This is a genomic window from Chromobacterium indicum, assembly GCF_039708975.1.
GTDB lineage: Bacteria > Pseudomonadota > Gammaproteobacteria > Burkholderiales > Chromobacteriaceae > Chromobacterium > Chromobacterium piscinae.
This window is the reverse complement of sequence record NZ_JAYFSJ010000012.1, coordinates 1-115,057: the sequence shown is the minus strand read 5'-3', so window position 1 is coordinate 115,057 and position 115,057 is coordinate 1. Positions and strand designations below refer to the sequence as shown.

Annotated in this window: 106 protein-coding genes (1 of these 106 cut by a window edge); 46 read left to right on the top strand and 60 right to left on the bottom strand. The window is 60.8% G+C overall.

Going from position 1 to position 115,057, the window contains the following annotated elements; all coding sequences use genetic code 11:
- From mraY to gatC, 10 genes are all read right to left on the bottom strand, one after another.
- Positions 1-637, bottom strand: partial view of a phospho-N-acetylmuramoyl-pentapeptide-transferase gene (mraY, locus tag VA599_RS17115; RefSeq protein WP_021477365.1) — the 5' portion only. 449 nt of this gene lie to the left of the window's left edge; 637 of the gene's 1,086 nt are visible here — the first part of the coding sequence; its start codon is at positions 635-637; its stop codon lies off the left edge, out of view.
- A gap of 1 nt (position 638) precedes the next feature.
- A complete protein-coding gene (locus VA599_RS17110) occupies positions 639-2,000 on the bottom strand; it encodes a UDP-N-acetylmuramoyl-tripeptide--D-alanyl-D-alanine ligase (RefSeq protein WP_346789704.1) in 1,362 nt (453 codons plus the stop codon).
- Positions 1,997-3,478 (bottom strand): UDP-N-acetylmuramoyl-L-alanyl-D-glutamate--2,6-diaminopimelate ligase, encoded by a 1,482-nt coding sequence (locus VA599_RS17105; protein WP_346789702.1) that lies wholly within the window; start codon positions 3,476-3,478, stop codon positions 1,997-1,999. The genes VA599_RS17110 and VA599_RS17105 overlap by 4 nt, the downstream gene beginning before the upstream one ends.
- Before the next feature lie 4 nt (positions 3,479-3,482).
- The gene (locus VA599_RS17100; protein WP_070980534.1) at positions 3,483-5,234 is read right to left on the bottom strand and encodes a peptidoglycan D,D-transpeptidase FtsI family protein; all 1,752 of its coding nucleotides are present in this window, start codon (positions 5,232-5,234) and stop codon (positions 3,483-3,485) included.
- Positions 5,234-5,506, bottom strand: coding sequence for a cell division protein FtsL (gene ftsL, locus VA599_RS17095; RefSeq protein WP_021477369.1), 273 nt, complete (start codon positions 5,504-5,506; stop codon positions 5,234-5,236). Before ftsL ends, VA599_RS17100 begins: the two co-directional genes overlap by 1 nt.
- Complete coding sequence (gene rsmH / locus VA599_RS17090) at positions 5,503-6,465, bottom strand: 16S rRNA (cytosine(1402)-N(4))-methyltransferase RsmH (RefSeq protein ID WP_166439891.1); 963 nt, start codon at positions 6,463-6,465, stop codon at positions 5,503-5,505. Before rsmH ends, ftsL begins: the two co-directional genes overlap by 4 nt.
- The gene (gene mraZ, locus VA599_RS17085) at positions 6,462-6,908 is read right to left on the bottom strand and encodes a division/cell wall cluster transcriptional repressor MraZ (protein ID WP_021477371.1); all 447 of its coding nucleotides are present in this window, start codon (positions 6,906-6,908) and stop codon (positions 6,462-6,464) included. Before mraZ ends, rsmH begins: the two co-directional genes overlap by 4 nt.
- A gap of 400 nt (positions 6,909-7,308) precedes the next feature.
- Positions 7,309-8,736: an Asp-tRNA(Asn)/Glu-tRNA(Gln) amidotransferase subunit GatB gene (gene gatB / locus VA599_RS17080; RefSeq protein ID WP_021477372.1), complete on the bottom strand. Its 1,428-nt coding sequence runs from the start codon at positions 8,734-8,736 to the stop codon at positions 7,309-7,311.
- Positions 8,737-8,903: 167 nt separating this feature from the next.
- Positions 8,904-10,355: an Asp-tRNA(Asn)/Glu-tRNA(Gln) amidotransferase subunit GatA gene (gene gatA / locus VA599_RS17075; RefSeq protein WP_346789699.1), complete on the bottom strand. Its 1,452-nt coding sequence runs from the start codon at positions 10,353-10,355 to the stop codon at positions 8,904-8,906.
- An 82-nt stretch (positions 10,356-10,437) separates the two neighbouring features.
- Entirely contained in the window at positions 10,438-10,725 is a 288-nt protein-coding gene (gene gatC / locus VA599_RS17070) for an Asp-tRNA(Asn)/Glu-tRNA(Gln) amidotransferase subunit GatC (protein WP_021477374.1), read from the bottom strand.
- Positions 10,726-11,078: 353 nt separating this feature from the next.
- On the opposite strand from gatC, the gene VA599_RS17065 reads away from it, so the two are divergent.
- The 6 genes from VA599_RS17065 to VA599_RS17040 all read left to right on the top strand — a co-directional run bounded on the left by VA599_RS17065 (position 11,079) and on the right by VA599_RS17040 (position 19,540).
- A complete protein-coding gene (locus VA599_RS17065; protein ID WP_021477375.1) occupies positions 11,079-12,122 on the top strand; it encodes a rod shape-determining protein in 1,044 nt (347 codons plus the stop codon).
- A gap of 64 nt (positions 12,123-12,186) precedes the next feature.
- Positions 12,187-13,095 (top strand): rod shape-determining protein MreC, encoded by a 909-nt coding sequence (gene mreC, locus VA599_RS17060; protein WP_046168107.1) that lies wholly within the window; start codon positions 12,187-12,189, stop codon positions 13,093-13,095.
- A 6-nt stretch (positions 13,096-13,101) separates the two neighbouring features.
- Entirely contained in the window at positions 13,102-13,605 is a 504-nt protein-coding gene (gene mreD, locus VA599_RS17055) for a rod shape-determining protein MreD (protein ID WP_021477377.1), read from the top strand.
- Between the two features lie 14 nt (positions 13,606-13,619).
- A complete protein-coding gene (gene mrdA, locus VA599_RS17050; RefSeq protein WP_021477378.1) occupies positions 13,620-15,560 on the top strand; it encodes a penicillin-binding protein 2 in 1,941 nt (646 codons plus the stop codon).
- Positions 15,541-16,635: a rod shape-determining protein RodA gene (gene rodA, locus VA599_RS17045; RefSeq protein WP_021477379.1), complete on the top strand. Its 1,095-nt coding sequence runs from the start codon at positions 15,541-15,543 to the stop codon at positions 16,633-16,635. The genes mrdA and rodA overlap by 20 nt, the downstream gene beginning before the upstream one ends.
- Before the next feature lie 148 nt (positions 16,636-16,783).
- Positions 16,784-19,540, top strand: a complete 2,757-nt coding sequence (locus tag VA599_RS17040; RefSeq protein ID WP_346789695.1) for a M16 family metallopeptidase — start codon at positions 16,784-16,786, stop codon at positions 19,538-19,540.
- A gap of 6 nt (positions 19,541-19,546) precedes the next feature.
- Here the strand turns inward: VA599_RS17040 and dinB are convergent, their stop codons facing one another.
- The 3 genes from dinB to VA599_RS17025 form a co-directional block, all read right to left on the bottom strand.
- Positions 19,547-20,692, bottom strand: coding sequence for a DNA polymerase IV (gene dinB, locus VA599_RS17035; RefSeq protein ID WP_346789693.1), 1,146 nt, complete (start codon positions 20,690-20,692; stop codon positions 19,547-19,549).
- A 6-nt stretch (positions 20,693-20,698) separates the two neighbouring features.
- Positions 20,699-20,998 carry an Rdx family protein gene (locus tag VA599_RS17030; RefSeq protein ID WP_021479181.1) on the bottom strand — a complete coding sequence of 100 codons (300 nt, stop codon included), beginning with the start codon at positions 20,996-20,998 and terminating at the stop codon, positions 20,699-20,701.
- A gap of 357 nt (positions 20,999-21,355) precedes the next feature.
- The gene (locus VA599_RS17025) at positions 21,356-21,811 is read right to left on the bottom strand and encodes a copper chaperone PCu(A)C (protein ID WP_021479180.1); all 456 of its coding nucleotides are present in this window, start codon (positions 21,809-21,811) and stop codon (positions 21,356-21,358) included.
- A 189-nt stretch (positions 21,812-22,000) separates the two neighbouring features.
- Here VA599_RS17025 and VA599_RS17020 point away from each other — a divergent pair, with 189 nt between their 5' ends.
- The 4 genes from VA599_RS17020 (at position 22,001) to VA599_RS17005 (ending at position 24,695) form a co-directional block, all read left to right on the top strand.
- Positions 22,001-22,648 (top strand): MarC family NAAT transporter, encoded by a 648-nt coding sequence (locus tag VA599_RS17020; RefSeq protein ID WP_021479179.1) that lies wholly within the window; start codon positions 22,001-22,003, stop codon positions 22,646-22,648.
- Between the two features lie 85 nt (positions 22,649-22,733).
- The gene (locus VA599_RS17015; RefSeq protein ID WP_346789691.1) at positions 22,734-23,567 is read left to right on the top strand and encodes a helix-turn-helix domain-containing protein; all 834 of its coding nucleotides are present in this window, start codon (positions 22,734-22,736) and stop codon (positions 23,565-23,567) included.
- A gap of 97 nt (positions 23,568-23,664) precedes the next feature.
- Entirely contained in the window at positions 23,665-24,375 is a 711-nt protein-coding gene (locus VA599_RS17010; protein WP_346789689.1) for an AzlC family ABC transporter permease, read from the top strand.
- Positions 24,372-24,695: an AzlD domain-containing protein gene (locus VA599_RS17005; RefSeq protein WP_346789688.1), complete on the top strand. Its 324-nt coding sequence runs from the start codon at positions 24,372-24,374 to the stop codon at positions 24,693-24,695. Before VA599_RS17010 ends, VA599_RS17005 begins: the two co-directional genes overlap by 4 nt.
- Here the strand turns inward: VA599_RS17005 and VA599_RS17000 are convergent.
- The 3 genes from VA599_RS17000 to VA599_RS16990 all read right to left on the bottom strand — a co-directional run bounded on the left by VA599_RS17000 (position 24,690) and on the right by VA599_RS16990 (position 29,298).
- Positions 24,690-26,003 (bottom strand): sodium-dependent transporter, encoded by a 1,314-nt coding sequence (locus tag VA599_RS17000; RefSeq protein ID WP_346789686.1) that lies wholly within the window; start codon positions 26,001-26,003, stop codon positions 24,690-24,692. The genes VA599_RS17005 and VA599_RS17000 overlap by 6 nt on opposite strands.
- A gap of 219 nt (positions 26,004-26,222) precedes the next feature.
- Positions 26,223-27,599 (bottom strand): amino acid permease, encoded by a 1,377-nt coding sequence (locus tag VA599_RS16995; RefSeq protein WP_104945960.1) that lies wholly within the window; start codon positions 27,597-27,599, stop codon positions 26,223-26,225.
- A gap of 328 nt (positions 27,600-27,927) precedes the next feature.
- Complete coding sequence (locus tag VA599_RS16990) at positions 27,928-29,298, bottom strand: amino acid permease (RefSeq protein ID WP_346789684.1); 1,371 nt, start codon at positions 29,296-29,298, stop codon at positions 27,928-27,930.
- Positions 29,299-29,647: 349 nt separating this feature from the next.
- Here VA599_RS16990 and VA599_RS16985 point away from each other — a divergent pair, with 349 nt between their 5' ends.
- Entirely contained in the window at positions 29,648-30,343 is a 696-nt protein-coding gene (locus VA599_RS16985; protein WP_346789683.1) for a glycine zipper 2TM domain-containing protein, read from the top strand.
- Between the two features lie 66 nt (positions 30,344-30,409).
- On the opposite strand, the gene VA599_RS16980 is transcribed toward VA599_RS16985, so the two are convergent.
- The 10 genes from VA599_RS16980 to bioB all read right to left on the bottom strand — a co-directional run bounded on the left by VA599_RS16980 (position 30,410) and on the right by bioB (position 41,198).
- Positions 30,410-31,294, bottom strand: a complete 885-nt coding sequence (locus VA599_RS16980) for a sterol desaturase family protein (protein ID WP_346789681.1) — start codon at positions 31,292-31,294, stop codon at positions 30,410-30,412.
- Positions 31,295-31,460: 166 nt separating this feature from the next.
- The gene (locus tag VA599_RS16975) at positions 31,461-32,111 is read right to left on the bottom strand and encodes a glutathione S-transferase family protein (protein WP_046168118.1); all 651 of its coding nucleotides are present in this window, start codon (positions 32,109-32,111) and stop codon (positions 31,461-31,463) included.
- An 83-nt stretch (positions 32,112-32,194) separates the two neighbouring features.
- Positions 32,195-33,094 carry a patatin-like phospholipase family protein gene (locus tag VA599_RS16970; RefSeq protein WP_346789679.1) on the bottom strand — a complete coding sequence of 300 codons (900 nt, stop codon included), beginning with the start codon at positions 33,092-33,094 and terminating at the stop codon, positions 32,195-32,197.
- A gap of 15 nt (positions 33,095-33,109) precedes the next feature.
- Positions 33,110-33,658, bottom strand: coding sequence for a GNAT family N-acetyltransferase (locus VA599_RS16965; protein WP_346789677.1), 549 nt, complete (start codon positions 33,656-33,658; stop codon positions 33,110-33,112).
- A gap of 38 nt (positions 33,659-33,696) precedes the next feature.
- Positions 33,697-34,602 (bottom strand): malonyl-ACP O-methyltransferase BioC, encoded by a 906-nt coding sequence (gene bioC / locus VA599_RS16960; protein WP_346789675.1) that lies wholly within the window; start codon positions 34,600-34,602, stop codon positions 33,697-33,699.
- Positions 34,599-35,363, bottom strand: a complete 765-nt coding sequence (gene bioH / locus VA599_RS16955; protein ID WP_221666160.1) for a pimeloyl-ACP methyl ester esterase BioH — start codon at positions 35,361-35,363, stop codon at positions 34,599-34,601. Before bioH ends, bioC begins: the two co-directional genes overlap by 4 nt.
- Before the next feature lie 24 nt (positions 35,364-35,387).
- The gene (locus tag VA599_RS16950) at positions 35,388-36,005 is read right to left on the bottom strand and encodes a class I SAM-dependent methyltransferase (protein WP_346789673.1); all 618 of its coding nucleotides are present in this window, start codon (positions 36,003-36,005) and stop codon (positions 35,388-35,390) included.
- Positions 35,995-38,835, bottom strand: a complete 2,841-nt coding sequence (locus tag VA599_RS16945) for a bifunctional diguanylate cyclase/phosphodiesterase (RefSeq protein ID WP_346789672.1) — start codon at positions 38,833-38,835, stop codon at positions 35,995-35,997. The genes VA599_RS16950 and VA599_RS16945 overlap by 11 nt, the downstream gene beginning before the upstream one ends.
- A 115-nt stretch (positions 38,836-38,950) precedes the next feature.
- Positions 38,951-40,102 carry an 8-amino-7-oxononanoate synthase gene (bioF, locus tag VA599_RS16940; RefSeq protein WP_346789671.1) on the bottom strand — a complete coding sequence of 384 codons (1,152 nt, stop codon included), beginning with the start codon at positions 40,100-40,102 and terminating at the stop codon, positions 38,951-38,953.
- A gap of 112 nt (positions 40,103-40,214) precedes the next feature.
- The gene (bioB, locus tag VA599_RS16935) at positions 40,215-41,198 is read right to left on the bottom strand and encodes a biotin synthase BioB (protein ID WP_082107249.1); all 984 of its coding nucleotides are present in this window, start codon (positions 41,196-41,198) and stop codon (positions 40,215-40,217) included.
- 98 nt (positions 41,199-41,296) lie between these two features.
- On the opposite strand from bioB, the gene VA599_RS16930 reads away from it, so the two are divergent.
- The 3 genes from VA599_RS16930 (at position 41,297) to VA599_RS16920 (ending at position 43,428) form a co-directional block, all read left to right on the top strand.
- The gene (locus tag VA599_RS16930) at positions 41,297-42,007 is read left to right on the top strand and encodes a ComFC family protein (RefSeq protein ID WP_346789669.1); all 711 of its coding nucleotides are present in this window, start codon (positions 41,297-41,299) and stop codon (positions 42,005-42,007) included.
- A gap of 40 nt (positions 42,008-42,047) precedes the next feature.
- Complete coding sequence (gene trmL / locus VA599_RS16925) at positions 42,048-42,512, top strand: tRNA (uridine(34)/cytosine(34)/5-carboxymethylaminomethyluridine(34)-2'-O)-methyltransferase TrmL (RefSeq protein WP_021475552.1); 465 nt, start codon at positions 42,048-42,050, stop codon at positions 42,510-42,512.
- A gap of 103 nt (positions 42,513-42,615) precedes the next feature.
- The gene (locus VA599_RS16920; protein WP_231178476.1) at positions 42,616-43,428 is read left to right on the top strand and encodes a septal ring lytic transglycosylase RlpA family protein; all 813 of its coding nucleotides are present in this window, start codon (positions 42,616-42,618) and stop codon (positions 43,426-43,428) included.
- 204 nt (positions 43,429-43,632) lie between these two features.
- On the opposite strand, the gene yihA is transcribed toward VA599_RS16920, so the two are convergent.
- Positions 43,633-44,253: a ribosome biogenesis GTP-binding protein YihA/YsxC gene (gene yihA / locus VA599_RS16915; RefSeq protein WP_021475550.1), complete on the bottom strand. Its 621-nt coding sequence runs from the start codon at positions 44,251-44,253 to the stop codon at positions 43,633-43,635.
- 92 nt (positions 44,254-44,345) lie between these two features.
- Here yihA and VA599_RS16910 point away from each other — a divergent pair, with 92 nt between their 5' ends.
- The 9 genes from VA599_RS16910 (at position 44,346) to VA599_RS16870 (ending at position 54,098) form a co-directional block, all read left to right on the top strand.
- A complete protein-coding gene (locus VA599_RS16910; protein WP_021475549.1) occupies positions 44,346-44,960 on the top strand; it encodes a c-type cytochrome in 615 nt (204 codons plus the stop codon).
- 128 nt (positions 44,961-45,088) lie between these two features.
- Positions 45,089-47,110 (top strand): cytochrome c biogenesis protein ResB, encoded by a 2,022-nt coding sequence (locus VA599_RS16905; protein ID WP_346789666.1) that lies wholly within the window; start codon positions 45,089-45,091, stop codon positions 47,108-47,110.
- Entirely contained in the window at positions 47,110-48,255 is a 1,146-nt protein-coding gene (ccsB, locus tag VA599_RS16900) for a c-type cytochrome biogenesis protein CcsB (RefSeq protein WP_346789761.1), read from the top strand. Before VA599_RS16905 ends, ccsB begins: the two co-directional genes overlap by 1 nt.
- Positions 48,256-48,385: 130 nt before the next feature.
- A complete protein-coding gene (locus tag VA599_RS16895; RefSeq protein WP_021475546.1) occupies positions 48,386-49,969 on the top strand; it encodes a TerC family protein in 1,584 nt (527 codons plus the stop codon).
- Positions 49,956-50,255 (top strand): GIY-YIG nuclease family protein, encoded by a 300-nt coding sequence (locus tag VA599_RS16890; RefSeq protein WP_346789664.1) that lies wholly within the window; start codon positions 49,956-49,958, stop codon positions 50,253-50,255. Before VA599_RS16895 ends, VA599_RS16890 begins: the two co-directional genes overlap by 14 nt.
- Positions 50,256-50,367: 112 nt before the next feature.
- Positions 50,368-51,285, top strand: coding sequence for a glycine betaine ABC transporter substrate-binding protein OsmF (gene osmF / locus VA599_RS16885; protein WP_346789662.1), 918 nt, complete (start codon positions 50,368-50,370; stop codon positions 51,283-51,285).
- Between the two features lie 19 nt (positions 51,286-51,304).
- Positions 51,305-52,444, top strand: coding sequence for an ABC transporter permease (locus VA599_RS16880; RefSeq protein ID WP_346789661.1), 1,140 nt, complete (start codon positions 51,305-51,307; stop codon positions 52,442-52,444).
- A complete protein-coding gene (locus tag VA599_RS16875) occupies positions 52,441-53,370 on the top strand; it encodes an ABC transporter ATP-binding protein (RefSeq protein ID WP_346789659.1) in 930 nt (309 codons plus the stop codon). Before VA599_RS16880 ends, VA599_RS16875 begins: the two co-directional genes overlap by 4 nt.
- Positions 53,367-54,098: an ABC transporter permease gene (locus VA599_RS16870; protein WP_346789657.1), complete on the top strand. Its 732-nt coding sequence runs from the start codon at positions 53,367-53,369 to the stop codon at positions 54,096-54,098. Before VA599_RS16875 ends, VA599_RS16870 begins: the two co-directional genes overlap by 4 nt.
- 57 nt (positions 54,099-54,155) lie before the next feature.
- On the opposite strand, the gene VA599_RS16865 is transcribed toward VA599_RS16870, so the two are convergent.
- From VA599_RS16865 to VA599_RS16820, 11 genes are all read right to left on the bottom strand, one after another.
- Positions 54,156-55,385: an ABC transporter permease gene (locus VA599_RS16865; protein WP_021477642.1), complete on the bottom strand. Its 1,230-nt coding sequence runs from the start codon at positions 55,383-55,385 to the stop codon at positions 54,156-54,158.
- Positions 55,382-56,071, bottom strand: a complete 690-nt coding sequence (locus VA599_RS16860; protein ID WP_346789654.1) for an ABC transporter ATP-binding protein — start codon at positions 56,069-56,071, stop codon at positions 55,382-55,384. The genes VA599_RS16865 and VA599_RS16860 overlap by 4 nt, the downstream gene beginning before the upstream one ends.
- Positions 56,068-57,288 (bottom strand): efflux RND transporter periplasmic adaptor subunit, encoded by a 1,221-nt coding sequence (locus VA599_RS16855; protein ID WP_346789652.1) that lies wholly within the window; start codon positions 57,286-57,288, stop codon positions 56,068-56,070. Before VA599_RS16855 ends, VA599_RS16860 begins: the two co-directional genes overlap by 4 nt.
- 6 nt (positions 57,289-57,294) lie before the next feature.
- Positions 57,295-58,014: a YIP1 family protein gene (locus VA599_RS16850; RefSeq protein ID WP_161627419.1), complete on the bottom strand. Its 720-nt coding sequence runs from the start codon at positions 58,012-58,014 to the stop codon at positions 57,295-57,297.
- Positions 58,015-58,028: 14 nt separating this feature from the next.
- Positions 58,029-60,140, bottom strand: a complete 2,112-nt coding sequence (locus VA599_RS16845; protein WP_346789759.1) for a peptidase domain-containing ABC transporter — start codon at positions 60,138-60,140, stop codon at positions 58,029-58,031.
- Positions 60,141-60,145: 5 nt separating this feature from the next.
- The gene (locus VA599_RS16840; RefSeq protein ID WP_161627418.1) at positions 60,146-60,451 is read right to left on the bottom strand and encodes a hypothetical protein; all 306 of its coding nucleotides are present in this window, start codon (positions 60,449-60,451) and stop codon (positions 60,146-60,148) included.
- A gap of 82 nt (positions 60,452-60,533) precedes the next feature.
- A complete protein-coding gene (locus VA599_RS16835; protein WP_346789650.1) occupies positions 60,534-60,740 on the bottom strand; it encodes a hypothetical protein in 207 nt (68 codons plus the stop codon).
- 90 nt (positions 60,741-60,830) lie between these two features.
- Positions 60,831-61,061: a hypothetical protein gene (locus VA599_RS16830; RefSeq protein WP_152526943.1), complete on the bottom strand. Its 231-nt coding sequence runs from the start codon at positions 61,059-61,061 to the stop codon at positions 60,831-60,833.
- Between the two features lie 1,230 nt (positions 61,062-62,291).
- On the bottom strand, positions 62,292-63,485 hold the full coding sequence (locus VA599_RS16825) for a YagK/YfjJ domain-containing protein (RefSeq protein WP_346789647.1): 1,194 nt from the start codon (positions 63,483-63,485) through the stop codon (positions 62,292-62,294).
- Positions 63,486-63,931: 446 nt separating this feature from the next.
- Positions 63,932-64,156: a helix-turn-helix transcriptional regulator gene (locus tag VA599_RS24200; protein WP_429838827.1), complete on the bottom strand. Its 225-nt coding sequence runs from the start codon at positions 64,154-64,156 to the stop codon at positions 63,932-63,934.
- A gap of 309 nt (positions 64,157-64,465) precedes the next feature.
- Entirely contained in the window at positions 64,466-65,176 is a 711-nt protein-coding gene (locus tag VA599_RS16820; protein ID WP_346789645.1) for a hypothetical protein, read from the bottom strand.
- A gap of 141 nt (positions 65,177-65,317) precedes the next feature.
- On the opposite strand from VA599_RS16820, the gene VA599_RS16815 reads away from it, so the two are divergent.
- The gene (locus VA599_RS16815; protein ID WP_346789643.1) at positions 65,318-65,626 is read left to right on the top strand and encodes an H-NS histone family protein; all 309 of its coding nucleotides are present in this window, start codon (positions 65,318-65,320) and stop codon (positions 65,624-65,626) included.
- Positions 65,627-65,677: 51 nt separating this feature from the next.
- Here the strand turns inward: VA599_RS16815 and VA599_RS16810 are convergent, their stop codons facing one another.
- The 8 genes from VA599_RS16810 to VA599_RS24195 all read right to left on the bottom strand — a co-directional run bounded on the left by VA599_RS16810 (position 65,678) and on the right by VA599_RS24195 (position 80,756).
- The gene (locus VA599_RS16810; RefSeq protein WP_346789642.1) at positions 65,678-66,436 is read right to left on the bottom strand and encodes a hypothetical protein; all 759 of its coding nucleotides are present in this window, start codon (positions 66,434-66,436) and stop codon (positions 65,678-65,680) included.
- An 85-nt stretch (positions 66,437-66,521) separates the two neighbouring features.
- Positions 66,522-67,808, bottom strand: coding sequence for an SEL1-like repeat protein (locus VA599_RS16805; protein WP_346789640.1), 1,287 nt, complete (start codon positions 67,806-67,808; stop codon positions 66,522-66,524).
- Positions 67,809-67,811: 3 nt separating this feature from the next.
- On the bottom strand, positions 67,812-69,782 hold the full coding sequence (locus VA599_RS16800) for a phospholipase D-like domain-containing protein (RefSeq protein ID WP_053073535.1): 1,971 nt from the start codon (positions 69,780-69,782) through the stop codon (positions 67,812-67,814).
- Entirely contained in the window at positions 69,779-72,679 is a 2,901-nt protein-coding gene (locus VA599_RS16795; protein ID WP_346789638.1) for a type VI secretion system Vgr family protein, read from the bottom strand. The genes VA599_RS16800 and VA599_RS16795 overlap by 4 nt, the downstream gene beginning before the upstream one ends.
- 200 nt (positions 72,680-72,879) lie before the next feature.
- Positions 72,880-75,564 (bottom strand): TnsA endonuclease N-terminal domain-containing protein, encoded by a 2,685-nt coding sequence (locus VA599_RS16790; RefSeq protein WP_346789636.1) that lies wholly within the window; start codon positions 75,562-75,564, stop codon positions 72,880-72,882.
- Complete coding sequence (locus VA599_RS16785; protein WP_346789634.1) at positions 75,554-77,494, bottom strand: site-specific DNA-methyltransferase; 1,941 nt, start codon at positions 77,492-77,494, stop codon at positions 75,554-75,556. Before VA599_RS16785 ends, VA599_RS16790 begins: the two co-directional genes overlap by 11 nt.
- Entirely contained in the window at positions 77,494-80,409 is a 2,916-nt protein-coding gene (locus VA599_RS16780) for an ATP-dependent helicase (protein WP_346789632.1), read from the bottom strand. The genes VA599_RS16785 and VA599_RS16780 overlap by 1 nt, the downstream gene beginning before the upstream one ends.
- Positions 80,406-80,756: a helix-turn-helix transcriptional regulator gene (locus tag VA599_RS24195; protein ID WP_230677647.1), complete on the bottom strand. Its 351-nt coding sequence runs from the start codon at positions 80,754-80,756 to the stop codon at positions 80,406-80,408. Before VA599_RS24195 ends, VA599_RS16780 begins: the two co-directional genes overlap by 4 nt.
- A gap of 122 nt (positions 80,757-80,878) precedes the next feature.
- On the opposite strand from VA599_RS24195, the gene VA599_RS16770 reads away from it, so the two are divergent.
- From VA599_RS16770 to VA599_RS16745, 6 genes are all read left to right on the top strand, one after another.
- Complete coding sequence (locus tag VA599_RS16770) at positions 80,879-81,580, top strand: hypothetical protein (RefSeq protein WP_346789630.1); 702 nt, start codon at positions 80,879-80,881, stop codon at positions 81,578-81,580.
- A gap of 166 nt (positions 81,581-81,746) precedes the next feature.
- Positions 81,747-82,697: a DUF932 domain-containing protein gene (locus VA599_RS16765; RefSeq protein ID WP_346789628.1), complete on the top strand. Its 951-nt coding sequence runs from the start codon at positions 81,747-81,749 to the stop codon at positions 82,695-82,697.
- 9 nt (positions 82,698-82,706) lie between these two features.
- On the top strand, positions 82,707-83,000 hold the full coding sequence (locus VA599_RS16760) for a DUF5983 family protein (RefSeq protein WP_346789626.1): 294 nt from the start codon (positions 82,707-82,709) through the stop codon (positions 82,998-83,000).
- A 10-nt stretch (positions 83,001-83,010) separates the two neighbouring features.
- Entirely contained in the window at positions 83,011-83,241 is a 231-nt protein-coding gene (locus tag VA599_RS16755; protein WP_346789624.1) for a hypothetical protein, read from the top strand.
- 88 nt (positions 83,242-83,329) lie between these two features.
- Complete coding sequence (locus tag VA599_RS16750) at positions 83,330-84,313, top strand: YqaJ viral recombinase family nuclease (protein ID WP_346789622.1); 984 nt, start codon at positions 83,330-83,332, stop codon at positions 84,311-84,313.
- Entirely contained in the window at positions 84,310-85,215 is a 906-nt protein-coding gene (locus tag VA599_RS16745; protein WP_346789620.1) for a recombination directionality factor, read from the top strand. The genes VA599_RS16750 and VA599_RS16745 overlap by 4 nt, the downstream gene beginning before the upstream one ends.
- Here the strand turns inward: VA599_RS16745 and VA599_RS16740 are convergent.
- Positions 85,204-85,509, bottom strand: a complete 306-nt coding sequence (locus tag VA599_RS16740; protein ID WP_210563788.1) for a helix-turn-helix domain-containing protein — start codon at positions 85,507-85,509, stop codon at positions 85,204-85,206. The genes VA599_RS16745 and VA599_RS16740 overlap by 12 nt on opposite strands.
- Positions 85,510-85,707: 198 nt before the next feature.
- Between VA599_RS16740 and VA599_RS16735 the strand changes: the two genes are divergently transcribed.
- From VA599_RS16735 to VA599_RS16715, 5 genes are all read left to right on the top strand, one after another.
- A complete protein-coding gene (locus VA599_RS16735; protein ID WP_346789618.1) occupies positions 85,708-85,908 on the top strand; it encodes a hypothetical protein in 201 nt (66 codons plus the stop codon).
- A gap of 6 nt (positions 85,909-85,914) precedes the next feature.
- Entirely contained in the window at positions 85,915-87,552 is a 1,638-nt protein-coding gene (locus VA599_RS16730) for a hypothetical protein (RefSeq protein WP_346789616.1), read from the top strand.
- Positions 87,553-87,606: 54 nt separating this feature from the next.
- Entirely contained in the window at positions 87,607-88,056 is a 450-nt protein-coding gene (locus VA599_RS16725) for a hypothetical protein (RefSeq protein WP_346789614.1), read from the top strand.
- A 62-nt stretch (positions 88,057-88,118) separates the two neighbouring features.
- Positions 88,119-88,388 (top strand): putative periplasmic lipoprotein, encoded by a 270-nt coding sequence (locus tag VA599_RS16720; protein WP_047238968.1) that lies wholly within the window; start codon positions 88,119-88,121, stop codon positions 88,386-88,388.
- Positions 88,389-88,482: 94 nt separating this feature from the next.
- Positions 88,483-88,980 (top strand): DUF3768 domain-containing protein, encoded by a 498-nt coding sequence (locus tag VA599_RS16715; protein ID WP_346789612.1) that lies wholly within the window; start codon positions 88,483-88,485, stop codon positions 88,978-88,980.
- 90 nt (positions 88,981-89,070) lie between these two features.
- Here VA599_RS16715 and VA599_RS16710 read toward each other — a convergent pair whose 3' ends face one another.
- The 8 genes from VA599_RS16710 to rpmH all read right to left on the bottom strand — a co-directional run bounded on the left by VA599_RS16710 (position 89,071) and on the right by rpmH (position 96,429).
- A complete protein-coding gene (locus VA599_RS16710; protein ID WP_346789610.1) occupies positions 89,071-90,279 on the bottom strand; it encodes an XRE family transcriptional regulator in 1,209 nt (402 codons plus the stop codon).
- Entirely contained in the window at positions 90,263-90,928 is a 666-nt protein-coding gene (locus VA599_RS16705; protein WP_346789608.1) for a hypothetical protein, read from the bottom strand. Before VA599_RS16705 ends, VA599_RS16710 begins: the two co-directional genes overlap by 17 nt.
- Before the next feature lie 113 nt (positions 90,929-91,041).
- The gene (locus VA599_RS16700) at positions 91,042-92,238 is read right to left on the bottom strand and encodes a tyrosine-type recombinase/integrase (protein WP_346789606.1); all 1,197 of its coding nucleotides are present in this window, start codon (positions 92,236-92,238) and stop codon (positions 91,042-91,044) included.
- 280 nt (positions 92,239-92,518) lie between these two features.
- Positions 92,519-93,871, bottom strand: coding sequence for a tRNA uridine-5-carboxymethylaminomethyl(34) synthesis GTPase MnmE (gene mnmE / locus VA599_RS16695; protein ID WP_021477550.1), 1,353 nt, complete (start codon positions 93,869-93,871; stop codon positions 92,519-92,521).
- Between the two features lie 211 nt (positions 93,872-94,082).
- Positions 94,083-95,720 (bottom strand): membrane protein insertase YidC, encoded by a 1,638-nt coding sequence (gene yidC, locus VA599_RS16690; protein WP_021477549.1) that lies wholly within the window; start codon positions 95,718-95,720, stop codon positions 94,083-94,085.
- Positions 95,721-95,739: 19 nt separating this feature from the next.
- Positions 95,740-95,949, bottom strand: coding sequence for a membrane protein insertion efficiency factor YidD (gene yidD, locus VA599_RS16685; protein WP_021477548.1), 210 nt, complete (start codon positions 95,947-95,949; stop codon positions 95,740-95,742).
- Entirely contained in the window at positions 95,925-96,290 is a 366-nt protein-coding gene (rnpA, locus tag VA599_RS16680) for a ribonuclease P protein component (RefSeq protein ID WP_011137952.1), read from the bottom strand. The genes yidD and rnpA overlap by 25 nt, the downstream gene beginning before the upstream one ends.
- 4 nt (positions 96,291-96,294) lie before the next feature.
- Complete coding sequence (gene rpmH / locus VA599_RS16675; RefSeq protein ID WP_021477546.1) at positions 96,295-96,429, bottom strand: 50S ribosomal protein L34; 135 nt, start codon at positions 96,427-96,429, stop codon at positions 96,295-96,297.
- A 330-nt stretch (positions 96,430-96,759) separates the two neighbouring features.
- Here rpmH and dnaA point away from each other — a divergent pair, with 330 nt between their 5' ends.
- The 11 genes from dnaA to VA599_RS16620 all read left to right on the top strand — a co-directional run bounded on the left by dnaA (position 96,760) and on the right by VA599_RS16620 (position 110,419).
- Positions 96,760-98,163 (top strand): chromosomal replication initiator protein DnaA, encoded by a 1,404-nt coding sequence (dnaA, locus tag VA599_RS16670; RefSeq protein WP_021477545.1) that lies wholly within the window; start codon positions 96,760-96,762, stop codon positions 98,161-98,163.
- Positions 98,164-98,205: 42 nt separating this feature from the next.
- A complete protein-coding gene (dnaN, locus tag VA599_RS16665) occupies positions 98,206-99,315 on the top strand; it encodes a DNA polymerase III subunit beta (RefSeq protein WP_346789601.1) in 1,110 nt (369 codons plus the stop codon).
- A 130-nt stretch (positions 99,316-99,445) separates the two neighbouring features.
- Complete coding sequence (gyrB, locus tag VA599_RS16660) at positions 99,446-101,836, top strand: DNA topoisomerase (ATP-hydrolyzing) subunit B (protein WP_346789599.1); 2,391 nt, start codon at positions 99,446-99,448, stop codon at positions 101,834-101,836.
- Positions 101,837-102,025: 189 nt separating this feature from the next.
- Complete coding sequence (locus VA599_RS16655) at positions 102,026-103,429, top strand: hypothetical protein (RefSeq protein ID WP_346789597.1); 1,404 nt, start codon at positions 102,026-102,028, stop codon at positions 103,427-103,429.
- A gap of 6 nt (positions 103,430-103,435) precedes the next feature.
- Positions 103,436-104,398: a phosphoribosyltransferase-like protein gene (locus tag VA599_RS16650; RefSeq protein WP_346789596.1), complete on the top strand. Its 963-nt coding sequence runs from the start codon at positions 103,436-103,438 to the stop codon at positions 104,396-104,398.
- 9 nt (positions 104,399-104,407) lie between these two features.
- Positions 104,408-106,402: an ORC-CDC6 family AAA ATPase gene (locus tag VA599_RS16645; protein ID WP_346789594.1), complete on the top strand. Its 1,995-nt coding sequence runs from the start codon at positions 104,408-104,410 to the stop codon at positions 106,400-106,402.
- 3 nt (positions 106,403-106,405) lie between these two features.
- The gene (locus VA599_RS16640; protein ID WP_346789593.1) at positions 106,406-107,350 is read left to right on the top strand and encodes a hypothetical protein; all 945 of its coding nucleotides are present in this window, start codon (positions 106,406-106,408) and stop codon (positions 107,348-107,350) included.
- A gap of 87 nt (positions 107,351-107,437) precedes the next feature.
- Entirely contained in the window at positions 107,438-108,439 is a 1,002-nt protein-coding gene (locus tag VA599_RS16635) for a hypothetical protein (protein WP_346789591.1), read from the top strand.
- Between the two features lie 530 nt (positions 108,440-108,969).
- Positions 108,970-109,290 (top strand): DUF1484 family protein, encoded by a 321-nt coding sequence (locus VA599_RS16630; RefSeq protein ID WP_244899010.1) that lies wholly within the window; start codon positions 108,970-108,972, stop codon positions 109,288-109,290.
- A gap of 274 nt (positions 109,291-109,564) precedes the next feature.
- On the top strand, positions 109,565-109,966 hold the full coding sequence (locus tag VA599_RS16625; protein WP_346789589.1) for a DUF1484 family protein: 402 nt from the start codon (positions 109,565-109,567) through the stop codon (positions 109,964-109,966).
- A 69-nt stretch (positions 109,967-110,035) separates the two neighbouring features.
- The gene (locus VA599_RS16620; protein WP_346789587.1) at positions 110,036-110,419 is read left to right on the top strand and encodes a DUF1484 family protein; all 384 of its coding nucleotides are present in this window, start codon (positions 110,036-110,038) and stop codon (positions 110,417-110,419) included.
- A 99-nt stretch (positions 110,420-110,518) separates the two neighbouring features.
- On the opposite strand, the gene VA599_RS16615 is transcribed toward VA599_RS16620, so the two are convergent.
- The 5 genes from VA599_RS16615 to VA599_RS16595 form a co-directional block, all read right to left on the bottom strand.
- Positions 110,519-110,983, bottom strand: coding sequence for a hypothetical protein (locus VA599_RS16615; protein ID WP_221668043.1), 465 nt, complete (start codon positions 110,981-110,983; stop codon positions 110,519-110,521).
- 45 nt (positions 110,984-111,028) lie between these two features.
- Complete coding sequence (locus VA599_RS16610; RefSeq protein WP_158677479.1) at positions 111,029-112,522, bottom strand: T6SS phospholipase effector Tle1-like catalytic domain-containing protein; 1,494 nt, start codon at positions 112,520-112,522, stop codon at positions 111,029-111,031.
- A gap of 47 nt (positions 112,523-112,569) precedes the next feature.
- Positions 112,570-113,130, bottom strand: a complete 561-nt coding sequence (locus tag VA599_RS16605; protein ID WP_260455264.1) for a hypothetical protein — start codon at positions 113,128-113,130, stop codon at positions 112,570-112,572.
- A gap of 111 nt (positions 113,131-113,241) precedes the next feature.
- Complete coding sequence (locus tag VA599_RS16600) at positions 113,242-114,159, bottom strand: DUF4123 domain-containing protein (protein ID WP_104945926.1); 918 nt, start codon at positions 114,157-114,159, stop codon at positions 113,242-113,244.
- On the bottom strand, positions 114,156-115,057 hold a 902-nt coding region (locus VA599_RS16595; RefSeq protein WP_346789583.1), incomplete at its 5' end, for a DUF2345 domain-containing protein. The genes VA599_RS16600 and VA599_RS16595, both read right to left, overlap by 4 nt.

Here is a 115,057-nt window from a genome sequence, read left to right as displayed (position 1 = left end):
GGCCCGCGGCCACCAGCACTGTCGGCAGCGCCGCCAGGCCGTCCAGGCCGTCGGTCAGGTTGACCGCGTTGGAGGTGCCGACGATGACGAAATAAGTCAGGACGCAGAAACCCACGGCGCCCAGCGGATAAGCGACGGTCTTGAAGAAGGGCACGATCAGCTCGGTGGACGCCGGCAGCTTGGCGGTGGCGATCAGGAACACGCCGGCGCCGATGGCGATGGCCGATTGCCATGCCATCTTGAACTTGGCGGACACGCCCTTCGGGTCCTTGTACACCACCTTGCGCCAGTCGTCGTAGAAGCCCAGCGCGCCGGTGCCCAGCATCACCGCCAGCAGCAGCCACACGTATTTGTTGGACAAATCCGCCCACAGCAGCGTGGTGATGGTGATGGCCAGCAGGATCAGCGAGCCGCCCATGGTCGGCGTGCCGGCCTTGACCAGATGGGTCTGCGGACCGTCGTTGCGCACCGCCTGGCCGACTTTCAGCTCGGTCAGTTTGCGGATCACCCACGGCCCCAGCAGCAGCGAGATGGCGAGCGAAGTCAGCGCCGCCATCACCGCGCGCAGCGTGGTGTAATTGAAGACATTGAAGGCCCGGATATGCGAACCCAACAGATCAGCCAGCCAAAGCAGCACCTTAAACTCCCTCTTTCTTTGCTTGCATCAGGTGTTCCACCACCCGTTCCATGCGCATGAAGCGCGACCCCTTGACCAGAACGGCGGTACCCGACGCCAGCCGGCTATCCAGGCACTCCAACAACTCGTCAATCGAATCAAATCCCTGCCCCGCGCCGCCGAATGCGGCTACCGCGCGACGCGAAGCCTCGCCCAGCGCAAAGAGCTGTTCGATGCCGCGCAGGCGCGCGTGTTCCCCGACTTCGGCATGCAGCGCCGGCGAAGCCTCGCCCAGCTCGCCGATGTCGCCCATCACGAAGCAATGCGGACCGGGCAGGCCGGCCAGCACGTCGATGCCGGCCTTCATCGAATCCGGGTTGGCGTTGTAGCTGTCGTCGATCACGGTCAGGCCGCACGGGCTCTGCTTGATCTGCAGCCGGCCCTTGGCGCCGCCGAACGCGGCCAGGCCCTCGGCGATGGCGGACAGCGGCACGTCCAGCGCCAAGGCGACGGCGGCGGCGGCCAGCGCGTTGCGGACGTTGTGCTCGCCCGGCGCCGGCAGATCAATCTCGACCTGTCCCGCCGGAGAACGCAGCGTGAAACGGCTGCCCAGCGCCGACAGCGCCAGATCGCTTGCGCCGACGTCGGCCTGCGCGAGGCCGAAGCTCAGCTGGCGATGCGAGCCGGCGGCGGCGCGGAACAGCGGCAGATTGGCGTCGTCGGCATTGACCACCGCCACGCCGCCGTCGGCCAGGCCTTCGAAAATCTCGGCCTTGGCGCGGGCGACGTCCTCGGTGGAGCCGAAATGGCCGAAGTGGGCGCGCATCGCGTTGTTGACCAGCGCCACCTGCGGCCGTGTCAGCCCGGTCAGGTAGCTGAGCTCGCCATGATGGTTCATGCCCATCTCAATCACCGCGTAGCGATGCTGCGGCTTCAGCTGCAGCAAGGTCAGCGGCAGGCCGATGTCGTTGTTGAAATTGCCGGCGGTGGCCAGCACGGCATCCACGCCGGCATGGGCCCGCAGGATGGCGGCCAGCATTTCCTTGACCGTGGTCTTGCCATTGGATCCGGTGACGCCGATGCGGACGGCCGGCTGCGTCTCGCGCCAGCCGGCGGCCAGGCGGCCCAGCGCCAGCCGGGTGTCGTCGCCGGCCTGGATCAGGCTGGCGCCGGCCAGTTCGAAGCCGTCGCGCACCAGCGCGGCTGCGCCCTTGGCGGTCACTTCGGCGACGAAATCATGCGCGTCGAAACGCTCGCCCTTCAGCGCGACGAACAGATCGCCTGGCTGCGCCTGGCGGCTGTCGGTGATCACACGCAGCACTTCGCCGTCGGCGCCGGTCAGGCGGCCTTGGGCGAAGCGGGCGGCTTGGCTCAGCGTCATCATCGCGGCGTCCCCCACGCGGTCAGCGCTTCTTCCGCGACGCGGAAGTCGGAGAACGGCCGCTTGACGCCGGCGATGTCCTGGTATTCCTCATGGCCCTTGCCTGCCACCAGCACCACATCGCCCACCTTGGCCTGGCCCACCGCCCAGTGAATGGCGGCTTCGCGGTCGGCCTCGACATGCGCGCGGGCGGCATCCATGCCGGCCAGCACGTCGCGGATGATGGCCTGCGGGTCTTCGCTGCGCGGGTTGTCGCTGGTCAGCACCGCCACATCGGCGTGCTTTTCGGCGATGGCGCCCATCATCGGACGCTTGCCCGGATCGCGGTCGCCGCCGCAGCCGAACACGCAGAACAGCCTGCCGCCGGCGGGGCGGATCTCGGACAGCGTGGCCAGCGCCTTCTCCAGCGCGTCGGGGGTGTGGGCATAATCGATCACCACCAGCGGCTCATGCGCGCCGCCGACGCTCTGCATCCGGCCGCGGGCCGGCTGGATGCGCGCCATCACCGCGGCGGCGTCCTGCAGGCTGACGCCGTTGACGCACAGCGTGGCCAGACAGGCCAGCAGATTGGCGGCGTTGAAGCGGCCAACCAGGCCGGTGCGGACGTCGACCGTGCCCCACGGCGTGGCGACGGTCAGCTGCAGGCCTTCCAGCGTGGCGGCCAGCGCCAGCGGGCGCACATCGCCCTGCTCCAGGCCGTACGTGACAACGCGGGTCTGTTCAGGGTCGATCTCGGCGGCCAGCTGGCGGCCGAAGGCGTCATCAGCGTTGATCACCGCGTGCTTCAGGCCCTCCCAGAAGAACAGCTTCTTCTTGGACTCGCCGTAGGCTTCCATCGAGCCGTGGTAGTCGAGATGGTCGCGGGTCAGATTGGTGAACACCGCGGTAGCGAACTCGACGCCGTTGACGCGGAACTGGTCCAGGCCATGGCTGGACACTTCCATCGTCACCACGTGCGCGCCCTGGCGGCGGTATTCGGCCAGCTTCTGCTGCACCGTCACCGGGTCCGGCGTGGTATGGGTGGTTTCGGTCAATTGGCCGTAAAAGCCGTTGCCGACGGTGCCGATCAGCGCCGCCTTCTGGCCCAGCAAGGAAAACGCCTGCGCCAGCCAATGCGAGATGGAGGTCTTGCCGTTGGTGCCGGTGATGCCGACCACGGTCAGATCACGCGAGGGCAGGCCCAGCACATGGGCGGCGACGATGCCGGCGCGCTCGCGCAGATTCGGCACCGCCAGATTCGGCGCTTGCCACTCGGGCTTCCAGGCGAAGCCGTCGGCGTCGTCCCACAGCACCGCCGCCGCGCCTTTTTCCAGCGCGGCCGGAATGAAATCGCGGCCGTCGGCGTACTCGCCGCGGCAGGCGAGGAACACATCGCCCGGCAGCACGCGGCGGCTGTCGGCCTCCACCCGTTTGATCGGGAGGCCCAGCTGTTGCAACAAGGCCGGATCCCAGTCCGGCAACGCAGTCAAACGGCTCTTCATGATCTTAAAAATCCGCCGGAACCGGGGTCGATTCCGGCAATAAAGTGTTGTTGGATGGCTCGTCAGGCGCGATGTTGAGCACGCGCAGCGCGCCGCCCGCCACCTGCGAGAACACCGGCGCGGACACCGCGCCGCCGTAGTATTTGCCTGCCGACGGCTCGTCTATCATCACCGCCACGATCACCTTGGGCGAGTGGCCGGGCGCGAAGCCCATGAACAACGCGCGGTGCTTGTTGGCCACGTAGGTGCGGCCCTCCAGCTTGCGCGCGGTGCCGCTCTTGCCGCCTATGCTGTAGCCGATGATGCGGCCGCCGACGGCGCCGCCGCCGGGCTGGCTGTTGGCGATCAGCAGATCGCGCATCTCGTGCGCGGTCTTTTCATTGAGCACGCGCTTGCCCGGCATCGGGTTGGACGTCTTGTACAGCGAGATCGGCAGCATCACGCCGTCGTTGGCGAAGATGGTGTAGGCGCGCGCCATCTGGATCAGGCTGACCGACAAGCCATAGCCGAACGACATCGTCGCCTGCTCGATCGGACGCCACTTGTGCCAGTCGCGCAGCCGGCCGCCGGCCTCGCCGGGGAAGCCGGTTTCCGGCGGCCGGCCAAAGCCCAGCGCGTCGTAGTGGGCCCAAGATTCTTCCGGGCTGTTCATCAGCGCCAGTTTGCTGGTGCCGACGTTGGACGACTTCTGGATGATGCCGAGGATGTCCAGGCTGGGACGCGGCGCCACGTCGCGGATGGTGGCCGGCCCGATCATATAAGTGTGGGTATCCAGCACCGTGTTCAGATTGGCCTTGCCGTGCTCCAGCGCCAGCGAGATCGACAGCGGCTTCATGGTGGAGCCCGGCTCGAACAGATCGATCACGCCGCGGTTGCGCATCATCTCCGGCGTCACGCCGCTGCGGTTGTTGGGGTTGAACGACGGGTAGTTGGCCAGCGCCAGCAGCTCGCCGGTATGCGCGTCCAGCACCACCACGCTGCCCGCCTTGGCCTTGTTGGTCTCCACCGCGGCCTTGATTTCGCGGTAAGCCAGGTACTGGATGCGATGGTCGATCGCCAGCGCCAGCTTCTGGCCGTCGCGCGGCGGCTCGATGGCGGCTACGTCCTCGATGATGTGGCCGCGGCGATCCTTCAGCACCACGCGGCGGCCGTCCTTGCCGGACAGCATCTTCTCGCGGGCGAGCTCGACGCCTTCCTGGCCCTTGCCGTCCACGCCGGTGAAACCGATGATGTGCGACACGATCTCGCCGGCCGGGTAGAAGCGGCGGAATTCCTGTTGCTTGGCGATGCCGGGCACGCCCAGCGCCATCACCTTGTCGGCCAGCTCCGGGCTGATCTGGCGCTTGATATAGACGAATTCCTTCTTGCGGTCGGACAGCTTGGACGACAGCTCTTCCGGCGACAGGTCGAGCAGGCCGGCCAGCTCGCGCAGCTTGGCCGGCGGCACCGGCTCCATGTCGGCCGGGCTGGCCCAGATGGTCTGCACCGGGGAGCTGATCGCCAGCGGCTCGCCGTTGCGGTCGGTGATCACGCCGCGGTTGGCTTCCAGCATCAAGGTGCGGCGGAAGCGCGCCTCGCCCTGGCCCTGCAGGAAGTCCTGCTGCACCACCTGCAGATAGACCGCGCGACCGATCAGCGCCAGGAACAGCAAGGCCAGCATCAGCAGCACGCAGCGCACGCGCGTGCTGGTCATCCGCAACGCGGGGCTGGCCGGCGCGGGGCGGGTGCGGACGCTATAACTGGAGCCGGCGCGCATCACAGCGCTCCCTTGGCCGTGATCACCTGGATCTGGCGCGGATCAGGCGTATGCATGTCGAGGCGGGTGGACGCGGCCTTCTCGATCACCGCGTGCGCGCCCCAGGTGCTCTGCTCCAGCTGCAGCTGGCCGAACTCCACCTCCAGCTGCTGCCCCGACTTGGTTTCCTTCTGCAAGTCGCTGTAGAGCTTGCGCGACACGTGCGTGGACGTCACCACCGACCAGGCGGAGAACACGGCCATCAGCAGCAGCGTCGCGTTGAGCTTGTTCATGCGTCGCCCTCCCGCCACGGCGCGGCGGTGCGCTCGGCCACGCGCATGATGGCGCTGCGGGCGCGCGGATTCTCGCGCAGCTCCTCATCGCCGGCGCGGATCGCCTTGCCGACCAGATCGATCGGCGGCTTGGCCATGTCGGCCGCGCGCACCATCGCCCAGGCCGGCAGCTTTTCCTCGCTGCTGACGTCGCGCAGGTACTGCTTGACGATGCGGTCCTCCAGCGAATGGAAGCTGATCACCGCCAGACGGCCGCCTTCGTTCAGCAGGCGCGCCGCTTGCGGCAGCACCGCCTTCAGCTCGTCCAGCTCCCGGTTCACAAAGATCCGGATCGCCTGGAAGGTGCGCGTAGCCGGGTCTTGGCCCGGTTCGCGAGTACGGACGTTTTGCCCAACGAGCACAGAGAGCTCGCGGGTGGTCGTGATGGGGTTTTCCCCCCGTTGCGCAACAATGGCTGCTGCGATCTTGCGAGCAAACCGCTCTTCACCATAAGTCTTGATGACCTCTCTGATATCGGCCTCGTCGGCCGTTGCCAACCACTCGGCGGCGGTGACGCCGCGGGTGGTATCCATGCGCATGTCCAGCGGCGCGTCGAAACGGAAGCTGAAACCGCGGCTGCCGTCGTCGATCTGCGGCGACGACACGCCCAGATCCATCAGCACGCCGTCGACGCCGGCCACGCCCAGGCGGGCGAGCTCGGCCGACAGCGTCTCGAAACCGTTGTGCACGATGTTGAAGCGGGAATCCTCCGCCGCCAGCCTGTCGGCGACGGCGATGGCTTCCAGGTCCTTGTCGAAGGCGATCAGCCGGCCCGAGGGGCCGAGCTTCGACAGGATCAGGCGGCTGTGGCCTCCGCGACCGAAGGTGCAATCGACATAGACGCCATCCGGCCGGATGGCGAGCGCGTCGACCGCTTCGGTCAGCAATACCGTGCGGTGCACGAAGGTGGGGGTGCTCACAGCGTGAAATCTCCAAGGTGTTGCGCCAAATCGGCTTGGTCGATGGCCAGCGCGTCAGCGGTCTGGCTGTCCCATTCCTCGGCATTCCACAATTCGAAGCGGTTGCCCATGCCTACCAGGGCAACGTCCTTGTCCAGCGCGGTCAGTTCACGCAGGCGGCCCGGCAGCAGCACGCGCCCGGCGGAGTCCATCTCCAGGGTCTCGGCATGGCCGAGCACCAGTCGTTGATAGCGTTTCAGGGTGGGATTGCCGGTGGGAAGGGCCAGCAGACGGGCCTCGACCGGGCGCCAGTTGGGTTCGGGGTAAAGCAGCAGATGGTCTTGGGATTCGAGGGTGACGACCAGCTTGTGCCCAAACGCGGACAGCAGCGTCTCGCGGTGCTTGGCCGGAATAGCCAAGCGCCCCTTGCTATCGAGAGACAAGATGCTGACGCCACCAATCATGATTTGAGACCCGCTGACCGAGAAAAACGGAGCCGTCGCTCCGGGGGGAGAATTTCCCCACTTTCACCCACTTTGACCCACTTTCCGCCACTATAAGAAAGAACTGCCCCACGGTCAACATAGGGATTTACTAATTCGCCTTTTGAGACAATGACTTACGGCAGCGCGTAAAAATGGAATCTGAAACAAATCAGGGACTTAAATTCGCCTGTAAAAGTGGGACATGAACATTGCGGGTCGCGGAGACTGTAACAAGGCGGCAATGATTGCCAATGGAACTGTTTGAACCACAAGTATCTTCAGGAAAAGCAACAAATTACCGGCGGCGATTTTCAGCCATGTATTTAAAAAACAACAGGGCGGCCATTCAGGCCGCCTTGCTGTTCTGGCGATCAGACGATCAAGACAGCTTTTGGCGCAGGATGTCCTGCACCTGGGCCGGATTTGCCTTGCCCTTGGACGCCTTCATCACCTGGCCGGCCAGCGCGTTCAGCGCCTTTTCCTTGCCGGCGCGGAATTCCTCGACCGCCTTGGGATTGGCGGCGATCGCCTCTTCCACCATCTTTTCGATGGCGCCGACGTCGGAGACCTGCTTCAGCCCGTCGCGCTCGATGACGGCATCGGCGGACAGATCGCTGTCCCACAACGCGTCGAACACCTGCTTGGCCAGCTTGCTGGACAAGGTGTTGTCGGCGATGCGGACGATCAGGCCGGACAAGCGCTCCACCGAGATCGGGCAGTCGGCGATGTCCTTGCCGTCACGGTTCAGCCGCGCGGCGATCTCGCCGTTGATCCAGTTGGCGGCCAGCTTGCCCTGGCCGGAGGCCTTGGCGGCGGCTTCAAAGTACTGCGCCTGCTTGAGGCTGGACGTCAGCAGCGCCGCGTCGTAGGCGGACACGCCGTAGCTCTCCACAAAGCGGGCCTGCATCGCGCCCGGCAGCTCCGGCATCTCGCCCTTGATGCGGGCGATCTGCTCGTCGGATATGCGCACCGGCAGCAAGTCCGGATCCGGGAAGTAGCGATAGTCGTGCGCGTCTTCCTTGCTGCGCATCATGCGGGTCTCGCCGGTATCCGGGTCGAACAGCACGGTGGCCTGCTGCACCTTGCCGCCGTCTTCCAGCGTATCGATCTGCCACTGGATCTCGTACTTGGCGGCCTGCTCCAGGAAGCGGAAGGAATTGAGGTTCTTGATCTCGCGGCGGGTGCCGAATTCCTTTTGCCCCTCCGGGCGCACCGACACGTTGACGTCCATGCGGAAGCTGCCTTCCTGCATATTGCCGTCGCAGATGCCCAGCCAGGTCACCAGCGTATACAGCGCCTTGACGTAGGCCAGCGCCTCGTCGACCGAGCGCATGTCCGGCTCGGACACCACTTCCAGCAGCGGGGTGCCGGCGCGGTTCAGGTCGATGCCGGACAGGCCCTGGAAGTCTTCGTGCAGGCTCTTGCCGGCATCCTCTTCCATATGGGCGCGGGTCACGCCGACCACCTTTTCCTGGTCGCCGACCAGAATCTTGAGCTTGCCGCCCTCGACGATGGGCAGGTCCATCTGGCTGATCTGGTAGCCCTTGGGGAGGTCTGGATAGAAGTAGTTCTTGCGGGCGAACACGTTCTTCTGGTTGATGTTGGCGTCCAGCGCCAGGCCCAGGCGGATCGCCTTGTCCACCACCGCGCGGTTCAGCACCGGCAGCACGCCGGGCAGCGCCAGTTCCACCGCGGAAGCTTGGGTGTTGGGCTCCGCGCCGAAAGCGGTGCTGGAGCCGGAGAAAATCTTGGAGACGGTATTGAGCTGCACGTGCACCTCGATACCGATGACGACTTCCCATTTCATGGTCGGAAAATCCTTATTCATGCCAGAGCGCAATCTCAGCCGCGCTCTTGGAAACGTAAACTCTCAACCTGCGCACGAGCGGCGCGAAGGCAAGGCGGGCGCGCGCAGGCAGTACACTCGTACGGCAAGCGCAGCCAACGCGGCATTCGCGTCGCGCAGCCGCCGGCTTACAGCGCGGGCGCCTTGGCGTGCCAGTCGGTCGCCTGCTGGAACTGGTGCGCGACGTTCAGCATCTTGGCCTCGGCGAAGTAATTGCCGATGATCTGCAGGCCAATCGGGCGGCCGTTGGCGGCGAAGCCCGCCGGCACACTCATGCCCGGCAGGCCGGCCAGGTTCACCGACAGCGTGTAGACGTCGGACAGATACATCTGCACCGGATCGGACGCCATCTGGCCCAGATCGAAGGCGGCGGTCGGCGCCACTGGCCCCAGGATCACGTCGCACTGCTGGAAAGCGGCCTTGAAGTCGTTGGCGATCAGGCGGCGGATCTTCTGCGCCTTCAGGTAGTAGGCGTCGTAGTAGCCGTGGCTCAGCACGTAGCTGCCGACCAAGATGCGGCGCTTGACCTCGTCGCCGAAACCTTCGGCGCGGGTCTTCTCGTACATGTCGACCAGGTCCTTGTAGTCCTTGGCGCGGTGGCCGTAGCGGACGCCGTCGTAGCGGGACAGGTTGGTCGAAGCCTCAGCCGGCGCGATCACGTAATAAGCCGGGATCGACAGCTCGGTGTTGGGCAAGGCGATTTCCACCGCCTCGGCGCCCAACTTCTTCAGCTCGGCCACAGCGTTGTCGACGGCGCGCGCCACATCGGCATCCAGGCCGGCGGCGAAGTATTCCTTGGGCAGGCCCACACGCAAGCCGTTCAAGGAGTTGCCGAGCTCACGGGTGTAATCTTCCTTGGCGCGCTCCAGGCTGGTGGAGTCGCGCTCGTCGAAGCCGGCCATCACGTTCAGCATCAACGCGCAGTCCTCGGCGGTCTGCGCGATCGGGCCGCCCTGATCCAGCGAGGAGGCGAAGGCCACCATGCCGTAGCGCGACACCACGCCGTAGGTCGGCTTGATGCCGGTGACGCCGCAATGGCTGGCCGGCTGGCGGATGGAGCCGCCGGTGTCGGTGGCGGTGGCCACCGGCGCCAGGCGCGCGGCGACGGCGGCGGCCGAGCCGCCGGAGCTGCCGCCCGGAATAGCGTTCAGGTCCCACGGGTTCTTCACCGCGCCGTAGAACGAGTTTTCATTGGACGAGCCCATCGCGAACTCGTCCATATTGGCGCGGCCCAGCGTCACCATGCCGGCGGCGGCGCACTGCTCCACCACGTGGGCGCTGTAAGGCGAGACGAAGTTATCCAGCATCTTGGAGCCGCAGCTGGTCTTCCAGCCTTGCTGGCAGAACAGGTCCTTGTGCACCAGCGGCACGCCGGTCAGGGCATGGGCATCGCCTGCGGCGAGGCGCGCGTCGGCGGCGCGGGCTTCGGCCAGCGTCTTCTCGCGGTCGACGGTGACGATGGCGTTGAGCTGCGGGTTCAGCACCTCGATGCGGCCCAGGTACTGGCTGGCCAGCTCCACGCTGGAGACCTGCTTGGCCGCCAGCTGTTGCGACAATTGCTTGAGGGTGGCTTGTGTCATTTCGATCAAATCTTGCTATCCGGATAGTCTGGCCCGGCCGGCGATTTTCTGGGAACCAATCGCGGCGGGACGGCTCACAGGCTTACTCGATCACTTTGGGAACGAGGAACAGGCCTTTTTCCACTTGCGGCGCGACCGCCTGGAAGGCCTCGCGACGGTTGGGTTCGGTGACGACGTCGTCGCGCAAACGCAGGGAAACATCCTGCGGGTGCGCCATCGGCTCGACGCCGGCGGTGTCGACGGCCTGCATCTTTTCGATCAGGCCGAAAATATTGTTGAGCTGGTCCGCTGTGGCGGCGATTTCCGCCTCGCTCACATTGATGCGGGCAAGCTTGGCGATCCGTGCGACATCCTGATGCGTCAGCGACATGGCTTCCTCGTTAAAACCTTTAATATTTCAAGCTTTATAGGGTATCATACCCCGTTTGATTCTCCCAAGATCGACATTGCGCCACGACGCATTCCGGGGGCATTTTCCACCCCGCGGAAGCCTGCGCCGGGGCCAGCAGACGCAGGCCGAATCCGCCGCCGGTAAAGACCGGCAACAACTGTTCGACGTCCCCCCGCATCGGCGCGAAAAAACGCCCGTGCGCAACGCTCGGGACAGTGAATAGTTGCCATGCCTGATAAAAAGGCGGGGAAACGGGCCTGCCACAGATTAAACTGGATTTTTACGGACGCCGCCGGCGTCCGCCACTGACGAAAACTGACCAGGACCGCCCAATGTTTCGTTCGCTGACCGGATACTTCTCCAACGACCTCGCCATCGACCTCGGCACCGCCAACACCCTGATCTACATGCGCAGCAAGGGCATCGTCCTCGACGAGCCTTCGGTCGTCGCCATCCACAACGACGCGCCGACCAACAAGAAATCCATCCTGGCCGTCGGCCTGGAAGCCAAGCGCATGCTGGGCCGCACCCCGGGCAGCATCCAGGCGATCCGTCCGATGAAGGACGGCGTGATCGCCGACTTCACCGTCACCGAGCAGATGCTGAAGCAGTTCATCAAGAAGGTGAACCCTAACCGCTTCTTCGCCGCCAGCCCGCGCATCGTGATCTGCGTGCCCTGCGGCTCCACCCAGGTGGAACGCAAGGCGATCCGCGACTCCGCCCTCGCCGCCGGCGCGCGCCGCGTCGAGCTGATCGAAGAGCCGATGGCCGCGGCGATCGGCGCCGGCCTGCCGGTGGAAGAGCCGACCGGCTCGATGGTGGTGGACATCGGCGGCGGCACCACCGAAGTCGGCGTGATCTCGCTGGGCGGCGTGGTCTACTCCAACTCGGTGCGCGTCGGCGGCGACAAGTTCGACGAATCCATCATCAACTACATCCGCCGCAACTACGGCATGCTGATCGGCGAGACCACCGCCGAGGAAATCAAGAAAACCATCGGCTCCGCCTTCCCGGGCGCCGAGGTGCGCGAGATGGAAGTCAAGGGCCGCAACCTGGCCGAAGGCATTCCGCGCGCGTTCACCGTGTCTTCCAATGAAATCCTGGAAGCGCTGACCGAGCCGCTGAACCAGATCGTTTCCGCGGTGAAGATCGCGCTGGAGCAGACTCCGCCGGAACTGGGCGCCGACATCGCCGAGAAGGGCATGGTGCTGACCGGCGGCGGCGCGCTGCTGAAGGACATCGACCGCCTGCTGGCGGAAGAGACCGGCCTGCCGGTGTTCGTGGCCGAGGAACCGCTGACCTGCGTGGTGCGCGGCTCCGGCAAGGCGCTGGAAAAAATGGACAAGATCGGCACCATTTTCACCAACGTGCCTTAAACTTCCAGCAAACACCCTGTAAACCGAGCGAACGCCGCGCCGTCAAGGCGCGGTGGCTGTGGCCATGGATTTCGCCAACACCCCAAGCTTTTTCCGCTCCGGGCCGCCCCCGGCTGCGCGCCTGGCCATGAGCGTGGTCGCCTCGATCGCGCTCTTGATCGGAGACAGCCGCTACGGCCTGATGGAACAGGCGCGCGAAGCGCTGTCGCTGGCGCTGTACCCGGTGCAGCGCGCGGTCAACATGCCGGCGCAGGCGGTTCGCCACGCCGGCGACTACCTGACCTCGCAGGCCGAGATGAAGCAGGAGAACACCCTGCTGCGCGAGAAACAGCTGCAGATGGCCGCCCAGCTGGGACGGCTGCAGACGCTGGAGCGCGAGCTGAACGAGCTGCGCCAGCTGAACGGCATCCGCGCCCAGCGCGACGACTCGGCTCAGATCGCCGAGACGCTGTACACCGGCCGCGACCCGTTCTCGTACAAAATCATCATCGACAAGGGCGACGACGCCAAGCTGCAAGCCGGCCAGCCGGTGGTGGACGCGCGCGGGCTCCTGGGACAGGTGACGCGGGTGCAGCCGCTGACCGCCGAGGTGACCCTGATCATCGACAAGAACCAGATGGTTCCGGTGATGATCGCCCGCACCGGCGAGCGCGCCATCCTCTATGGTTATGGTGGCGGCATCGAACTGCGCTACCTGCCGCAAAGTTCGGACGTCAAGGAAAACGACCGCATCGTCACCTCGGGTCTGGACGGCGTGTTTCCGGAAGGCATCCCGGTTGCGGTGGTGAGCAAGGTCGACCGCAATGCCGGCGCCGCCTTCACCCGCGTCAGCACCCTGCCGATGTCCGGCGTGCAGCAAACCCGCTACGTGCTGGTGCTTCAAGCCAAGGAAACGCGCCCGCGCCCGGCCGAACCGCCGGCGCTGCCAGAGAAGAAGACCAAGGGCGGCAAGAAGTCCGCCGACGAGGAGTAAGCCCAGATGTCGTTGGACCGCCCCAAGGAATTGCTCAAGCCGGTCAAGCGCCGCTTCATCCTGACCACCTTCGTGATCGCCGTGCTGGTCGAGCTGGTGCCGCTGCCGCACGGCAGCACGCGCTGGCTGCCCGACTTCATCGGCCTGCTGATCCTGTATTGGGTGATCAACCAACCGCGCCGGGTCAACATCGGCATCGCCTTCCTGATGGGCATCATCGCCGACGTGTCCACCGCCGGCCTGTTCGGCCAGCACGCGCTGGCCTACTCGATCACCGCCTTCCTGGCCTTGAGCCGCCAGCGCCAGCTGGTGATGTTCAACCTGGGCCAGCAGGCGCTGGTGGTGCTGGGCCTGATGCTGACCAACCAGCTGATCATGGTGGTGGTGCGGATGCTGACCGGCTCCGCCTTCGTCGGCTGGAGCTATTTCCTGCCGCCCTTGATCGGCGCGCTGCTGTGGCCGCTGTTGACCAAGCTGATGCTGATTCCTTACCGCCACCACACGGCATGAAACCCGACTGATCCATGCGCCGCCCGTCCCGTTTCAAAAACCCGCAGTCCGAAGAAGCCCAGTTCGAGCTGCGGCTGATCATCGCCTACGCGCTGATCATCCTGATGTTCCTCACCCTGCTCGCGCGCTTCATCTGGCTGCAGGTGCTGCAGCACGACCATTTCTCCACGCTGGCCCAGAACAACCGCATCTCGCTGGTGCCCATCCTGCCCAACCGCGGCCTGATCCTGGACCGCAACGGCATCGTGCTGGCGCAGAACTACTCCGCCTACACGCTGGAGCTGACGCCGAGCAAGATTTCCGACCTCGCCGCCACCGTCGCCAAGCTGAAGACGCTGGCCGACGTCAGCCCGCGCGACGAGAAGCTGTTCAAGAAGCTGCTGGCCGAGAGCAAGAATTTCGAAGCCATACCGCTGAAGGTCAAGCTGACCGACGACGAAGCCGCGCGCGTCGCCGCCCACGGCTTCGAGCTGCCCGGCGTCGAGGTCAAAGCCAGGCTGTTCCGCGATTATCCGTACAAGGAAATGACCAGCCACGTGCTGGGCTACATCGGCCGTATCAATCAGAGGGACAAGGAGCGGCTGGAGGAAGAGGACAAGACCACCAACTACAAGGGCACCAACTACATCGGCAAGACCGGCCTGGAAGCGGTGTACGAGGAAGACCTGCACGGCCAGGTGGGCTTCGAGGAAATGGAAACCGACTCCGGCGGCCGCGCGGTGCGCAGCCTGCGCCGCACGCCGCCGGTCAACGGCAACACCCTGAAGCTGGCGCTGGATATCCGACTGCAGGAAATGGCCGACAAGCTGTTCGGCGAGCGCCGCGGCGCGCTGGTGGCGATAGACCCCAACACCGGCGGCGTGCTGGCCTTCCTGTCCAAGCCCGGCTTCGATCCCAGCCTGTTCATCGACGGCATCGACACCCAGACCTGGACCGCGCTGAACACCGACTGGCAGAAGCCGCTGATCAACCGCGCGCTGCGCGGCACCTATCCGCCGGGCTCCACCTTCAAGCCCTTCATGGCGATGGCGGCGCTGAACACCCACAGCATAGGCATGCACGACATCCGTCCGGCGCCCGGCTACTTCACGCTGCCGGGCTCCAGCCACCAGTTCCGCGACAGCAAGAAAAGCGGCAATGGCATGGTCAACCTGCAGCGCGCGATCACCGTGTCCAGCGACACCTTCTTCTACAAGCTGGCCTGGGACATGGGCATAGACAAGATCCATCCGGTGGTCGGCTCCTTCGGCCTGGGCAGCAAGACCGGCATCGACCTGGACGGCGAATCCATCGGCGTGCTGCCGTCCAAGGAATGGAAGGAAAAGCGCTTCGCCCGCTACAAGCCCGAGGTGCGGCGCTGGTATCCGGCCGACGTGGTCAGCATCGGCATCGGCCAGGGCTTCAACGCTTACACCCCGCTGCAAATGGCCAACGCCACCGCCATCATGGCCAACGGCGGCCAAGTGTTCAAACCGCACCTGGTGCAGCAGGTGGTGGACTCCAAGACCGGAAAATCCCGCCAGATCGAGCCGCAGCCGATCCGGCAACTGCCTTACCCGAAGGAATACTTCGACTACATCAAGGAAGGCATGCGCAACGTGATGATCTCGGGCACCGGCGCCCGCGTCGGCGCCGGCCTGCAGTACTCGATGGCCGGCAAGACCGGCACCGCCCAGGTGGTGGCGATCAAGCAGGGCGCCAAGTACAACGCCGCCGCGCTGGCCGAGCAATACCGCGACCACAGCTGGTTCATCGCCTTCGCGCCGGTGGAGCAGCCCAAGATCGCGGTGGCCATCATCGTCGAGAACGCCGGCTTCGGCGCCGCCGCCGCCGCGCCGGTGGCGCGCGGCCTGTTCGACTTCTACCTGACCGGCAAGGTGCGCAACGACCTGGCCGGCCTGCTGAAAACCGTGCCGATGGAAAACGGAGACGTACGTGAAGACGCCGCTGATTAAGCAGATCTGGCAGCAGATAAAAGAGCCGCTGGACGGCTGGCTGATGCTGTTCCTCGGTCTGATCTTCGCGGTCAGCATGGTGCTGCTCTACTCCGCCAACAACCAGTCCTTCGACAAGATAGACAACAAGCTGATCTACACCGCGATGGCGCTGACCGTGATGTGGGTGATCGCGCGGATGCGGCCGCAGAGCGTGATGAACTTCGCGCCGCCGATTTACGTCATCGGCGTGCTGCTGCTGATCGCGGTGCACTTCAAGGGCATCACGGTGAACGGCTCCACCCGCTGGCTGAGCCTGGGCGTCACCCGCATCCAGCCGTCGGAGATTCTGAAGATCGCGCTGCCGATGATGCTGGCCTGGTTCTTCCAGAAATACGAGCTGTCGCTGCGCTGGTGGCATTACCTGATCGCCGCCGCCATCATGCTGGTGCCGGTGGGCCTGGTGCTGAAGCAGCCCGACCTGGGCACCGCGCTCTTGATCGCCGCCGCCGGCTTCTTCGTGCTGTTCTTCGCCGGCCTGCCGTGGAAGGTGATCCTGGCCGGCGCGGTGATGGCCGCCGCCAGCCTGCCCATCGTCTGGAACCACCTGCACGACTACCAGCGCAAGCGGGTGCTGACCCTGATCGACCCCACCACCGACCCGCTGGGCACCGGCTACCACATCATCCAGTCGATGATCGCCATCGGCTCCGGCGGGCCGTGGGGCAAGGGCTGGCTCAACGGCACCCAGACCCATCTGGACTATATCCCCGAGCGGACGACTGACTTCATTTTCGCCGTCTACTCCGAGGAATTCGGCCTGGCCGGCAACGCGGTGCTGCTGACGCTCTACCTGTTGATCCTGAGCCGGGCGATGATGATCACCGCCAGCGCGCAGACGCTGTACGGCCGGCTGATGGCGGGATCGATCACCATGTCCTTCTTCGTCTACGCCTTCGTCAACATGGGCATGGTGTCCGGCATCCTGCCGGTGGTGGGCGTGCCGCTGCCCTTCATGTCCTACGGCGGCACCGCCTCGGTCACGCTGTTCATCGGCATGGGCATGCTGATGGGCATCAGCAATCTGCGGCGCTGAACGCACGCTCCGGAACCCTTGCCGAACCGGCCTGCCCAAAGCAGGCCGGTTTGTCCATCCGCCCCGCGCGGCTTGACGCCGCGGGCGCCGCTGCGGCATCGTCAAGCGGACGCTCCTCCCCATCCAGCAAGGAAACGCAACTTAATCCATGAGACTGAAGACCCTGAGCCTGCTGCTGGCGCTGGCCTTGTCGCCCGCGCTGTCCGTCCACGCCGAAACCGCCGCGCCGGCCGCCCAGCGCGCGCAGGCGGCCGCCCCCTACGCCAGCGCCGAAGGCATCAGCGAATACCGGCTGGCCAACGGCCTGCGCGTGCTGCTGGCGCCCGACGACTCCAAGCCCACCACCACCGTCAATCTGACCTATCTGGTCGGCAGCCGCCACGAAGGCTACGGCGAAACCGGCATGGCCCACTTGCTGGAGCACATGCTGTTCAAGGGCACGCCCACCAGCGGCAACCTGATGTCCGAGCTGTCCAAGCGCGGCATGCAGTTCAACGGCTCCACCTTCTTCGACCGCACCAACTACTTCGAAACCTTCCCCGCCGACGAGGCCAGCCTGGATTGGGCGCTGGCGATGGAAGCCGACCGCATGGTCAACAGCAAGGTGGCCAGAAGCGATCTGGACACCGAGTTCTCGGTGGTGCGCAACGAGATGGAGCAGGGCGAGAACAACCCGGCCAACGTGCTGTGGAAGCAGCTGTCGGCGATCAGCTTCGACTGGCACAACTACGGCCATAGCACGATAGGCGCGCGCTCCGACGTGGAAAAGGTGCGCATCGAAAACCTGCAAGCCTTCTACCGCAAGTATTACCAGCCCGACAACGCCGTGTTGGTGGTGGGCGGCAAGTTCGACCCTACCCGCGCGCTGGCGCGGATCGAAGCGCTGTTCGGCAAGATCCCGCGGCCGCAGCGCGAACTCGCGCCCACCTGGACCGAGGAGCCGCAGCGCGACGGCGAGCGCGAAGTGACCGTGCGCCGCGTCGGCGACACCCAGCTGGCGGCGACGCTGTACCGCACCGCGGCCGGCAGCCACCCGGACAGCGCCGCGCTGCAGGCGCTGGCGGCGATCCTGGCCGACACGCCCAACGGCCGCCTGTACAAGAACCTGGTCGCCGCCCACAAGGCCGTCGGCGTCAGCGCGATGCCGTTCGAGCTGGCCGAGCCCGGCTACATCGTGTTCCTGGCCGAGCTGTCCAAGCGCCAGAGCCTGGCCCAGGCCCGCCCCATCCTGCAGGCCACCGTCGAAGCCATCCGCGCCAAGCCCATCACCGCCGCCGAACTCAAGCGCGCCAAGGCCGCGCTCTTGAAGGACATCGACCAGACGCTGAACGATCCGCAGCGGCTGGCGGTGCAGTTGTCCGAGTCCATCGCGCTGGGCGACTGGCGGCTGTATTTCCTGCAGCGCGACCGCATCGCGGCGCTGACCGTGGCCGACGTGCAGCGGGCGGCGGAAAACTACTTCAAGCCCAGCAACCGCAGCTACGGCCAGTTCATCCCCACCGCCAAGCCCGACCGCGCCGCGATCCCGCCGGTGCCGGACGTGGCCGCGCTGGTGGCCGATTACAAGGGCAAGGCCGCCGTCGCCGCCGGCGAGGCCTTCGACGCCAGCCCGGCCAATATCGAGGCCCGCACCCAGCGCGGCCGGCTCGCCAACGGCGCGTCAGTCGCGCTGCTGTCCAAGCAGACCCGCGGCAACGTCGTGCACGGCGCGTTCAGCTTCTCCTTCGGCGACGCCGGCAATCTGCGCGGCCAGGCCGCCGCGGCCGAACTAACCGCCAATATGCTGGAGCGCGGCAGCCGCAAGCTCGGCCGCGCGGCCATCTCCGACAAGCTGGACGCGCTGCAGGCCAGCCTGGACATCGGCCAGGACGGCCAGGACCTGCAAGTGCGCTTCAAGACCACCCGCCAGAACCTGCCCGCGCTGCTGGAGCTGATCGCCGAGCTGCTGCAGCAGCCGGCCTTCCCCGCCGACGAGTTCGAGCAGCTGAAACGCCAGGCGCTGGCCGGCATCGATTCCTCGCGCGGCGAGCCGCAGGCGCTGGCCGGCCAGGCGGTCAATCAGCAGCTGAACGCCTACGCCAAGGATGACATCCGCTACAGCCCGACGCTGGACGAATCCTACCGCGACATCGCCGGCGTGAAGCTGGACGCGCTCAAGCGCTTCCACCAGCAGTTCTACGGCGCCGACCACGCGCAGCTGGCCCTGGTCGGCGACTTCGACGCCGCCGCCGTCCGCGGCCAACTGGACCAGCTGTTTGGCCGCTGGAACAGCAAGGCCGCCTACCAGCGCGTGGACGGCCTGCTGCCGCAACCTAAGCCGGCCAGCCTGTCCGTCGCCACGCCGGACAAGGCCAACGCCGTCTACAGCGCCTCGCTGCCGCTGGCCATCGGCGACGATTCGCCCGACTACCCGGCGCTGCTGCTGGCCAACGAAATACTGGGCGGCGGCGCGCAATCGCGGCTGCTGGCGCGGCTGCGCCAGCAGGACGGCATCAGCTACGGCGCCGGCAGCGGCGTCGACGCCGCCAGCTTCGGCAAGGTGGGCGCGTGGCGGATGGGCGCGATCTTCGCGCCGCAGAATCTGGACAAGCTGAAACAGGGCGTGGCCGAGGAGCTGGCGCGGCTGCGGCGAGACGGCGTCGCCGCCGAGGAGCTGGCCGAAGCCAAGCAGGGCCTGCGGCGGACCTACCAGGTGGCACTGGCCCAGGACGGCCCGCTCAGCGACCTGCTGCAGCGCCAGCTGTGGCAGGGCCGCACCATGGCCTTCACCCGCGAGCGGCTGGCGATGCTGGACGCGCTGACAGTGGACGAGGTCAACGCCGCGCTGCGCAAGTATCTGCAGCCGGAACTGTTGACCCAGGCCTACGCCGGCGACTTCGCCGCCAAGCCGGCCGCGGCCAAGTAAGGCGCGTCAAACGGGCGCATCCGCCGCCGGCCCCTCCGGCGGCGGCGTCTCCTCGCCGGCCGGCGCGCTGTCCGGCAGCGGCCGGCCGTCGCGGCCGAACAGCCTGAGCTGGCGCGGCAGGTCGAAATCGTCGGCCAGCTTCACCCCCACGCCCAGCAAGCGCACCGGGCGGGCGCCGCGGGCGTAGCCGGTGCGCAGCAGCTGGCCGAACGCCGCCATCGACAGCGCGTAGCCCGGCTGCTCCACCGTGGTCTGGCTGAAATCGTCGAACTTGAGCTTCACCGACAAGCCCTTGAACTCGGGGCTGCCGCTGCGCGCCAGCCGCGCCTGCAGCCGGTCCGCCAGTTCCGGCAGCTTGGACAGGCAGTTGGCGAGGTCGGGCAGGTCCTGGGCGTAGGTCTCCTCGACGCTGATCGTCTTGCGGCTGCGGTCGGTGGACACCGGCCGCTCGTCGCGGCCCTGCGACAGCGCCAGCAGCCGCTCGCCGAAGCTGCCGAAATGGCGGAACAGGTCGGCCGGCGACCAGCGCCTGAGATCGCCGCAGCTGTGTATGCCCAGCCGATGCAGCCGCTCGGCGGTGACGCGGCCGACGCCGTGTATCTTCTCCACCGGCAAGGTGACCACGAAGGCGTCGACGTCGCGCGGGCGGATCAGGAACTGGCCGTCCGGCTTGTTCCAGTCGCTGGCCACCTTGGCCAGGAATTTATTGGGCGCGATGCCGGCCGACGCGGTGATGCCCACCTCGTCGCGGATCTGGCGGCGTATCGCCTCGGCCATCAGCGTGGCGCTGCCCTGCTCATGCGGCTGGCCGGTGACGTCCAGATAGGCCTCGTCCAGCGACAGCGGCTCGATCACATCGGTATAGCGCTGGTAGATGGCCATGATCTGCTGGCTGGCCAGCCGGTAGCGCGCCATGTCCGGCGGCAGGATCACCAGCTCCGGACACAGCCTGAGCGCCCGCGCCGACGACATCGCCGAGTGCACGCCGTAGCGGCGCGCGATGTAGTTGCAGGTGGCCACCACGCCGCGCGTTTCCGGACGTCCGCCCACCGCCAGCGGCACATCGCGCAGGCTGGGGTCGTCGCGCATCTCGATCGCGGCGTAGAAGCAGTCGCAGTCGACGTGGATGATCTTGCGTTGCGGGGCGTTCATCGGGAATCAGGGACGGTCGCTGTGCCCCAGCGCCTTGTCCGGCGCGATGCGGTCGCGCAGCCGCTGCTTGAGGATTTTCAGCTCGGGAAAACCGTCCTCCGCCTTGCGGTCCCACAGCAATTCGCCGTCGACCTCGACGCGGAACACGCCGCCGCTGCCGGGACGCAGCGCCACCTCGGCCAGTTCTTTTTCAAAGGTGGTCAGCAGTTCCTGGGCCAGCCAGCCGGCGCGAAGCAGCCAACGGCAGCCGGTGCAGTAGTGGATGACGACGCGGGGAAGGGAAGCGGGGGAGTCGGACGGATTCATGATGGAAAGACAAGGCGGGAACAAAACGACAGCATAACGTAAAAAACGGCGCCGACCCCCTGTTTGCAGCGTGTTGTGCGGGTGCGAGGCACCCTCTCCTCCATCATTTCTCTTTTATTTGGCAGACTTGGCGCAGTGCCGAGTCGGGGGCCGGCGTCGCGGATATCGTCTTGTTCAACTTTGTTGCTCGGGCCAGTGTGCCCAGCCGGGCCTGGACTGTAAAGTCCGGAATGGTCGCGGCTCGCATTGCTGCGAAGCAGCATGTAACTTCGGCGCAACGCCAACAAACAAACAAAAAAACAGCAGCTTGCGCCGAAAATGGCGGCAAGCTGCTGCGGGCGTCGTTTGGTAGCGCTATCAGTGCGCGTGGTCGTCGGCGCCGTCCTGCACCACCACCTGCACTTCCACCTGGCCGGCCTTCTCGAAGCCCAGCGTCAGCGGGAAGCGGTCGCCGGCCTTCAGCGGCTGCTTCAGGCCCATCAGCATGATGTGGTAGCTGCCCGGCGCGAACTTGACGGTCTGGCCCGGCGCGATCGCCACGCCGCCTTCCACCTTGCGCATCCGCATCACGCCGTTGTCGTTGACGTGGGTGTGCAGCTCGGCGCGCTCGGCGCGCGGCGTGCTGGCCGACACCAGCTTGTCCTCGGCCTTGCCCTGGTTTTCCAGCGATAGGTAGACGCCGCCGGTCTGGCTGGCGGCCGGCATCGCGCGGCTCCACGGATGGCCGATGTGGATGGCGCCCAGTTGGAAGGAGTGGGCGGCTGCCAGGCCGGACAGGCACAGGCCCAACAGGGCGGCGGCGAAACGTTTCATCGCGGGGTCTCCAATTGAAAATGGCTCTCACTCTAGCACGCCGCGCGGGCCGATGAACGCGACAAATTGCCGCATCCGTCGGCCTTGCGCCACACCTTGCCATGCCGCCGGTCTAAAGCGCAGCCCCCGGCTACCCCAGGGCAACGTAAGCCTCTACAATCGGCGGGCTAGATACCCGGCCTCAACACCATGTTCAAAACCCTGTCGCTGCAATTCCTGTTCGGCGGTCTGCTCAGCCTGATCACCATCACCAATCCGCTGTCCAAGATTCCGCTGTTCATCACGCTGACCCGCGAAATGAGCGATACGCACCGCGACTCGCAAGCCCGCCGCGCCTGCGTGTTCGCCGCCGCCATCATGGCGGTGAGCCTGCTGGCCGGCAACCTGATCATGGCCGCCTTCGGCATTTCCTACGGCGCGCTGCGCATCGCCGGCGGCTTCGTGGTGGCGGTGCTGGGCTATCGCATGCTGTTTCTGTCGCAAGACCCCGGCCAGGCGCCCAAACAGTCCGGCGAGCGCGAGGACTACGCCTTCTTCCCGCTGGCGATGCCCGGCATCAGCGGCCCCGGCACCATCGCGGTGGTGATCGGCATTTCCACCGAGATCGCCGAACTGTCCACGCTGCCAGCCAAGGCGCTGGCTTTCGCGATGACTTTCGCCGCCATCGGCCTGACCTGCGCCGGCATGTGGCTGACGCTGAAATCGTCGCTGCTGATCTCGGAGCGGCTGGGCCGCGGCGGCCGCGAGGTGATGACCCGGCTGATGGGCTTTTTGCTGATCTGCATCGGCGTGCAGTTCGTCGGCTCCGGCATCCGCACCTTCATGGCCGGCTCCTGAGCCGCAGCCCAAGCCAGGCAAGCCGGCGCGCACAAGCCGCGCCGCCTCTGCCACAATGGGCGGACCATCACCGCAGGTCCTCTCCATGCCCGCCCTTTCCGCCGAACGCTCCGAGCTGTTCCGCGCCGACGACCTCGGCGCGCTGGAATGCCTGGACGCGCAATACGCCGAGCGGACCTTCCCGCCCCATTTCCACGAGCAGTTCGTCGTCAACACGCTGACCCTGGGCGCGCAGTCCTACCGCCACCGCGGCGGCCTGCACCGCGCCGGCGTCGGCGCGCTGGTGCTGATCAATCCCGGCGAGGTGCACACCGGCGAAACCGCCCACAAAAACGGCTGGGCCTATCGCGGCTTCTATCCCGGCGTCGACATGATGGGCTGCCTGGCCGCCGACCTGAACGGCAAGGCGGGCCTGCCCTATTTCCGCGACACCGTGGTGGTCGACCCCGGCCTGGCGCGCCGGCTGGACGGCCTGCACCTGCTGCTGCGCGACAGCCGCGACGCGCTGCGGCGCGAATCGGCGCTGGCCGCGGTGTTCAGCGAGGTGTTGGTCAAATACATGCGGCTGCGCCCCCATGAGCAGGCGGCCGCCCCCGGCGCCGTGGAAATCGTCAGGCAGATGCTGGCCGACGATCCCGCCGCCAACCACTCGCTGCAGCAAATGGCGGCGGCGGTCGGCCTGTCGCCCTGGCAGCTGTGCCGCCAGTTCAAGCGCGAGACCGGGCTGCCGCCGGTGGCTTGGCGCAACCAGCTGCGGGTGGCGCGCGCCCGCAAGCTGCTGGCGGCCGGCATGCGGCCCGGCGCGGCGGCGCTGGAGCTGGGCTTCGCCGACCAGCCGCACCTGACCCGCGCGTTTCAGCAAGCGCTGGGCATCACGCCCGCCGCCTACCAGCGGGCGGTGGGCGCGCGCGCCGGCTGATCCGGCGGCAAAATCGTTCAAGACAGCCCGCGCCGCCTACGCCATCATCAGGAATATGGGGCCGACATCCGGCCCCGCCGCTCCCCAGGATTCACCGATGCCATCCTTATCCGACCGCCGCCGCTGGCTGCTGGACGGCGCGCGCGACACCATTCCGATGATGGTGGGCGCGGCGCCGTTCGGCGTGATCTTCGGCACCCTGGCCATCGCCGCCGGACTGTCGCCCGCCGCAACCGCGGCGATGTCGCTGCTGGTTTTCGCCGGCTCCTCGCAATTCATCGCCGTCAGCCTGGTTTCCGCCGGCGCCGCCCTGCCGGTGATCTGGCTGACCACCTTGGTCGTCAACCTGCGCCATGCGCTGTACAGCGCCACGCTGCTGCCCTACGCCCGGCCGTGGCCGCTGGCCTGGCGCTGGCCGCTGGCGTTCTGGCTCACCGACGAAACCTTCGCCGTGGTGGAGCACCGCTTCCGCAGCCTGGGCGCGGACGGCGGCCAGTGGTATTGGCTGGGATCATCGCTGTCCATGTATCTGAACTGGCAGCTGTGGACGCTGGCCGGCGTGGCGCTGGGGCGCTCGGTGTCGGGACTGGACAGATTGGGGCTGGACTTCGCGATGGTGGCCACCTTCGCCGCCATCGTCGCGCCGCAGTTGAAGAAGCGGCCGACGCTGGCCGCGGCGCTGGCCGCGGGCGCGGTCGCGCTGCTGGCCCGCGGCCTGCCCTACAAGCTGGACCTGATGCTGGCGGCGCTGGCCGGCGTCGCCGCCGGCATGCTGCTTGAACGCGGACAGAAACGGGAGGCGGCATGAACGGGTGGCAACACTGGACGGCCATCATCGGCATGCTGGCCGCCACGCTGGCGATACGCGCGAGCTTCCTGGTCTTCGGCCAGCGGCTGGCCTTTCCCGGCTGGCTGAACCGCGCGCTGCACTACGTGCCGGCGGCGGTGCTGTCGGCGCTGGTGGCGCCGATGGCGCTGGCGCCGGCCGGAACCATAGATCTGTCCTGGCATAACGCCTACCTGGTCGGCACCGTCGTCGCCATCGCCGTCGCCTGGAAGAACGGCAAGACGCTGCTGGCCATCGTCGTCAGTTTCGCCGTCTACGGCTCGCTGCGCTGGCTGCTATAGGTTGTAGGCCAAGACCAGGCCTATCATCAGCGGCGCCAACCAGCGGCAGGCGACGCGCATCAGCATCGCCGCCGGCGCTGACAACCGCAGCTCGTCCCGCACCGCCGGCCACGCCACCCGGCCGGCGAACAGCGCGGTGCCGATGCAGCCCAGCGGCAACAACACGTTGGACGCGGCGTAGTCCATCAGCTCGAACGCATTGCGGCCGAACAGCTTGTAGTCGGCCAATGGGCCAAAGGACAATGCCGCCGGCACGCCGGCCAGGAAGGCCAGCGCGGTCACCGCCAGCGCGGCCTTGCGCCGGCTGATGCCGAACTCGTCTATCGGCAGGATGGCCACCACCTCCAGCAGCGACACCGCCGAAGTCAGCGCCGCCATCAGCAGCAGCGCGAAGAACGCCGTCGCGAACAGCTGGCCGTAGGGCAGATGGTTGAACACCACCGGCATCACCATATAGGTCAGCCCCGGGCCCGCCTGCGGATTCAGGCCGAAGGCGTAGATGGCGGGGAAGATCATCAAACCGGCCAGCACCGAGGTCAGCGCGGTCAGTCCGGTCACCCACAACGCGGAATTGCCGAGCCGGGTGCCCGGCCCCAGGTAGGAGCCATAGGCCAGCATGCAGCCGGCGCCCACCGACAGCGAGAAGCAGGCCAGGCCCAGCGCCTCCACCAGCATGCCCGGCGCGAGCCGGGCGAAATCGGGACGGAACAGCGCCTCCACCCCGGCCATCGCGCCGGGCAAGGTCAAGGCGCGCACGATCAGCGCCAGCATCAGCAGGAACAGCAGCGGCATCAACAGCTTGCCGACACGCTCGATGCCCTTCTGCACACCGCCCGCCACCACCAGCAGCGTCAGGCCGGCGAACAGCGCGTGGGTCAGCAGCGCCTCGGCCGGATCGCCAACGTACTGGCCGAACAGCGCGCCCAGCGCATTGACGTCGTCGCTCATCACCCGGCCGTCCAGCGCGCGCAGCAGGTAGCCCAGCGTCCAGCCGCCGACCACGCTGTAGAAGGAAAACACCAGGAAGCAGCACAGCACGCCGCCGTAGCCCAGCAGCTTCCAGCGCGGCGAGCCCAGTTTGGAGAACGCGCCGACCGCGCCGCAGCCGGCCGCGCGGCCCAAGGCCAGCTCGGCCTGCAGCAAAGCCAGTCCCAGGGTAAAGGTGAAAGCCAGATAGACCAGCAGAAAAGCGCCGCCGCCGTTCATCGCGGTGACGTAGGGGAATTTCCAGATGGAACCGAGGCCCACCGTGGCGCCGGCCGAAGCCAGAATGAAACCGAGGCGGGAACCCCATTGCGTGCGTGGCATGACAACTCCTGAGTCAAAACTGTTTGCCGCCGCACGGGATGAAAAGCTGGATACAACAAGGCCGCCCATGACGGCGGCCCGGAAAGCGGATGTGAACACTCCTGGCGCGCCGGCTTAGCTGCGCCACCACCAATTTTGGGTCTGGAGTGAAATAATCTGCTTCATCATGGTTCAAGCATGCCGGTTAACGCCCGCAGGCGTCAAGCCCGGCGTGCGCGCTCAAGCGTTCTCCGCCGCCAGCTCGCCCTCGGCGCGCGGCGCGCCGCGCAGCCGGAAACCCAGCCACAACAGGCCAAGCCACAACGGCAACACGTACACCGACACCGCAATGCCGGGCGTGAACAACATCACGCCGAGTATCGCCGCCATGAAGGCCAGGCACAGCCAATTGGCGAACGGATGCCACAACGCCGGAAACAGCGAGCGGCGGCCGGCGCGGGCGCGGCGGAACTTCAGGTGGGTCAGGCTGATCAGCACCCAGTTGATCACCAGCGCCGTCACCACCAGCGACATCAATAGCGCCAGCGCGCCGCTGGGCAGCAGATAGTTGACGATCACGCCCACGAAGGTGGCCAGCGCCGAGGCCAGGGTGGCGTTCACCGGCACGCCGCGCTTGTCCACCTTGCCCAGGCCGCGCGGCGCGTTGCCCTGCTCCGCCATGCTGAACAGCATGCGGCTGGTGGCGTAAACGCCGCCGTTGTACACCGACAGCGCCGCGGTCAGCACCACGAAGTTCAGCGCGTGCGCGGCGAAGCCGACGCCGATCTGGTCGAAGATCATCACGAAGGGGCTGCCGCCGGCGGCCACCTTGCTCCACGGGTACAGCGACAACAGCACCGCCAACGAACCGATGTAGAAGATCAGCACGCGGTAGATCACTTGGTTAACCGCCCGAGGAATGGTTTTCTGCGGATCGCGGGTCTCCGCGGCGGCCATGCCGATCAGCTCCAGGCCGCCAAAGGAGAACATGATCACCGCCATCGACATGAACAGTCCGCCGAAGCCGTGCGGAAAGAAGCCGCCGTCGTTCCACAGATTGCCGACCGAGGCCTGCGGCCCGCCGGTGCCGGACAGCAGCAAGTAGCCGCCGAACACGATCATTGAAATCACCGCGCCCACCTTGATCAGCGCGAACCAGAACTCGGTCTCGCCATAGTATTTGACGCTGGCGAGGTTAACCCCGGTGATCGCCGCGAAGCAGACCAGCGCGGTCAGCCAGGTCGGCACCTCCGGCCACCAGTAGCGGACGTATTCGCCGGCGGCGGTCAGTTCCGCCATGCCGGCCAGCACATACAGCGCCCAATAGTTCCAGCCGGCCAGGAAGGCCGGGAACCTGCCCCAGTAGCGGCCGGCGAAATGGCTGAGCGAGCCGGCCACCGGCTCTTCGGTCAGCATTTCGCCAAGCTGGCGCATGATCAGGAAGATGATGAAGCCGGCGACCGCGTAACCGAGAATCATCGAGGGTCCGGCTGACTTCAGCACGCTGGCCGAGCCGAGGAACAGGCCGGTGCCGATGGCGCCGCCCAATGCGATCAACTGAATGTGCCGGTTTTTCAGCTCGCGCTTCAAACCGCTGGAAGTCGAGGGAACGCTCACCTTGGCGCCTCCATATATGGGTGAATTGGAACGGCGCTGGAAACAGGGAGCTTATCGGGGAACCACCCAAAATCAGACAAAATGTCCAATAAAAACCAACCGCACAACTCGTTGAAAAACGTACCAATCAGTACAAGTCAAATAAAGACTAAAACAATCAGGGCAATTCGTCAAAGGCTGCGGGCTAGGCTCGCCTGGAGCCGCCATCTCTCAAAGAACAAATATCGGACAAATAGTCTAACTCTTGATAACCATGCCGCCAATGACAAGGCCGCCTCAAGAGGCGGCCTGGCATCGCGAAGCCGGCCCGACAGGCCGGCGCCGCGGTTTACGGCAGCTGGCGCGCCAGTTCGGCGTCCGGCCGCTTCGCGCGCTTCATGCGGAAGCCCGCCCACAACAGGCCCAGCCACACCGGCAGCACGTAAACCGACACCGCCATGCCCGGCGTGAACAGCAGGATGCCCAGAATCATCACCATGAAGGCCAGGCAGATCCAGTTGGACAGCGGGAACCAGAACGACGGGAACACCAGCTTCTGGCCGCTCTTGGCGCGGCGGAATTTCAGGTGGGTCAGGCTGATCATCGCCCAGTTGGTGACCAGCGCGGCCACCACCAGCGACATCAGCAGGCCCAGCGCTTCGCCCGGCAGCAGGTAGTTCAGGATCACGCAGGCGAAAGTGGCCGCGGCGGAGAACAGCGTGGCGTACACCGGCACGCCGCGCGTGTCCAGCTTGCCCAGCGCCCGCGGCGCGTTGCCCTGCCTGGCCAGGCCGAACAGCATGCGGCTGGTGGCATAGACACAGCTGTTGTACACCGACAGCGCGGCGGTCAGCACCACGAAGTTCAGCGCGTGCGCGGTGAAGCCGGCGCCGATCTGCTCGAAAATCATCACGAAGGGGCTGCCGCCGGCGGCCACCTTGCTCCACGGGTACAGCGACAGCAGCACCGCCAGCGAGCCGATGTAGAAGATCAGAATGCGGTAGATCACCTGGTTCACGGCCTTGGGGATGGTCTTTTGCGGGTCGGACGCCTCGGCCGCGGTCATGCCGATCAGCTCCAGGCCGCCGAAGGAGAACATGATCACCGCCATCATCATGAACAGGCCGCCGAAACCGTGCGGGAAGAAGCCGCCGTCGTTCCACAGATTGCTGACCGAAGCCTGCGGGCCGCCGGTGCCGGACAGCAGCAGATAGCCGCCGAACAGGATCATGCCGATCACCGCCGCCACCTTGATCAGCGCGAACCAGAACTCGGTTTCGCCGTAGGATTTGACGTTGGCGAGGTTGATGCCGTTGATGCAGACGAAGCACACCAGCGCGGTCAGCCAGGCCGGCACATGCGGCCACCAGTACTGGACGTAAGCGCCGACCGCGGTCAGCTCGGCCATGCTCACCAGCACGTACAGCACCCAGTAGTTCCAGCCGGACAGGAAGCCGGGGAAGCTGCCCCAGTAGCGGTAGGCGAAGTGGCTGAACGAGCCGGCCACCGGCTCCTCGGCCACCATCTCGCCCAATTGGCGCATGATCATGAAGGCGATGAAGCCGGCGATGGCGTAGCCGAGGATCATCGACGGGCCGGCCGACTTCAATACGCTGGCCGAGCCGAGGAACAGGCCGGTGCCGACGGCGCCGCCCAGCGCGATCAGCTGGATATGGCGGTTTTTCAGCTGTCGCTGCAAACCGGTGTGGGCTTCGCTCACTATGAATTCTCCTTGAGGTGCGGGCGCCAAACGCGCGCCCGGACGGGTGCGCAACCATCTAAACATCAGCACGACATTGCCGTCAAACCATTGGATACAATATAAATGCCCAAAATATGCACAATGATTGAATTTTAAAAATAAAATTCCCCGTTTTCTGCAACTTCAAACCATAAATTGCTCAATCAGACCTATCTAGCTGCGAATTTTCCGCATCCGCCGCCCCATCTCCGGCACGAACGTTCCGTTACCAGCAGTGACAAATGCCACACACAGCTCTTGCAACTGTTTGTCGATAATCCCGGTCGAAGGCATTGAGTGACCCGTGCGTCACATCAGGGAGAGAACAATGAAGCAATCCGTATTGATCGCCAGCGTGCTCGGCGGCGGCATCGCGCTCGGCGCGGTGGGCGTGGCCGGCATCCAGGCCATGAAGTCGTCGAAACCGGAAACCGCCATCGTCGCCAGCGCCCCGCTGGCCCAGGCCTCGGCTCCGGCCATCCAGGCGCTGGCGCCCAGCGCGGCGTCGTCCACTCTGGCTCAGCCTGCGCCGCAGGCGTCCACGCCGGTAGTCGCTGCCGCGCCCAAGCCGGCACCGAAGCCCGTGCACGCCACCCACGCCCGAATCCTGGGCGTGACGCCTATCCGCGAGGCGGGCACCGAACCCAAACAGGTCTGCCACCAAGAGCAAGTGGTGCACCAAGCTCCGGTGCAGGATGAAAACCGCATCGCCGGCTCGGTGCTCGGCGGCGTGGTCGGCGGCCTGCTGGGCAACCAGGTAGGCGGCGGCAACGGCAAGAAGGCGGCCACCGTGATCGGCGCGCTGGCCGGCGGCTACGCCGGCAACCGGGTGCAGGAAGGCATGCAGCAACGCGACCAAGTGACCGGCACCCGCACCATCTGCAACACTGAAGAAACAAAGACCGAGAAGATCGTCGGCTACAACGTGCGCTACTCGCTGGACGGCAAAACCGGCACCGTGCGCATGGACGAGAAGCCGAAGGGCAAGACCCTGCCAGCCAAGGACGGCAAGCTGCTGATCTGATCCGGACGGATCGGCCGCAACCAAAGACAAGGCCCGGCATCGCCGGGCCTTTTTCCATTCCAAACCTCAGGCCGCGGCCCGCCTCGCCTCCCCGGCGCGCTGTCGTTCCGCCACCTTCTCCGCCGCCTCCGGCGGGCCGAACAGCAACACCAGCCGGTCGCGCCAGCCATCAGCGCGCCAGGCCTCGGCCAGCATGTCGCGCCATTCCACCAGGCTGACCCACAAGGGATTGAAGCTGTTCACCGGCTTCACCGTGCCGTAGTCGCACGGGTCGCTGTCCAGCTCCTCGGCATAGGTGCCGAACATCCGGTCCCAGACCACCAGCACGCCGGCGTAATTGTGGTCGATGTAGCGGGGATTCTTGGCGTGGTGGCCGCGGTGTATCGACGGCGTGTTGAACACGTACTCCAGCCAGCCCAGCTTGGGCGTGGCCTGGGTGTGGACGAAGAACTGGAAGGCCAGGTTGAGCAGCACCACCGCCACCACCTGCTCGGGCGGGAAGCCAACCCAGGCCAGCGGCAGCCAGAACGCCCACATGCCGGCCAGCGGATACATCAGGCTCTGGCGGAAGGCGGTGGTGAAATTCATCCGCGTCGAACTGTGGTGGACGCTATGCGCCGCCCACAGCCAGCGCACCCGGTGGCTGCCGCGGTGGAACCAGTAATAGAGGAAGTCCTGGCCGAGGAAGAGCAGGAAGAAACTCAGCCAGCCATCGGAAAAATCTAACAGCCGGTGGTGCTGGTAGATCCAGCCGTACAGCGGCAGCACCAATACCCAGGCCAGCTTGTCCGCGCCCTGGTGCAGCAAGCCCAGCGCCGCGCTGCACAGCGAATCGCGCCAGTTGTACAAGCCAAGCCGGCCCTGGCGCCGGAACAGCCACAACTCCCACGCGACGAACAGCAGAAAAACCGGCGCCAGCGCCAAGAGAATCAGTTCAACCGGGAATTTCATCGCACCCCACCATAGAGCAAACACTTGATTGGAGTTTAAGCTCTATGCATGGAGGGCTGTCAATCGCCGCCATCCGGCCGGCGCGCTTTCCCGGCGCGCTGTGGCGGGAAAGCCATATCAAAAGCGGCTATCCCGAATCATCGAGATAGCCGCCAGGCCGCCGTATTCAGTCGCGACGGGCCATCAGCGCGGCCAGAGACGCGTCGCGCTCGCTCCACACCCGCGCCACGCTGGGGCGCTCGCCCAGGCGGCGCAAGTAGTCGCTACAGCCTTCCAGCCGCTGCGTCATGTCCTCGCCGAGAAAGGTCTGGCTCAGGCGCGCCACCACCGGCAGGATGCCGGCGGCGCTGAGGTCGGCGAAGCTGAAATCCTCGCCGGCGAGCCAAGGACGGCACTGCGCCAGCTTGGCCACCGCGCCGATGCCGCGCGCCAGCGCCTGGCGGATCTCCTCGCACTTCTCCGGCTCCGGCCGGGTGCCTTTCAGCATGTGGCGGATCAGCGGGCTGGCCGGCAGCATCACGTACAACTCCAGCATCGCGGTCAGCTCGCGCGCCAGCGCCCGGCTGTTGGGCGTCGGCGGCAGCAGCGAGGCGGTGGGGTAAGCGTCCTCCAGCCACTCCAGGATCACCGTGGACTCGGCCAGCGGATGGCCGTTGATCTCGACGAAGGGAATCTTGCCCATCGGGCTCTTTTCCAGCAGCTCGTCCTCTTGCGAAGGCGTCGTCACCACTTCCTGGAAATTGACCCCCTTCTCCAGCAAGGCGATCTTCACCTTGTTGTAGTAGGGCGACAGCGGGATACCGTGCAGTTTGATCATGCCGACTCCAATAGCGATGGGTTCGTAAGCGCCGATGCGGGGCGAGGCATCGGCGCGCGGCCTACATCATCCAGCCTATTCCCTTATTTAGCCAGCGCCAGGCTCTTTTGCTGCAGCAATTGGCGGATCTGCGGCAGCATCTGCTGCGCCGCCTTCTCGCCTTCCAGAATGGCCTGGTTGCGGGCCTCGAACTCGGCCGAGCCGATATTCAGCACATTCGGGTGGATCACCACGTCGGCCTGCTTCAATTCCTGCGCCAGCGCCGGGCCGTTCATGATGCTCAGGCTCTGATCCAGCATCGACAGGAAACCGGTGGCGCGGCCGGCCTTGGGACGGCCGGTGATGTCGACGGCGATGACGAACTGCGCGCCCATCTCGCGCGCGGCGCTGACCGGCACCGGGCTGACCAGGCCGCCGTCGACATAGCTCTTGCCTCCTATCTTCACCGGCAGGAACACGTTGGGGATGCTGGCCGAGGCGCGCACCGCCTGGCCGGTGTTGCCGGTGCGGAACACTACCCGGCGGCCGGAATCCAGCTCGGTGGCCACCGCGGCGAACGGCTTGCCCAGTTTTTCCAACGGACGGTTGCCCACCTGGGCGTTGATCCAGTTCTGCAGCTTCTCGCCCTTGATCACGCCCTTGGTGGACAGCGTCCAGTCGGTGAGGTCGGCCTGGTCGAGCGCGATCGCGCGCTGCTGCAGCTGCATGCCGGTCAGGCCGGACGCGTACAGGCTGCCCACCACGCTGCCGGCGCTGGTGCCGACGATGATGTCCGGCGTGATGCCGGCGCCTTCCAGCACCTTGATCACGCCGATATGGGCGAAGCCCTTCACCGCGCCGCCGCCCAGCGCCAGCGCGATCCTGGGTTTCTGCAGCGGCTTGGCGACCTGGCCGCTGTCCGGCGGCGTGGCGCTCATGCAGGCGGATAATAGGGACGCGATCCCGGCCAGCAGCGCGGGACGTAGAATGCTCTTGCTAATCATGATTGCATCGGTCTTTCAGACATCGGCGGCCGCCAGGGCCGCCCCAACGGGCGCGGGGTCCAGCATCACGTAATTCAGATGCTTCGCGCCCTCCAATTCGAAATGGGTTTCGCCATGGACAGCCATGCCGATGCCGCGGTAGAAGGCGATCGCGCGTTCGTTGCCGTGCCACACCCTCAGCCACAACCGCGGCTGGCCTGGCTGCGCTGCAGCCCATTGCCGCGCCGCCGCCATCAGCCGCCGCCCCAGGCCCTGGCCGGTGTGGCTCTCCACCAGATAGAGCCGCTCCATCTCCAGGGACGGGTCATCGCAGCCGGCGCAAGTTTCGTCCAATTTCAGTTGCGCGTAGCCCAGCAGATGGCCATTGTTCTCCATCACCAACAGTTGGCGCGCCGGATCGGCGATCAAGGCAGCCATCTTTTCCGGCGTGAATTCCGTCAGCACATAGTCGGCCAACGCCTGGCGGATGCCGTCGATGGCATAGGTGCTCAGCCACACCTGGATCGACAGCGCGGCGAGAGAAGCCGCGTCGCCCGGACCCGCGGGACGGATTTCCAATTCCATGGCTAACTTTCTTTAAGCTGCGCGGCGGCGGTCCGCCGTCAGGGCTTGGGTGCCTTCTTGACGAATTCGATCACCTGGCGGCCGTCGTCGGTCATCTTGGCCAGCTTCTTTTCGGTGCCCTTCCACGCGTGGCCGTACACCACCTCGTAGCTGGCCGGCAGCTTGCCGTCGCGGCGGTGCCGCTCGTACGCGGCCTCCACCTTGCGCCAGGCCTGCTTGCCCATCAGGCCGCGGCCGCGGCCGGCGGTGGCGTTGTGCGCGCCTATCGCCTTCAGGTCGCGCATCACCGCGCGGGTGTCGTCGTAGGTCAGCGCGATCTTTTCCATGTCCATCACCGGCTCGGCGAAACCGGCGCGCATCAGCGCGTCGCCGATATCGTGCATGTCGATGAACTGGTTGACGTGGGTGGCGCCGTCCACGCCGGCGAAGGCGTCGCGCAGTTCGAACAGCGTGTCCGGCCCCAGCGTGGAAAACATCAGCATGCCGTCCGGCTTCAGCACCCGGCGCATCTCGGCGAACATTTTGTCCGGCTCGTTGATCCATTGAATGGTCAGATTGGACCAGATCATGTCGACGCTGGCGTCGGCCAAGGGCAATTTCTCGATGTCGGCGTTGATCTGCCACGGCTGGCTGGGCTTGAACAGCTTCTTCAGCAAGCCGTCGCCGGATCGGCCGCGCTCGCGCGAGGCTTGCAGCATCGCATGCGCCAGGTCCAGCTCGATCACCCGCGCCTGCGGATAGCGCCGCCGCAACTCGGCCGAGCCGTAGCCGGTGCCGGCGCCGGCGTCGAGGATCACCACCGGCTGATGCTTGATGTAATCCAGCCGTTCCGCCATGCGGTCGGACACTTCGCGCTGCAGCACCGCGGCGGAGTCGTAACTGGCCGCGGCCTTTTCGAACGAGGCGCGCACGCGCGCCTTGTCGGTGTAAAACGCTTCACTCATGCCTGGGTTTCCAGATGCTCGGCAAGCGCGCGCACGAAATCCTGCTCATGGGACAGGAAGGGCGCGTGCGACGCTTGCGGGAATTCGTAAAGGACGGCGTCGGGCAGCGACTCGGCCAGCCAGCGGCCGGCGCCGATCGGGGTGATCGCGTCGCGCGCGCCGTAGAACAAGGCGGTCGGGCACTGGATGCGGCCGGCCAGCGCGCGCGCGTCGGCCTCCAGCAACAGCTCCAGCGCCGGCAGCAGGCCTTGCGGCCGGCCATGGGAGAACAGTTCGCCGCGCAAGGCCTTCAGCGTGTCGCGCGCCGCCGGCGCGCCCATCATCTGCAAGGCGAGGAAGCGCTCCAGCGTCTGCTCGAACGCGCCGTCCAGGCTCTGGGCGACGGCTTCTATCGATTTGCGCTCTTGCGCGTGCGGCCAGGTTTCGTCGCGGACGAAACGCGGGCTGGTGGCCACCAGCGCCAGGCTCTTCACCTGAGCCGGATGGCGGGCGGCCCAGTGCTGGGCGATCAGGCCGCCGAGCGACCAGCCCACCACCTGCGCCGGCAAGGGGAAATGGGCCGCGAGCAGATCGGCCACCGCGTCGGCGTCGAAGCGTTGCAGCGCCGGCGACGCGCCGTGGCCCGGCAGATCCACCAGGTGGACGCAGAAACGCGTCGCCAGTTGTTCGGCCACGCGGGCGAACACGCCGCCGTGCAGCCCCCAGCCGTGCAGCATGACCACGTCCGGTCCCTGGCCCTGCGTTTCGACAAACAGATTCATGAACGGTCAAATTGGGCGAAAACGCTATTTTCGCAAGAGTACGATGCGAAGGAAACCTCCAAAGCCGGCATCTTCGTCGTGAAAAGGTTGCAGTTTGGTAACCGAAACGATGTCGCCCAGCCGGCGGTTGATGTCGGTGGCGACGGCGCGCGCCAGCAGATTGCCGGCGCGCCTCCACAGCGGCGCCCGCCCGCCGTCGGCCAGAAACTTGTCGAACACCGCCACCCGGCCGCCCGGCTTCAGCACCCGCTCCACCTCCAGCAGGCAGGCCCGCGGATCGGGAACCACCGCCAGCGTCAGATGCAGCGCCACCGCGTCGAAGCTCGCGTCGGGAAAGTCCAGCTTCTGTCCGTCCATCACCCTGGCGTCCACCTCCATGCCCAGCTTGGCCGCGCGCTCGCGCAACCGCGCCAGCATCGCCGGCGCGATGTCGATCGCGGCGACGTGGCGGCAGCGCACCAGGAAGTCCAGGTCCAGGCCGGTGCCTGCCCCGACCAGCAGCAAGCGCTCGTCCGGCTGCGGGTTGAGCAGGCCGATCGAGCGGCGGCGGTGGCGGGCGAAGCCCTGCGCCACCTTGTCGTACACCGGCGCGTACAGATCGTAGCGCCAGCGGTTGAAGCGGTTCGCGCACTCACGCCACATGGTCCGGCTCCCTGCCCAGGCCCGCCAGCTTGTCCCAGTCCAGCGCCCAGGCCGGCGCCGGCTTCGCGAAATAGAAGCCCTGCAGCATGCCGCAGCCCATTTCCTTCAGCATCGCCTGTTGGCTGGCGGTCTCCACCCCCTCGGCCACCACGTCCAGGTCCAGCGCGCGCGCCAGCGCCAGGATGGCGCGGACGATGGCCACCGATTCCTGCTTGCGATCCAGGTCGAACACGAAGGACTGGTCTATCTTCAGCACGTCGAAACGATAGCGGTGAAGATAGGACAGCGCCGAATAGCCGGTGCCGAAATCGTCCAGCGCCAGCCTGACGCCCAGGCCGTGCAGCGCCTGCATCGCGGTGGCGGCGGCCTCGGGCTGGTCGATCAGCGCGCTCTCGGTGATTTCCAGATGCAGCATCGCCGGCGGCAGCTGGTAATGGGCGATGCGCTCGCCTATCCAGCCGACCAGGTCCGGGTCGCGGAAATTGGCCGAGGACAGGTTGATGTGCAGCGCGCAGTCCTCGTCCACCCGCCCCTCGGCCCGCCAGGTCCGCAGCTGGGCGCAGGCGGCGTTGATCATGTAGCGGTCCAGCCGGGTGATCAGCCCGCTCTCCTCGGCCACCGGCAGGAACACGCCCGGCGACACCAGCCCGCGCTGCGGATGCTGCCAGCGCACCAGCGTCTCGAAGCCGGCCAGCTCGCCGGTGGCGGCGGAAATGAAAGGCTGGTAGTAGGGCAGCAGCTGCCCCTCCTCCTCCAGCGCGCGCCGAAGCTCGGTCTCCAGCGCCAGCTGGTCGGCCTGGTCTATCCGCAACTGGTGGCTGAACAAGGTGTAGCCCTGGCGGCCCTGCTGCTTGGTGCAATACATCGCGTGGTCGGCATCGCGCAGCAGGTCGTCGGCCTGGCGGTAGTGCGCGCGGTCGGCCAGCACCACGCCGACGCTGGCGGTGGAGAACACCTCGCGTCCCGCCAGGATCACCGGCCGCTCGAACTCGCTGACGATGCGGCGGGCGATGATCTCGCACTCGTCCACCGCGTCCATGCCGAACATCAGCACCGCGAACTCGTCGCCGCCCAGCCGCGCCAGGAAATCGTAATGGCGCAGGCAGGCGCGGATGCGCGCCCCCGCCTCGAACAGCAGGTGGTCGCCGGCCAGATGGCCCAGCGTGTCGTTGACCAGCTTGAAACGGTCCAGGTCGATGAACACCACGGCGAAGCGGTCGCCGCCATCGAGGTAAGCGTCCCAGGCGCGGCGCAGCGCCTTGGAGAAATAATTGCGGTTGGGCAACTTGGTCAGCGGATCGTGCAGGCTGTCGAACTCCAGCTGGGCGTTGACCGCGTCCAGCTCGCTGGTGCGCTCGCGAACCCGCTGCTCCAGGTCGGCGTAGGCCTGCTGCAGACTCTCCAGCGCGCGCACCCGCGCCAGCGCGGCGCCGATATGGTTGGCGACGAACTCCAGCACCTCCTGGTCCCGGTAGCCGTACACCACCTCGCCGTCGTAGCTCTGCACCGCCAGCACGCCCAGCAGTTCGTGATCGCAATACAGCGGCACGCCAAGCCAGCTCTTGGGCGGCATCTCCCCTTCCTCCGCCGCGACGCCCGGCAAGCTGCCGTACGGATCCAGCAGCAACGGCCGGCCGCTGTGCAGCACCTGCTCGATCAGGCCCTTGCCGGGCTTGCGCGCCCGCAGCGACGACGCGTACTCGTCGGCGCAATAAGGGAAGCTGATCAGGTCGCTGCCCATGTCGTACAACGCCACCACGCAGTTGCGCGCCGCCACCATCTCCAGCAACAGCCGGTGCAGGCCGCTGAGAAACGCCTCCAGCGACAGGCTGGTATTGGACAATTCGGCGATGCGGAACAGCACGTCCTGAAATTTCTCCGCGCGCTTGCGGCCAGCCACCTCGGCGCGCAGGCGCGCATTGGCGCCCTCCAGCTCGCTGGTGCGCAGCGCCACCTGCCGCTCCAGCCGGCCATGGTACAGCGCGCGGTCCAGCGCGAACCCGACATGGCGGGCGGCGAACATGAACCACTGCTGTTCGGCCGATGTCGGCATCGGCTGGTCATCGTAGACCTGCAGCACCACCGCGCCGATCAGCTCGTCGGCCGCGTTGGCCAGCGGCGCGCCCATCCAGAAGACCGGCATCTGCGCCGGAGGCGCCAGCGCCTCCTGGCTGCACAATTCCTCGATGCGCTCCCCGGTCAGCACCACCGGCGCGCCCCCGCGCATCAGCCAGGCGGTCAAGGACGCATGGGGGCCGGCCAGCGGAAAGATCCGCTCCGGATCCGGCGGCGACGGATCGCGCCGGTCGACGTAGAACGGGTAGTGGAACGCGGAGCAATCCTCGTCGTACAGCGCGATGCAGAAATTGTCGGCGTCCAGCAGACGCTGCATCAATCGGTGCAGCCGCGGCAACATGCGCTCCAGCGCCGGGCACTCGCCGGCCAGCAGGCTGATTTCCAGCATCGTCTCATTGGCGGCCCGCGCCGCGGCTTGTTCGGCCCGCAACGCTTCGCACTGCAGATGGCCGGCCAGCAGCGCCGCCACGGTCTCCAGCTGCGCCGGCGGCGTGCCCCGCCACGCCAGCCATCCCAAGGATTGGCCGCCCGCCCGCAGCGCTTGCGCGCCCGCGCCTGCCGGCGGCTCCCCCGCGGACAAGGTCTCGCCGTCCGGCAGGCCGTCGGCATCGCCGAACGCCGCCAGCCGCCGCCACGCCGCCCCGTTCCGTCCCCATGCGGCCGCCGCGCTCAAACCGCCCAGGCCCTGCAATAACGACAAGGCGCGGGCTGCGGCCCGTTCCGGATCGTCCAGATATTCTGCCGTGCTCTTCATGTCATTATCGTAGTACGGGACGCCGAGAAAGTCCGCAGCCAGACAAAAGCCCGGGACAAATGCCCCGGGCTTGAACGTTTTCATGTGGCGCGGACGCCTTCCGCCACGTCAGGCTTCAGTTTGCCGCCTGGCTCAGCATCAGATCCAGTAATGCGTCCAATTGGGAAAGCTCATGTCGGGCCGACAACGAGATCCGCAGCCGGGAGCCGTTTTCCGGCACTGTCGGCGGCCGCACCGCCGGCACCCAGTAGCCCTGCCGCCGCAGCGCGTCGGCCAGCCGAACCGCGTTCTCGTCCGAGCCGACGACGAAGGGCTGGATCGGCGTGGCGGATTGGCCGGCGTAAGGCGTGCCCTCCAGCCGCTGCCGGCAGCGGGCGATCAATTGCCCCAGCCGCTCGCGGCGCTCGCCGGCCTCGGCGATCAGCCGCAGGCTGACGCCCACCGCGGCCGCCAGCGCCGGAGGCTGGGCGGTGGTGAAGATATAAGTGCGGGCCTTGTTCACCAGCCAGTCGATCAACGGCCTGCCGCCGGCGACGAAGGCGCCGGCCAGACCAGCGGCCTTGCCCAGCGTCGCCATATAGATCAGCCGCTCGCTGGAAAGATCGTGCGCGGCGACCGAACCGCGGCCGTCGCCCAGTACGCCGAAACCGTGGGCGTCGTCGACATACAGCCAGGCGTCGTAACGCTCGGCCAGCGCCAGCAAGGCCGGCAGCGGCGCCTGGTCGCCGTCCATGCTGTACACGGCGTCCACCGCGATCAGCTTGGTCGGCGCGTCGCTGGCGGCCAGCAGTTGTTCCAGATGATCAAGGTCGTTGTGGCGGAACCGCTGGAAATCGGCCCTCGACAACAGACAGCCGTCATTCAGCGAAGCGTGGTTGAGCTTGTCGGCGAACACCGCGTCGCCGCGCCCCACCAGGCTGGTCAGCACCGCCAGATTGGCCGCGTAGCCGGAGCCGAACAGCAGCGCCGCCTCGCGGCCGACGAAGCGGGCCAACTCTTCTTCCGCCTGCTGGTGGGCCAGAGTGTGGCCGGTCAACAGATGGGAGGCGCCGCTGCCGGCGCCCCAGCGGTCGGCGCCTTGCTGCAGCGCGCGCACCAGGGAGGGATGATCGGCCAGGCCGAGATAATCGTTGCTGGCGAAAGACAGGTATTCCTCGCCATCGATGACAACATCGACGCCTTGCGGCGACTCGAGCGTCGCCCGGTAACGGCGACGATGGCTGGCGTCCAGTTCCAGCAGGGCTGCGGACAGGTCTTGAAGGCGCATGGCGTTGCACTCTTTTACGTTGTTGACCAAACCGCGGCAGCTGCCTGCCCCGGTGCGACACACTATATATATGTTTCCATTTAAGGCTACAGTACAGAATTGCTAATATTTTTTACAGTGCCTGCAAATCCAGCTTGGACATCAATGCCTGGTCGGCCACCACGTCCGGATTGCCGGTGGTCAGCAATTTGTCGCCGTAGAAAATGGAATTGGCGCCGGCCAGGAAGCATAGCGCCTGGGTGGCTTCATCCATTTCGCGGCGGCCGGCCGACAGCCTGACGTAACTGGCCGGCATCGTGATCCGCGCCACCGCGATGGTGCGCACGAACTCGGTCCAGTCCAGCCGCTCGGCGTTCTGCAGCGGCGTGCCCACCACCTGCACCAGATTATTGACCGGCACCGACTCCGGCTGCGGATCCAGATTGGCCAGTTGGGCGATCAGCCCGGCGCGGTCGGCGCGGGTTTCGTTCATGCCGACGATGCCGCCGCAGCACACCGACAGCCCCGCCTTGCGCACCTTGCCCAAGGTGTCCAGCCTGTCCTCGTACTCCCGGGTCTGGATGATGTCGGCGTACTTGTCCGGCGCGGTATCCAGATTGTGGTTGTAATAATCCAGGCCGGCGTCCTTCAACTGCTCGGCCTGGCCGTCGCGCAGCAGGCCGAAGGTGGCGCAGGTCTCCAGGCCCAGCGCCTTCACTTCTCGCACCATCTCCAGCGTTTTCTGCAGATCGGCGTCCTTGGGGCCGCGCCAGGCTGCCCCCATGCAGAAACGCCCCGCGCCGTTGGCCTTGGCCTGGCGCGCCGCGTCCACCACCTCGTCCACCGTCATCATCGGCTGGTCGGCCACCGGCGTGTCGTGGTGCACCGACTGCGGGCAATAGCCGCAATCCTCCGGACAGCCGCCGGTCTTGATCGACACCAGCGTCGACAACTGGATCTTGGTTGGATCGAAGAACTGGCGATGGATTTCGGCGGCGCGGAACACCAGCTCCATGAAAGGCAGGCCCAACAGCGCCTCCACATCGTCTACGCTCCAATTAGTGTTTTCCGGATGCGGGGTGGCCGGGCGCTTGAGTACCATCGTGGCAGAATGCATCGTATGCTCCAATAGCTGTTTGTCATTCTCACTGCGAGCCGTGCGGCTCGTCACCCTGCCCCGATGGGCAGGCGACAAAATCTTGGAGGGTGGTCGACATGCTGTCAAATATTAGAAAGTTAATAATTGACAACTGCTCAATAATTAATCAGAAATGCGTGCTATGCGGGCAGCCGCACGCCCGAGAGGGTCTGTGCGACGGCTGCCGGGCGATGCTGCCGCGGATGCCGGCGGAGCGCTGCCCACGTTGCGCGGAACCGACAGTCGGCGGCGCGCTGTGCGGACACTGCCAGCGCCAGCCGCCGGCATTCGACGCGCTGCATGTTCCCTATCTGTTCGCTTACCCTCTGAACGGCCTGATCCATGCCTACAAGTACGGCCGGCGGCTGCAACTGGCTGGCGCGCTTTCTGGATTACTCACCGAATTCGCCAGCTGTCAAGACCATAAATACGATTTAGTCATTCCTGTTCCGCTGGCGAGCGAACGACTGGCCGAAAGGGGCTTCAATCAGAGTTCCGAGCTTGCCAAAGCGTTCGCTGATACAATAAACAGCCGTTTTTCGGACAGTCTGTGTTGGCGAAAATGCAACACTTTGCCGCAAGCCTCGCTCGGCCGCGCCGAAAGACTGCGAAACGTTCGCCATGCATTCGACGTAAAACGCCGGTGCGACGGGCTTTCCATTGCGATCGTCGACGACGTCGCGACCAGCGGCGCAACCCTCTCCGCCTTGTCTAAAATGATCAAAAAACAAGGCGCGAAACGGGTCGACGCATGGGTGCTTGCCCGAGCATTTTCCCTAAAAACTTGACCAAGATTTTGATTCTTTGGAACAATCCAGCCTGCCAACGATGTTCACTGTTGTTCTATTTCAGCCGGAAATTCCGCCCAACACGGGCAATGTGATTCGTTTATGTGCCAACACCGGCTGTGAACTGCATCTGGTCAAACCCATGGGCTTCCCGCTTGAGGATGCCAAGTTGCGGCGCGCAGGGCTCGATTACCACGAGTATGCCCGCGTCGTCGTTCATGAAGATTGGGACGCTTGTTTGCGTGCGCTTCAGGGACGGCGGATCTTCGCTGCGACGACCAAAGGCGCTACGCGCCATGACCGGATTTCCTACCAACCCGGGGACGTTTTTCTGTTCGGTCCCGAATCCCGCGGCTTGCCGCAAGATGTGCTGGCTGCCCTGCCGGCGCAGCAAAGGATTCGATTGCCGATGCGTCCCGAGTCGAGAAGCCTCAATCTCTCCAATGCCGTCGCTGTGACGGTGTTCGAGGCTTGGCGCCAGCTCGGTTTCGAAGGGGGGGTATAGCGGTTCGCAAAGTTGGCCCAACAGCATAGGGAGGTTTATGCAACCTGTTCTCCGATGGCTGTGGCTTCTATTTGTCAGTCTAGTGCTTGTGGCCTGTTCCACTGTGAAGACGGCCAGTGCCACAAACCAGTCGGCTTCGCCGACTAACAAGAAGTCCGTTGCCAAAAACGGAGCTTATTTCCAGAACGACGGTCCGGCCGATCATATCCCGGTCAACCTGAGCCTGGTTCCCGACGCCGTTCCGCAGGACGAGCCGCTTATCAAGTCGGCCAACCTGCCTTACTCGGCGCTGGGCATGAGCTTCCGTCCCGATGTGCGTGAAAAGCCGTATCACGCCGTCGGCCGTGCCTCCTGGTACGGCAAGCAGTTCCACGGCCGCAAGACGTCCTCTGGCGAACGCTACGACATGTTCGCGATGACTGCGGCCCATCCGACCCTGCCGATCCCGAGCTATGCCCGGGTGACCAATCTGACCAATGGCAAGTCGGTAGTCGTTCGCGTGAACGACCGCGGTCCGTTTCACAAGAAGCGCCTGATGGATCTGTCCTACGCCGCCGCCTACAAGCTGGGCTTCATCCAGCAGGGCAGCGCCAAGATCGCGATCGATCGCGTCTGGCCGGCCGAAGACAGCACCTACTCCGCCTCCGCGCAGCCGGTGACCCAGCCTGTGGGCCGGGAGCTCAGGGCGGGCGACAATCCGAAGTATCTGCAGCTTGGCTCGTTCAACACGCTGGCCAACGCCGAGGCGCTGCTGCAGAAGACGCTGGACGGGCTGGACGACAAGTACGACTCCAAGCTCGGAATCGTCAACCAGCAGGGCGCATACAAGGTGCGCCTGGGACCGTTCTCGACAGACGAGGCGGTGCGCAACGCAGCGGAAAACCTGCACGTGGAGACCGTCATCACCAGCTTGTGATGGTCCGTGCTTGAATCGTATGGCAACAGGGCAAAAGGCGAAGGATGCATCCTTCGCCTTTTTTCATGCCCGTCTGCCGCCCAACCCAATAAAAAGCCCCGGCCGAGAAGCCGGGGCAAAGCCTGGATAGCAACGATTCAGGCCCCGCTCAGGGAGCCAAGCGGGAGGTGCGGAGCACCTGCAAGCTTAGGCGGAGCCTGTCGCTCAAAGTTCCGCCATGCCGTCGTCCTGCGGCGGCAGCGCGTCGAACCATCCTTTGACCACCTGTTCCACCTCGTCGACGCCGGTCTTCTTCAGGCTGGAGAACATCTGCACGCTGACCGACGGATAGTCGGCCAGTTCGCGCTTCACCTCGGCCAGCACCTTGTTCTGCTCCTGGCGCGACATCTTGTCGGCCTTGGACAGCAGGATGTGCACCGGACGGCCGGCGACGCGGAAAAATTCCAGCATTCTGCGATCCAGGTCTTTCAATGGATGGCGGGCGTCCATAATCAACAGAAGGCCGATCAGGCTCTGCCGGGTCTGCAGGTAGCGGCCCAGCAGCTCCACCCAGTGGGCGCGCACCGCTTCCGGCACTTCGGCGTAGCCGTAGCCCGGCAGGTCCACCAGGAAACACTCGTCGCCCAGCTCGAAGAAGTTGATGTGCTGGGTGCGTCCCGGCGTCTTGGACACGTAGGCCAGCCGGGTGCGGTTGGCCAGCGTGTTGATGGCGCTGGACTTGCCGGCATTGGATCGGCCGACGAAGGCGACCTCGGCGCGGGTGGCCGGCAGGTCCTTCATGTGGTTGACGGTGGTATAAAACCGGGCGTTCTGAAAAATCGACATGGTAGTAAGGTTGAAATCAATTGGTATAGAATAACAGGTTTGGAATTGCTACTTTTACAGATATTTTAGGGGCTCACCCTAAAGGAGCGACCATGAGACGTAAAATGCTGTTGGCGATGGCATCCCTCACCCTGGCCGGCAACGTGCTGGCAGCCTCCCCGGCGGCCAAGGGTGACCCGGCGAAAGGCAAGCAGATTGTGGACACCGTGTGCGCCGCCTGCCATGGCGTCGACGGCAACAGCGTCGCAGCGGCCAATCCGACCATCGCGGGCCAGAGCCAGCAATATCTGTATAGCCAGCTCAAGGCCTTCAAGACCGGCGAACGCAAAAACCCGACCATGCTGGGCATGACCGCCGGCCTGTCCGACGACGACATGCACAACCTTGCCGCCTACTTCAGCCAGCAAAAGCCCAAGGACCGCGAAGCGGCCGACAAGGCGCTGCTGCCGCTGGGCGCCAAGATCTACCGCGTCGGCAACCCCGCCAGCCACGTGCCCGCCTGTATGGCCTGCCACGGCCCGGCCGGCAAGGGCCTGCCCGAGCAGTTCCCGCGCGTGGGCAGCCAGCACGCCGGCTACATCGCCAAGCAACTGGCCGACTTCAAGGCCGGCGCCGACCGCAAGAACCTGATGATGACCGATATCGCCAGCCGGATGACCGACGCTGAAATGAAGGCGGTGGCCGAGTACATTTCCGGCCTGCGCTAAGCCGTGCCCTCCCCCGCCGGAGCCCGACACGCCGCGCGGCGACAACCGCGCGGGCGGGCGCAACTTTGCCGCTCCGGCCCGTTCAAAAGGGAAGCCCCGAACGGGCTTCCTTTTTCACGTCCATAACAATGAAAACCACACACCGTCGCCAAACCCTGTCCCGCGCGCTGTACGAGCTGTTCAGCTCGATGCGCTTCGCCATCGGGCTGCTCACCGTGCTCGGCATCGCCTCCATCATAGGCACCGTGCTCAAGCAAAACGAGCCCTATCCCAACTACGCCTTCGAATTCGGCCAATTCTGGTTCCAGGCTTTCGAGCTGCTCGGCTTGTATGACGTCTACCACTCGGCCTGGTTCCTGATCATCCTGGCCTTCCTGGTGCTGTCCACCACGCTGTGCATCGTGCGCAACGGCCCGGGCTTCATCAAGCAGATGCGCGGCTACCGCGAGAAGGCCGGCGACAACTCGCTGGCGGCGATGCCGCACAGCCAGGCGCTGGAGGCCGACGAGGTGGAGCTGCCGCGCCTGCTGGGCTATCTGCGCGGCCAGGGCTTCCGCTGGCGCGAAGCCGAGCGAGACGGCGGCGTGAAACTGATCGCCGCGAAAAAGGGCGCCGCCGGCAAGCTCGGCTATTTCCTCGCCCACATCGCGCTGATCGTGATCTGCGTCGGCGGCCTGCTGGACGGCAACCTGCCGCTGAAGCTGGCGGAAGTGGCCGGCCGCATCGTGCCGGAAACCCGCGACCTCCCGCAAAGCCAGATTCCGGAGCAAAGCCGGCTGGGGCCGTCCAACCTGTCCTTCCGCGGCAATGTCACCATCGCCGAGGGCAAGAGCGCCGACGTCACCTTCCTCAACTCCGGCAACGGCTACCTGGTGCAGGAGCTGCCCTTCATCGTCTCGCTGAAGAAATTCCACGTCGCCTACTACAGCAACGGCATGCCCAAGCTGTTCGCCAGCGACATCGTGGTCACCGACAAGAAAAGCGGCAAGACCACCGAGGCCACGGTCCAGGTCAACCACCCGCTGATCGTCGACGGCGTCGCCATCTACCAGTCCAGCTTCGGCGACGGCGGCTCGCCGCTGCAGTTGAAGGCCTGGAACCTGGCGAGCCCCGGCAGCGCGCCAACTGAGCTCAAGGGCGTGTCGATGAACAGCCAGCCGCTGCGCGCCAACGGCAAGGACTACGCGCTGGAATTCGGCGAGCTCAGGGTATTCAACATCGAGAACGTCGCCAAGCCGGGCGAAGGCGATCCCACCCTCACCCAGCGCATGCACGACGCGCGCGAGGTGAAGCTGCACAAGGATCTGAAGAACTACGGCCCGTCCATCACCTTCAAGCTGCGCGACACCCAGGGCCAGGCGGTGGAATACGTCCACTACATGGCGCCGATCGCGCAGGACGGCGCCAGTTACCTGATGGCCGGCATGCGCAAGACGCCGGCCGATCCCTTCCAGTACCTGCGCCTGCCGCTGGACGACGACATGCAGGTCGACCGCTTCATGCGCCTGTACGGCGCGCTGCGCAATCCGGCGCTGTATGACGAGATCGCCGCGCGCGCCACCCGCAAGGCGCAGCAGGGCGGCGTGATCGACGACAAGCTGGCCAAGCAGTTCGGCGACAGCGTCAAGGGCGTGCTGGAGCGCTTCGCCTCGGGCGGCTTCTCCGCGCTGGAGCAGTTCCTCGACGAGCGGGTGCCGGCCGACAAACGCCAGGCGGTGGCGCAGACCTATATCAAGATCCTGCAGGGCGCGGTGGTGGACGTGATGGCGGTGGCCGACGACAAGGCCGGTGCCAAGCCGCTGGCCTCCGACGCCGTCCATTACCGTTTCCTGCTGGATGGCCTGGTGGCCGCCAGCGCGCTGCAGGACTACGGCTCGCCGGTGTTCCTGCAGCTAGAGGGCTTTGATCAAGTCCAGTCGTCCGGCCTGCAGCTGACCCGCTCGCCGGGCAAGACGCTGGTCTATTTGGGATCGGTCTTGCTGGTGCTGGGCATCGTGCTAATGTTCTATGTGCGGGAGCTGCGCCTGTGGATACGCATAGATGGCCGCAAACTGCGGGTGGCGATGACCTCCAACCGCCACAACCGCGATCTGGACACCGCCTTCCAGCGTCATCTCGACGCGATCAAACAGCTGACACGGGGAATATGATGGAACTGGCAACAACGAGATTCGACCGCCTGCCGCTGTGGCGCCGGCTGGACCGCTGGGACTGGGCGTACGCGCTGCTGATCGCCGTCGCCGCCGGCTACGCCTTCTCCCTCTACCATCACGCGATGGACGGCTACGAGCAGGCCATCCTGGCCGGCTCCGCGCTGGGCCTGATCGCGCTGGGCTGGTTCTGGCCGGCCTGGCGCTGGTTCTTCCCGCTGGCGGGCGGCGTGGCGCTGCTGGGCATCCAGCTGTACCAGCATGACCTGGCCCGCGGCCAGAGCGCGTTCTGGCTCAAGTACGCGCTGTCCAGCCAATCGGCGATCATGTGGATGTGCTCGCTGTTCTTCCTGGCCACCGCCGTGTACTGGATAGGCCTGGCCCGCCGCTCGGCGCAGCTTGCGCGGATGGGCGCCGGCCTGACCTGGGCCGCCTCGGTGATGGGGCTGGCCGGCCTGTTCGTGCGTTGGTACGAGAGCTATCTGATCGCGCCGGACGTCGGCCACATTCCGGTGTCCAATCTGTATGAAGTGTTCGTGCTGTTCACGCTGATCACCGCGCTGATGTATCTGTACTACCAGGCCAAGTTCGCCGCCGCGCAATCCGGCGCGCTGGTGCTGCCGGTGATCAGCGCCGCGGTCGGCTTCATCCTGTGGTACAGCTTCGACCGCCAGGCGCACGGCATCCAGCCGCTGATCCCGGCGCTGCAATCGTGGTGGATGAAAATCCACGTGCCGGCCAACTTCGTCGGCTACGGCGCCTTCTCGCTGGCCGCGATGCTGGGCATCGGCCAGCTGCTGGCGCAGAAGGGCTGGCTGAAAGACCGCCTGCCGGCGGCCGAGGTGCTGGACGAAATGATGTACCAGGCCATCTCCGTCGGCTTCCTGTTCTTCACCATCGCCACCATCCTGGGCGCGATGTGGGCGGCCGACGCCTGGGGCGGCTACTGGAGCTGGGACCCGAAGGAAACCTGGGCACTGATCGTGTGGCTGAACTATGCCGCCTGGCTGCACATCCGGCTGGTGAAAGGCTGGCGCGGCGCGCCGCTGGCCTGGTGGGCGGTGATCGGCCTGGCCGTCACCAGCTTCGCCTTCCTCGGCGTCAACATGTTCCTGTCCGGCCTGCATTCCTACGGCGGCCTGTAAACCCCGCTGTCTCTCCAAAGCCCGGCGTCTGCCGGGCTTTTCGCATTTTCCCTGTCTGGAACGCTGGCATTTGGTATCCTTGTAGCGTTTTTATCGCTTTTTTATCGCACAAGGAACGCGTTACACCATCATGGACTTTTCATGGCTGTCCGACCCCGCCGCCTGGCTGGGCCTTTTTACGCTGATCGTCCTCGAGATCGTACTCGGCATAGACAACCTGATCTTCGTGGCCATCCTGGCCGACAAACTCCCCCCGGAACAACGCGACCGCGCCCGCATCGTCGGCCTGTCGCTGGCACTGGTCATGCGCCTGATCCTGCTGGCCAGCATCTCCTGGCTGGTCACCCTGACCACGCCGCTGTTCTCGGTCATGGGGGTCGGCTTCGCCGGCCGCGACCTGATCATGCTGGGCGGCGGCGTGTTCCTGCTGTTCAAGGCCACCACCGAACTGCATGAGCGGCTGGAGGGCGTCGACCACGTCAAGAGCGGCGGCCAGCGCGCCTACGCCGCCTTCGCCACCGTGGTGGCGCAGATCCTGGTGCTGGACGCGGTGTTCTCGATCGACTCGGTGATCACCGCCATCGGCATGTCCGAACACCTGCCGGTGATGATGCTGGCCGTGATCATCGCCATGATCCTGATGATCGCCGCCAGCAAGCCGCTGACCGCCTTCGTCAACGCCCATCCGACCGTGGTGATGCTGTGCCTGGGCTTCCTGCTGATGATCGGCTTCAGCCTGATCGCCGACGGCTTCGGCTTCCATATTCCCAAGGGCTATCTGTACGCGGCGATCGGCTTCTCGGTCTTGATCGAGGCCTTCAACCAGGTGTCGCAGGCCAACCGCATCCGCTACCTGAACCGCTCGCAGAGCTTCCGCGAGCGCACCGCCAACGCGGTGCTGAGCCTGATGGGCAGCCGCCTGTCCGCCGCCGGCGCCGACGAGGCCAAGCCCGAGGCCGGCCCGCTGCCGGTGGAGGACACCGCCTTCGCCCACAACGAGCGCGCGATGATACACAGCGTGCTGACCCTGGCCGAGCGGCCGATCCGCGTGATCGCCACCCCGCGCGCCGACATCCACCGCCTGGACCTGAGCCAGCCGGAGGCGGCCCAGCGCCAGGCGCTGCGCGACAGCCCCTACTCCCGCCTGGTGGTGATCCGCGACGGCAGCATAGACGAGCCGCTGGGCATCGTCGCCCGCAAGGACCTGCTGGCCCAGCTGCTGGACGGCCGCGCGCTCGACATCGACGCCGCGCTGCGCCAGCCGCTGGTGCTGCCGGAAACCGTCACCGTGCTGAAGGCGCTGGAAAGCTTCCGCCAGAACGCCGCCGACATGGCCTTCGTGGTCAACGAGTTCGGCAGCCTGGAAGGCATCGTCACCCAGAAGGACCTGATGGAAGCGATCGCCGGCGAATTCCCGGAAGAGCATGAGCGCCACGAGCGCCCGGCCATCGCGGTGAACGACGACGGCAGCTACGACGTGGAAGGCAGCCTGGAGCTCGTCACGCTGGAGCAATACCTGACGCTGGGCGACTTCGAGGACGAAGACTTCCACACCGTGGCCGGCCTGCTGATGGACTGCCTGGAGCGCATCCCGCGCGAGGGCGACGAAGTGACCGTCGGCGAATGGAAGCTGCGCGTCACCGCGCAAAAGGGCAACCGCACCGAGCGGGTGCTGATCAGCCCACTGGCCAACGGCTTCGATGCCGCCATCTGAGCATGAACCGGGGCCGTCCCGGCCCTGGTTTCTCTATGTTCTGCGCTGCGCCGACGGCGCGCTGTACACCGGCGTCAGCACCGACGTCGCGCGCCGCTACCGCCAGCATCTGGCCGGCAAGGGCGCGCGCTACACTCGCCTCAATCCGCCCGTCGCCGTCGAACTGGTGATCGAATACTCCGGCCGCTCCGCCGCGCTGCAGGCCGAACACGCGTTCAAGCGGCTCACCGCCGCGGCCAAGCGGAACTTCCTCCGCGACCACGCCGATCCCGCCCCCGCGGGCTGACGCGTCTTTTCCCTTCCCGGCGCTGGCCGCCGCCGCGCGATGGACGGTATAGTGAACGCCATCGTCATCATGCGCGGCTGCGAGCGCGGCCGGTCCGCCACGGGGGAGATCCATGTCAAACCGCATGTCCCGCATCGCCGCGTTGCTGGCCGGCATCCTGCTCGCCGCATCGGCCAGCGCCGCCGACGCCGTCCGCGTCGGCTCCAAGATAGACACCGAAGGCGCGTTGCTGGGCAATATGATCCAGCAAGTGCTGGAAGCCCACGGCGTGAAAACCGAGAGCAAGCTGTCGCTGGGCAACACCAAGGTGGTGCGCGCCGCCATCGCCGCCGGCGAAATCGACATCTACCCCGAATACACCGGCAACGGCGCCTTCTTCTTCGCCGACGAAAAGAACCCGGCCTGGAAATCCGCCGCCGCCGGCTACCAGCGGGTCAAGCAGCTGGACTACGACAAGAACCGCATTGTCTGGCTGGCCCCCGCGCCGGCCAACAACACCTGGACCATCGCCGTGCGCCGCGACGTGGCCGCCGCCAACCGCATCCGCACGCTGGCCGACCTGGGCGCCTGGCTGAACCGGGGCGGCCGCTTCAAGCTGGCCGCCTCGGCCGAATTCATCGAAAGGCCGGACGCGCTGCCCGCCTTCCAAACCGCCTATGGCTTCAAGCTGCGCCAGGACCAGCTGCTGGCGCTGGCCGGCGGCGACACCTCGGCCACCATCAAGGCCGCGGCCGAACAGACCTCCGGCGTCAACGCCGCGATGGCCTACGGCACCGATGGCCCGGTGGCCGCGCTGGGCCTGGTGGCGCTGGGCGACCCCAAGAGCGTGCAGCCGGTGTACGCGCCGACGCCCATCATCCGCGCCGACGCGCTGGCCCGCCGCCCGGAGATCGCCGCCTGGCTCAAGCCGGTGTTCCAGTCGCTGGACGAGGCGACGTTGCAGAAGCTCAACGCCAGCATCGCGCTGGAAGGCCGCAACGCGCGCCAGGTGGCCGCCGGCTATCTGAAGCGCAAGGGCTTCATCCAGTGATGCCGGAAACGCCGGCCTGATGCGGCTGCGCAACCGGGTGCAGCTGGCCCTGGCGCTGCTAGCGCTGGCCGGTTTTTTCAGCCCGCTGCTCAGCCACGCGCCCAACCGCCTGCTCAGCGGCCAGGGCCTGCGCCTGTCCGAGCTGCCCGACGCCTTCTGGCTGATCGTGCCGGCGCTCCCTTTGCTGCTGTCGCCATGGCTGCGCCCGTCGCGCCGGCTGCATGCCCTGCTGGCGCTGTGCGCCGTCCTGCTGGCCAACGGCTTGTTGCTGCTCTGCGGCCATGAAGCCGCCAGGCTGGGCGGCGGCGATCCCGACTCGCTAGCCCGCACCGCTTTCGGCGCCGGCTTCTGGCTGCTGCTGCTCGCGGCCGGCCTGCAACTGGCCGAATCGCTGCGCGGCCTGGCCCTGACGCCGCCCATCCGCGCATTGGCGGTTTGCGCCGCCGGTCTGCCAGGACTGCTTCTGCTGGCCGCCGGACAGCTGGACGCGCTGGCGCTGCTGCGCGAATACCATAACGATCCGGACGTGTTCCGGCAGGCGCTGCTGCGGCACCTGCAACTGGTGGGGCTATCGGTGCTGCCGGCCGCGCTGCTGGGCTCGGCGCTGGGTGTGGCCGCGTTTCGCCGGCCGCGGATCGAGGCCTGGCTGTTTCCGGCGCTGAACACGCTGCAGACCATTCCCTCCTTGGCGCTGTTCGCGCTGCTGATCGCGCCGCTGGCCTGGCTGGGCCGGGCATGGCCGCAATCGGGCATCGCCGGCGTCGGCCTCTCGCCGGCCGTCACCGCGCTGACGCTGTATTCGCTGCTGCCGATGACCCACGGCGCGCTGGCCGCCCTGCGCCAGGTGCCGGCCGCCGCCCGCGACGGCGCGCGCGGCATCGGCATGTCGCCGTGGCAGATCTTCCGCCGGGTGGAGCTGCCGCTGGCGCTGCCGGTGTTCATCGCCGGCCTGCGCGTCACCACGGTGCAGGCGGTGGGTCTGGCCGCGGTGGCGGCGCTGATCGGCGCCGGCGGCTTCGGCGCCATCCTGTTCCAGGGCCTGTCGGCCAGCGCGCCGGACCAGGTGCTGCTGGGCGTGCTGCCCATCGTGCTGCTCACCCTGTGCTGCGACGCCGTCTTCAAACTGCTGGCCTCTCGACTGGAGCCCGTCCGCCGATGATTGAAATCGCCAACGTCAACAAAGCCTTCCACGGCGCGCCCGCGGTGACCGACCTGTCGTTGACCGTCGCCGAAGGCGAATTCGCGGTGCTGGTGGGCACCTCCGGCTCCGGCAAGTCCACCATGCTGAAAATGCTGAACCGGCTACTCGAGCCGGACAGCGGCGAGATCCGCATCGCCGGCCGCGACATCCGCGCCCAGCCGCCGGAACTGCTGCGCCGCCATATCGGCTACGCAATCCAGTCCGTCGGCCTGTTCCCGCATTGGACCGTCGAGCAGAACATCGCCGCGGTGCCGCAACTGCTGAAATGGCCGCGTCCACGGATACAAGCACGGGTGGACGAACTGCTGGCGCTGCTCAGGCTGCCCGCCGACTTCCGCCGCCGCTACCCGCACCAGTTGTCCGGCGGCCAGCAGCAGCGCGTCGGCGTGGCGCGTGCGCTGGCAGCCGATCCCGACGTGCTGTTGATGGATGAGCCCTTCGGCGCGCTGGATCCTGTGACCCGCGCCAATCTGCAGCAGGAGCTGGCCCGCATCCACCGCCTGTCCGGCAAGACCATCATCCTGGTCACCCACGACATCGACGAGGCCTTGCTGCTGGGCCAGCGCATCGCGGTGATGGACCAGGGCCGCATCCAGCAGCAAGGCAGCCCGCGCGACATCCTGCTGCATCCGGCCAACGGCTTTGTCCGCGATTTCTTCCAGCCGGACGAGGCCGGCGTGCGGCTGCTGGGGCTGCTGCGCGTGGCGGAGCGGCTGCGGCCGGGCGAGCGCGCCAGCGGCGCCGCGCTGCGCTCCGACGCCACGCTGCGCGAGGCGCTGTCCGCCTTCATCGTGCAAGGCGCGGCGGCGCTGCCGGTGATCGACACAGCCGGAGAAGAAATCGGCGCGTTGCGCTTCGCAGACCTGCTGGGCGCGTCAGAATGAGGCGGCGCGCGGGGCTGATCCTCAGCGCGCTGGCGCTGGCCGCGCTGCTGCTGGGCCTGCCGCGCAGCGCGCCGCTGTTCCACTACTGGTTTCCCGAACTGGACCGCCCGCTCTATCTGCAGGACGGCTTCGGCGAGCTGCTGCTGTCCCATCTGGCCATCGTCGCGCTGTCCGGCGGCGCGGCCGCCCTACTGGGCATCGGCGCCGCGCTGTGGACCAGCCGGCCCTCCGGGCACGACTTCCGCCCGCCGCTGGAGACGCTGCTGTCCATCGCCCAATCGTTTCCGCCGGTGGCGGTGCTGGCGCTGACGGTGCCGCTGATCGGCTTCGGCGCCGCACCGGCCTTGGCGGCGCTGGCGCTGTACAGCCTGCTGCCCATCACCCACGCCGCGCTGGCCGGCCTGGCCTCGGTGCCGGAGGACGCGCGCGAAACCGCCCGCGGCATCGGCATGAGTCCGCTGCAAATGCTGTGGCGGGTGGAGCTGCCGCTGGCCGCGCCGGTGATCGTGGCCGGCGTGCGCGCCGCGATGGTGATCAATATCGGCACCGCCGCGCTGGCCTCCACCGTCGGCGCGCGCACGCTGGGCCTGCCCATCATCGTCGGCCTGTCCGGCTTCAACACCGCCTACGTGATCCAGGGCGCGCTGCCGGTGGCGCTGCTGGCAATCGTCGTCGATCAAGCCTTTCAATGGCTCGGAGACTGGCTGAGTCCGTCGCAACGCGGCTGAGCGGCCTGTGGATAAAAATCGCCGGCGGGACGCGCTGTGGACAAGTGCGCCGCCGCGCTATTCATAGCGCAGCGCCTCCACCGGTTCCAGATTGGCCGCCTTGACTGCCGGCGCCAGGCCGAAAACCAAGCCGACGGTGACGGTGAAACCCAGTGCCAGCGCGACCGCCCACCACGGCACCGCCGGCGCCGGCAGCGCCGGCACCAGCAGTGAGAACGCGCCGGCCAGCAGATAGCCGCCCAACACGCCGGCCGCCCCGCCGGCCAGCGACAGGCAGACCGACTCGGACAGGAATTGCAGCAAGATGTGCGCGCGCCGGGCGCCCAGCGCCTTCAGCAGGCCGATCTCGCGCGTCCGCTCGGTCACCGACACCAGCATGACGTTCATGATGCCTATCCCGCCCACCAGCAGAGAGATGCCGACGATGCCGGCCAGGCCCAGGCTCATGCCGTCGACGATGGCATGGAAGGCCTCGCTCAACTGGCGGGCGCTCTGAATGCGGAAGTCGTCGGCCTGGCCCGACCCCAGCCGGTGCAGCCGGCGCAGCAGCGCGCGCAGGCGTTGCCGCACCGGCTCCAGTGCAGCCGGATCAGCGACGTTCAGCGCGATCGACAAATCGGGCGGATTGCCGGCGGCCAGCGCGGCCTGGCCGGCGGAAAACGGTATCAGCAGATAGTTGTCGCGGCTGACGCCGAAGACCGCGCCGCGCGACTCCATTACGCCTATGATCTTGTACCACTCGCCCGACACCTCGACGAACTCGCCCTCTGGCCTCTCCGGCAGCTTAAGCTTGGTAGCCAGATCGCTGCCTATCACGCACACCTTGCGCCGGGAGCGGTCGTCGCTGTTGCGGATGAAGCGCCCCTCCCGCACGAAGGCCTGCTGCACCGTCTGGTAGGAAGCGGTGACCGCGTTGACCGCCGCGAAGGCGGTGCGGCGGCCGTAGCGGACGGTCGCGCCGTAGTCGCCGAACGGCGCGAACGACGCCGCCAGCGCCGCCGTGCCGCCCTCCTGCCGCAAGATCTGCCGGTAATCGGCCCAGCCCAGGCGATTGCGCCGCCCCTGCAGCGCCTCCTCCAGCTCGGTCTTGGCCTCCACGCTCAGGCTGTTGGCGCCCAAGCGGTCGAAATTCTCGCTGACCGAGCGCGACAGTCCCTGCACGATCGCGATCACGGCGATCACCGCGGCGACGCCGATGACGATGCCCAGCGCGCTGAGCAGGCTGCGCATCGGATGGCCGCGCAGGCTGCGCCAGCCGTTGCGCCAGCATTCGAGCAGCATCGTCATGCCGCCTCCCCGCTGTCGGCGACCAGACGGCCATCGGCCATCCGTATCCGCCGCCGGCAGCGGGCGGCGATCTCGTCCGAATGCGTCACCAGGATCAGCGTGTGCCCCTCCTGGTGCAGGCGGTCGAACAAGGCCATGATCTCCTCCCCGGTGGCGGAATCGAGATTGCCGGTCGGCTCGTCCGCCAACAGCAGCACCGGACGGGCGCACAGCGCGCGCGCGATGGCGACCCGCTGGCGCTGGCCGCCGGACAGCTGGTTGGGCCTGGCCTGCAGCCGCGCGCCCAGTCCGACGCTGCGCAGCGCCTCGGCGGCGCGCCGTTCGCGCTCGGCGCCCGGCGCGCCGGCGTAGACCAGCGGCAGCATCACGTTCTCCAGCGCGCTCAGCCGCGGCAGCAGGTGGAAGCTCTGGAACACGAAGCCGATGTCGCGGTTGCGCACCCGGGCCAGCTGGTCGTCCGTCATGCCGGCCACATCGACGCCGTTCAGCCGGTACTCGCCGGCGCTCGGGCGGTCCAGGCAGCCTATGATGTTCATCAGCGTCGACTTGCCCGAGCCGGAGGCGCCGACGCAGGCGATGTATTCGTTGGCGCTGACGCTGAGATTCAGCGTCGACAGCGCCAGCGGCGCCGCCTCATCCTGCTGGTAGCGCTTGCAGATGCCGCGCAGCTCGATCAGCGGCGTCATGACGGCCTCCCGGCCTGGACCGAGACCGCGTCGCCCGGCTTCAGGCTGTACAAGAGCTTGGCCGGCCCGGTCACCACCCGTTCGCCGGCGCGCAATCCGGACAGTATCTGCTGCTGGGTGTCGTCCGACTCGCCAGTCCGGACCCTCCGCGATTCCAGCCGGCCATCCTTCACCACCAGCACCCTCGCCTCGCTGTCGCTGTCGCTGTCGCCGGCGTCGCGGCGGGCCAAGGTTTCCGCCTCGGACAACACCGCCTGCAGCGGCACCGTCAGCGCCTTGCCGGCCCGGGTGGTGAAGATTTCCACCCGGCAGCTCATGCCCGACCGCAGCAGCCCGCGGCCGCTTCCGGACAGCGCCAGCCGCACCGGATAACTGCGCGCCTGCCCGCCCGGCACGCCGGCGGGCGCGCCGGCCATGCGCTTCGGCGACAGCGGTATCTGCAGCACCGTCGCCGACAGCGGCGCGCCCGGATAGGCCACCAGCTGCACCTTGGCCGGCTGGCCGCTGCCGACGCCGCCGATATCCGCCTCGTCGATGTTGGCCTCGATCAGCATGGTGCCGGTATTGGCTATCGTCATCAGGCTGGGCGTGACCATGCCCACCTGGCTGGCGATAGCCGTCTCGCCGGGCTTGATGTCGATCGAGGTGACCACACCGCTCATCGGCGCGCGGATCACTGTCTTGGCGGCGCGCTGCCTGGCCTGGGCCAGCACCGCCTCGCTCTGCCGCAGCTGCTCGCCGCCGTTCTTCAGGCCTACCCTGGCCTCGTCCACCGCGTAGCGGGCATCCTCCAGCATCGCGTCCGCCACCATGCCGGCCCGGTGCAGGACCTCCTTGCGCCGATAGGCGGACTGCTGGTTCGCCAACGTCAGCGCCTGCTGCCGCTGCTGCAGCGCCTGCTGCCTGACCGCGGCCGCCTGCTGCGTCACTTCGGCAGCATAGCCCTCGTCGTCCAGCCTCAGCACCGGCTGTCCGGCCCGCACATGGTCGCCCTCCCGCACCAGCACCGCGCTGACCTTGCCGGTCACCTCGGACGACAGCTGGGCCTGCTCCTGATAGACCAGGCTGCCGGAAGCCAGCACCGACGAGCGGATTTCCCGCGTCGCGGCGACAGCCGCCGTCACCTGGTACACCGTCTCCTGCCTGAACGCGCGCGCCACGAAAGGCAGCGCCGCCACCGCGACCAGCAGCGCGGGGCCCAACCACTTCCACTTCATATCCGTTCACCAGGCCTTGACGGCGATCCAGACGCCGTAAAACAGCGCGGCCGGCGCCCAGGCCACCGCGGCGCTGACGGGCCAGCGGTCGCCGCTCCACGTCTTGTAGCCTATCGCCAGCAGGGCCAGCTTCCAGAACGAGCCCAGGTCCACGCTGTCCAGCACGCCGACCCAGGCATGGCCAACATCCAGGTGGAACAACAGCTGGTTCAAGGACAGCGGATCGAGCTGGGACGGCTCCAGCCGACCGGCGCTGGCGGCCAGGATTTGCACGGCGCCGGACAGCAGCACCAGCAAGGCCGGCGTCGACGACCACACCACCAGCGCATACCATTGCCGCAGCCCGATGCCCAGTCCGCGCAGCTTGCCCACGCCGTGGAAATACAGCGCCAACAGCAGATAGCTCAGCGGCAGCGTGATCATCGCGCCGGCGATGCTGGAGCCCAGCATCAGCGGGCGGGTCACCGCCTTCAGCGCCGCCTCGCGGTTGCCCGGCGTGGCCAGCTGGTCCAGCAGGCGCTCGCGCAGCCAGGCAAAGTCGACCCAGCCGTAGTACCACAGATACAGCAGGGCGGTGCCGGCGACGATCAGCGACAACGGCAGCAGGCTGCGCGGCCGCGCCGCGATCTGCCTGAAGGCCTGGGCCGGGTTTTGCACGATGCCGGCCAATAGCCGCCATTGCCCCGGAGCCGCCGCCGGGTCTGCGAGAACAGAAGTCTGATTCATGATGAGCGTCCGTATCAAAAACATTCAGTGAAAAGTTCCGCCGCGGCCGGCGCGCGGCCGCCCGGGGCCTCGTCTACCCGGCCGTCGGCCAGCACCAGCACGCGCTCCGCCGTGGTGATGGTCTCCGGCCTGTGCGCCACCATCACCCGCGTCAGCCTGAGCCGCGCCAGCACCTCGCCTATCGCCCGCTCGTTGCCGATGTCCAGATGGCTGGTCGCCTCGTCCAGCAGCAGGATGCTGGGCCGCTTGTACAATGCCCGAGCCAGCAGCAGGCGCTGGCGCTGTCCGCCGGACAGGCCGGCGCCCTGCTCGCCGACCAGAGTGTGGTAGCCCATCGGCATCGCCAGGATGTCCTCGTGCATGCCCACCTGCCGGGCGCAGGCGGCGACGCGGGCGTAATCGACCGTCTCGTCGAAGAAGCTGATATTGCCCAGCAGGCTGCCCGACAGCAGCGCGTCCTCCTGCAGCACCGTGCCGATCAGGGCGCGGTGCCGCCCCGGTCCCAGCCGCGCGATCGGCACGCCGTCCACCAGCACCTCGCCGCTCTGCGGCTGCAGCAGGCCCAGCAGGATCTTGGCCAGCGTGGTCTTGCCTCCGCCGCTGGGTCCGGTCAGCGCAACGCTCTGGCCCGGCGGGATGTCCAGGCTGACATCGCGCAGCACCCAGGGCTCGCCCTCGCCGTAACGGAAGCTGACCCCGCGCAGCGACAAGCGCCCCTGCGCCGGCGCCGTCTCGGCCGCCTCGGCATCGTCCGCCTCCGGCGGCTCGCCCAACAGATCGGCCAAGCGGCCGGCGTGCAGGCCCAGCAGCCGGATGTCCACCCAGCTGTCCAGCAACTGGAACACCCGGCCGGAAAAGGTGCCGGCGTACAGGCTGGCCGCCATCAGCATGCCGATGCTGAGCCGGCGCTCCAGCACCTGCAGCGCGCCGACGTAGAGCAGCGCCAGCGCCTGCGCGCGCAGCAGCGTGACGTTGGCCAGCTTGCACAGCGCGCTCAGGCGCTGGGCGCGCTGCTCGCTACCTATCTGCGCCCGCTTCAGCCGGCTCCAGTCGGCCAGCCGCGCCGCCTCCCGGCCGAACAGCTTCACCGCCGAAATCGCGCGGACGGTCTCCAGAAAATGGCCGTGTTCCTTGGCGCCGGCATACAGCCGGTGCAGCGCCGCGTCCTGCAGCCGCAGGTAGGACAACAGTCTCAGGCCGGCATACAGCGCGGCCGACGCGGCCGCGACCGCGCAGAAGGCCGGGCTGTACCAGGCCAGCATCGCCATCGCCAGCAGCGCCATCATGCCGTCTATCACGCTCTCCACCAGCAGCGAGGCCAGCGCCGCCTCCAGCGCGGTGGCGCTGCCGAAACGCGAAGCCAGGTCCCCCAACGGCCGGGTCTCGAAGAAGGACGCGCGCAGGCGGATCAGATGGGCGTGCAGCTTGTGCGTCCAGCGATAACCGAGCTCGGCGCTCCAACGGATCAGCAGGCCGCTGCGGGCCCAGTGGATCAGCGCCTGCGTCGCGATGACGCCGGCGAAACCGCAGGCCAGCAGCGTCAGCACGCCGGGATCGACGCCGTCCTGCAACTCGTCTACAAGGTATTGGTTGAACAGCGGTGCCACCAGCGCGAAGATCTCCAGCGCGATCGCCAGGATGCCGAGCTGGACGATGGCGCGGCGGAAGACCGGAGCCTGTCCCAAGAGCTCGCGCCAGGACGCCCGCGGCGGACGGCCACCGGCCTCGAAATCGGCGGCCGCCGCCAGCTCCAGCGCGATGCCGGTGAAATGCGGCGACGCCGCCTCCAGGCTCAGGCGGCGCTGTCCCAGCGCCGGGTCCAGCACCGTCAGCGTCACACGGCCGCGCCAGTCGCGCCGGACCGCATGCAAGACCACGAAGTGGTTCAGATCCCAATGCAGGATGGCCGGCAGCGCCAGATCCGGCAGATCCTCCAGCTCCAGCCTGACCGGCCGCGCGCGCAGCCTCAGCTCGGCCGCATGCCGCGCCAGCTGGGCCAGAGTGGCGCCCTTGACGCTGACCCGGAAGCGTTGCCTCAGTTCGGCCAGGCTCAGGTGGCGCCCCAGCCGCGCGCTGACCATGGCCAGGCAGGCCAGGCCGCACTCTCCGGCCTCCGCCTGCAGCATGACCTTCACGCCGCGTCCCGCTTGCGAAAGCGCCACAACCTGCGCGGCAGCAGTAGGTTCAGATAGGCCAGGTCGGCCAGCTTCAGCCACAGCAGCACCGCCGGCACCTGCAACAGCCATCTCTCGGCCTCGCCCGGCGACCACTGCAAGCGGTCCAGCAACAGTCCCAGCAGGACGACGCCGGCCATCGCGCCGACCACCCTCAACGCCATGCCCAGGCCGTCGCGGCGGCGCAGCGCGCGGGCGAGGCTGTCCCGCTCCTGTTCGGACTCGACCTTGGCGGCCAGCAATTGTTGTACAGACCAGTACATGGACATCCTCCGTTGGCATTTCCGATACGGCCGCGCGGCCGCTCCGGCGCCAGCCGGAGCGAGCCGCGCTAGCCGGCGCGCATCAGTCCAGATAGCTGCACAAGCGACGGCCCACCCAGCCGCCGACGCCGGCGCCGGCCGTGGCGCCCAGCACTGCGCCGGCGGGGCCGCCGGCCGCGCCCAGCACGCCGCCCAGGCCGCCGTAGAAACCGCTGACCAGGTCTTGGCAGCCGGCGCCGGCGCCGGAGATGTCTTCCAGTTGCTGTATCGAAACTTCACGGATTGCCATGCTCTACTTCCTTCAGTTGAATCAGCCTTGTCTGCGGAAGGCCGTTACCGCCCGGCCGAATGGCCGAAATCCTGCTGCGACCGATCAGGCTCAGCCCGGGAAGGCGGGGCCGGCCTCCGGCACGCCGCTGACCCAGCCGCCGGCCCCGGCGCCGAAGCCGCCCGGCGGCAGGCGCACCCGTATCCGGTAGTCTGCCCCGCCGTCCTGCCAGCGCCGCAAGCAGACCCCTGCCTGCCGCGGATCGGGCCGGCCTTGTCTGACGTCGACGACCACGCCGACAAGCGGCGGCGAAGGCGGGGACATGCCCTGGTGGTAACGCATGCGCATCGCCCGACCCGGCGCCACCCCCGCCGCAGATTTGCCATTGGCATAAAATGTGACAAAAAATGGCTCGCTCGCCCCGTTATCGCCGTCGCGCTGCCCGCACAAGCGGTACTGCCGCGCTTGGTCCAGCATCGCCAGGCCCGCTACCAGCAGCGCCGTCACCAGCGAGGCCGCCAGGCATACTCGCCACTTTGGCTCGAAAGGCTCCGGCTCCGGTTCCGCGGCCGTCTTTCGCTCGAAAACCTCGCGCCGGAACAAGCCGCGCGCGCCGGCCGGAAAAATGTCGTCTGGCTCCATCGCGTTCAGATAAAAATATTTCCCGGAATTGATATCGCTCTGAAACGGAGGGAAAAATATCGATATATATCAATTAATTAATTATTTAAATTGATTTCTATCTGCATTTTTATACTCACGTCATTTATTGAAACCCATAGTATTTAGCCGGCCTTTTTATGTCAACTGTGAATATCAAAATTAGCAATATGATATTTTTAGATATATAAATCACAAGGACAACTGGAATGAAAAAAGCCCCGGCTGGCGGGGCTTTGCGTACGGGCGTCGCAGGGACGCGGCGGGATTCGGGGTCTACTTCGATGCAGAATGTTGATAACAACCATTACACAATTGAATTCATTCAATTTTTTTAGATATAAAACTTTAATGTGTACCTAAGTGTGTACCTTAGACATATCGCTCGAACATGCTCAAAGACGGAGTGTCCATCCCTATAGGCTATTCTGCAGCGGTAATTTTAAACCTCCTAGCCTAGTGGCCAGGGTCACGACTCACCGGTCTGCTTAACAACTTTGTGTATGACTAGTATTCCAATACCGAGCGAGTATCTCCGCCAAGCTACACAACGAATCCTTTCGAGGGCTACTGACCATTGCGGCATCTTTTTTTTGCCCCCCTCCGCCAGTCTCCGCTACAGCTGTAGGCGGTAACTGTGTCGACACAACGATTGCCCCAGAAGGCACAAGCTCCTTCTTCTTGGCCTCATCCATCAATCGTTCGAATGCCACCCGCTGCGACACATCCCAACGTCTCGCCAACTGTTCCAACACCTGCTTTGCCTCTCCCGTTACCATCATGCTCAGTCGCTTGCCATCCCCAGCATTCCGTTCCCGAAATGCGGCTTGCCGTTCTGCGTTAGTCTTTGCCATCACACCCTCTCCAACGTTCGGGAGCAGGATCCTTCCATTGCCCTGCCCCCCCAATTGATTACACCACCCCTGTAACCTCTGCAGAACCGTGATTCCCCTTTGGCAGGGATGCCCGCCTGATCGGACTGCGCCGCAAAGTCCGATCAGTCAGCCTCGGCAAGAACTGGAAATAGCGGTCCATCTTGGTCAGGTATGGCACCACCCGCTCCTTCAGCGCCGTGCGCTTCTCTTGATCATCACGATGGATCATTCCTACGGCGCACTGTGGCTTACCGTGCCACTTCTGGTTGCAATTAAAGAACAACCCATCCCGACCAGTAATCTCGACCCAGTACTGGCCCAGCGTCGCCGCAATCGTGATGTCTTCGCGATGGTGACGGCCATCGAACAACATCAGCACATGGAAGTGCAGGCCCTTATATGGCGCCATTTCCATCTTCACCACGTAGCCAACCATGTGCGTGAAGAGACCATGAGGTGCATTCTTCTTCAGGAACACTTCCAAGTCTTTCTTGGCACGCTCTTCTGGAATATGACGAGCAAACTCACCTTGCGCCATCCCATCTGGCTTGCGATAGCCGAGATCAAGACGTATCACCAATAAGCGAGAGTGGCATTCAAAAGACCAAGCCAGAAATTTCTCTACACTTTTGGTGTTTTTATTAACTCGACGATTATTTGAGCTTTCCGCTAGCTTGAACTCTTTTGTCTTTGCTGCTGCTCTTACCTGATCGACAAAATCATTTAATTTCTTGACAAGCTTCTGTGCACACATGGCATTCCCTTCACGATGAGCCTGCAATTGATCAACAATCCCAGAATCATACGCAACTCGGATAAACGTAGAAATTTCAGCCTCCAAGGCAAGACCATCTAAAAATTTTCGGTACTCTGGACTGGATAGCAAATTAAGCACGATACGAATCGTATTCCCAAGAGGAGACTCTCTTAGAAAATAATCCTCCGGCCTAGGTGGAGCAAAACTTTTATTCTCCCTATATTCCATTTTTTCTTTGCAAACAAGCTTAGAAAATTTGTATTTTCTTTTTTCTGCCTTGAATTGATTATTTTTTGATTTAATGGCAGCAAGCGCTGCACTTATAAGAAGCCTGATCTTATCGACACTATCCACTATTTGTGGCGAGATATAGTTCAAAGCATCCCCATCCTCATCACATATGTAACCGACCATGTGCATAATGTCATTGTGGTGATTGATACTTACATCGTTCTTTTTCTTAAGATTATCCATACCTATCTCTTGATCTTGTTTATTAAACATAATACTGATAACAAATAGATAACATTCACTACACCGTCGTCACACACCCGCAAAGCGGGCTAGCCGGGCACTTTCTAGGCCAAAAGCCAGCCATACCGATGCTTTTTCCTTGCTGATGGATGAAAGAATTAGTTCCAATGTCAAAGCCAGGAAAAGCTATGCACAGACCCACTCGCAGTAGCTGCAATCCAGGCCGTCATGCCATTTAAATTGATTCTTCGGCATCGGAAAACTAGTTCTTCACTTATAAAATCAAAGGTTTAAAAATTATCCGAGTTTGCCCTTCAGAGGGGCTCACCGTTCACCTGCGCGTCTACTTACCCACCTAGCCAATACCATTCGGTGGTAAAAAAATACAACTGATCACAACTGATATGGGAAGCGGGACGGTCGCGATAAGATGCGTCATGGCTAGATCAACGGCATGCCCGCTGGCACTCTTGCAGATAAGCCTCTAGCTCGTGCTCCAACCAACCGATGGCCTTAGGACCAAGACGGATAGGCTTCGGGAAGCGCGGGTCATATCGGGGGGAGTTCGGGTCCAGCTTGTCGTATACCGTGGAACGGGACAATTTGAGACGGGACACAACCTCCTTGCAGCGCAAGATGATCGTGTTCAGGGAAGGGGTAACAGCAGTCATTTGGACCTCCTGGGTCACTGTTGGAATCGATGACCGAACGATAGCCACCTCCAACCAAGCCTGCTGATTTCTGCTAGCAAATAAATATTTTATTTTTGCAGAGAATCCTACTTCATTGATTTAATTGATTTTTTAATTCAGCACTAGCATCCAACAAAGGACTGCCTAAGCAGATGGAGGGAGTTCATGCGTTTGACACCTTGGAAAGATGCAAGCAACTCTCAAGTACAGACCATAGCAGTGCCAGGAGCATCAATTCACAATGCCCTGGCATTTTCAATCTTCTACAGTGCGCTGCTTGCAGGTAAACTATCGAACCTGCTCATTAAATAAAGCATCCGTACCCGGCATTTCCCTGATCCACTTATAAATACTTGAAACCGGATATTCATAATCAGGATACTTTTTACGCTTTTCGGCAGTTACTTTAAATAGCAGAGGAAGTCCCGCATTTTTATCACTAGACTTCTCTGAAATTGTCTCTGCCGCTTTGAGCATAGATTTCCAGGGGCCATTCCCTCTAACGTACTGATAAACCTCATTGCGTAACGGTTCAAATTTTGCAGCCTTTTTTATTGCTGCATTAGAAGCAACCTTACTGCGTGCACTCTTAGCTGACTGCGTAATTGCCTTACCCGCCCCCAATGACCCCCACATGTTACCGCACCAAAAGCAAGCATCAAGAAGAAGCCCCTTAGCTAACAACTCATTCCCCTCGGCATAGGCCTGAATAGCCTCTATCGCATAACTTTGTGTGATGACAAATAACGCGCCTTGAGTGCTAATTTCTTCAATAACGCCACTTCTGGCTTGCTCTTGAATATCTTGCAATGCACGATCCCCTGATACTTCAACCTCCATCAGGTGATCAATATATACTTTTTCAAACTTAGCGCACTCTTCAAGCCTCTCTGGCCAGACTTGATGATGAAAATCAAGGCATCGTGATAAAATATCAGCAGCAACTTCATTAACCGTCAACTCTTCCCGTGGTGTGACATCAGAAAACAGCACTTTCATTCCCCTTTCAAGTACAGTAGAGCCTCCCCAATTGTAACAGCAACCTATGATTTCGATAAAAACAAATTAAATACACAATACTCTCTTGACCCGTATGAAATGATTCGATTAAATGGTGCACTTCATCACTAGGAGTATGGCATGGATTTGCAAGCACTGAGTTTTGTTGAATTGAAAGATCTTCTTGCACAGGTTCAAGCGGAAATTGGTCAACGCGAGAAGGCTGAAAAGGCTGAAGCGAAGAGCAAGATCCTTGAGCTGGCTAAAGCTCATGGTTTGTCTTTGGATGACTTGTTTAAGCAGGCTGAAAGCAAGGCTAAGAAGCCTGTAGAGGCGAAGTATCGCCATCCTACCGATGCGTCGCAAACATGGTCTGGACGCGGTCGCAAGCCGCTGTGGGTGCAAGAACTGCTGGATCAAGGCAAGACGCTGGAAGAGCTGGCTATTTAATCGCAACATCGCAAGACTCATTCTGTTGCGAAGGAATGATGCCAGGCAGGATTAACCAGGCTCATATTTGAGCCTTTTTTTATAGCGCTTACCAATCCGCTCGATGATGTCGCACTGCTTGCACCAGTGTCCCCGTATAGCGCTGTTAGGGGTCGCCATCCAATGATGGCCACGATGGCAGACCCAAGCCAGCTTGTGATGAGTATTGATATATTCAGAAGACAAGCAGGCTCCACCACGGGCCTTGGCTAGCGTTTGCATAGCAGTGATGGAGTGACGTCGTCGGCGCCCATGGCAACGAGGGCAGCCAGGCGTTATCCGAAGCGCATTGGGCGTAGCCATCCATTCATGGCCATGCTCACAGCGCCAGTGAAGAGGCGTACAACTGCTGACGTAATGTTCAGACAGGCAAGTCCAGCCCTGCCGGCTCGCCCAGACTTGCCACTGCTGTAATTTTTTTGCCCTTGGTCCGTTGCAGACCGAGCAAAAGTAGCCTTTGACCAGCTTGCTGGCGGTACGGGTGAAGATATGGCCATCAGCGCAACGAAACCGAAGTGGGATGCGACTATGGCGATAGATGTCTGACAAGCACTCACCACCCCAAGCCAAAGCCACGTTACGCACCACCGCCAGCTTGTCTTCGGCGGTTGAGGATGCAACGTGAAACCAGGCGCCAATTGCATCGTTAACTGTTATGGGCCAGTCATTAGACGGGGATGGTAGCTTCTCTTGTTTCATACGGGAAATAAAATGCCAGCCTACCCGCAGGCAGGCTGGCATGTCAGAAGAACACGCGACGGTGACAATCATTCATCCTCTGGAAGCGGGGCATCCCTGTCTGGCTGACCCTGCTTGGCTATTCATTCTTCACGGGCTGTGATCGGCGCGATGACGATCAACCCTGCGCTTCTTTCTCGTAGCTTTGCAGCGTCCACGTTACCGCTGCCTCCAGTTGATCCGGTTTGCCGCGCAGGCGATCCAGCCAGCTCAACCGTTGCGGCACCGGGATGGCCGGGAAGCGCTCTCCCGCGATGAAATGCCGGCTCACGCTGGCCATGGCGTGAGCCGACAGCTCGGCGCACCATACTCCACTTTGCGGGCAAGTCGCCTGACTTGGCGCCGCGTAGCCCAGCTTGATCTTCGGCGGAGTCTGCGGCTTGGGCAACTCGGTCTTGGGCAGGCCGGTGGCCGGGTCCAGGTTCTTGGCCTTGGCCAGTTTCACCACCAGTTTTTCGTCGGGTTTGGCCGGCGGCGTATTCGCCTTCCATTCTTTTTCCCACTCGAACGTGCCATCCCATGGCGGCAATTTGGCCGGTGGCAAGGGCACGATCTTGTCGATGTCGGGCACCTTAGGGTTGCGGCCGTCGTAGTGGTTCAACAAGGTCCAGATAGCGTCGTAGCGCCTCACGCGCTCGGGGTCTGGTTGAACGTTTAGATAATTTAGATCGCTCTCGCTCTTGCTTTTTTCTGGGTCAAATGCATCCCGCAACCCTAATGCACTACCAGAATGCCCCGCTTTCACCGCCTGCTGATAAGCGTACAGCGATTCGGGATAATGCTTGTCAACATCCAAAGATATCCCCAATTGATACGCTGCTTTGGCATGACCTTGCTCCATGGCGCAACGCAGCATCTGCCTCCCGATCTCGCGCGCTAATTCGGGCGTGTTCAGCAGGTCGCCGACATAGGCTTGGGCATCGGCACTGCCCAGGTCCGCCGCCTTGCGGAAATACATCAGCGCCTTCTCATTGTCCTGATCGTAGCCATAGCCGATTTGCAGGTAGTGACCGGTCAGGTAATAACCATTGGAAATATTGTCCGCCACCAGTTGCTCATTCAGGTCCAGCACTTCATTGACGGCATCGGGAGAGGCCACTTCGCCCTTGCCCACCATCCGTTGCAGGTTGTTGTTGGCCTTGTAGTGGCCATGGGCGGCGGCGATGCGGTACAGCCGACCGGCTTCGGGCAGTAGTTTCGGCTGGTACTGCAGTTGCAGCCAGCGGGCATACTGGAATAGCTGGTCCGCATCCGGGTTCAGCTTGGGCAAGTGATCCGCTTCATGCACGCAGCTGAAGGCCAGCTTGGCCTGCACCGCCTTGAGATCGGGTTGGTGTTCCATCGGTGTATCCTTGTGGCCGCAGGCGGCCAACAGCAAAGGTAAGACGAGCCAGGCGAGACGCATTGTTTAGTCCAGGTCCTTGGTGCTACTGGTGTCGTTGCTGAATTTGACCAGCGGGGCTATGGGTGGCTGTTTGACTTTTCGGCGGTCAGCATTCTTATTCATAATTTTATCCCATTGCTGATATACAGCCGCAAGCTGCTTCGGCTTGGTGGCATCCGCTGTATTGCCCTGGCCCACGGTATGCATATTCCACAGGTGCTGCCGTGCTGCACGGGTGATTTCCGGCTGGCAATGGCAGACATTGATCTCGCTGTCGCACACCATGCTGCGCAGATTGATGTTGGCTGAGCCCAGGGTCATGAAGGTGTCGTCGATCATCATCAACTTGGCGTGGATATAAACGTACTGCCAGGGCTGGCCAGGCTGGTAGCCGGTCATGGAAACCAAGGAACAAACATGGGTCTTCAGGCCGGGAATCTCGCCCTCGACGAACTTGCCCTGGTTGGCCTCGGCCTGCTCCTGCTTCAACGCGGCCAGTTTCTTGCGCCGTTCCGGCAGATCGCTCAGGGGCTGGCTGGTGCGTTTGGCATTCTGGTTTTCACCGATCTGCACCTCCCGCTCCGCCTGCTTGACCTGCTCGTTGATGCTGCTGCGCGCCAGTGTCGGCATCTGACTGCGCTTGCCTAGGGCATCCAGCATCTTGTAGGTGTTCTTGACCCCCAGGCCCATGCCTTCCGCATTGTCGTTGGTCACGACCATCAAGTACACGGGACCATGCTGGCCGGGATCGCGGCCAAAGGCCAACTGGTTCTTGACCGCCTGCTTGGTGGCTTCGGCAAAGTTCACCCAGCGGAAATACTGGTTTTCGATATAGATGTACTGGCAGGCATGATTGACGGCATTCAGGTACAGGTGCTTGATATCCTGCACCGTGAGCTCGTCCTTCACCTTGCCCTTGGGCCGGGTCTGGCTTTGCGTGCGGGCAATCTGCGCCATGGCCCGTGAGCCCAGGCTTGGCCTAGGCGTGAAATGCTTCAACTCCAGGTGCGCGCGCTTGCCAGTCAGATTCTCGCCGGTCGCCTTGTCCCAGCCCGCCACGAAATTATGGTTGATGTGCACCAGCACCGGGCCGGTCAGCCGACTGGAAATGTCATGCCGGGCGGTCGCGCCGTTGCGGCCCAGATGCGGCTCCTGTTGCACGTAGTGGTGGTCGTCCCGGTCCCAGTAGGCATCCAGCATGTTGTGCCCCATGACAAAGCCCAAGGCGCTCTCCGGATGCTCATAATCGATCAGCACGGTTTTTTGGTGATGGCTGGGGAATTTGGACGTGGCGGCCGCATGCATTGTTGATGCGCCATTGCGTACCAGATTCGGCAAAATGTAGGCATTCTTGTCGATATCGTCGAAATGCCGCGTGCGGAACTGGATGTTTTTATTCGCGCGAATGTCCTGATGCCAGCCGATATCGTAACACTCCTGCAGGAAGTTCTCGTTATCGCCGCGCTTCACGTTATAACCGGGGTTCATCACCTCGGGGATCTGAGAAATCGGGTCATTCCAGGTCAGAATCCGGACCTTGACACCCTCCAGCGACTTCATTTCCAGCAGCTCGCCTATGGGCATGATCTTGTCTTTGGGATGCAGCTTGCGCCGGGTGAATGGCAGCTTGCCGGCCATGTCATCGGCGATTTTGTCGATGTTATCTGCGGTCAGCGGCGGCAACTGGGGTTGCTGCAAATAGTACTGGATCGGTGGTGCGCCTGCGCCGCGCTTGAAATACATCGAGGGCTGAAAGCCCCAGCAGACGATGTCCACACTGTATTTGGCGGCCAGAATGGCGTCGTATATGGCGCCGAACGCTCGTTCCCCGTTGATCAGCGGCTCGAAGGTGGCGTTCACTTCGTGAAATTCCGGCTTGTAGCCGGGAGGATTGTTATCGGCCAGGAACCAGGGGGTGGAGGTTCGGGTGGTCTGATGCTGGGAGGGGTCGACATTGTGTTGACGCGGTTTATGCTTGGCCAAAGGCTGACTCATGCCTGTTCTCCATCGCCGCGGTTCGGCCCGAAAAAGTCTTGGTACTGATCCAGCTTGCCGGATTGTTCGCCATGATTGATGCCGCCATTGGCTAGCTCGTCATGCGTCGGCTTGGCATACGACGGTACCATGTTGAAATGGCGCTTCAGCCCGTTGGCCAGCTCCATCGTGTATTTCTGAGTCAGCACGCTATGTTCCACCGGGATGTGCCCGCTCTCGTCCAACACCCCTTGCTTGATCATCGCACCATCGGCATACAGCTTGAAGGGCATACCGGGGACGGCATGGTCACCCTCGACAAAGCTATGATTCACTTTCAAGCCGATGTTCTGCTTCGGGATGCTTTTCGGGAAGGCCGGATGCGCCACGGTCATCTTGTCGGGTCCGCTCAGATTATGCTCAGCGCCCTTGACGCTGACCGTGCCGGGGCAATGCAGCTCGATGTTGCCGCCCGCGAGACGGATGTAGGCACCGCCGCCCACATTGAGCAGGATTTCCTCCTTGGCCGCGATGGTGATGCTGTCCTTGCAGGAAGTGATGGTGACATCCTTGTCCGCCGTCCACTCCATCGCATCGCTTTGCGCCAGAATCTGCACTTTGCCCTTGGCGGCAATCAGCTTCATCGCCGCTTTGTCTTTCACCCCGGCGACGAACAGGCTGATGTGCTTGCCCACGTTGTGAATCCAGCGCCGGCCGGTAGTGTGGTTGGCATCGCGTTGGGCGACGAGGTTGAGGTTGGCGCCTGCAGCCAGCGTTTGGCTCTGCTCGGTCAGGCTGGCGATGCCGGCGGGGCCGGACAAAACCAATTGCGGTTGCTGGCCAGCCTGATCTTTCGCTGTCTTGCCGTCTTTGTCGGTATTGCTGCCAGCTTCCCAAGCGGCCAGGGCATCCAATTGATGCTGCATGTGGCCCTTGGCTTTCTTGCCAGCTTTGGCGTTGTCCTCGCCGATCCCATCTGGGCCGGTTTCCATGGTATCGGCCAGTTGGCCTGTGGCGGTTTCGGCCAGCGCCTGGCTCAAGGCCACTGCGGATTGCAGCTGATTCTGCGCATGCTCGCGCGCCAGTTGCTTGCCGCCTGCGCCATTCTGCGCCTCGGTGGACAGCAACAGACCGTGCGCGGCGCGAATAGCGCCGTGGTTATCGGTGCGCAGTTCAAAGCCTTCGCCGCGCGGCTGGGCCTTGCCGTTGCTTCTGGGTTGAGTCAGGAAGCCCTGATTCAGCTGTGTCTTGCCCGGTTCGCTGGAAAGCTTGGCGCGCACCTCGCCCGGCGTGTCGTCGAACAGCAACTCGTTGTAGCTGCCGCCCTGGTGTTCTTTCGATTTGATCCCGGATAGCGTCTTGTTGGCCGGCAGGCTGCCGGCGCCGCTGAAGTCCGGCGGTGGATGGCTGCCGTTGTACAGCACGCCGGTAATCAAGGGCCGGTCGATATCACCCTCAATGAAATTGACCAGCACTTCCTGGCCGATGCGCGGGATGAACTGGTGGCCCCATGCCGCGCCGGCCGACGGCATCGCCACGCGCAGCCAGCAGGAAGACTTGTCGTCCATGCCTGCGCCGATGGAGGGGTGTTCTTCCTGCCGCTGCCAGTGGAATTGCACTTTGACGCGGCCTTGCTCGTCGGTATGCACTTCTTCGCCGGCAGGACCCACCACGGTTGCGGTTTGAGTGCCCTGGCTGGTCGGTTTGGCGTGCGCGGTGCCAGCATAGACTGGCGTTAGCGGGATGCCGCGGCGCTGGGTCTGGATTGAGGTAGTGAAAGGAGCGGCATTCTGTTCCGCGCCGATATGTTGCGCCAAGTCGGTTGGCAGGTTGTTGCGGGCTTGGAAGGTTTGTCCGGTGACGACAAATTCGCGGCTTGCTGGTGCATCGCTATCGTGAGCAGGGTGTTCGTCCAGACGGAACCATTCGCCCGGCAATAGGCCGCGCACCGAGCCCGTGCCGCTGAAAGACTTCGCTTGAAAGTCATTGGCCTGCTGCCGTAGCGCGGCGTATTGGCCCAGTTGTTCCTCGTCACTAGCGTAATACAGCCCTGGCGCGTCGTAGTGCGTCAGGCTGCTTTGCAAAGACTGGCCGGCTTGTCCTTGGTCGATACGGCTTTGGTCGCCGCTCTGCTGAGTGTAGACCGGCTTGTAATCGTAGCTGGCCAACGCCACGGCTCCAGGCACGATCTGGCGTGCGGCTTCCCAGCCGGTAAGACCATCCTCCTCTTCGGTGGCATCACTGCGGTGGAAGCGCACCCGTCCCAGCTTGGAACCCGGCAGGCTGTGGGCATCATCAAAGATGGCCAGTTCCACTTGTGGTCCATCGTCATCCAGGTGAAGGAAACGCCACGCGTAGCCCTCCTCGTGGAGCAGCCTGACGATGAAATCGAAATCGCTCTCGCGATATTGCAGTGCGTAGCTGCGGGGTTGGGTGGGTTTGACCTGGATGTCCAGCGTCTGCACACGGGCGAAGGCTGGATTGGCGGCTTGATGCTCTGAGAGGATCTGCTTGACGATGTCTGGGACCGACAGGTCCTGGAATACGCGGGAGGTCTTACGGTGGCGCAGCAGGGCAAACGGCGGCTCGATGGTCAGCTCATACTTGGCAAAGCCCCCATCCGATCCCGCCAGCCTAGCCTGGCTTACGACGCCGCAACGGATGGTTTCGTCGCCATCGGCGTCCTGGATACCGATGCGAGCGGGCTGGCCCAGCAGAGTCTTGAGCTCGATATTGCCATCCGGCGACAGGCAGGTCAGCGTGTAGCGGTAAGGCTTGGATACGCCTTCTTCGCCATCTAGGCTCAACGGCAGCAGCTGTTCGGAGGCGATCTGGCGGCTGCCCAGCGCCAGCGTGAGCAGCCGTTGTTCTTGATTGAAGGCGGAGGCGAAGCTGGCGAGCAGTACGTTTAGGTCCATCAGGAATCCAAACAAAAATACCCTCTGCCGAGGGTATGCCATTAAACAAAGGTGAAAATTAGAATTTTATGAAGCAGTGAGCTTAACAACAAGCTAGTCTGATCAGAAAGTTGACGGACTTACACTAAGGTACAGGTTCTGCAATGACCTTGGGGCCGCACCATGCACCAAACTAGGGCCGTTTCCGGCCCCGCCCTTTGTTACAGTAGCATTCGGAAATGCCTCTTATCAGCGTCTGATGATTTGAGGATTCGGTATTCCATCCCGCTAGCCACCGCAATTTGCTGAGCAAAATCTTTTTTAGCTTGCACCACAGCGTCTTCGATCTGGTTGTCAGCCTTTACCTCGACGATCACATACTTCAGGCTACCGTCCTGCTCTTCGCGTTGGAAGATGAAGTCAGGGTAGTAGCTGCGCACGGTGCGTGAGTCCGGGTCGATGTACTGGATAAAGAAATCGGACTGGCCGTGGGTCAGCATTCCGGTGAAATATATCTTCTTCACTCGTTGCTCACGCAGCAAATCCCAGAAAAGCCAGTTCTCCGAGCCGGAGTCGAAGCAGTAGGTGTCGAGGTGGAAGCTTTTGGCGCGCTCCTCGTCCTCGATTTGCGCATCATTCATGCGGACGATTTTGTCCTTCGCCGCAGACACTTCGTAGTAGCCGTTCGGGGGCAACTTTATCAGATCGACTTCGTGCTCCTCGGTATGCTGCGACTCGTCGAGGTCGTAGAGCTGGCCGAACAGGCGAGGGATGATCTCGTCGTACAAAAGCTCGTTGAACTCGTTGGTGATAGCCACTAGCTTGTCGGAGCCTTCCTTCGTTGCGTCCAATAGCTCTTCAATCTCCAACGGGCTTCGGTTGAGATAGCGGGATACCTCGGCCACCAGAGATAGCTGTGAGAATGTTCGCTTTTCCCGGCGCGAGGTCAGGTCGAAGGTGCGACTGCCTGAAGCACGCGCCGCATCGGCGGCGGTGAGACCATCCTGCTGCGTTTCAATCAGGCGGTATTTTTCGACCAGTTCGCCCCACTTCTGCGTATCTGTCCGTTCAGGTATCAGCTCTTGTCCGGTCACAAACTGTTTTTCGCGCATCTGATACTGCTTACGTACCCGAACCAGCTTGATTTTGACCGGTGGCTCCACCACACGCACTTCTACGCGCTCCTTGTCCTTGGCGGTTTTTTGCAGCTCATCCGCGCTGATGCGGAAGTTCTGCTGTAGCTCATCGTTCAGCGTGTTGAGGTTGCCATCCGAAAGAAATACGTGGCCAGTGTGCTGAGCCTGCCCGATGGCGCGCAGACAGCGCATGGTGGCTTGCAGAACGAACACCTTGGATTTGGGTTCGCGAAACAGGCCAACACCGAATAGCGAACGACAGTTCCAGCCTTCCCGGCCTTTGTTAACTAGCAGGATGAACTGTTTATCCGACCCTTCTGTGTCGAGACGATTGAACTCACGGATGTCGTCATTGGTCGTGAGCTTGCTGTCACCCACGTTGACCAGGATACGCGAGGTGGGTATCCCATGCTTGAGCAGGGCACGCTCTACTGCAGGTCGCAGCTCGCCAGTCAACTCTTCAATGGTAGCTGCAAAGAATGCTAACTTGGGTAGGAGTCCCTCTGGGCGCAGATTACCTGACTCCTTCAGGAAGTTCTCAATGGCGATATCCACAAACTCGTCGGTACGCGTGTTTGAATATCCGTGCAGCGTCACTTTCTTGAGGAAGCCCCTGTCGATGGCTTCCTTCAAGCCGTATGCGTAAACCACTTCCGGCAATACTTCGCGCCCGACATAGGGCGTACCGGTGTAGTTGTAGCATGCCACTACTCGCGTGCCTGCGGCATTCAAACTGGCTGCTAAAATGTCGATGGTGGTACGCAAACTGGTGTCGGTTTCCTTGGCACCAACACCCATGTCCTTCGCCAGCGCCTTGCCAAAGGCGTGATGGGCCTCATCCACGTAGATGCCCAACTGTTCCAGGCGGCGCAGCTTCTCAAACCGCTGATTGGTGGTCAGCTGGCCTTCATCTTCCGGCTGGTCGAAGCCGTAGAGATCGGCTGCATCGGCATAGACACCCGAAGCTGCAACGGTCTCTCCAGTCGCGCCGAACAGCCTATCGACCGATGTTTTTTCCTTGTGCTGGCGCTTGAGGATGATCTTCTGCGTGTTCGAGACGATGATGTTGAAGCGTGAGCGATCCAGTGTATCTAGTGATGTTCCTGCGTCTTCGAGGTAGTGGAAACGAAGATGCGTGGTCAAGAAGTTGACGTATTCTGGTGGCACGACACGGGTAAGATCGAAGGACTCGATTTCCTTCAGTGACTGCAGCACCGTCTTGTCAGGAGCGAATACGAGAGCATTGTGGCAGTACCGTTCATCCTTCTCGAATTTGTTGCCCAGTAAGAACTCGTAGAAGATGCAAGTCGCCATCAGGATGGTTTTGCCTGTGCCCATCGTCAGCGCGAAAATGTAGTTCGGGTAGGCTCGCGAGTTCTTGCGCATCGCCGCAAAAACCGCCTTGTACTGATCCTGCGTAACTGCGTCGAACAAGCCCACTTGGCCTGCTTTGCCTGACACAACTCCACCCTCAGTACGGCCAGCGAAGCGGCCCTGCTTTTCGAACCACTGCTTAAAGATTTCCTCTACCTTGGCGTTGCCGAGAAACTCCTTGAGAAAGACATAGGTTTCCAGCGCCTCGAATTGCGGCTGGCGCAGGAAGGCCTTAGGGTTCTTGTCCGGGTTGTTGAAGTCGAGGAACTTGCGCGTCAGTTCCTTGTAGTGTGTGCGGATCGTGCCCCGGTTGGCCAGATAGAACTGCCAGAGAAACTGGAAGAAGGCAAAGTCGAGCGACGCGCTCACCGCCTTGGCTGCGCGTTTAGTCGCCATTGCTCACGCTCCCTTCCCAAGACTCGGACAGCAGGTCGGTGATCTTCACGCGGATCGTGCCCGCATCCTGGGGCACTTTGTACCCGCCCTTGACCTGCTCGTTCTTGCCCGGGATGTCCAACACCGCCGGTTGCAGCACCGCGCCGTCGTAGTTCCAGTCGATTAACACCGACTCGACCAGCTCCTTCCAGTCCTCAACTGACTCCTTCTGCAGCGAGAGCTTTTGCAGCAGGTTCATCGGGTAGAACTTCTCGATGATCAACTCGCCGTTCTTGACGCCGACCTTGGCCTGCGAGTCGCGCTTGAACTCCAGATCGGCCTTGTCGCGCAGGATGTCCACCACCTCGACGTCGATCTTGAATGGCTTGGCGGCCAGTTCCAGTTGCGCGGCCAAGTCCGGCTCGTGCCCCATGCAGACGAGAGTGATCTTCTCGACAGGGCGGTTCGGGCTTTCGTTCTGCTTGCGCTCCCAGGCCTTGTAGTCGAAGCCTGCGATCAGCTCGTTCAGGTCGGCGCGCGTGGCAATGCGATTGACAGGCATGATCTTGACCATGCGCCCGTCCTTCTCGCCGTCGAACACGGTGCTGAATTCCAACTTCTGCACTTCCAGCGCCTCGACCAGTAGTTCTTTTGCTTGAATCGGATTTCGGAAGATGTCGTAGTTGTTGACGTTGTGTAGTTCGAAGCCGGTGAAGTATCTGGTCTCGCCATCAAGGGCTTTCTGGCTCAGGCCATCCGCAACGCCAATCAGGCGCTTGGTGGTCGTCTGAATTGCACCAAGGTTAATATCTGCACCAATGAAGCGGCGGCCGAGTTTCATAGCAGCAGCTTGCGTTGTTCCAGAGCCCATAAAGCAATCAAATACAAGCCCACCTTTTGGCGAGGAGGCGGAAATGATCCGTTCCAAGAGTCCTTCAGGTTTTTGAGTTGGGTAGTCACTACGCTCTACATGCCACGAACGAATGGGCTGAATGTCATCCCAAATATCTGCCGCCGGCATTCCAGGAGAGTCATCAAGGAATTTCTTCAGCCGAGGGACTCCATTTCGTGTCCAATAGATTCGATCTTCCGCGAGTGCTTTATCAATTCCTGCCTGGTCGTACATCCAGTGGCGCCCCGCTGGAGGCTCAATAAGCCCCTTATCACCAAACAGTCGAGCCGGACCGCTACCAGCCCCTGTCAGATCGGCCGACATAAAAACACGGCCGTTCTCATCTTTGTACCTGTAATACTGTTCAACGTACTCTGGGTCATAGGACTGATAGACCGTGCTAAGGATGTGCTTATCGCTCTTGGTATAGAAGAAAATGGTGTCATGCACGGAGCCATAGTGCTGTGCATCAGCATGGCCCGTCGTCCGCTTCCATATAAGCTCAGACTTAAACCCCTCTCTTCCGAACACTTCATCGCAAAGCAGCTTCAGATAATGGCCATTGTGCCAATCACAATGCAGATAGAGGGCGCCAGTCTCGGAAATCAGTTCACGAAGAAGTACTAACCGTTCGTACATGAATTGCAGGTACTCATCGTTAGTCCAAATATCGGAATATTGCTTCTCTTCGAAAGCGGACATGCCACCCTCTGCTTTCTGCCCTCGTAATTGAATCGTCTTCTTGTAATCCGCTTTCGAGTCAAAAGGTGGATCGATATAGATCAGATCAACCTTCCCCCTGAACTCCTTCAGCAGGTGGCTCATCACCTGAAGGTTATCGCCCCAGAAAATCTTGTTGCGCCAGCCATCCACCTCCTCGCCGTGGACTTCCTTCAATTGCGCCGGGTAATACTGTGTCGAGGTGAACGGGCGCTTGCCGCGCCAGTTGAGCATCGGGTAGCCCTTGATCGGCTCGAACTCGTATTTCTCGACGTTGGTGGTGCCGCCATTGGGCGTGGCCAGTTGCAGGCTTTCCTGCGCGGAGGTTTTTTTGCTCATTAGTCGTTCTTCCTGAATTTCCAATTCTTGTTGTCGCAGTAGGCGCGCATGTCACAGCTCTGGCACAGCTTGGCCGGGCGTGCTGTGATCTCGTAGTCCTGCCGCTCGATGCGCGCCACGATGTCATCGAAGCGCGCAATGGTCTTGCCGATGGCGCGGTCGTCTTTGGTGAACGACACGTAGGGGTTTCCGCCGTCTTCACCGGTGTAGTAGAGGTGCATCCGGCTGACCTTCTGGCCGGTGCGCTCCTCGACGAGGTGGGCATACACCTCCAACTGGTGTTGGTACTGACGCAGGCGATCCCGATCCTTCTCCATGTCGGGCTTCTTCTCCGACTTGAAGTCGATGATCTCAACCGTGTCATACTCCCCCCTGATCAGGTCGACGCTGCCCTTGAGGATGAACTGCTCCTTGATGAGCGAGATCTCGACCTCGGCCTCCTTGATGCGATCCCAGTTCCCATTCTCCCTCTCGTAGTAGCGCAGCACGTGCCGCAGCGCAGCCTGCTGTGAGGAGGGTGCCAGGTAGACACGTTCCTTCTTGGAGAGCATCGCATAGTTGGTCGAGAACCAGCCTTTGATAGCATCGAAGGAAATCGAGGCTTCCTCGCCGCGCAACACGGTCTTGTGGATGTCCTCTATGGTCTGGTGTACCAAGGTACCGAAGAGCATCGGGCTCTCACGGATGGGCGCGAACTCCAGCTCTTTGAAGAAGCGGTACTGCTCGGCGCAGTTCTCAAATACCGTAATGTGCGATGTGAACGAATACTCGCGCTTGAGGTTGATCTGCTTAACAGCCTCGTAGGTCAGCGCTGACAGATCAATATCACGCCAGCTCGGTAACTGGTAGAACAGATGGTCGAAATACTTCGATGGCGACCTGCCACGGCCTTGCTTCTCCTGCGCAGCCAGCACCAGCAGGTTCTGTGCCCGCGAAAAGGCGGTGTAGAACAGCCGCCAGAAGTCAAAGTTCTTGATGTGGTCGAGCGGTTCAAATCTCTCCTTGGAAAGGTAGCCGCCATCTTCCAGCATCACGTCTATTTTACCGTATTGCTTGCGCGGCACAGCCTCCAGAGAACCACAGACCACCACGGGGAATTCTAGCCCCTTAGATTGGTGGATGGTCAGGAAGGAGATGCAACCTTTGGGGGCATACTCAGCCTCGTCCTCGTACTCACCAATGCCACCATCAACCAGGAAGCGTATGAACTGGTTGAACAGATCACGCAGGTTCTTTTCCAGCCACTCGGGGTTGAGCACGCTAACAAAGTGCAGGTATTCGAACTTGGTGAGCAGCTTGGAGAACGTGCCGAGGTTGCGCGCGGCGCGCCCCTTGTCCACGCCTTGCACGGCCTCCTCTGTGAGGAAGCGCGAGAACAGCGGGAATTGCAGCAGTTCGTAGAACAGGCCGGAGAAGGAGTAGTCGGTATTCTGAGTCAGGACTGCGTGGCGCTTGGCCAACGGACGAGCCCAGTCCAGCAGTGGCTTGTTTTCTGGCTTGCGGAGCTCATCGATGAAAGGCTTGAAGCACAGGTGATCGTAGTAGTCCCAGATGGGCAGCGTGACGCCTTCGGCCCATGCCCGAATCTTGGGAAACTGAGGGAATAGGAAAATCAGCGCGCCGATCATCAGGCGGATCTCCTCACGCTCGAAGAACATGTTCGAGCGAGGAGAGAACACTGGCACTCCCTGTGCTTCCAGAAAGCGCGCCAGTGCCACGACCTTTTCATTTTTGACAGAGCGGAACAGAAAGGCGACCTGATTCCAGTCCACAAGCTGGCCCGAAGATTTCAAACCATTGAGGAAAGCCAGCACCTCCGCGTGCCAGTTGGTGGTTTCGTCCTTGTCGTCACTGGCGGCCAGCCGCACAACCGTCGGCATGTCGGGGAACTCATCCTCACGCGGGACGATTTGCTTGGCGAAGCGAAAGACGCGCGTGCCGTCGTCCCATTCCTGTTCTTTCATCCACTCGTTGTAAAAGCGGATGATGTCAGGGTGTGAACGGTAATTGACGGTGAGTTTGACCTGTTTGCATTGACCATCGTCGAAAAGCGCCGGGAACTCCAGAATGTTGCGGATAGTGGCCCCGCGAAAGCGGTACAAGCCCTGGTCGTCGTCGCCGACCACGCACAGATTGCGGCGCTCGCCAGCCAGTAGCAAAAGGATTCGCTCCTGAATCGTGTTGGTGTCCTGGTACTCGTCCACCATCAGGTGGGTGAGCTTTTCGCGTAGTTGTGCCAACACCTCTGGGCGCCTTTCCAGCAGTTGCAAAGCCTCGTACTGGATGCCTGAGAAGTCCAGAGAGTTGTGCTCGTGCAGCAGCTCCTGGTACTTGGCGAAGCAGGCGGCCAACGCGCGGACTTCTGGTTCAGGAGCCGCTGCCAATGTGGACGCATCAAGCGCCTCCTCACTGACCTTATTGAGCCACTTGAGCAGGTTCTCTGACTGAGCCCAGCGGCCCGTCTGATCATCGCCCATAACCAGCTCAGCGTCAGGTAGCTCGCGAAAGGCCTTGATGCGCTGGTAGAGGAAATACTGCTGGTCAAACTGGTCGAACAACGTAAAGCTGCGCTTGAGCCGGGTGAACTCTTGGTAATCCTCCAGTAGTCGCAGGCAGATGGAGTGGAAGGTGCCAAGGTACATCTCGTTCAGATTGAACTGGATGCCCACTTCTGTCAGACGATTCGAAATACGCGTAGTGAGCTCGCGTGCGGCCTTGTCTGTGAAGGTAACGACCAACAGTGACTCGGGGGCTATTCCCTTCTCGGTAATGAGATAGACGATGCGCTCAACCAACGTGAAAGTCTTTCCAGAGCCTGGACCCGCAATAATAAGAACCGGCCCATCGGTAGCTAGGATGGCTTCCTGCTGTTGGGGGTTGGCCTTAGACTGGAAGCTGATAGGGTTAGGTGTCATTCTGCCCCCTCATCGTCATCCATCGTCGCTTTACCTATGCGGCTAGCGATCCATTGACCCAACTCACCACGACGGAAGCGCCATGAACCACCTAGTTTGAACGCGGGGATTTTTCCGCTGGCGGCCAGTCGATAAACCGTGCGTTTGCTAGCCTTCAGGTAAGCAGCAACCTCATCAATTGTAAGGATTTCGTCCGGTTTTTCGCTCATGGACTCGCCTTTCTGCTTCTGCAACAGGGGAATTCTATGACCAATTTTGTCATGAAATGACAAGTTTGGCCAAACTTGGGCAATCGTAGAATTGATAGGAATGCCTACAGGGGTCTGGTACATCTGCGGCGATATCATGCCAATTGATTTCTTGCTATCGATTGCGCTGGACCGTAGAGTAAGCGGCGGGTCTGTTTCAGACCAAGCAACGTTGCTTCTCTACACGCTATGTTTAGACTAGCCAAACCGATGAGACTCCAATGCCTATCAATTCCCATAACTGTGAAAGTTTTTATCAAGGCTCCTTTGCGGAGCATCATATCTGCAGCTTGTTCTACCTCTATGGATACGAGGCTCAAAAGGTCTCACCAGATGTAGGCATAGATTTTATGGTGACGAACCTCGCGCGAGTTCGCTTTCGAGGGGAAGCTCCTCTTCATGCCGAAGTACAGGTCAAGAGCGTGTTACTTGATGCAAATGGAGCATATGCTTGTTTGTCCCTTGAGGAACTTGAATACCTGAGTACGGGCGAAGACCGATACTGTGTGTTTGTAATCCTTTACGGGTTGAAAGGAGGAGCCGATCCTAGGAGCTTTGAACGCGAAGACGCAGACGCCAATAAGGCTGTCGACCGAGATATAGTTAACTATCTTGAAGATCAGGCAGCGGAGAATGGTCGGAGCCTCCGGCGAGAAGGAGTCCTTTCCATTCATGATTTTAACCATGTCGAAGTTCAGTCTTTCTGGCTACATTCTTCGCAGATGAAGAAGTTACGATCTGAGGGCATGTGGAAGCAGAACACATACGGTTCATTTGGTCTTCAAATCAGCTTGGAGAATGAGTTAGTTTTTGTTGAGGATATCCAGCTGATCCCTGAATTGAAAGAAGTGCGTTACATTGTCGAACCATGTTGTGCTAGCAACAAAATCCGCAGCGGCGCTTTGTCGATGGAAGACTATTGATCCTACGCACCTCGCGCATGGCGGCAGAGCTTTTCCGATTTTAAAACTTTCATAATTAAAAAAATTTTCACCCACATATCACCTCCCTGAGCTACCACCGGGCTACTGCCCGCATCCATTCATCGCCCCGGCCACGCGTCGGGGTTTCTATTTTGGGGAGAGTGAAATGGCGCATCTAGTGGAAACCATGGCCTATGTCGGCGCCACACCGTGGCATGGGCTGGGCAATCGTTTGTCTGAGGGGCTGCCGGTAGACATCTGGCAGCGCGAGGCGGGGATGGACTGGACCATCGAGCAGAGCAACGTGCTGTTCAATGTGGCACCGGGCGGCATGCACATCCGGCCGCATGCCGACGCCAAGGTACTGTATCGCTCGGACACCTTTGCGCCGTTGTCGGTGGTGTCCAACCGCTACAAGGTGGTGCAGCCGCATGAGGTGCTGAGCTTCTACAACGATCTGGTGCATGCCGGCGGTTTCGAGCTGGAAACCGCGGGCGTATTGAAGGGCGGGCGCAAGCTGTGGGCGCTGGCGCGTACCGGCCAGGAGACCCAGATTCGCAGTGGGGATCAGGTGAAGGCTTATCTGCTGCTGGCCACCAGTTGCGACGGCACGCTGGCCACCACTGCACAGTTCACCTCGGTGCGGGTGGTGTGCAACAACACGCTGCAACTGGCGGTGGGCAACAACAGTGGTGCGGTGAAGGTGCCACACTCCACCGTGTTCGATCCCAAGGCGGTCAAGGAAGCGCTGGGCATCGGCCTGTCGTCTTGGGATTGTTTCATCGGCAATCTGAAGCAATTGAGCCGGCGCACAGTGTCGCCGCAAGAGGCGCAGCAGTTCTTCCAGGACGTGATGGGAGAGACAGTGGTAGACGACAGTCTGCCGGTCTCCAAGCCCACCCAGCAGTTGATCGCGCTCTACAGCGGCGCGGGCATGGGATCGATGCTGACCGGCGCCCGCGGCACTGCCTGGGGGCTGCTCAACGCGGTGACGGAGTATGTCGATCATCACCGCCGCGCCCGCAATCAGGACTATCGGCTGGACTCCGCTTGGTTCGGCCAGGGCGCACAGCTGAAACAGCGCGCGCTGGAGCAAGCACGGGCGCTGGTCGCTTGAGAGGGGACCATGAACTGGATCATGACCCTTCCCGTGCTTTCCACCACCCATATCCGTGAGCAGACCAACGTCTGGCTGCAGAACCATGCCGGCGACTGGGGGCAGATGACCTTCGCCGAATACGGCAACGGCTATTTCATCGCCTTGGGCGAAAGCGATAGCGATCCCGTCGAGCAGTTTCCGCAGCATCCCGATCTTCAGCAACTGATGCGCTGGGTACAAACGCATTACCCGGCCGCCACCTGGCTGCGACTGGATGCCGATGGCGATGTGGTGCCGGAGCTGCCGGCCTATGACTGGTGAGGAGAACCCCATGACAGACAAACCGCTGAATGCCGCCCCATCCGGCGTGCCGCTGGAAATCATCATTACCGTCTCCGGCGGCATGGTCAGCACCGTCTACGCCTCGGATGCCGCATGCACCGTTACGGTCGTGGACTGGGACGATGCCGCGGACGACGAGGCTGACTATTTCCCGCTGAAGGGCTTTGCCAGCCGCGCGGCGTGCGAAGTCCATCTGCGGCAGTTGATTCCGGTGGGCTGAACGCCTCTCTTCCGTTTTACCGGTTTCCCTTTCCTTCCCGCCCGGTCTGGCCTGCGCCAGATCGGGCCTTATGTTTTTGGAGATCATCATGCGTGAACGTTACGGCCAGGCGCTGCGCCTGGCATCCACCTTGAAGCTGTCGCGCGAGGCCTGGCTGGCGATTCGCCGCCAGGGCATCGGCTCGTCCGACGCGGCGGCGGCCATCGGCCTGTCGCCGTACAAGTGCGCGCTGTCGCTGTGGCTGGAGAAGACCGGCCGCAAGGCGCCAGAAGACCTGGCGCAGAAGGAGCCCGTGCTATGGGGGACGATACTGGAGCCGGTGCTGGCCGGCGTCTATGCCCAGCGCACCGGACGGAGAGTGCGTCGCGTCAACGCGGTGCTGCAGCATGCCGAGCATCCCTTCATGCTGGCCAACCTGGACCGCGAAGTCGTCGGCGTTGATGCCGGCGTCGGCACGCTCGAGATCAAGACGGCCAGCTACCACAGTGCCCCGCAGTGGGAAGAAGGTGTACCCATCGCCTACCAATGCCAGGTGCTGCATCAGCTGGCCGTTACCGGCCATGCCTGGGCCGATGTGGCGGTGCTGATCGGCGGTCAGGACTTCCGCATTTATCGGATCGAACGCGACGAAGACAAGATCGCCGACCTGATCGAACGCGAAGCGCGTTTTTGGCAAAGCGTGGAGCGGGATGAGCAGCCGGAACCGGATGGCTCGGACGATGCCGGCGATGCGCTGCAATGGCTGTTTCCGCGCGACAGCGGCACCACGGTGGATCTGTCCGAATCGAGCGAAGGCACCGCACTGTTCGACACCCTGTTGGCGCTGAAACTGCGCCGTGAGGACATCGAAGCGCAAGAGGCCTATGCCAAGCAGCAGTTGCAGAACGTGATGGGCAGCGCCAGCACTGCCGTGTTTGCCGGCGGCAGGGTGAGCTGGAAGCGGACCAAGGATCGCACGCTGACCGACCTGGAACGATTGGGTCTGGAGCAGCCGGAGGTGTTGAAGCAATACAGTAAGACGGTGGCCGGCAGCCGCCGTTTCCTGCTGCAAACCGAAAGGAACGCATCATGATCAAGGGACTCGCCATCACTCCGCCCGTTATCGGACGGATCAGCATCGGCAAGCTGGTGCAACGCCACGACAAGTTGCTGCCGGAGAAGGACGACAGCTTCACCCTCACCACCCAAGTGCAGAACCGAGACGGCTGGCTACTGCACCCGTTGCATCAACCACTGGCCGAGCAGGCCAACAACGGCAAGATCCGCGCCATTCCGGTACGGCTGCCATTCAACAACAGCGAGTTGAATCTGCGTGCCGAATACAGCGCCTTCGACCGCGCCAGTGGGCGCCCGCTGTGCGTCGGTAACGGCGAAACCGCGCGTCGCGTGACCCCGGATGGTCTGGAGGAAGCCACCTGCGCCGGCCCGGATCGCTGCCCGTTCGCCCGCGACGCCGGCTGCAAGCTGTATGGCCGGCTCAATGTGCAAGTAGACGGCCAGCAAGATGAGCTGGGCACCTTCATCTTCCGCACCACCGGCTACAACTCGGTGCGCACGCTGGCGGCGCGACTGCATTACTTCGAAGCCGTCAGCGGCGGCCTCACCCGTTACTTGCCGCTGACGCTGCGGCTGCGCGCCAAGAGCACCGCCCAGTCTTACCGCACCCCGGTCTACTACGTCGATCTGACGCTGCGCGAAGGCCAAAGCCTGATTGAGGCCGTGACCCAGGCGCACGCCGAAGCGGAACAGGCCGAGTCGGCAGGCGTCGATACCGCGCAGATGGAAGCGATGGCCAAGCGGCTGCTGCAGAACGGCCAGTTCGAAGAGACGGAAGAAGACGTGCCGCAGTTACTGGAAGAGTTCTATCCGGAGACGACCCCGGAAGGGGAGTTACAGGCGCCCGCTACGCCGATCCGACCGGCGCGACTGACGCGGCAACTGGGCAAAGTTAATGGAACAGAGCTAGTCCGCTAGCCATGCATGCACGTTTGCCCGCTGTTCTTCGTGCAGTTGGGTAAACGCCAGAATCCACTTCGCGAGTTCATCATCCTCGGCATAAAAGTAGGCAGTCGGTACGCCCAGAACTGCCGCCAGATGCTGGGCGATCTGATAATCGGCTTTATGGATGCCCAACTCGTAACGATTGATGCGAGTGCTGGCGACAGAAGGATCCAGCCCGGCCTGAATCCCTAACTGCTTCTGAGACAACCCCGCCTTCAACCGCGCTTCCTTCAGGCGCATTCCCCAGATTTCGTTGTGGCCAGCCATCTTCTAGTCCTCATTGATGCAAGAGGACTACGAGAATCGTTGTCAAATTTCTTCAGGCATACTACGATTTTCGTAGTTTTCTTAAGGAAAGAGCCTGGATGTGTGTTTGCACGCATGAAAAGACGGCGATGTCATGGAGCACAGGACGAAATCAGAGGGGCGATTGCGTATTCGTTTTACGACCAACAGGAGTTCTTCATGCAGAAGTACATGCCCAAACATCCCGTCAGCTCCATCCATCCCTTGCTGATCGCAGCGGCTTACCTGCTCTACCACGCCCTCTATTCAGGACGATTCGGCCGGTTCGGGCGGATTTGCCTGGCCCTGGTCATGGTGATGAGCCTGGTAGGTCAGCTGCCTCAGCCTCCCTTCCCAACTCGGATGATGAATAAGGAGTAATGGCAGATGAAAAACCAATCAGTTTTACCCAGCCTGCTGGCCGTTACCGGCAGCGCGCTGCTGCTGACCGCCTGCGGAGGAGGCGGTGGCGACGGCAACTCGTTGAGCACGACGCCCACGCCGACGCAGCAGGTCTCCGGCAAGGCCATCGACGGCTATCTGGTCGGCGCGACGGTCTGCCTGGATCTGAACGACAACGGTGTCTGTGATCCAGGCGAGCCCAGCACCACGACCCAGGCGGATGGCAGCTACAGCCTGCCGGTCAGCGGCACCGTTACCGGCAAGAAGCTGTTGGTGGTGGTCACGCCTTCGACCAAGGATCTGTCCCGTCCTGGTTACACCTTCCCGGCCAGTTTCACCCTCAGCACCATTCTCAGCGATACCGCCAATCAGCACGTCACGCCGCTGACGTCGCTGGTTGCGGCACAGATGGAGGCCGGTCTCAGCCGCGCGGCGGCGCAGCAGAACGTGGCGACACTGGTGGGTGGCTCAGTCAATTTGAACGCCGATTACATCGCTGGTCAGGACCGCGCGACCTCGGCGCTGGCCAGCAAGGTGGTGGACAAGATCACCACTTTCGCCGCCAATGGCAAAACCGATCCGGACACCGTGCGGGCGGTATTGAACGCCATCACGGAGAAGGGCAACGTCGATCAGGTCACGCCAGCCGACGTGACGGCGCAAGCCAGCCAGCCGGTATACAGCCGCAACGTCGATGCGGCTGCCATCCTCAAGGCCGGCACCTACAGCTGGTACGGTCTGCTGAATGGCAGCAGCGCCCAGCCGGTGGCAGTTCGCGAGCTCGACACTTTGAGCAATGCCGGTTACCAGAACCAACAGCAGAAGTACGTCAGTCCGCAATGGCAGGCCATGGTCTGGGGGGAGTTCTCGCCCAACGCCGGCGAGTACGACCTGAAGGCCGATGGCAGTTGGACCGACTTCCTCAGCAACCAGAACCCGGAACCCGCCTGGACGTTGCAGCAGGTGGACGGTAATGCCATCACGGCCACCCATCCGCTGACGGGCATCAGCGCTCGCTTGGAGCTTCGCGCGGCCAAGCTGGATGGCAAACCGATTGCCGCGGTGATGAAGGGACTGCTGGATAGCACGCTGCAGGGCCAGATCCATGGCAACTTTGCCGTCGGCAGCACCGGCTACGCCACCTTCATTCGTCGCAATCTGGATCAGGTCAGCATCTCCGACTGCAATCCCTCCACCCACAACAATCAGCCCTGCAATGTGATTGGCGATCCGACCCAGTCATACCGCGCCGTCGATCAGGTGTTCGGCCTCGACATTCCGATCAGCGCTAACGGCAATCTGCTGCGGCTGAACGCCGACGGCACCGCCGCCATCCGCGATGGCAATGGTCAGGTGTTGACCAGCCAGGTCCGCTGGAGCCGGTTGGCGCGCAACGCCAATGTGCTGGTGCTGAGCATCGCGCTGAACGATGCCAAGGCGGCCCAGCTGAATCAACTGGATGACATCCAGGCGGGTAATCAGATCGCCATCGCGCTGCGCGCCGGCCATCTGCAGCTGGCGCTGGTGGAGCCGGCCAGCATCGACCGCGGCGGCATCGCCTTCTCGTCGTCCACCTTCGACCAGTTCTTCACCGCGCTGAAGGCCGTACTCGGCTGGAGCTGACGGCATACATCGCCCCGAAAACGGGGCGATCAATCTTCAATATCAGGAGTCAGAATGAAACCGCTATTACTTGCCGCCTTGGCGGCATTGATCAGCCAGCAGGCGCTAGCCTTTGGCGAAACCGGCCGCTGGAGCCGTGGCTGGGGACAAGGCGTATCGGAATACATGGTCAGGGACGCCAAGGGCAATCAGCTCTACATCGCCTGCAACAATGATGGCCAGACGCCGGCCATCATGACGTTGACGGTGGGCGGCAAGGAATACGGCTACGGCAGCAATCAGGACTTCGTGCTGATCATAGACGGCAAGGCGCCGCTGGCGCCAAGCGATGCCGGCTCGAATGCCGGCGGCGACAACTTCCGCCTGGCGTGGGACGGGATCCGCAAAGCCAAGACCCTGGTGGCCAAGACAGTAGATGGAAAAGTCATACCGTTGCCTTTGACCGGGGCGGCCAAGACATTGCCGTCCAGCAAGAGCAAAACCTATAGCTGCGTCACCTGGTAACGCCACGGCTGGCGCGGGCCTTTTGCCTTCGCCTGCCTTACTCATCCGATCCCCGACAACCGATGAAAACTCCTTACCTGATCTTTGTGCTGCTCACGCTGCTGGCCGGCTGCTCATCCGGCTACGACAGCGATGTGCAAGAACGCTTCGTCAACGGCTGCATGGGACGGGGCGCGACCAAGTCCTACTGCAGCTGCATGCTCAAGGTCTACGAAAGCCGCCATACGCAGGACCAATACGTCGCACTGGAAACCGAGATGAGGCTGACGGGTGCCATCCCCGCCGGCTTCAGGGAAACCATGCTCGCCGGCCTTCAGCAATGCCGGCCTTGATGGACCGCTACCGAATCAGCTGAACGCTTACGCCTTATCTACCCCTTGCCCCTGGTCTGGCCTTGCCGGACAGGGGCTTTTTTACGAGGACACGATGATGAATCACCGCATTCACACCCTGGATGGCCTGGTCTGCCCGTTTCAGGACGCGGCGGGTATCCGCAACTGGCTGCAGTCGCTACTGCACAATCAACACCTGCCGGCGCCGGATGCCATCCTGCTGCAGGTCAACCGGTTGCCGCAAACCGGCGCCTGGCTGCTGAACCAGCTCAAGACCGCCGAGCTGAATGACCAACTGCGGCACAGCTTGCCATTCCCCTCATCCCGCCTGGGCCAGGTCTGCTGCACCCAAGGCTTCGCCAGCCTGGAACAGGCTGAACGATTCATTGAGGCAATCCGCCAGATGAAAGACTTCAGCGCAGACAACGATCCTTATCTGGAGCATGACTTCGGCCAGGTCGAGATCGACGGCGTCGCCGTGTTCTGGAAGATCGACTACTACGCGCCGGACTCCGAACAGGGCAGTGACACGCCGTGGGATGCCGAGGCGACCCGGCGGATAATTATGCTGATGCTGATGGAAGAGTACTAACTAAGCTGCAGAAGAAAATGCCCTCCTTGACAAATCGAGGAGGGCATCTATGCAAAATAGAAAGGAAAACTAAGAAATGAATGTTGAAAATTATTTTTTTAATCTTTGAAGCGGTACAACTGGAGCTTTATCCCCAGATAGGCGAGAAAGTTGACTCTGATATTTTTCCGCTCGCAAGGCCGCTAGCTCAATAACCGCTACCGGCGAGTCGAAATAATTTTCACGCAGATGGCACAATTTCTCTACATCTCTAGGAGAGATGCCTAGATAACGAGGTATATTATCAACAGATAGAACACCTTCATTAATAAGTAGCTCTATTGTACGACGTAACAAACGCGGTAATTCGGGTTCCCATTGATCATCGCCAGGCTCAGCTTTAGAACCCCAACGAGCAGAGCGACGTTTGAATAGCAAAAGCCTCTCATCATCGCTTAGCAGGCCAAGAGCATGCAAACGCATCATCATGGCAGCCACCGATACCCCCCAGCGTTGCTTCAAAATTAGTAAATTATCTAGATTAGAAGGAATGCGGACTTCGTTTGCAAAAGTTTCTGCTGGAAGCAGTAGCGCACCTGCAAATCGATGCGCTTGTTTCTCCATTAGATTGTAACGTTCCTTGTCATCTGTTTTGGGTATGTGCTTGTGCAGAACAAGATGGCCAATCTCATGGGCGAGATCAAAGCGGCTGCGAAATCCATTGGCTTTATCAGCCGCAAGTAGAATAATTGGACAGCCTAAAGGCTGACTCCATGCAGACAATCCTTCTATAACAGAGATTTCAGTTTCTTGACGAATAACAAGAACCCCAGCTCCCTCTGCCGCCAAAACAAGATTTTGAATCGGACCCTTCCCTAGTTGCCATAAAGCCCTACATTCCTCAGCAGCAGCTTCAATATCTGCAGAACTGATCTGCTCAGGATCTATGAAGCTACGCTTGGGAATATTTAATTTAGGGTAGTCTACATAATTACTCAGTAGAAGAGCGATTTCTTGAGCCCACTCTGTATGAGCCTCCAGCTTAGCTCGGGCCGATTTCAAAGCATTGGCATTACTTCTGTACAATGGCGGCGTCACAGGCGGTAACATGGGACGAGCAAGCCACTCTGCTTGCACATTAAGTACTAATGCCAACCGATCAAAAGCTTCTGCTTCAGGAAACTGGTCTCCTTTGCACCACTTTGTAACAGTAGATGCAGCAACCCCCACCAAACTTGCAAGTTGTCCTTTAGTAAGGCCGCGAGCTGAAAGTGCTTGCTCCAGCCTTGCAGGTTGGAGGTCTTTAATACCCTTGGTCATCGTCAGCTTGCTTCTTCGGCTGAGCCTTAAGTTTTGGCACAGCTTTATCCGGTTGAATTATTGGATCAGCTTGATCATAAAGCTTAAGAAATTCCTCAAGCTTACTGATGTAAAGCCATGACTTCATATCAGGTGCTGGCAATGCAATCATAACTTGCGTCAATTGAGATATTCCACTCTCATCAATGCCATCCATTACACCTAGAATAAAAATGGTACCTTCAGCCACTGTACGTGGAGTCGCGAATAAATCACTTTGAACGTAACCCATCTCAATATTGATGTTTAGTTCGGCTAAGCTCTTCCGTTTGGTACTACGTCGCAAATTAACCCACTTATGGTCTGGAACATTTAGGCGTGTAATATTAAAAATACCAAGCCGTCCGATGACCAACTGAGTACCTCGAAGTGGCATTGGATTGGCACCTTGGGCCTGAAGTGCCTCATAAAAAGATTCGTTGATAAAAAAATGTTTGTTCTGCCCAGCTGCAGATGGTCTGTGCCCCATGACAAAGCGAGCTGAATGCAAGCGCCCCTTCAGGTCTCCGCTGAAGTAAGCATCTTCGCAAGCCATGAGTGCATCTCGGGGGATGTGTTGAACAACAAGTTTCTCAAGTTCTTTTTTGCCTACGGTGGACAGCTCAGCCATTCGCAACTCCACTATTTTCCAGTAGCGTGAATTTTACTACAAAAAATTTCGTGTTGCGAGATTTTTCGTAGGATCATCGCTTCATAGGCATGATTGCCACACGCCACCAGACATCAAGCTGAGCGAAAAAGTGGTGTAACCCGCCCCCCATCAACCTGTACTTGAACAAAGTCAGCCCAAGCTTGCAAGATCATCTTGCGCTGGTCGGCATACTGCGCGCGGTTGTACACTCCCTTGATGCCATTGATCTTGTGTGCCAAGGCTTTCTCAATGGCGTCAGAGGGGTGTCCCATCTCATGCAAGTGGGTAGATGCCGTCCGTCGGAAATCATGCAGCACAAAATGCTGAACATCCAGCGACAGTGCGCGTACAGCCTGGTTAAGTGTGCTTTTGGATATTGGCTTGTCTTCAATGCCTCGCGGGCTTGGGAACAGATAGGCTGAATGTCCCGCGTAAGCACGTAGCTCATTTAACATTTCCACTGCTTGTCGAGATAGGTACACTCGGTGCGGCTGGTCCTTCTTCATTCGTTCGGCGGGAATATCCCAAATTCCTGCATCCAGATCGAACTCATCCCATCGGGCCTCAGTTAACTCTGATTTACGCACCATAGTGATAACCAGCAGATGCAGGGCCAACTTCAAGGCTTGACGAATATCCGAACCATAGATACCACGAAGTACTTCACCAATTTCCTTTGGAGTCAGCACCCTAGTGCGGCTCTCCTCGGTTGCAATGAAACGTGCAACTAGTGCAGCAGCTGGATTGTTTTCGGCCATCTGTTTGGCAACTGCAAAATCATACATCCGCTTAAGTACATTTCGAGTCAACAAGGCCATCTTTGGGGAGCCGCGCGATTTGATGCGCTCGCATAGCTCCAATACATCGGCTGGCTTTACCTCACCCAGAGGTGTTCCTCCAAGGACGGGGTATACATCCTTGCTCATAATGCGCTTGATGGTCCGGGTATAGCTCTCAGACTTTCCCGGCAGCTGATCAGCCTGCCACGCCTCAGCAAACGCCCTCACTGTATTCAACTTTTCAGTCCTGGCTGCCTGCACCGCGCGCTTGGGTGACTCCCCCATAGCCACCAGAGAAGCCCACTCATCGCGCTGCTTACGCGCCTGCGCCAAGCTGATCTCAGGGTAACTACCTATCGTCAAAGTCGGCTGACGCACACCGTGCAATTGGTATCGATAACGCCATATCTTGGCCCCACTGATCATCACCTCCAGCAGCAGGCCTCCCGTATCACTGATGCGATAACGATTGGTCTTAGGCTTGAGTGCCTTAATTTTGGTATCGGTCAATGGTGTGGCTTGGCGTGGCATAGTTCTCGCTCGATTGGGTGTCGCAGACAGTTTCGCAACCGTACACATCTCGACCAAGACTCTTTTTGAGCATCAATAGCCATAACAGAAGGCATATAGGTACACAAAAAAATCAGATCAGAAATATGTGTACCGTATTGTGTACCCAAAAAAGCTGGATGTCCATGGAACACATCGGACACACACGCACTTAACATCCAACAAACAAAAGAAAAATAAAGCTACGGCAGGTCATCTCTGAACCACTTCGGACATAACCCTATTTTCCGATGCAGAAGCGCGAGAAGATCACGCCCAACAGATCGTCAGCGCTGAATTCGCCTGTGATCTCGGACAGCGCGTTCTGCGCCATCCGCAGCTCCTCGGCGAAGATTTCCACCTGCTCCCAGTCGGCTTCGGCCAGTTCCAGGTGGTCGGCGGCGCGGGCGATGGCATCCAGGTGGCGCTGGCGGGCCAGGAACACGCCTTCGTCGGCGCCGCTGTAGCCTATCATTTCCAGCAACTTGGCCTTGAGGACGTCCACGCCGTCCAGCGTGCGGGCGGACAGGCGCACCAGCGGGTGGCCATCCTGCACGGTCAGGCCGGCGGCCTCGCCGGACAGGTCCACCTTGTTGAAGACCTGCACTCTGGGCAGCGCCGGCGGCAGCCGCTCCAAAATTGTCTGCACTTCGGCGGTCAGGCCTTCGCGGCTGTCCACCAGCAGCAAGGCGAGGTCGGCGCGCTCCACCGCCTGCCAGGTGCGCTCGATGCCTATTTTCTCCACCACGTCGTCGGTATCGCGCAGGCCGGCGGTGTCGATGATGTGCACCGGCACGCCGTCGATAACGATTTCCTCGCGCACCGTGTCGCGGGTGGTGCCGGCGATATCGGTGACGATGGCGATGTCGTCGCCGGCCAGCGCGTTCATCAGGCTGGACTTGCCGACATTGGGCTGGCCCACCAGCACCACGTGCATGCCCTCGCGCAGGATTGCGCCCTGCTTGGCGGTGGCCTGCACGCCCACCAGGTGCGCGCGCAGCCTGCGCAGGCGGCCGATGGCGTCGGCCTGCTTCAGGAAATCGATTTCTTCTTCCGGGAAGTCCAGCGTCGCCTCCACCAGCATGCGCAGGTTGATCAGCTCGTCCACCAGGCCGTGCACTTCGCGCGAGAACGCGCCTTTCAGCGATTTGAGCGCGCTCTTGGCCGCCGTTTCGCTGCTGGCGTCGATCAGGTCGGCCACGCTTTCGGCCTGGGCCAGGTCCAGCTTGTCGTTGAGGAAGGCTCGCTTGGTGAACTCGCCCGGCTCGGCCAGCCGCGCGCCCAGTTCCACGCAGCGCGACAGCAACATCTTCAGCACCACCGGCCCGCCGTGGCCCTGCAGCTCGATCACGTCCTCGCCGGTGAAACTGTTGGGACCGGGGAAGAACAGCAGCAGGCCGTTGTCCAGCGCCTGGCCGTGGCCGTCGAAGAAGTCGGTGTAGGTCGCGTAGCGCGGCTTGGGCGTCTTGCCGCCGGAGATGGCCTGCGCGAAGGGCAGCAGGTCCTTGCCGGACACGCGGATCACGCCGACGCCGCCGCGTCCCGGAGCGGTGGCGACGGCGCAGATAGTGGCAGGGGTGTAGCTGAGGTTCATCGGCATTCCTTGGATTTTTTAGCCACGAAATCCACGAAAGGACACGAAAGAATGATCGCAGGCGGGAAGCTGTCCCCGCGCCGCCTCAGCGGCGGCGCGCGTTCGTGTTCTTTCGTGGGGTTCGTGGCAAATTGTTTTGAGATCTTTCCCAGATTATCCAGCAAAAAACCCGGCCAGTGGCCGGGTTCGATCAGCAATTCGGACGGGGCGCTCAGGATTGCAGCGCGGCCTTGTTGCTCTTTTCGATCTGCTTGTTGATGAACCACTGCTGGGTCATCGACAGCACGTTGTTGACCACGTAGTACAGCACCAGGCCGGCCGGGAAGAAGAAGAACAGCGCGGAGAAGGCCAGCGGCATGATCTTCATCATCTTCGCCTGCATCGGATCGGCCGGCGGCGGGTTCAGGAAGGTCTGCAGGAACATGGTCGCGGCCATGATCACCGGCAGGATGTAGTACGGGTCCGGACGGGCCAGATCGGTGTACCACAGGATCCACGGCGCGCCGCGCAGTTCCACGGAGGCCAGCAGCGCCCAATACAGGCCGATGAACACCGGGATCTGGATCAGCATGGGCAGGCAGCCGCCCAGCGGATTGACCTTCTCGGTCTTATACATCTCCATCACCGCCTGCTGAAACTTCATGCGGTCGTCGCCGTGCTGCGCCTTCAGGCGCTCCAGGCGCGGCGCCAGGGCCTTCATCTTGGCCATCGAGCGGTAGGACGCGGCGGTCAGCGGGTAGAACACCGCCTTCACGGTCAGCGTCAGCAGCACGATCGCCCAGCCCCAGTTGCTCACCAGCGCGTGCAGCTTCACCAGCAGCCAGAACAGCGGCGAGGCGAAGATGTAGAAGATGCCGAAGTCCTTGGCGTATTCCATGCCGTCGGCCAGCTTGGAGATGATGCTGTACTCTTCCGGGCCGGCGAACAGCGGCACGGACACGCTCAGGCTCTTGCCCGGCGCGACGGTGGCGTAGTCCACCAGCGCGGCGGCGGAGTTCAGGCCGGCGGTTTCCTTCAGCTCGAAGCGGCAGGAGCGCTCGTCCTTGCACACCGAGGCGCCGTCCAGCGGCTTCAGGATCCAGGCGGACATGAAGTAGTGCTGCACCATCGCCACCCAACCATCGGTGGTGGTCTTGGCGTAGTCGCCCTTGCCCTTGGCCAGATCGTCGAAGCTCACCTTCTGGAACTTGTGCTCCGAGGTGTACACGGCCGGGCCGGTGTAGGTGTGGGCCATGCGGCCTTCGCCTTCCGGCGCCTGGCTGTCGCGCAGCAGGCGATAGTAGGCGGTGGGGGCCAGCGGCGCCGCGCCGCCGTTCACGATGTCGTAACGGACGCCGATTTCGTAGCTGTTCTTGCTGAAGGTGTAAACCTTGCTCACCTTGACGCCGTTGGCGTCCGGAGCGGTCAGCTTCACTTCCAGCTTGTCGCCGGTCAGCTCGTAGCTGGGCTTGTCGGCGGTGAATACGGTTTTATGGGTCGGCAGAGCCGGGTTGCTTGCCGCCACCAGGCCGGTCTGCGCCACGTAGGTGCGCTTGGCGTCGTCCTCGAACAGCTGGAACGGCTGGTTGTGGTCTTCGGCCGCGCCGTGCTTCAGAAGCTTCAGCGAGCGCAGGTCGCCGCCCACGGTATCGATCTCTGCCTCGACCAGATCGGTCTTGACGTGGATGCGCTGACCACGGGTCAGCTTGTTGGCATCGGCCGGCTGCGCCACATTATTGGCGGCGCCGGTCGTGGCCTGGGTCTTGGCCGCTTGCTGCTGCGGGGTGTGCTTGGGCATGAAATATTCATTCCACCCAAACAAGATGCCCACGGACAGTAGAACAAAGATTATCAGTCGCTTGGAGTCCATCTTCTCGATACCGGAAAGTTCAGGGAACCGGGTCATAGCCGCTGCCGCCCCAGGGGTGGCAACGGCAGATGCGCCTGGCGGCCAGACAGCCACCCTTGAGCGCGCCGTGTTTCCTCACCGCCTCGATCGCATAGCCGGAACAGGTGGGCTGGAAGCGACAACGCGGCGCCAACCACGGGCTGATAGCCAGCTGGTAGAAACGGATCAGGAGGATGAGGATGCGCGACATCGTGCCAGTTTAGCAAACAAGGCCTGCAAAGCCGTTACAGCTTCGGCACGCTGTTCGCGGGTGAACGCCGTCTTGGCGCGCACCACGTAGTCCACGCCGTCCAGGCCTTGCTGGTTGAGGCGGAACCACTCGCGCACGCAGCGCTTGATGTAGTTGCGGCGTACCGCCCGCTTGGCGACCTTCTTGCCGACCACCAAGCCCACACGGGCGTGGTCCAGGCCGTTGGGACGGGCGAACACCTGGAAGAACGCATTGCTGCGCTGTTGCCGCAAACTAAAAACGGATGAGAACTCATCCGTTTTTAACAGCCGGTGCGCACGGCGAAAGCGGTAAGCCGACAAGGGCTTAGACGGCCAGCTTCTTGCGGCCCTTGGCGCGGCGAGCGGCGATGACGGCGCGGCCGCCACGGGTCTTCATGCGGACCAGGAAGCCGTGAGTGCGTTTGCGACGGGTATTGGAAGGCTGGTAAGTACGTTTCATGATATGGGTTTCCTGTTTCGAAACGGAAATAAACGCGTGATTTGACTAGATATTCGCCGCTTTGTCAACGAGGAATTTTCTCCACCCCTGTGGATAACTTTGCAAAAAACCGTTAGAATGTCTAGGTTTACCGTTGCCGTCCGGCTGCACAACAAATGAACGCACCCAAGGGCCCACAGGCCCGCCGCGTTCGAAACACCGCAGCCCGCCGGCCGCTTCCATGCCGAACATTCCGTCGCTCGCGCGCGCGAAACGCGCATCGCGTGCGGCATTTCCCGCTGTTGCAAGCCACGCGCCGGCAGCGGGTTTTTCGCTTTCACTTGGTATGTAATGACTGAACTGGATCAATTCTGGCCTGCGTGCCTCGCCCGCCTGGAGGCCGAACTGTCTTCGCAACAGTTCAACACCTGGATCAAGCCGCTGACCGCCGAAGCCGGCGACGAAGGCATTGCGCTGTTCGCGCCGAACCGCTTCATCATGCAGTTCATCAAAGACCGCTTCCTGCCGCGCATCGAGGAACTGGCCGTTGAACTGGTGGGGGAGCTGCCGGTGGAACTGCGCCTGGGCGCGCCCAGCTCGCGCCCGGCCGCCCCGGTAGCCAGCAGCAGCCAGCCCAGGGCCAAGGAGCCGGCCAAAGCCGCCGCCAGCGCCCCGGCCGCGCCGTCGCCCGCCAAGCAGGCGGCGGTGAAGGCCATTGGCGGCAGCCATGAAAGCACGCGCCTGAACCCGTCCTTCACCTTCGATACGCTGGTGACCGGCAAGGGCAACCAGCTGGCGCGCGCCGCGGCGATGCAGATCGCCGAGAATCCGGGCGACCAGGCCTACAACCCGCTGTTCGTCTACGGCGGCGTGGGCCTGGGTAAGACTCACTTGATCCAGGCGATCGGCAACCACGTGTTCCAGAAGAACCCGCAGGCCAAGATCCGCTACATCCACGCCGAACGCTATGTGGCCGACATCATGCGCGCCTACCAGCACAAGGCCTTTGATGAATTCAAGCGTTACTACCACTCGCTGGATCTGTTGCTGATTGACGACATCCAGTTCTTCGCCGGCAAGAACCGCACCCAGGAAGAGTTCTTCTACGCCTTCAACGCGCTGATCGAGGGCGGCAAGCAGGTGATCATGACCTGCGACAGCTACCCCAAGCAGATAGAAGGCATGGAAGAGCGGCTGATCTCGCGCTTCTCCTGGGGCCTGACCGTGGAAATCCAGCCGCCGGAGCTGGAGATGCGCGTGGCCATTCTGATGAAGAAGGCCGAGGCCGACAGCATCAAGCTGGAGCACAACGTGGCGTTCTTCATCGCCCAGAACGTGCGCTCCAACGTGCGCGAGCTGGAAGGCGCGCTCAAGCGCGTGGTGGCCTACGCCCGCTTCACCAACCAGAACATCACGCTGGAGCTGGTGAAGGAAGCGCTGAAGGACATCCTGGCCGCCGGCAACCGCCAGGTGACGGTGGACGCCATCCAGAAAACGGTGGCCGAGTACTACAAGATCAAGCTGTCCGACATGCACAGCAAAAAGCGTTCGCGCGACATCGCCCGCCCGCGCCAGGTGGCGATGGCCTTGGCCAAGGAGCTGACCCAGCTGTCCTTGCCCAATATCGGCGACGCCTTCGGCGGCCGCGACCACACCACGGTGCTGCACGCCTGCAAGACCATCACCGAGATGCGCGCCAACGACGCCGACATCGCACACGATTACGAAGCGCTGCTGTCCATGCTGCGCAATTAAAACCATGATCCGACTCTTCACTATCCAACGGGAGCCCGCCACATGCTGATCCTGCAAGCCGAACGCGATGCCCTGCTCAAGCCCTTGCTGGCAGTCACCGGCATTGTCGAGCGTCGCCACACGCTGCCCATCCTGTCCAACGTCCTGATCGAGAAAAAGGGCGGACAGGTAGGCTTTTTGGCCACCGACCTGGAAATCCAGATCACCACCGCCAGCAGCGATGAGCTGCCGGGCGAGGATTTCCGCCTCACCACCTCGGCCAAGAAGCTGCAGGACATCCTGCGCGCCATCCCCGGCAACGCCACCGTCACGCTGGAACAGCTGGACGGCGGCCGCCTGGTGCTGAAGGCCGGCAAGAGCCGCTTCAACCTGCAAACCCTGCCGGCGGAAGACTTCCCGCTGCTGTCCGTGGGCAGCGCCGGCGAGTCCAGCTTCACCCTGTCCCAGCGCGAGCTGAAGCGCCTGATCTCCCAGGTGCAGTACGCGATGGCGGTGCAGGACATCCGTTATTACCTCAACGGCCTGTTGATGCAGACCGACGGCAACCAGGTGCGCCTGGTGGCCACCGACGGCCACCGCCTGGCCTTCGCCAGCGCCGACGTGGTCGCCACCCTGCCCAAGGCCGAGGTGATCCTGCCGCGCAAGACCATCATCGAGCTGTACAAGCTGCTGCAGGACAGCGACGACGAGATCAAGATCGAAGTGCTGGCCAACCAGGTGCGCTTCAGCTTCGGCGCCACCGTGATCATCAGCAAGGTGGTGGACGGCAAGTTCCCCGACTACAACCGCGTGATCCCGCTGGACAATGAAAAGATCTTCCTGATCGAACGCCTGGAATTCCTGCACGCGCTGCAGCGCGCCGCCATTCTGGCCAACGAGAAATTCCGCGGCGTGCGCCTGGTGCTGGCACCGGGCAAGATGTCCATCCTGTGCACCAACAGCGAGCAGGAAGAAGCCGAGGAAGAACTGGAAATCGCCTTCCAGGGCGGCACCCTGGAAATCGGCTTCAACATCAATTACCTGTTGGACGTGCTGACCAACCTGCCGGCCGAAACCCTGCAGCTGGCGTTTGGCGACTCCAACCGCAGCGCGCTGTTCACCATTCCGGATGTCAGCAACTTCAAATACATCGTGATGCCGATGCGCATCTGATGTAGCGACGGAGCGGGCGGCCCAGCCGCCCACCGGGTTAAAGAGCCCCCTCCCCCGGGCGGGCGGCTCTCAAGAATGACCGGCGCGGCCCGCCTCACAGCGCAGCCGCCGCCATTTGGAAGGTTTGAGTATGAGCGAACAAGAATACGGCGCGGACAGTATCAAGGTGCTTAAAGGCCTGGATGCGGTGCGCAAGCGCCCCGGCATGTACATTGGCGACACCCAGGACGGCACCGGCTTGCACCACATGGTGTTTGAAGTGCTGGACAACGCCATTGACGAGGCGCTGGCCGGCCATGCCGACACCATCAAGGTCACCATCAATCCGGACAACTCCGTTTCCGTTGAAGACAACGGCCGCGGCATCCCCACCGACATCCACCCGGAAGAAGGGCGATCGGCGGCGGAAGTGATCATGACCATCCTCCACGCCGGCGGCAAATTCGACAGCAACAGCTACAAGATCTCCGGCGGCCTGCACGGCGTGGGCGTATCGGTGGTCAACGCGCTGTCCGACTGGCTGAAGCTGAAAATCTGGCGCGACGGCAAGGTGCATGAAATGGAATTCCGCCGCGGCGACGCCGTGGCCCCGCTCACCGTCACCGGCCATACCAGCCACCGCGGCACCGAAGTCACCTTCTTCGCCAGCGTGGAAACCTTCGGCCACATCGAATTCCACTTCGACATCCTGGCCAAGCGCATCCGCGAACTCTCGTTCCTGAACCAGGGCGTGGGCATCCAGCTGATCGACAAGCGCAGCGGCAAGGAAGAAAACTTCGCCTTCTCCGGCGGCGTGGCCGGCTTCGTGGAATACATGAACCGCAACAAGACCGTGCTGCACCCCAAGGTGTTTTACGGCATCGGTGAAAAAGACGGCATGAGCGTGGAAGTGGCGATGCAATGGAACGACTCTTACCAAGAGAGCGTCCAGTGCTTCACCAACAACATCCCCCAGCGCGACGGCGGCGCCCACATGACCGCGCTGCGCCAGGTGATGACCCGCACGCTGAATCAGTTCATCGAAGAGAGCGAAGCCGCCAAAAAGGCCAAGGTGGACACCACCGGCGACGACATGCGCGAAGGCCTGACCTGCGTGCTGTCCGTCAAGCTGCCGGACCCCAAATTCTCCAGCCAGACCAAGGACAAGCTGGTTTCCAGCGAAATCGGCCCGGTGGTCAACGAAGTGGTCAGCGAAGCGCTGAAGACTTATCTGCTGGAAAACCCCAACGACGCCAAGATCATCTGCGGCAAGATCGTGGAAGCCGCCCGCGCCCGCGAAGCCGCGCGCAAGGCCCGCGAAATCACCCGCCGCAAGGGCGTGATGGACGGCCTGGGCCTGCCCGGCAAGCTGGCCGACTGTCAGGAAAAAGACCCGTCGCTGTGCGAACTGTACCTGGTGGAGGGTGACTCCGCCGGCGGCTCCGCCAAGCAAGGCCGCGACCGCAAATTCCAGGCCATCCTGCCGCTGAAGGGCAAGATCCTCAACGTGGAACGCGCCCGCTTCGACAAGATGCTGCAAAGCCAGGAAGTGGCCACCCTGATCACCGCCATGGGCTGCGGCATCGGCAAGGACGAATACAACCCGGACAAGCTGCGCTACCACCGCATCATCATCATGACTGACGCCGACGTGGACGGCGCGCACATCCGCACCCTGCTGCTCACCTTCTTCTACCGCCAGATGACCGAGCTGGTAGAACGCGGCCACATCTACATCGCCCAGCCGCCGCTGTACAAGGCCAAGCACGGCAAACAGGAACGCTATCTGAAAGACGACGGCGAACTGAACCAGTACCTGCTGCAACTGGCGCTGGAAAAAGCCGAGCTGATCCCGGCCGAAGGCGAAGCCCCGCTGTCCGGCGAAACCCTGGGCGAAATCGCCCGCCAGTTCCTGTTGGCCCGCGCGGTGATGGAACGCGAAAGCCGCGTGATCGACCCGCTGGTACTGGAAGCCATGCTCAAAACCGGCCCGCTGTCGCTGGAAAGCCAACAGCAAGCCGACTCCACCGTGGCCGAGCTGAACAAGCACCTGTCCGCCGACACCATTGAGCTGCAACTGCTGCGCGATGAAAAGAACGACGGCCACCTGGTGAAGATCATCCGCAAGCTGCACGGCAACGTGCTGGTCACCGTGCTGGACCAGAACTTCCTGGACAGCGGCGACTACGCCGAGCTGAAAAAGACCGGCCACCTGCTGGGCGGCCTGCTGCGCCAGGGCGCCCACGTGAAGCGCGGCGAAACCGTGCGTCCAGTGAGCGAGTTTGGCGAAGCGCTGGACTGGCTGCTAGCCGAGGTGAAGAAGGGCATGAACATCCAGCGCTACAAAGGCCTGGGCGAGATGAACCCGGAACAGCTGTGGGAAACCACCATGGACCCGACCGTGCGCCGCCTGCTCAAGGTGCGCATCGAAGACGTGATGGGCGCGGACGACGTGTTCACCACCCTGATGGGCGACGAGGTGGAACCGAGACGTCAGTTCATCGAGGGGAATGCGTTGATTGCGCGGAATATCGATGTTTGATCTTATCGCCTCCTTCAACATGGAATAGTGATTCTATTCCCCACATAAAACAAACCCCCATTAAGGGGGTTTGTTTCATCAAAATTTTAAAACTAGTCACCTGTATTTTATCTATATAAAAAATTAAGTGCTCACACCCTCATTAAATTAATTAAATAAAATGCATCAAAAATACTGCATACAAGACAAATGAGCGAAAATTTTCTTACTGCAAACAATCAATCTCATACAGGAGATGAAATGTGTCACGACTATGACACATCTGATAAATACAACAATTTTTGCCAAAGGTATAAAGCATCACGTAGCCCCGTCGAAGTTGATTTCAGAGCATTGGTAAGCTGGATAAGGAAGGGTGACCAATTAACTCATCAAATCCACCCTTACCCAGCCAAATTACTCCCTCATATTATTCATTTTTTCATACGAGCTAAGTGCTTAACACCTTCATCTAAAATCATACTTGATCCTTTCTGTGGTTCTGGCACTGTTGCTCTTGAAGCATCACTCGCAGGCTTCACACCATATATTGCTGATGCAAATCCTTTCGCTCTACTGTTAGCATCTACTAAAACAAGTAGATTAGAGGGGGAGAGCTTGAACACAAGCTTGCAGCATATAATTAAAAAAGCAAAATCATATAAAAAAGCTCCCGCCGTTGATATAGTAAATTCATCCATTTGGTATTCTTCGAAAAATAAAGCTAGCTTAGAAATAATACTAAGAGCAATAAATTCGACATGCTCTGAAAAAGAGAAAGGCTTTTTTCTAATCTGCTTTTCACATCTAGCAAAAAAATTAAGCTATGCGGACCCAAACATAAGTGTACCAGTACGCTTAAAAGAAAAAGAAAAATTTACTCCAGATATCAATACAAAAATTCGCGAAAAAATTTACTGGATTAATTCTGCTAGTGCAATTGATGAGTTCAGAAAAATATGCAGTGCAAATATGGATAGATTTGCCAATACTAACGAGCTCTTCCCTGATCGAAATGAATCAGTAGTTGTTGGAACTGACGCAAGGAACTTAAAAAACCCCACTGATAATGCTTTACGAATGGATAGCTCGTCAGTTCCATTGATAATAACATCGCCCCCTTATTGTAGTGCTCAAAAATATATTAGAGCATCAACCTTCTCGCTAAATTGGCTCGGGCTAGCCTCGCCCAAAAAACTTTCAGAATTAGAAGGAAAATCTATTGGAAGAGAACATCTCCCAAAGAGTAGAGAGTGCTTTGGCAGAGAGGATTTTTTATCAGAGAAATATAAAACCCTTATCACCTCAATATCCAAAGTAAATGTAGATAGAGCAAGAATTACCCAGAAATACCTTGAAGAAATGGACGATGTAGTTAATGAAATGGTCCGTGTCTTAGAACCTGATGGCCTTGCTATTATTGTCATTGGTAATAATATGGTTTGTGGCCATCCTCTGCATACTGATGACTTTCTCATTGAACGATTCTTACATCGCGGAGTGACTCTTGAGTTACATTTACTAGATGATATTAAGTCTAGAGGGTTAATGACCAAACGAAACAAAACAGCTTCATTAATCTCAAGAGAATCCGTACTTATATTCAGAAAGTAAAATACTATGCCGCCTCTTCCATATGAAAATGAACTTCGTACTCTTGCCTCTCATGTCTGGGATGAGGAGGTTCGCTGGTCAGAGATGCGTGCATGGGCTGAAAATTTTTCTGGTTGCATATTTTCTGCTGAAATGGAAAAGCAGTATGCTCTACTTGCATTGTCTAGATTTATGTATTTTAGTAAGCGACTTGTACGAGAGATGCTTAAATCCCTATATCGAGATCACTTTCGACCGACCGTAATACAACGCATTCGAAGAAATCACAAAGACACAAAAGATATATCTTTCCTTAACAAAGTCTTTGATTTGGAATTAAACTCAACAAGATTTTTAGGTGTTGGAAACCCTTCAGAAAGTGGCGCCCACCTACTTTACTATTTTAGACAAGTAAATTATCTCCCAAAGAATTTATTCTCTGACATTGCCGCTGCGTTTGCTCCACAAGTAGATAGAACGCCAGGATCTAAAGGTTTTACTTTTGTTCCTCGCGATAGCAGTGTAACAAGATATGTTTTCTTTGACGACATGGTTGGATCAGGTGAACAAGCCTCAAGATACCTTGGCTCATATCTAGGCAATATAAAAAAAAGCAATCCCGCTATTGATATAAAATATATGTGCTTGTTTTCAACGGCTGCAGGACTAAAAAAATTAAATCAACCACATCTCTTTGATGGAAATGCTACCTGCCTATTTGAACTTGATGATACATATAAGTGCTTAGCGCCTAATTCTAGATATTTCTTAGGCGCACCTGCTTGGTTTGACATAAACAAGTTTAAAGATATCATCGACAAATACGCGGAAAAAATGCCGGAGCATGAAGCATATGGATATGGCGGTTGCCAGTTAATGCTAGGTTTTTCTCACAACACACCTGATAATACTTTACCTCTATTTTGGTACAGTGGAAGAGAAGAACCTTGGAATCCTGCATTTTTACGATATGACAAGCAGTATGGCTAAGGAGTAAATATGTCTACCAGAAACAACCCTTTTGCTCTTGTTCGCGCCGCCGATTACTCCGACTCCCAAATTAATGCCTTGTGGGTTGAGCTAGGTGAAGCAGTAATTAGCAGTGTCATTGAACCAACCTCTACAATTTCAAAATATATTCTTGGAGGAAGGGGCTCAGGAAAAACTCACCTTCTCAGATATCACTCATATCCAGCTGTAAAATTACGCAACCCTAATATGACTGGTATTGAAGTTATAAAAAGACAAGGATATCTTGCTGTTTTTCAGCGAGCAACCGCTCTAGATGCTGCACGATTTGAAGTTGCAGTAGATGATCATGGGAAATGGCAACAGTTATTTGGCGTCTATCTTGAATTAAAGCTTGCTGAAGGCCTTATTGACGCACTTTGTGACATAAAACGAACGACTCCCGACATCATTTTCGATGATAGCTCCCTGATAAATGAGCTAACCACCACAATTCTAGATAATAAATTATTTGAAATTAGCGCTTTAGAGGAGTTTAAGAAATGGTTAGTTGTAGAAAAAAGAAAAATAGATGATGCCATCAATAATGCTGCATTCTCAGGTGGATTAGAAATACGTGTCCCCTTTTCAATTGGCTCGCTTTGCCTGCCAATTAGAAAGGCGATTGATAAGTGGAGTGAGGACATGCGAGATATCCCCTTACTCTATCTTATAGATGAAATTGAAAACTTCTCGATTAAACAACAACAAGTAGTAAATACGCTTATCCGCTATGGTGAAGGAATGGCGACATTCCGCGTAACAGGGCGACTATATGGGGTGAAAACGTATTCAACCATTGGAGATGGTGAGGAAAATCGAGAAGGTGCAGAGTTTAAAAAAACAGACCTGGATGATTTATTAAAAAATTATCAAAAATACGGCACTTTTGCTAGAAAATTTGTTTTGAAACGAATTGGAATCGAATCCCAAGACAGCATAATTGATCCTGCGTGCTACTTTGATGAGATAAAATCTGATAATTTTTATATTGATTTCATTAACAAACTTTGCATTGAAGAAAAAGACTCGATTTTTCTTAAACCATTTACTGATGCTATACATGCTTCAAAAAGTACAAATCTCAACAAGGAGAGTATTGGAAAAATTATTACCAATTTATCACTTGAATTTCCTCTAATTCTACAAAAACTAAACTTGCTCATTTTTTGCAAAAAATATTCGGAAAAGAAAGACCCAATAGAATTATCAATAGCAATCAGAGAAATGTGCACTAACTTTATTAACAAAGATAGCACAGGAAAATATTACGCAAATGCATATAGCCATTACAAAGCAGATCTTTTCTCCCAAATTTGCAGGGAGTCTAAGAAAGTTGAAAATATTCCCTATGCTGGATTTGATACCTTTGTTCAAATGTCATCAGGAAATGCACGAAATCTATTGATAATATTGAGCCGAGCTTATGAAATAGCTGCATTCCGAGAAGTAGATTTTCTTAAAGAAGAACCACTTTCGATATCAATTCAAACCTTAGCTGCAACTGAAGCAGCACGTTTTATATTTGAGCGTGATACGAATTATGGCAGTCTAGCAGACCAAGCAAAAATAGCCGTAGAACGACTAGCAACACTCCTAAGGACAGCGCGATATTCATTGAACATTCCAGAAGTTTCACCATTAACAATTAGCTTTTCTGATGATCAATTATCACCCAAATCGCGGGAAGTTTTAGATGCGGCTCTAAACTACTCCCTATTATTTGAAACATCTCGGGGCAGGCCTGATAGAAACAGTCAGCGATTAAATAGAAAGGTACAATTAAATCCGCTTCTTTCTCCTCGCTGGGGTTTACCAATCGGCAAACGTGGTGATATTAGCCTACCAGCCGAGATAATAGCTTCCATTTTTGAGCCTGACTATATAAATGAATTCAATACCGCTCTGAAACAATTAAATCAAAAATGGAACTCCCCCTTCAATCCTAACCCTGCCTTAATGACCCAAGTGAGTCTTTTTGATTAAGCCATGGACTACTCAATTTTTTATAAACGCACAATAAGCACTGAAAGAATCAAGCAAGAAATACCTCATTTTGATATTTTCATTTCTGCTTTCAACACATCAGACCGCGTTCAAACAGTATTTGACAACATTAATGCAACAGAAAAATTCTGGCTACTACATCCAGAATATGATTACGACTACATGGATGTACCTGTGGGGCAAGTATGCATAAAACCTTCTCAGCTTGATGAGATGAACCAAGTCGATCAATTAATTTCAGCGTTGCCTATGCTAACAGGAAAAAGAATTTGTATTGACATCACCGGATTTATGCGCCACGTATTATCTTTCTTAATTGCAAAACTTGCTTATTTAGATATAAGGACCTTTGACGTCATTTACTCAGAGCCAATTTCTTATTCAAAGGCAGAAGATACACTATTTAGTACAGAAACATCTGGGGTTGTCCGTCCTGTTCGTGGGATGGCAGGTAGTAACATAACGGGTGGGAAAGACCATTTAATAATAGGCGTAGGCTTTGATTCTAATTTGATATCTCTTGTATCGCATCAAAAGGATGACGCAGAAACCTATCCACTTTTTGCCTTTCCCTCACTAAGTGCCGATATGTATCAGCAAAGTGCAATACGAGCAGCAAAGAGTGGCGAGGTTGCTCTTCAGAATGAGTGGCTTAGTAACAGGTTATTTGCACCCGCCAATGACCCTTTCGCTACTGCTCAAGTTCTGAGTGAATTAATCTCTAAAATTGACAGAAAACACCCCGAATCCAATATATATTTATCTCCGCTCTCTACAAAAGCACAAGCCCTTGGCTTTGCTTTATACTGGTGCCTTGAAGGAAGACAGAGAAAAACTACTTCCATTTTGCTACCCGAATGCATCCGCTACTCTAGAGAAACTAGCACTGGGTTAAGAAGGCTTTGGCTATACACCATAGAGATTTGACATCTTTCATGGCGAGTTATCTAGAATAATCTTTGCAATCCATCATAAAACAATCTCGTTCTTAAAATAAATGAAAGACTATTGCAGATGGCCGACAGAAAATATCGATACAAAAATCCTGAGAATCATAATGAATGTATTATTGCAATATATGAGGAATTGACTGCCACCCCCAAGAAAAATTATTATGATCGTCCAACGGAAACACTAAAAGACTACACCATTGCAATTCTTGAAAAAATGAAGGAAGCTGAGTCGAGAAGGACCTATGACTTAGAAAGAGAAGTAAACGCAACGTCATGGGCTCTAGGAGCTCTTGCAATGCTAGGCCTAGTTTTTCTAGCGAATGGGTTTTCAGATGCGAATGACTGGGAATGGTTAAGCAACCATCGCTTTGCAATTAAATTATGGGGAATTGCAATTTCTGCTTCTTTTATTGGGGTATCTATAGAAAGAAGCTCATTTTTTAAAAACTTATGGTCTTTCGGGGTCACGAAAGTTATAGCTTCATTAGCCGTATCCGTGCTTTTCGTATTTAGCTCTGGAAAAGCAGGCAGTTTAATAAACTCAGTTTTCCCAGTAGATGCATCGGCGCTTCCATTCACTAGAGCGATTACCGCTGGCTTACTCGCTTTTCAATACACATACCCATTACTTATAGTAGTAGCTCTCTTTGCTTTTTTTCATGCCATAAACACTGTTACTTGGCTGAAAATGAAACTTACCGGGAAAGGAAAGTATGAGCTGCCACCAGTACAATCATTCGCCTTTCTTATACTATCGATTGCTGTTCTTCTTTTTGTTTCAAGATGGGTAAATCAAGATTTTTCCGATACAGCTTGGCCTGCCAAGATTTACAGGCTGGCACACACCTTAGATTTTAACTCAAAATATGAATGTACAAATTTAAGGCAGGGACTATCTGTTGTCTTTCTTGGGGCAGATCACTCACGAGTACTTGTAGATGTCACATCTGCCCAGACAGATAGCCTAGAATCCTTTGTTGACTCAAAACTTAGCGGAGAAGTTATTATGCCAGGTAAATTCTATGTTCTTCCCTGTGATGCAGGAATGCCTAAACCCCGCTAAAAAATCCTGATTCTGCGTTGCACCTCCTTGTCGTGCGACTGGTACTGCCTGCGTCGGCTCACCTTGGCTCAGGTTCTCTGCGAGGTTTTATTAGCGGCTCGAAATACGATCTTTGTAAATGTAATAATTCAAGAATGGCGATGTTTTTATAACTGCACCACATATTGGCGTAGGTACTTCTCCTCTTGCCACTTAGAGCTTCTCGCTAGATAATTATCGGGTACTGTTCAATAGCAGTACCGGGATTGGCGTCCCGAAGAATCTCGGCGGACTGCAGCGAAAGCTCCAGTCCTCACACCATTGCTACGTGCAATCTATGGCGGGCCTTGGTGGGAGTGTCGCAAGACACGCCGGTTCCGAGATTCCGGTAACGCCAATCCCGCCATGTGCCTGCCACCCACCGATTGGCGTCGGAGACGCAGGCGAGCACTTAAATCTCGGAGAATCTTGCCATGACAAGCATTTCCCGCAGTGCGTCTCACTCTGTCGTATCCCCCAGCCCTTTGCTCCGTTCCGGGGCGTCTGCCTCTTTGTCTCAGCCCAGCCTGCTGGCCATGCATCGGCTGCATGATGCCTTTGCCGCCTTGCAGGACCAGCTAGCCCGCAAGCCGCAGGCCTGCGCCCGCGTGCCGGCGGCGCAGCTGGCGCATTTGTGCCGCGACATTGAGGACGCGGTGGTGGAAACCATCTGCCACCTGGCCCACGGCCAGCTGGGCTTGCAGGCGCTGTTGGGCCTGCTGTCCGCGCTGGGCGACGATGTGCGCCTGCCTTCCAGCCGCCTCCTGCAGTTGTTGGCGCCGCTGGACAAGCGGATGGAAGCGTCGCTCAGCCGGCTCACCGGCGTGCTGTAAGCCGCTGCCGCCGCGGCCCACCCGGGCACGGCGGCCGCTGAGAACCCCGTGTTGGGGTGGACAGCGGCGTGGCGGCTCCTTGGGGGCGCACTCACCCATCGCGCCCCTCGCCGCCTGCGCATCAGGCACCGCTCCGCCCTCGCCGCTTTCTCCGCCCTCGCACGGGACGCACTGACTTGCCGCTCGCCCACACGCATTGGCCTTTCCCCGGCCGCAGGCCGGACAGGCGCAGGCTTACGCCTGGGCGGGCGGACTTTCTCGCTGGAGGATACGCATGTCCCACCCCACTGAATTTGCGCCGTTTGTCGTGCACATCCGCCCCCAGGCGCACGGCCACGGGCCACACCGCCACCTGCGGCCATCCAACCCGGCCGCGCCGCTGGCCAAGCTGCACCACATCTTTGCCCAGCTGCAGGAGCAGTTGGCCGACCCCGATCTAGCCAGCCTGCGCCAACCCGTGGCGCAGCTGGCCCACCTGTGCCGGGAGATGGAGGACGCGGTAAGGGAATCCATCCCCCACCTGGCCCACGCCCAGCTGGGCCTGGAATCCATGATGGACCTGCTCTCATGCCTGGGCGACGACGTGCGCCTGCCATCCAGCCGGCTGAAGGAGCTGCTGACGCCGTTGCTTAAGCGCATGGACCAGCCGCTCCACCTGCTCACCCGCGCGCTGTAAGCGCACAGCCCGCCGGGCCGGCGCGCGCAGGCCCGGCGGTTTCCGCTATCCAGTCATGGAGGAAAACGCATGTCCAACATCACCCCGCTTACCCCGCCCACACCCGGCAACGAACCCAACGCCGGCAAGCCAAACCACCGCCCCGCCACGGTGGCGGCGCTGGTGGAGCTGAACCAGCTCATCGCCAAGCTGCAAAACCCGCTCACCCACCACAGCCCCACCGCCCTGCGCCTGCTGCTGGAAAGGCTGGCCGAGCTCAACCAGGACATCGAACAAACCCTCAGCGCCAGCAACCAAACCCTGGCCCGCGCCAGCGAAGGCATGCAATCGCTGCTGGACCTGCTGCGCCTGGCAGACGGCACCCCATTCCCCGCCCGCCAACTGTTCAGCCTGCTCACCCCGCTACACCAGGAAATGCTGCTGGCCCGCTACCAGTTGGTAGGCAAGGTGTAGCAAAAAGCCCACCCGGCCGGATGGCGGGGTGGGCTGTTTTTAAGCTATTTTGAGTTCAACACTATCTGTGTATTAGCCGCACTTATTGTGCAACCTCAATCAATTCCGATATAGCTCGATAATATTTTCCGCTGAAACTACCATTTCAGGAGAAACAGTAGGTCTATTAATATAGCTTCCTTGTACAACTCGGCACCGAACGACTTTTTTATCAGATAGCTCTCGTACGATTTTATAGCTGAATGGAAGAGACCACCGCCCGTCATCTACCATATGAGCAATGGTGCTAGCTTTATAAACAAATAACCCCCTCTCCTGGCCAGCATTCTCAATCGTTCCAGTCCAGCTCACTCCATTATTTAGCTCAATAAAATCATTTACAGAGGCATTGCCTATCAGGCAGTTTAACCGACTCAACTTTCTGGATAATCCAGGGTCAGCACTGGAAAATTTGAATTTTATTTCAACTCCTGATTTTTGCGCCGCTATGTATTGAATTGGACCAATAGCGCTTACCCAACCGAGCAACCCACTTAGTGCATAAAACAATAGAAGCAATGGCATACTCAGCGCCTTTGTAAATTCAAGCTTGCAGCGAAATCATTGATCCTAGTCTAACACATCAGAAACTGCTGATTTTCTAGTTCGCCGTGCAGGTTCAACACTGCAAACTTTACGTTCCAGCACTTCCCTTGGTTCCAAATAATCCCCGCTATTGAAAGTAAAGCCAGCTCGTGAGTCATGCACGTAGAAATCAAAAAACTTAGTTATTTTCTCATCAGGCACTACTGACTTCTCCCATGTATCCCAATAAGCCAACTGCCGGGAGTTCAGCTCATATGGTCGGAAATTTTTCCCGTACATTTCACGAACTTCCACTAATTTTTCTCGATACTTTCTAGAATCAGAAATCTTCAACCTTGCCCATTCAACGTTCTCTTTTCTGCTAAGATTTTCAAATGGGATTTTCCGTAAATATTTACGCTGATCGCTTAACTCATTTTCTAGTTCTTTTGCCAAGTCCGCGCGCTCTTCTCTAACTTTCCCATAAAGCGAATCAATATCTCCATCCTGCCTCAGCTTCATCCAACCATAATAAAGCTTCATATGCGAAAGAATTGTATCATCTAAATTTGACCCGCCACTTTTCACCTGTGTCCGATAATGATCATACAATTCTTTCACTTCAGGGTTATACTCAAAGAAATCAAAAGCCTTTTTATGTGATAGATTTCCATTTTTAAGTTCTGCAGGTGTCAAAAATGGAACGCCCGACAGATAAGCATCTAAACGCATGGCATTCAATGGCAAACGAGCCAAGGTATCAAACCGCCCCTGTTCATTGGGTCGATATCCACCACCAACATCAGAGTGCATACCTGGCCATACACTTTCCTCACCAGGAGGTGCACCTTCAACATCAGCTACCATTGTTAATGGAAATGCCCCACGTAGTTCGTGCGCAGAAACATAATGGACACAACGCTCTACGACATTAGGCAATGTCATACATTGTGATGGAGACCAGTTTTTTGCCACCATACCAACTGACTCTACTGTGTCAAATATTCCAACGTAGCGGATACAAACCTCAGCCGACACTCCATCTTTCGCATTAGGCATCCGCCAATGAGGTACCCGTCCTTCCCAAGCGCACTCCTTCAATAATAAATTAACCCATGCTCTTGCAAGTGTTGCACCACGCGAAAAACCAAAAACGGCAATATTTATTTTTTTAACTCGCTGACAAGAAGCTAAGTTCTCTTTGAATTGTTTGAATGCATCATCCATTCGAGCATCCATACCCAAACCAAAACCACCACCTAATGCACCACTATCTCTTAGTTTCGAAAACCAACCGGCACTACTGACAGAAAGTGGAGTTCCTGGCCCTGCAACATAAATTCTAAATATACCGCGATCTATCTCTTCAGAATGGCCCTGAAATAATCGATAGACGTTTGACCACTTTTTTTTATCTGCATCTATCGCACCATTATTTCCTGTCCCATCAAAAAAAACACTCACCCATGGATTTTGCTCACATGTAGGACAACCAGATAGCAATGGATGCAGCTCCTGCCTCTTTTGCGCAGCTTCCATTTGCATCTCGAATGAGCTATCGCACCAGTCTTGCATAATAGCCTCTTTTATTTTTTACACACCCAATAAAATGGATTTCTTCTACCGTTAATTTCATAAGGAGCATCAAGATTCTCTTTTTTTCCAAAAGCATAGACATGCACATCGGAAGGAGAACACATTACAGTCCCAATCACGGGAAGCTCTGTATTTTCCAAGCTTCCTTCAACATGTACAATTCGCTCACTCCATGGCAACAAATCTATCTCACTCAAACTTGAATGAATTGGATACGCCTTCCAGCGAATCTTGACCTTGCTGCCTGGTTTCGGGAATACACCACCAATGTATGAGCTGCCAAAACCACTTCCACCTCTGGAGTAAATATCGGCATCGCCTTCATGCAACTTGCCGCCATCCAAACGGTATAATTCGTAGAAAAATCCCATATCATTGGATCGATTGGCCTGGCTGAAGCTAACTCGAGTAAGCTCCCCCGCCTTATAATTGACACCTCGAACAGGATCAAACATATACCCTGATGAGCAAGCCATTAATGAGATAACTCCCAACAAAGCGCTGAAAAATTTTAACTTCCACATAAAAGAACCCATCAAGTTGGCATTCATATCTCTATGAATAATGACCGATATAAGTTTAGAGATTACATCTCTTTACAACTGAGGCAAGCGCGAGAAATAAATCATTTCTGTCCAGATAAATAAACAGCATCACATCTTTTACATCAGCGCTTGCTTTCTGGTTTGAAAAAATTCTTCCAATTTGACTTTGGCCGGATCAGACAAACCATAAGTCAACCAGTTAACCGGAACACCCTCTCCAGACCCAGCCTCATGCATTCTTTGAGCTATTTCAGGGATCTTTTGATCCACATCCTTCACCGTCAGCATAGCTAAAATGCACCATGATAAAATGGCATTGATATCTGTTAAGACGTAGGCAGCTCTAGCATACTCAACCATTTCTTGTATCCACGCCAATGCATGCCATTGAATTTTCGGTAAGGTATCAGGTAAATGATGCCTCAACCACTGATAAACATCCTCAGTCAGCCGTTCATCATTCAAAGCCTGCGCCAACTCTGCGGAGAGAGGAAATACCTCTCCATGAAATGGATGGCGATATGGATTCATCACCATACCTGCATTATCACCTGTCAATTTTTGCCACTCATTGCCTCGATCCAGCACCCACCATTCGGCAACTGGACCAAATAAGACAGCACGATACTCATCGGGCAATTCCCGATGCAATATAGGCAGAACAGTAGCCTGGTAAAAATGAAACCAAATGAGCTGCTTATTGCCAACATCAAAGCCATCCAACTGGCGTTGATAATGAGCATTCAAATCAGACAATTCATGCTTGCTCAATACCAATTGCAGTGGCTGCGGAAAGTTGCTAAGCAAACCTTCCAATACCGCCCAGCCGGTATCGCTCAACGTATCCACATCAAGCCATTGCGGCCCATCCTCAATCACAGAGGATAAGCCAGTATCTGCAAATAATGGCACTAAAGAGAATAACTTACGTTGCTTGCGATTTAATACACTACCATCCAGCAACAGGTATGCACGGTTACCATGCTGTAGAGTTTGAAGCCGGTTCTCTACCAGTAATCTAAGCGCGCTCATCATTTTTTCGTCATGCCTGATTTGTGCTGTATTGCCGCCAGCTGACAACTTGGCGTATCACCCTGAGGCAAAGTTGGGAAGGGCAGGTTAGTACTGGCGGGCCCGCTCCAATCATGGCTGGCCCCCTTGAAGCTGACGGTGCCCGGTGCATGCAGCTCAACCTTGCCGTCCTTGATCCGCACATAGGCGCCGCCGCTGGTGAGCAGGATTTCCTGTTTACCGTTGAGGTGGATCTTCTGCTTGACCGAGGTGATGGTCAGGTCCTTATCCGCCGTCAGCTCCATCGCGTCGCTCTGCGCCTGCACTTGCACCTTGCCCTTGGCGGCAATCAACTTCAGCGCCACCTTGTCCTTCACGCCGGCCACGAACAGGCTGATGTGCTGGCCGACGTTGTGCAGCCAGCGCCGGCCGGTGGTGTGGTTGGCGTCGCGCTGGGCGATCAGGTTCAGGTTCTGGCCGGCGGAGACGGTTTGGCTCTGCTCGGTCAGGCTGGCGATGCCGGCTGGGCCGGACAGCACCAGCAGCGGCTGCTGGCCGGCTTGATCCTTGGCGGTTTTGCCGTCTTTGTCGGTGTTGCTGCCGGCTTCCCAGGCTTTCAACGCGTCGGCGTGGTGCTGCAGGTGGCCGTCGCTTTTCTTGCCGGCCTTGGCGTTGTCCGGGCCGATTTCGTCGGGCCCGGTTTCCATGGTGTCGGCCAGTTGGCCGGTGGCGGTTTCGGCCAGCGCCTGGCTGAGGGAGAGGGCGGCGTCGAGCTGGCTCTGGGCGTGTTCGCGGGCCAGTTGTTTGCCAGAAGCGCCGTTCTGCGCTTCGGTGGACAGCAGCAAGCCGTGCGCGGCGCGGATGGTGCCGTGATTGTCGGTGCGCAGCTCGAAGCCGTCGCCGCGCGGCTGGGCCTTGCCGT

Excerpts from the sequence above, each read along its gene's own strand:
- mrdA (WP_021477378.1), top strand. The coding sequence starts at position 13,620 with ATGCGCCGCCCGTCCCGTTTCAAAAACCCGCAGTCCGAAGAAGCCCAG.
- VA599_RS16750 (WP_346789622.1), top strand. The coding sequence starts at position 83,330 with ATGCGTGAACGTTACGGCCAGGCGCTGCGCCTGGCATCCACCTTGAAG.
- VA599_RS16980 (WP_346789681.1), bottom strand. The coding sequence starts at position 31,294 with ATGAAATTCCCGGTTGAACTGATTCTCTTGGCGCTGGCGCCGGTTTTT.
- VA599_RS16830 (WP_152526943.1), bottom strand. The coding sequence starts at position 61,061 with ATGCGTTACCACCAGGGCATGTCCCCGCCTTCGCCGCCGCTTGTCGGC.
- VA599_RS16845 (WP_346789759.1), bottom strand. The coding sequence starts at position 60,140 with ATGCTGCAGGCGGAGGCCGGAGAGTGCGGCCTGGCCTGCCTGGCCATG.
- yihA (WP_021475550.1), bottom strand. The coding sequence starts at position 44,253 with ATGTCGATTTTTCAGAACGCCCGGTTTTATACCACCGTCAACCACATG.
- gatA (WP_346789699.1), bottom strand. The coding sequence starts at position 10,355 with ATGACACAAGCCACCCTCAAGCAATTGTCGCAACAGCTGGCGGCCAAG.
- VA599_RS16620 (WP_346789587.1), top strand. The coding sequence starts at position 110,036 with ATGTCCAACATCACCCCGCTTACCCCGCCCACACCCGGCAACGAACCC.
- VA599_RS16635 (WP_346789591.1), top strand. The coding sequence starts at position 107,438 with ATGGCCGACAGAAAATATCGATACAAAAATCCTGAGAATCATAATGAA.
- mreC (WP_046168107.1), top strand. The coding sequence starts at position 12,187 with ATGGATTTCGCCAACACCCCAAGCTTTTTCCGCTCCGGGCCGCCCCCG.
- VA599_RS17025 (WP_021479180.1), bottom strand. The coding sequence starts at position 21,811 with ATGAAACGTTTCGCCGCCGCCCTGTTGGGCCTGTGCCTGTCCGGCCTG.
- gatC (WP_021477374.1), bottom strand. The coding sequence starts at position 10,725 with ATGTCGCTGACGCATCAGGATGTCGCACGGATCGCCAAGCTTGCCCGC.
- VA599_RS17065 (WP_021477375.1), top strand. The coding sequence starts at position 11,079 with ATGTTTCGTTCGCTGACCGGATACTTCTCCAACGACCTCGCCATCGAC.
- VA599_RS17105 (WP_346789702.1), bottom strand. The coding sequence starts at position 3,478 with ATGAAGAGCCGTTTGACTGCGTTGCCGGACTGGGATCCGGCCTTGTTG.
- VA599_RS16625 (WP_346789589.1), top strand. The coding sequence starts at position 109,565 with ATGTCCCACCCCACTGAATTTGCGCCGTTTGTCGTGCACATCCGCCCC.
- VA599_RS17110 (WP_346789704.1), bottom strand. The coding sequence starts at position 2,000 with ATGATGACGCTGAGCCAAGCCGCCCGCTTCGCCCAAGGCCGCCTGACC.
- mreD (WP_021477377.1), top strand. The coding sequence starts at position 13,102 with ATGTCGTTGGACCGCCCCAAGGAATTGCTCAAGCCGGTCAAGCGCCGC.
- ftsL (WP_021477369.1), bottom strand. The coding sequence starts at position 5,506 with ATGAACAAGCTCAACGCGACGCTGCTGCTGATGGCCGTGTTCTCCGCC.
- VA599_RS16970 (WP_346789679.1), bottom strand. The coding sequence starts at position 33,094 with ATGATTAGCAAGAGCATTCTACGTCCCGCGCTGCTGGCCGGGATCGCG.
- VA599_RS16725 (WP_346789614.1), top strand. The coding sequence starts at position 87,607 with ATGAAACCGCTATTACTTGCCGCCTTGGCGGCATTGATCAGCCAGCAG.
- VA599_RS16610 (WP_158677479.1), bottom strand. The coding sequence starts at position 112,522 with ATGGAAGCTGCGCAAAAGAGGCAGGAGCTGCATCCATTGCTATCTGGT.
- VA599_RS17015 (WP_346789691.1), top strand. The coding sequence starts at position 22,734 with ATGCCCGCCCTTTCCGCCGAACGCTCCGAGCTGTTCCGCGCCGACGAC.
- VA599_RS16950 (WP_346789673.1), bottom strand. The coding sequence starts at position 36,005 with ATGTGGCGTGAGTGCGCGAACCGCTTCAACCGCTGGCGCTACGATCTG.
- VA599_RS16645 (WP_346789594.1), top strand. The coding sequence starts at position 104,408 with ATGTCTACCAGAAACAACCCTTTTGCTCTTGTTCGCGCCGCCGATTAC.
- VA599_RS16770 (WP_346789630.1), top strand. The coding sequence starts at position 80,879 with ATGCCTATCAATTCCCATAACTGTGAAAGTTTTTATCAAGGCTCCTTT.
- VA599_RS16715 (WP_346789612.1), top strand. The coding sequence starts at position 88,483 with ATGATGAATCACCGCATTCACACCCTGGATGGCCTGGTCTGCCCGTTT.
- VA599_RS16855 (WP_346789652.1), bottom strand. The coding sequence starts at position 57,288 with ATGAAGTGGAAGTGGTTGGGCCCCGCGCTGCTGGTCGCGGTGGCGGCG.
- dnaN (WP_346789601.1), top strand. The coding sequence starts at position 98,206 with ATGCTGATCCTGCAAGCCGAACGCGATGCCCTGCTCAAGCCCTTGCTG.
- VA599_RS16865 (WP_021477642.1), bottom strand. The coding sequence starts at position 55,385 with ATGACGATGCTGCTCGAATGCTGGCGCAACGGCTGGCGCAGCCTGCGC.
- VA599_RS16880 (WP_346789661.1), top strand. The coding sequence starts at position 51,305 with ATGCGGCTGCGCAACCGGGTGCAGCTGGCCCTGGCGCTGCTAGCGCTG.
- VA599_RS17000 (WP_346789686.1), bottom strand. The coding sequence starts at position 26,003 with ATGCCACGCACGCAATGGGGTTCCCGCCTCGGTTTCATTCTGGCTTCG.
- VA599_RS16655 (WP_346789597.1), top strand. The coding sequence starts at position 102,026 with ATGAGCGAAAATTTTCTTACTGCAAACAATCAATCTCATACAGGAGAT.
- VA599_RS16875 (WP_346789659.1), top strand. The coding sequence starts at position 52,441 with ATGATTGAAATCGCCAACGTCAACAAAGCCTTCCACGGCGCGCCCGCG.
- VA599_RS16870 (WP_346789657.1), top strand. The coding sequence starts at position 53,367 with ATGAGGCGGCGCGCGGGGCTGATCCTCAGCGCGCTGGCGCTGGCCGCG.
- bioH (WP_221666160.1), bottom strand. The coding sequence starts at position 35,363 with ATGAATCTGTTTGTCGAAACGCAGGGCCAGGGACCGGACGTGGTCATG.
- mraZ (WP_021477371.1), bottom strand. The coding sequence starts at position 6,908 with ATGATTGGTGGCGTCAGCATCTTGTCTCTCGATAGCAAGGGGCGCTTG.
- VA599_RS17005 (WP_346789688.1), top strand. The coding sequence starts at position 24,372 with ATGAACGGGTGGCAACACTGGACGGCCATCATCGGCATGCTGGCCGCC.
- VA599_RS16640 (WP_346789593.1), top strand. The coding sequence starts at position 106,406 with ATGGACTACTCAATTTTTTATAAACGCACAATAAGCACTGAAAGAATC.
- VA599_RS16825 (WP_346789647.1), bottom strand. The coding sequence starts at position 63,485 with ATGGATAATCTTAAGAAAAAGAACGATGTAAGTATCAATCACCACAAT.
- VA599_RS16905 (WP_346789666.1), top strand. The coding sequence starts at position 45,089 with ATGAAAACCACACACCGTCGCCAAACCCTGTCCCGCGCGCTGTACGAG.
- VA599_RS16790 (WP_346789636.1), bottom strand. The coding sequence starts at position 75,564 with ATGGCGACTAAACGCGCAGCCAAGGCGGTGAGCGCGTCGCTCGACTTT.
- VA599_RS16760 (WP_346789626.1), top strand. The coding sequence starts at position 82,707 with ATGAACTGGATCATGACCCTTCCCGTGCTTTCCACCACCCATATCCGT.
- VA599_RS16615 (WP_221668043.1), bottom strand. The coding sequence starts at position 110,983 with ATGCCATTGCTTCTATTGTTTTATGCACTAAGTGGGTTGCTCGGTTGG.
- dinB (WP_346789693.1), bottom strand. The coding sequence starts at position 20,692 with ATGAACGCCCCGCAACGCAAGATCATCCACGTCGACTGCGACTGCTTC.
- VA599_RS16730 (WP_346789616.1), top strand. The coding sequence starts at position 85,915 with ATGAAAAACCAATCAGTTTTACCCAGCCTGCTGGCCGTTACCGGCAGC.
- VA599_RS16930 (WP_346789669.1), top strand. The coding sequence starts at position 41,297 with ATGCTGTCAAATATTAGAAAGTTAATAATTGACAACTGCTCAATAATT.
- VA599_RS16860 (WP_346789654.1), bottom strand. The coding sequence starts at position 56,071 with ATGACGCCGCTGATCGAGCTGCGCGGCATCTGCAAGCGCTACCAGCAG.
- rpmH (WP_021477546.1), bottom strand. The coding sequence starts at position 96,429 with ATGAAACGTACTTACCAGCCTTCCAATACCCGTCGCAAACGCACTCAC.
- yidD (WP_021477548.1), bottom strand. The coding sequence starts at position 95,949 with ATGTCGCGCATCCTCATCCTCCTGATCCGTTTCTACCAGCTGGCTATC.
- trmL (WP_021475552.1), top strand. The coding sequence starts at position 42,048 with ATGTTCACTGTTGTTCTATTTCAGCCGGAAATTCCGCCCAACACGGGC.
- VA599_RS17020 (WP_021479179.1), top strand. The coding sequence starts at position 22,001 with ATGTTCAAAACCCTGTCGCTGCAATTCCTGTTCGGCGGTCTGCTCAGC.
- VA599_RS16820 (WP_346789645.1), bottom strand. The coding sequence starts at position 65,176 with ATGAAAGTGCTGTTTTCTGATGTCACACCACGGGAAGAGTTGACGGTT.
- gatB (WP_021477372.1), bottom strand. The coding sequence starts at position 8,736 with ATGAAATGGGAAGTCGTCATCGGTATCGAGGTGCACGTGCAGCTCAAT.
- VA599_RS16805 (WP_346789640.1), bottom strand. The coding sequence starts at position 67,808 with ATGCGTCTCGCCTGGCTCGTCTTACCTTTGCTGTTGGCCGCCTGCGGC.
- ccsB (WP_346789761.1), top strand. The coding sequence starts at position 47,110 with ATGGAACTGGCAACAACGAGATTCGACCGCCTGCCGCTGTGGCGCCGG.
- VA599_RS16985 (WP_346789683.1), top strand. The coding sequence starts at position 29,648 with ATGAAGCAATCCGTATTGATCGCCAGCGTGCTCGGCGGCGGCATCGCG.
- VA599_RS16975 (WP_046168118.1), bottom strand. The coding sequence starts at position 32,111 with ATGATCAAACTGCACGGTATCCCGCTGTCGCCCTACTACAACAAGGTG.
- VA599_RS16755 (WP_346789624.1), top strand. The coding sequence starts at position 83,011 with ATGACAGACAAACCGCTGAATGCCGCCCCATCCGGCGTGCCGCTGGAA.
- VA599_RS16810 (WP_346789642.1), bottom strand. The coding sequence starts at position 66,436 with ATGATTGTCACCGTCGCGTGTTCTTCTGACATGCCAGCCTGCCTGCGG.
- VA599_RS16740 (WP_210563788.1), bottom strand. The coding sequence starts at position 85,509 with ATGGCTGGCCACAACGAAATCTGGGGAATGCGCCTGAAGGAAGCGCGG.
- VA599_RS16835 (WP_346789650.1), bottom strand. The coding sequence starts at position 60,740 with ATGGCAATCCGTGAAGTTTCGATACAGCAACTGGAAGACATCTCCGGC.
- VA599_RS16895 (WP_021475546.1), top strand. The coding sequence starts at position 48,386 with ATGGACTTTTCATGGCTGTCCGACCCCGCCGCCTGGCTGGGCCTTTTT.
- VA599_RS17040 (WP_346789695.1), top strand. The coding sequence starts at position 16,784 with ATGAGACTGAAGACCCTGAGCCTGCTGCTGGCGCTGGCCTTGTCGCCC.
- VA599_RS16780 (WP_346789632.1), bottom strand. The coding sequence starts at position 80,409 with ATGACACCTAACCCTATCAGCTTCCAGTCTAAGGCCAACCCCCAACAG.
- VA599_RS16965 (WP_346789677.1), bottom strand. The coding sequence starts at position 33,658 with ATGGAATTGGAAATCCGTCCCGCGGGTCCGGGCGACGCGGCTTCTCTC.
- VA599_RS24200 (WP_429838827.1), bottom strand. The coding sequence starts at position 64,156 with ATGACTGCTGTTACCCCTTCCCTGAACACGATCATCTTGCGCTGCAAG.
- bioC (WP_346789675.1), bottom strand. The coding sequence starts at position 34,602 with ATGAGTGAAGCGTTTTACACCGACAAGGCGCGCGTGCGCGCCTCGTTC.
- VA599_RS24195 (WP_230677647.1), bottom strand. The coding sequence starts at position 80,756 with ATGATATCGCCGCAGATGTACCAGACCCCTGTAGGCATTCCTATCAAT.
- VA599_RS16650 (WP_346789596.1), top strand. The coding sequence starts at position 103,436 with ATGCCGCCTCTTCCATATGAAAATGAACTTCGTACTCTTGCCTCTCAT.
- VA599_RS16850 (WP_161627419.1), bottom strand. The coding sequence starts at position 58,014 with ATGAATCAGACTTCTGTTCTCGCAGACCCGGCGGCGGCTCCGGGGCAA.
- VA599_RS16710 (WP_346789610.1), bottom strand. The coding sequence starts at position 90,279 with ATGACCAAGGGTATTAAAGACCTCCAACCTGCAAGGCTGGAGCAAGCA.
- VA599_RS16945 (WP_346789672.1), bottom strand. The coding sequence starts at position 38,835 with ATGAAGAGCACGGCAGAATATCTGGACGATCCGGAACGGGCCGCAGCC.
- VA599_RS16800 (WP_053073535.1), bottom strand. The coding sequence starts at position 69,782 with ATGAGTCAGCCTTTGGCCAAGCATAAACCGCGTCAACACAATGTCGAC.
- yidC (WP_021477549.1), bottom strand. The coding sequence starts at position 95,720 with ATGGACTCCAAGCGACTGATAATCTTTGTTCTACTGTCCGTGGGCATC.
- bioF (WP_346789671.1), bottom strand. The coding sequence starts at position 40,102 with ATGCGCCTTCAAGACCTGTCCGCAGCCCTGCTGGAACTGGACGCCAGC.
- dnaA (WP_021477545.1), top strand. The coding sequence starts at position 96,760 with ATGACTGAACTGGATCAATTCTGGCCTGCGTGCCTCGCCCGCCTGGAG.
- VA599_RS17100 (WP_070980534.1), bottom strand. The coding sequence starts at position 5,234 with ATGCGCGCCGGCTCCAGTTATAGCGTCCGCACCCGCCCCGCGCCGGCC.
- gyrB (WP_346789599.1), top strand. The coding sequence starts at position 99,446 with ATGAGCGAACAAGAATACGGCGCGGACAGTATCAAGGTGCTTAAAGGC.
- osmF (WP_346789662.1), top strand. The coding sequence starts at position 50,368 with ATGTCAAACCGCATGTCCCGCATCGCCGCGTTGCTGGCCGGCATCCTG.
- VA599_RS16815 (WP_346789643.1), top strand. The coding sequence starts at position 65,318 with ATGGATTTGCAAGCACTGAGTTTTGTTGAATTGAAAGATCTTCTTGCA.
- VA599_RS16785 (WP_346789634.1), bottom strand. The coding sequence starts at position 77,494 with ATGAGCAAAAAAACCTCCGCGCAGGAAAGCCTGCAACTGGCCACGCCC.
- VA599_RS16600 (WP_104945926.1), bottom strand. The coding sequence starts at position 114,159 with ATGATGAGCGCGCTTAGATTACTGGTAGAGAACCGGCTTCAAACTCTA.
- mnmE (WP_021477550.1), bottom strand. The coding sequence starts at position 93,871 with ATGAACCTCAGCTACACCCCTGCCACTATCTGCGCCGTCGCCACCGCT.
- VA599_RS16890 (WP_346789664.1), top strand. The coding sequence starts at position 49,956 with ATGCCGCCATCTGAGCATGAACCGGGGCCGTCCCGGCCCTGGTTTCTC.
- VA599_RS16910 (WP_021475549.1), top strand. The coding sequence starts at position 44,346 with ATGAGACGTAAAATGCTGTTGGCGATGGCATCCCTCACCCTGGCCGGC.
- VA599_RS16605 (WP_260455264.1), bottom strand. The coding sequence starts at position 113,130 with ATGAATGCCAACTTGATGGGTTCTTTTATGTGGAAGTTAAAATTTTTC.
- VA599_RS16765 (WP_346789628.1), top strand. The coding sequence starts at position 81,747 with ATGGCGCATCTAGTGGAAACCATGGCCTATGTCGGCGCCACACCGTGG.
- VA599_RS17030 (WP_021479181.1), bottom strand. The coding sequence starts at position 20,998 with ATGAATCCGTCCGACTCCCCCGCTTCCCTTCCCCGCGTCGTCATCCAC.
- VA599_RS16745 (WP_346789620.1), top strand. The coding sequence starts at position 84,310 with ATGATCAAGGGACTCGCCATCACTCCGCCCGTTATCGGACGGATCAGC.
- VA599_RS16735 (WP_346789618.1), top strand. The coding sequence starts at position 85,708 with ATGCAGAAGTACATGCCCAAACATCCCGTCAGCTCCATCCATCCCTTG.
- VA599_RS17010 (WP_346789689.1), top strand. The coding sequence starts at position 23,665 with ATGCCATCCTTATCCGACCGCCGCCGCTGGCTGCTGGACGGCGCGCGC.
- bioB (WP_082107249.1), bottom strand. The coding sequence starts at position 41,198 with ATGCATTCTGCCACGATGGTACTCAAGCGCCCGGCCACCCCGCATCCG.
- VA599_RS16705 (WP_346789608.1), bottom strand. The coding sequence starts at position 90,928 with ATGGCTGAGCTGTCCACCGTAGGCAAAAAAGAACTTGAGAAACTTGTT.
- VA599_RS16720 (WP_047238968.1), top strand. The coding sequence starts at position 88,119 with ATGAAAACTCCTTACCTGATCTTTGTGCTGCTCACGCTGCTGGCCGGC.
- VA599_RS16795 (WP_346789638.1), bottom strand. The coding sequence starts at position 72,679 with ATGGACCTAAACGTACTGCTCGCCAGCTTCGCCTCCGCCTTCAATCAA.
- VA599_RS16840 (WP_161627418.1), bottom strand. The coding sequence starts at position 60,451 with ATGTACTGGTCTGTACAACAATTGCTGGCCGCCAAGGTCGAGTCCGAA.